Origin of the sequence: Paenibacillus wuxiensis (assembly GCF_040195695.1) — a bacterium.
Lineage (GTDB): Bacteria > Bacillota > Bacilli > Paenibacillales > Paenibacillaceae > Paenibacillus_B > Paenibacillus_B suaedae.
In genome coordinates, this window is sequence record NZ_JBEFZI010000003.1 from 1 (window position 1) to 94,276 (window position 94,276).

The window sequence follows — 94,276 nt, forward strand, 5'->3', positions numbered from 1 at the left end:
CACGCCGCCAGCGTTCGTCCTGAGCCAGGATCAAACTCTCCGTTAAAGTTAAGTTTGAACTGCTCATATCTTTTGACAAGGTATTGCTACCTCATTCACAAACGTTGCTCGTTGTTCAGTTTTCAAAGAACTTGTATTTCTATTTAAGCAGCTAATGTCTTGTGTCATCAGCGCTTAATTATTATATCCAATCGACATTTTCTTGTCAACAACTTTTTTTGAAGTTGTTTTTGTTGTTTCTTTCAACAAGTTTCGTGTCGAAGTGACAAGAAATAATTTATCATATATTGACCTATACTTGCAACAAGAAAAATATTACATTTATATAAAGTGATGAAGAGCGGTATATAATATGCCACCCTTCATCCTTATTACCTGTTAGCCGCTGTCATTCTATCTGTTTCGTTCACTGTAGCTCTTCGCCTCCGGAAATCAGAGCACCGTCCTTAATCGTGACGATCCGATCACATAAGTCGAGTACACGTTCATCGTGGGTGACCATTACAGCAGCCTTTTGTCTAGATTTCACTTCGGCAGCGAGCATCTCCACTACTGCTCTGCCCCGCTTGGAATCAAGGCTCGCTGTTGGTTCATCTGCTAGTATAAGATTAGCGTCATTCATCATCGCTCGTGCGATCGCAACACGCTGCCGCTCTCCGCCAGACAACTTATCCGGATAGTGATGCATGCGATGCACCATATCCACTTCTTTCAGCAGTTCCACCGCTCTATCATTCGCAATCTGGTCACTGCATTTCGCCAGCTTCGCCACTAGACGTAGTTGGTCAATTACCGTTAGATAAGGCACTAGATTAGAGGATTGAAACACAAACCCGATATGCTCTAACCGAACACGATTAAGCTTTCCCGGAGATACAGCAGTAACATCTGTGCCTCCAATCATAACGCGGCCGCTCGTTGGAGTAAGCAGTGCACCTGCAATGGAGAGAAACGTACTTTTCCCCGAGCCCGATGGGCCTACAACCGCCACAAACTCACCTTTACCCACACGAAGCGATACTTGGTTAAGAGCCGTTACTACCGTGTCCCCTTCCCCATAGCTTTTGCTCACTTGATCCATTACGAGTATATCTGTCATCTACTCCACCCTCCCAATCGCTTCTATGGCATCTACCTTCGCAATTCGACGAAGTGACAATAACGCGCCTACGATGGAGACCCCGATAAGCAGTGCCGAGTATGGCGCAAGTACACCTACTCCCAATTCAAACGGCATCGTATCCGGGAACATAGAGGTCATCCCGAAGGTTAACCCAATACTGAGTGCAACCGACACAATCGCAAGCAGTGTCACCTGACCTATTAGATCGGTGGCTAGGTAGGAGGTGCTCGCGCCAATCGCCTTAAGAACGCCGAACTGATTCGTTTTTTGCAACGTAATAACATAGAAGAACACGGCTTGAACAAACGCCGCTATCACTACTAAGAAGGACAGCATCATGGAAAGCGAACTCTGTTCTTCCTTATATCCCGGAATCCCCTTCAGCGCTTCCTGCTTCGTTGCGATCTGAATTCCTTCTACTTTATCAGTAAGAGTCTGTTTGATTGTTCCATCTCCCGTAACCGCTACTGCATTTAGATTCGGCATTCGCTGGTCAAGGGAAGTCATAAGCGAATTCAATCCCTCCATGTCCATAAAGACGACCGGCATATGACTTATCGACTGATGCTCCGCAAAACCTACTACATTCAAAACTGCGTCAGTATCTTTAATATGAAGCGTATCTCCCAGCTTAATGCCCTTCGCCTTAAGCGATGCATCCACTACAACCTCATGATTCCCGCTTCCGGACAATGATCTCCCTTCCGTAACCTTCGGCATAAGAATGCTGTTATGTTCAATGGCGAACAGCGCTACATCTACTTTCTTGTCCGCCTGGTCTGACGCCACTGTTAACATCGTCTGAATAAGTGGAGCTGCAGCCGTTACCCCCTCTTGTGCTCTGATCTCATCAAGCTTCTCCTCTTTCAGCGAGGAACGATTCAATTTATTATCGCTATCTGCTTGGAAGACAAGATAGTCTGCATTCATTTCCTTAATGGCTGATGTTGTTGCAGCTGATAGACCATTCGCAAGCCCTGATACGATAAACGTCAAACAAGCAACCAGCACCATAATGAGTCCAATCAGCATAAATCTCGATTTGGCATGCTTCATTTCTCGAATCGCCAAGAACATCTCTCTTTCACTCCTATCTACTACAGAATATGAATTCAAAGGCAGCAGCCTACCGCATAGCAAGCCTCTCTTCTGCTTCGGTATCCGCTTCACGGGCTAACCGAAATTCTCTGTAAACATGTTCTTATTGTAGATAGGCTTCATGAACCGAATATGAACATCCGATTACAGTTCGACTTATATAGAAGGAAGAATTAAAGTTATCAGCGTGTTCGACATCTGATCATTATTGAATGGGGAAAGCAATAATAGTTCTTATGAAGGAACAAGTTCACCGTGGATACGGAGCACAAATTTTCATTGTCCAAGTGAAGAGGCAATCGTTTGCCTACAAAAAAAGAGCAAGTATTCACCCCATGATGAGATAAATACCCGCTCCTATTCTTGTAGCAATTATAGCAATTACATTGTTACATTCAATTCGATACGAGCTGCACTCTCTGGAAGCTTCACACGAAGCTCCTGACGTGCTGCATCATAGCTCCAACCAGACGCTTGCTTAGCCAACTGCTCAGCAGATACGGATTCGCCGAGTTCGCCAACGCTCTTCGGAGCAGATGCAAGACCGATCAGGCGGAAACAGATGCTATCGCGCTCGGACTCATAGCCACGTGTTGTATATTCCGCAGACAACAGGATTGACTGTTCGAACTCTGTAACTTGGATCAGCACTTTGTTCCATTTGCCGTTCTCGTATTCGAACGTCAAGCCGTCATCCTCATACCACTCCAATTGAGAAGTATGGCCTGCACCTTGCAAGTAAGCGACTGCTGCCACATACTCTTCTGCAGCCTTCTCGCCTGCATGCTGACGTACTGGGCCTTGCAACAGAATAGCTCCTGAACGAACGAAGATCGGAAGCTTATCAAGCGGTGCATGCACATGAATATGCTGCTTGCCTGCAAAGCGCTCCCCGCTCCAGTAGTCCACCCACTCGCCTTCTGGCAAATATACGGAACGGTATTGTGTATTTGGACGATAAATTGGCGCGATGATAACCGAATCACCAACCAAGAACTGATCGCACAGGTTGTATACCTCAGGATCTGTCGGGTATTCCAGTACAAGCGGACGCATGAATGGAAGACCTGTTGTAGAAGCTTCATAGAACCAGTGGTACAGGTAAGGCATCCATTCGTAGCGCATCGAAATGTACTGCTGGCAGATCTTCTCGATTTCTTCACCGAACGACCATGGCTCCTGACGAAGCATATCGATCGCACTATGGTTGCGGACATATGGGAAGAATACGCCCATTTGCGTCCAGCGAGCAAGCAATTCGCCGCTAGTATGGTGTGCAAATCCACCGATATCTGGACCTGCAAACGGAACACCGGATACACCCAGGTTCAATACCATTGGCATTGCCATAGACATATGCTCCCAGAAGCTGCGGTTGTCGCCTGTCCATACGGCTGCATAGCGCTGCACACCGCTGTAGCCTGCACGTGTCAAGACGAACGGACGCTTGCCTTCAAGCAACGCCTTCAAGCCTTCGTAGCTTGCTTGGGACATGAACATGCCGTACAGATTGTGAATTTCACCATGCGTCTTGCGGTCGCCTTCATTTGTATGAATGACGTTCACGTCCATCGTCTTCGTTTCATTGAAGATTGCTGGCTCGTTCATGTCGTTCCAGATGCCGTCGATGCCAAGATCGGTATAGAAGCTCTGCTTCTCCTTCCACCAGTCACGCACGCGTGATTCCGTGAAGTCTGGGAATGCACTCTCTCCAGGCCATACTGGCCCTGTGTAGATTTCACCTTCCGCTGTCTTACAATAATAGTCGTTGTCGACACCTTCCATATATACCGCGTACAACGGATCCTTCTTCACGCCTGGATCGACGATCGGCACGATGTGGAAGCCAAGCTCCTTGAGCTGATCCATCATGTCCTTCGGATTCGGGAAACGATTCTCATCGAATGTGAAGACACGATATCCGTTCATATAGTGAATGTCGAGATGGATAACATCACATGGAATTTCCTTCTCACGGAACGTATGAGCCAAGCTCAATACTTCCTGCTCATCCATGTAGCTGTAACGGGATTGGTGATAGCCAAGTGCCCATTTTGGCGGCAGTGGCATACGTCCTGTCAAATCACCGTAGCGGATAATAACATCCTTCATCGATGGCCCTTCGATCCAATACAAATCAAATTCGCCTGTCGATGTTTGCATCATCGCCATATCGGCAAACGTACGCATATCGAATACGGTTTTGCCCGGGTTATCCAAGAACAAGCCATAGCTGTTGCCTTGGTTCAATACTGTTAGGAATGGAATGGATTGATACAATGCTTCCATTTCCGGTACATGCGGCGCATATACATCGGAGTTCCACATCGTATAGCGCTCGCCGCGCTTGTCGAGGAAGCCCGTTTTCTCACCTAGTCCGTAAATATGGTCGTCCTTGTCCAGGGCAACAAATGCCGTATAGTCGCCCACGGATTCACGGTTGCGCTGCAGGCTGACCAACTCTACATTTGGCTGGCTCTCGTTGCTAATGCGAAATGCACCAGATTGACGATTTACTTCGAGAAGCGTATTGCCAATTGTAATAGAAACAAGCTCCTCCGTAGTAGACCACTTCATCGTTTGTGGAATACGACTGTCCTTGTTCACGATTGCCGGGGACGTCTTCCAGTCCGGCTGATGTCCTCTATATGTCTTGATGCGGATTACTCCGGCACCAACTGAAGTGATTGCGAGATTGAAGTATTTACCGACTAGCCATAACGAACCATCTTGCTCAGCAACACGAGAGATCGCTCCTAGCTGTACACCTGTCTGTGTATGTGTCTGTTCACTTGCATTGTCCGGATGTATAGCTGCACTAGTATCTTGCATGATAATCCCTCCGCTGTTCTACCCTAGAATTTGTATCGTCCGCTTTTTGATCATGAGATCATTTACGATGCAACCGGGCATCGAGTCTTGCATTTACTCATGGAGTTCATGCAACCTTCCCAATGATGAAAAGCGGACTTTCTTTCTGCCTAAGTTAAAACCTTCATTTCCCTCTGCACATATCGCAGCTCATCAGCCCTTGCTTGCACCTGCTGTCAAGCCTTCCACGAGGAAGCGCTGCAGGAACAAGTACAGCAGTGCAATTGGAACTGCGATCAATACCGCACCAGCGGCAAACATCGTAAAGTTCGTCGATGCATTATTGACCATGTCCCACAGTCCAATCGCCAGTGTGTAGTTCTCTTTGGAGCGAAGGACGAGACGGGCGAAGATAAAGTCACCCCATGCGCCGGCAAATGTCATCAGCCCTACGTACGTAATCATCGGCTTCGATAATGGCAGCATGATTTTACGGAATACAATCCAGTGCGTCGCACCATCGATGCGAGCGGATTCCTCCAAGCTCTTCGGAATCGTATCGAAGAAGCCTTTGACAACAAATGCCCCTAGCGGCGCACCCGCTGAATATACGAGAATCAACGCGAAATGCGTATCAAGCAAGTTCAATTGCATCAGCAAAATGTAAATCGCAATCATACTCATGAAACCTGGGAACATCCCCAGTACAAGCATCCCAGACATGAGGTTTTTACGGCCATAGAACCGGAACCGAGATAATGCGTATGCCGTCATGACGACGAGAATGACACCGAAGATCATATTGAAGGTTGCAATCTTCAATGTATTCAAGTACCACAGTCCATATTGATATTCCTTAGAAGTAAACAAGCTTACGTAATGTTCAAAAGTCGGATTGCTTGGAATGAGCGAATCACTGAACAGCGAGGTACCCGGACGAATGGATGACATAACGATCCAAATTGTCGGATACAGGACGCATACTGCAATTGCAATAAGCAGCAAATAACTGAAGGACAGACGAATAAGCGACTTTTTCTTAGCTCCTGTACTCATTGGATCATGTCCTCCTCTTTGAATGATTTCGTCCGGCGGTAACTCCAGATCGACAGAGATGCAACAATAATAAAGATGATAATACCGATCGCTGCTGCGATGTTGTACTTGTTGTTATCGAGTGTCAGCTTATATAACCACGTAACAAGCAAGTCGGTGCTTCCCGCGTACTGGTACTCACCATTTGGCGGGTTACCGTTCGTCAGCAAGAAAATAACGTTAAAGTTGTTAATATTACCTGCGAACTGACCAATCAAAATTGGTGCTGTTGAATACAGAATCATCGGCATCGTAATGGCCTTGAACTTATGCCATGCAGTTGCTCCATCTACCTCAGCCGCTTCATACATATCTTTAGGAATGGTTGTCAAGATCCCGATAACAAGTACCATCGTAACCGGAATACCTACCCACATGTTGACAATCAATACCGTTACTTTCGCCCAGAAAGGATCAGAGAGCCATGGAAGCTTACCTAAGCCGAAGTAGCTCAAGTATTGGTTGATCGGCCCAAATTCTCCGTTAAACATGTTCTTCATAATCAAGAACGACAACATTTGTGGAATTGCGTATGGGATGATGAAGATTGTGCGCCACATGGTCTTCATTTTCACACCCGGTTGTTGAATCAAGAGTGCGACCAGAATACCGCCGAAGTAGCAAGTAACGGTAGCAAGTATTGCCCAAATGATGGTCCATGTCAGTACGCCATAGAACGTGCCGCTCCATGTACCAAGCTGTAGAAGATCAACAAAGTTCTGGAATCCAACCCAGCTGACCAGATTTTTCGGTGGAACATGATCCGGTGCAGAATAGTTCGTAAAGGCAAGCAAAATCATAAAGATGATCGGCATGATCGTAAAGAACAATACCGCTGTTGCTGGCAGTGCCAGGAACAAGTAAGCAAACTTCGTTTCTTTGACATATGCCAAACTTTCAAGGAAGTTATTCGGTTTCTTGCCTTCTTCCCGCAGCTTCCCAACTGCTTTCGCGTCTTTGACGACGAGTACGTATATCCAGATGAAGATAAACAAGACAAGAAGTGTGATTAATCCGGTAATGAGCAAATGAATAGAATGGTCACCATGTACGGGTTTGTACACTCTCCCGACCTTAACCATTTGGGATGTTTGTGTTCCGAGCGTGTATATTCCCCATATCGCTCGCGGCAAATAGTTAATCAGGTAAAATAGTCCGACTGCTTCAAGCAGCATCAGCAAAATACCTTTGAGGTACTGACGATTAAAGAGTTGCCCCAATCCCCAGAACAGAGCAGACAACACAGCTGCCTTCTTGCCTGTGCCAGGCGAAGCTTTCATTGGCGACGGCTCTTGCGAAGGACTATTCGTATGGTTTGCGGTTGTCGACACCGATTGTGTAGTGCTCATATCGCCTTTCTCCTTTCCTACTCTCCAATAGCTATCCAATAAGTATGCATGGTAGGCATGTATCTAGGAGGTCTGTCTAACAAACAGCCCGGGCAAGCGTTATTCACTCCCCGGGCCACTTGTGTTACTCCTTACTTGATCGCATCTTTTATTTGTTTAACGGCGTTATCAAGCGCTGCCTTAGGATCTTTGCCTTTATTCAAAATGTCTGCCAAGCCTGCGGCCATTGGGCTCCACACGTTACCCATCTCAGGGATAACCGGCATTGGGTAGGAGTTCTTGAATTGCTCAAGTACAGCTACTGTGAATGGATCGCTTGTTACTTTTGGATCTGCTGCTGCTTCTTTATTAGAAGGAACAAGACCGTTCAATTCGTAGCTCTTCAATTGAGCTTCCTTCGTGGAAGCGAACTCTGCGAACAATTTCGCTGCATTTGGATATTTCGTGTAAGAGTTAACATACCAAGCTTTTACACCAGAGAATGTTTTGGACGGTTGGCCGTCAATGCTAGGAATTGGAGCTGCACCCAGGTTAATGCCTGTTTTCTTCAAGTCTTGGATTGCCCAAGGCCCATCGACGTTCATTGCCAATTGGCCGTTCGCGAACAAACCTTTCTTAACATCGCCTGTTACGTCAGACGTCGTAAGTGGAAGCACTTGCTTCGCAAAGTTTTGCAGGAACTGAGCACCCTTCAATGCGCCTTCGTTGTTCAAGCCAACGTCTGTCTTGTCAGTGCCTTCTTTACCGAATACATATCCTCCCGTGGAAGCGAGGAACAAGTAGTCATAGTAGAAGTTTCCGATTTCCCACATGTACGTATATTTTTTATTTTTCAAGTCATTCATTTTCTTCGAAAGCTCACTTACTTCTTCCATTGACTTAGGTGCTTCTGGAACAAGATCCTTGTTGTAGAACATGATGAGTGTTTCTACGGAACGCGGATAGCCGTACAGCATTCCGTCGTAGCTTGTTGCGTTGATTGCCAATTCAGAGTTTTGTGCACGCGTTTGCTCTTCAAAGTAATCGTTCGGCAAAAGAAGTCCGGCTGTAACTGCCTTACCCAAGTTATCGTGTGGGAATACGACTACGTCTGCCCCGATACCAGCTGGTCCATCATTCATCAGCTTGTTTACTTGGTCAGGTGCTGCTACTTCTTCGTATTTCACGTCAACATTGTACTTCTCTTTGAATTGCTTCGCGATTTCTTCCATAAACGTGCGAGATTCTTTACTTTCCCATACGAGAAGGGATGCGCCCTCTTCCGGCTTCAGCTCTTCGTCGCCTGCACCGTTATTCGCTGTTTCCTCATTCGTCGTTGAGTTGTTGTTCGCAGAGGAGGAATCTTTCCCGCCTGTGGAACATGCTGTGATTGTAAAGACCATCATGACTGACAACAACATTGCTACCCATTTCTTCATGTTAGAAATAGCCCCTTTCAATTCTGGTACAGGATCTGCATGGACAATGCGCAAAGGTGAAGGATAATGCTGTATTTCAAAGCAATTGCGCTATATTTATGCAAACCTTTGCACAATGAAGTAAAAAAAATGATTCCTTGCTAGATATAGTGTTGTAAACGGTTACCTTCAAATCGAATTATACACACTGTGCCTAGGTATGTAAAGCGTTTGCATAAAACTTTTTTTTGCATTATACTTTGGGACATCAACGGAATATTTTCCATTATTAAGTGAGGTTTCGATTATGGCAGTAACCATTATAGATGTAGCTGAGAAAGCCGGCGTGTCTCCATCTACGGTATCGCGTGTTATTTCCAATGACTCTCGTATCAGTCAGAAGACAAGCCGTAAAGTACGTAAAATCATGGATGAACTCGGATATCACCCAAACGTGATGGCGAAAAGTCTTGTTACGAAAACCACGAATAATATTGGCGTTATCCTCCCCCGCCCTGCGGATGAGTTGTTCCAAAACCAATTCTTCTCCGAAATTATTCGAGGGATTGTGAGTAAAGCTGCGGCATGCCATTACGATGTATTGATGACCTCAGCAACAAATGAAGAGGAAGAAATTAAAGCAGTCGAGAGACTTGTACATGGCCGCAAGGTAGATGGAATTATCCTATTGACTGCACATAAGGAAGATCCGAGCATCACTTTCTTGCATGAAAAGAAGTTCCCATTCGTGCTTGTCGGACGCAGTGAGCATTATGCCGATGTTACTTCTGTCGATAACGATAATATTGCAGCATCACAAGCCATTACACGTCATTTGATCGAACTTGGGCATAAACGAATCGCGTTCGTCAGCGGCCCATTCGAACTGACCGTATCAAAGGATCGTCTGGATGGCTACAGTAAAGCTTTGTTAGAGGCCGGCATTCCATTTGATAACGATTATACATTTGAAGGCGCATTCACTCCGGAATCCGCGGGTCAGATTACAGAAAAGCTCCTTCAGCTGGAGCAGCGACCTACTGCGATTATCGCCATCGACGACGTAGTCGCATTCGGCATTATCCGTACGCTCTGGAACAACGGGCTGCGTGTTCCTGAAGATTTCAGTGTCGTGGGCTTCAATAATACGCTATTGGCTGAAATGTGCTTGCCGCAAATCTCTAGTGTAGATATCGGTACGCATCAGATGGGTCAATCTACGGTGCAAGCTCTTGTACAGCGTATTAAGGGCGATGGTTTCGACCAAGCCCGGATTCTTATCCCTCATCAAATTATTTGGAGAGATTCTGTGCAAACGCCTGCATCAGAATAGTTTGTATGAACGATTGTTTAGTAGATCTATGAGTAATTCTGTGAATAGTGCTGTCCGTAGTGCTGTCTGTAGTGCTGTCTGTAGTGCTGTCTGTAGTGCTGTCTGTAGTTGTTCGAGCGGTTGCTGTTGCTTTAGGTTGTGAACATATGTGTAATTGAATCAATCGGATCAACTCTATAGTTTGGAATACATCGATATAGCCTGCAACGAGGAGAATGATCTCATGTCCATATCTAGCAAGTGGATGAATTGTTTACGAACGGCATGTCTCGTTTCGGCTGTTTCTCTCGTATTTGCAGGATGCCAGTCGCAGGCGACTGCTCCTTCTGAGGATATGACCGTACAGGACAATAAGTCTACCGAAGCTGCTTTGGGGACAGTTACAAGCAAGTTGAAACTGGCTGATGCGTTGACGCCGATGGGGACAAGCAATGGGGTCTACTATGAAATTTTCGTTCGCTCCTTCTACGACACGAACGGAGACGGAATCGGTGACTTAAATGGCGTTACGGCGAAGCTTGATTATTTGCAGGAACTCGGGGTTAAGCACCTCTGGTTGATGCCAATTAATCCTTCCCCGTCTTATCATGGTTATGATGTAACGGACTATTACGGAATCAATCCGGATTACGGAACGATGAACGACTTTAAGCGTCTGCTTGCAGAGGCCCATAAGCGAGACATCAAGATTGTGATGGATTTCGTGGTCAATCATACGAGCAGCGAGCATCCGTGGTTCAAGGAATCAATGAAAGGCAAAGACAATCCAAAACGTGATTGGTATATGTGGGCCGAGGATTTGAAGCTTGATCCAGCAATAAGAGGCGCTTGGGGGCAGCAGGCTTGGCATGAGAGAGACGGAAAGCATTATCTCGGTGTCTTCTGGGAAGGCATGCCCGATCTGCATATGGACAATGCTGAAGTACGAGCCGAGATCAAAAAAGCAGCACAATTCTGGCTGAAGCTCGGTGTAGATGGCTTCCGATTGGATGCAGCCAAGCATGTATATGAGGACTTTTACAATACGAGTCAGAATCCAGATGTCGTGCAGAACAATCAAAAATGGTGGCAGGAATTCCGCCAAGCTGTTCAAGAGGTAAATCCTGAAGCCTATCTCGTTGGCGAGGTATGGGATTCTCCAGCGGTTATTGGACCCTTCCTTAAGGATGGACTGCACTCCGCATTCAACTTCGATATGGCGAAGCGGATGATTTCGATGGTGCAGGATGAGAAGGATTCCGATATCGGTTCGATGATGAGCCGTATCTATACGTTTTACAGTAATCAGTCAGACGGCAAGTTCGTCGATGCTCCATTCCTGACAAATCATGATCAGAATCGGGTCATGAGCGAGCTTCAAGGCAATGTGAATCATGCCAAGATGGCTGCTTCCGTACTGCTGACACTGCCAGGCAATCCATTTATTTATTATGGTGAAGAAATCGGCATGCTAGGCTTGAAGCCTGACGAACGCCTACGTGAGCCAATGAAATGGACGGCAGATGAGAAAAGTGCAGGGATGACTACATGGGAGCCCGCTTCTTCAAATAAAACGGTGACTCCTATAGAGCAGCAGATGAAGGATCCAAGTTCACTGTGGAATCATTACAAAAAGCTGATTGCGTATCGCAATTCGGATAAGGCGCTGCAGCAAGGCGGCATTCAATCGTATAAAACGAACACCTCTGAAGTAGCCGGCTATTACCGTGCAACGAAGGAAGATGCGCGTCTTGTGCTCCACAACTTGTCCGGCAAGGAGCAACAGATACAGTTGTCAGCGGACACGGCTGCTGTACTGGAGACATTGGTGTTCTCTAGTGTGGACGGCGCTGCTCTGAAGGATGGAGCTTGTACACTTCCGCCATACAGTACGATCGTGTTAGCGCCATAGACATTTGGAGTTTACAGGCTTCTGGTGAAATGGAGTGCAGTTCTAGCGATGGAGATGTCTTTCTGTTTCGGCTAGGTTAGCTATGAAAAGCTATTCGCTTATTTTATTCATATTGTTAATTGTTAATGATGTTCTGATTAATACGACCATGTTAAGGGAGGACTTTAGATGTTACTCGAAGCTATTTATCACCGTCCGAAGCAAAACTGGGCTTATGCGTATGACCGTAAAACCATTCATGTGCGCATCCGTACGAAGAAAAATGATGTTGAGCGTGCTGCCGTTTATTTTGTGGACAAGTTCGATTGCGAAGGCGGTATTGGTAGAGCGGATATCGTTCCGATGACATGTTTGTATCAGGATGAGCTGTTCGACTATTGGCAAGCAGAGGTTGTCCCTCCTTTCCGTCGCTTGGCCTATGCCATTAAGCTGGAGTCCGGTACTGAGCATGTATGGATGACTGAGCGCGGATTCCAAGAGGAAGATCCTGTTCCTGCCCATCGCTGGTTCGAGTATCCGTTCTTGAATCCAGCAGATATCTTCACTCCCCCAACATGGGTAAAGGATGCGGTATTCTATCAGATCTTCCCTGAGCGCTTTGCGAACGGTGATAAGAGCAATGATCCCGAAAGTGTGCTGCCATGGGGCGGAGAGCCAAAGCCGGATAATTACTTCGGCGGGGATTTGCAAGGGGTTATTGATCACCTAGATCATTTGGAGAAGCTGGGCATAACAGCGATTTATTTTACCCCAATATTTGAAGCGACTACGAACCATAAGTATGATACGAAAAATTACATGCAGGTCGACCCTCATTTCGGCTCAAACGAGAAGTTGAAAGAGTTAGTTGAATCCTGCCATAGCCGAGGTATTCGCGTTCTTCTTGATGCGGTGTTCAATCATAGTGGTTATGCGTTCGAACCTTATCGGGATGTGCTCGAAAAGGGAGATCAGTCCGCTTACAAAGACTGGTTCCATGTTCGCCAGTTCCCATTAGAGGTTGTGGACGGGATTCCAACATTCGATACGTTCGCATTTACACCTATGATGCCGAAGCTGAATACGGAAAATCCGGAAGTGAAAAAGTATTTGCTCGAAGTTGCACGCTATTGGATCGAAGAAGTGGGCATCGATGGCTGGAGATTGGACGTAGCCAACGAGGTCGATCACCAGTTCTGGCGTGAATTCCGGCAAACGGTGAAGGCTGTGAATCCAGATGCCTATATTCTCGGCGAGATGTTCCATGAAGGCATGATGTGGCTGCAGGGTGATCAGTTCGATGCGGTTATGAACTATCCGTTCACGTATGCAATGCATGATTTCTTCGCGGAGGAAAAGGTAGACGGCTTGCAGTTCTCGCAGGCGATCCAACATCAGTTAGCGAGCTATCCACAGCAAGCGAACGAAGTGATGTTCAATCTGCTCGACAGCCATGATACGACTCGACTGCTTACGCTGTGCGGCGGCGACAAGCGCAAAATGAAATTGGCTGCCTTGTTCCAACTGACGTTCCTCGGTACGCCGTGCATCTATTATGGTGATGAAGTAGGCTTGGATGGCGGACATGATCCAGGCTGCCGCAAATGCATGGAATGGGATGAAACGAAACAAGACCAAGATCTGCTGAGCTTCTATCAGGGCGCAATTGCGCTTCGTCACGCCAATGCTGCGCTTCGTACGGGAAGCTTCCGCTTTGTTCATGCCTTGGAGAGCGACCGAGTAATTGCGTATGAGCGTGCTGATGAGAACGGACGCTGGTTGTTCCTGTTGAATGCATATGAGGAGAAACGCACAGTGAATGTAGCAGCCTTCGATGGCTGTGAAGGAAATTGGACGGACGTTGAGCTGGTCAGCGGTGAAACTGGCCGTGATAAGGTGCAAGGTTCTAACACGGGGTTGCAAGTTGGGGTAGACGGCATGGGATGGCGGATTTTGAAGCTTGAGAGATAATGTTCGTATGTAGAGAATGGATCTTCTTGTGAAAGCTAGAAGTCTAGTTGATTGAGTATGGAATGTTTATTCTTGCTCTGCTTACCTACTTAAAGAAAAAAGTAGACCGCCCTCTCGCAAAGGAATGCGGTCTACTCCTGTAGATTTACTCACTTCGATAAAGCTAGCCGCTCATTCAGCGGTTATTGTGGGAAGAAGGTCGCAGTTACCGCTGCGATCTTCTTTTTATTATATCCAAATTTGAGCATACATAGTCTTACTGTTCAATGATGCGATTGCTTAATCAGCCGTTAGAAAGCAACTGTACGGGTGCAATACATGTCGTTTGTGAGACACATATCATTGATGATGTATCGATATAGTCACTAATACAGTCAGAGATGTAGTCATTTATACGAATACTGATGCTGTTACTACAGCAGTTTTTAATACAATTGATATTGCAATTGCACTCCCTGGTTTAATCTCTGACATATCTACTCATTAGCTTATACTTCGGTCATTTCTTACCCTTTACATCGATTACTCTCCGGAACTTCCTGTGCCAAGCGCCTCGTTCAACAACCTGATCAGCTCATTTTCATCAGTAATGACTGGGATACCAAGTTGCTCAGCTTTGGCGAGCTTACTGCCTGCCTTCTCCCCTGCGATAACCAGATCGGTCTTCTTCGATACGCTGCCTGTTACTTTCGCACCGCATGCTTCCAGCTTGGCAGTCGCCTCATCACGCGTCAGCAATTGCAGGGAGCCTGTTAATACGACTGTTTTGCCATAAAACATCGAATCTGTATTTACCTCAGCCGGCTTCTCAGCGGATTGCGGCTTCACACCCAGCTCCAACATGCGGTCGATGCTTGCACGGTTAATCGGATCCGCGAAATACGTTACGATACTGTCTGCTACAATCGCCCCGACATCCTGAATCGCCACAAGTTCCTCTTCAGAAGCCTGCATGATGTTGTCCAGCGTGCCGAAATGCTCAGCTAATGCCTTTGTCGTTGTTTTGCCCGTATTCGGAATTCCGAGCGCGAACAAGAAGGCCGGCAAATCACGTGTTTTACTCTTCTCAAGTGCTGCCAATAAGTTGCTCGCCTTTTTCTCTCCGAATCGATTCAAGCCAACCAATTGATCAAGTGTAAGTGCAAACAGGTCGGACGGCTCATGTACATTCAATTCATCGTGCAACTGCTCGGCAGTCATGACGCTGAATGTTTCGATGTCCATCGCATCTCGCGAAGCAAAGTGCGCCAGACGTGCTACGATTTGCGGCTTGCAGTTCAGCTTGTTATTGCAGAACAAGTGAGCACCCCGCATCTCAAGCGTGTAACCGCAAGACGGGCATTCCGTCGGATAAACGATTTCTTCGCCGCCTTCCTCATCAGGAACACGTCCAAGAATCTCTGGAATGACGTCGTTCGATCGACGAATAAAAACGCGTGCGCCAAGCGCATGTTTCAAGTTTTTCCGTTCGATATCACCAATGTTGTTCAGTGTGCAGTTCTGTACCGTTACACCAGCCAGCTCAACAGCTTCAACTCGGGCTACTGGCGTAATCTTGCCGGTACGTCCGACTTCCCAGCTTACCGATTCGAGCACGGTTGTCGTTTCTTCCGCCTCGAACTTGAAGGCTACCGCCCAACGCGGGAACTTATCCGTGTATCCGAGCACCTCGCGGGTACGCATATCGGTCAGCTTGACGACAGCTCCATCAATTAAGTAATCAAGGGATGGGCGTTGTTCCTGAATCTGATGAAGTTCCTCACGAACCTGCTCAATCGTATCGAAGTACGTAACATACGGGTTCACCTTGAATTGATTGTCCTTCAAAAACTGCATCATTTCCTGATGGTTATCGAAGGCAACCCCATCGGCATAGCCCACGTTATAGAAAAAGGCACTCAGCTTCCGCAGTGCTGTCACCTGAGGATTCAAGTTACGAAGCGCTCCAGCTGCTGCGTTGCGAGCATTTTTGAGCGGCTCTGCTGCCGTTTCATTATAAGCCTCAAGCACGGACAGGTTCATAATGCCTTCACCTTGAACTTCGATCGTCCCTTCCTTGAAAGGAATAGACAGAGGCACGGAACGGATCGTCTTCACCTGTGGCAATATCCCCTCGCCAATGACACCATTTCCACGTGTGGAGGCCTGAACCAGCAGTCCATCCGTGTAAGTCAAATTAAGCGTCAAGCCATCAAACTTCAGCTCCACGACATAAGATGGATCCGGCAGCGGCTCCTCGTTCGGATGCTTCGTGTTATAATCCTGGATCAGCTTCAGCACACGCTGGTTCCAAGCGAACAAATCCTCTTCATCCTGCGCTTTGTCCAAGCTCCATAGACGGGATAGATGGCGATGCGGCTCAAACCCCTTGAGCAGATCGCCCCCAACCCGCTGGGTAGGAGAGTCGGGCAATACGATGCCTGTCTCTTTCTCCAATGCTACCAATTCATCATAAAGCTTATCGTATTCTTTGTCCGAAACGACAGGATTGTCCAGCGTATAATAATGGTGATTGTATCGATGTAATTCCGCCACGAGTTGTTCCATGCGGGTTTGCGCATTCGCATTTGTCAAAGAGGTGGCTCCTTCCTCATTTCAAATCATCTATTGGATAGTGGTAGTCTACTTATACTTTGTTAATCGGGGCAAAAGCAGCCAATAACCGCTTCACACCCACTGGGGCAGGGAAGGCAATTTGCAGCTCCGTATCCGTGCCCTCACCCTTAACCGACACGATCACGCCTACGCCCCACTTGGCATGGGATACTTTGTCCCCCGGCTGATAGTCTCCGGGTTGGGCTCCCGCTTGCTTCACTTTTTCCGCTGCTGATGTTACGGTCACACTTGATCCGCTACTTGCGGCTGCTCCCGCTCCACCTGAAGCACGCCATCCTGTTTGAGCACTGCTTCCAATGCCTTTCGTGCCTGGAGCTTGTGTTCCACCACCGCCTGAATAACCTAACCCACGCCCTCCGTATGAAGCAGAAGCAGCATTGCGGCCGTAACGATCCACCCTTCCATAGCGTGTGCCCTCTGGCGTCGCGTCTTCCTTAACTTCATCCGGTATCTCCTGCAGAAAACGTGAAGGAGGATTGGCATTTGTTCGACCAAACAAAGTACGTGTACGTGCGCAGGTAAGGAATAATTGCTTCTCAGCACGAGTAATCCCTACGTAAGCTAGTCGTCGTTCTTCCTCCAGCTCCTCATTGTCGCTGAATGCACGGCTATGCGGGAATACCCCTTCCTCCATACCTATAATGAAGACAACTGGGAATTCCAAGCCTTTTGCACTGTGCATCGTCATCAGGATAACGGCATCTTCCTGCTCGTTGCCTTCCTCGTCGTTCATGGAATCAATATCTGCGATAAGCGCAAGATCCGTCAGGAACGAAATCAAGGACTTGTCCTCATTGCGCTGTTCGAATTCCTGAGTAACCGACAAGAACTCGTCGATATTCTCGAGACGTGCCTTCGATTCCAGCGTGTTCTCTCGCTGCAGCTCCAGCTTGTACTCGGATAGTTCGAGCATTTTCTCCGTCAATTCCGTAACCGACAAATACTCCACCATATGATTCAGGTTGTCGATGATCGCACGGAACTCGCGCAGCGCTCCCTTCGTCTTAGGCGAGATGTCCAGATCTTCCATGTCGGCGATAACCTTCATCATCGATGTACCACGAGTTGCTGCTGCTTCAGCGAGCTTATTCATCGTCGTTGCTCCAATGCCCCGCTTCGGCACATTCACAACACGCTCTAAGCTAATATCATCATCCATATTCGAAATGAGACGCAGATAGGCAAGCAAGTCCTTAATCTCTTTGCGATCATAGAACTTAACGCCTCCGACGATCTGGTACGGAATATCCGACTTAATCAGAATTTCCTCGATAACGCGGGATTGCGCATTCGTCCGATACAATATCGCATGGTCGGCGTAATGCTTGTTCGCCATATGGTTCTGTTTAATCTCTGAAGTAACAAAGTAACCCTCATCATGCTCCGTATCTGCTTGATAGAGCTTAATCTTCTCGCCTTCACCCGATTCCGTCCACAGCTTCTTCGGCTTGCGGCCAGTGTTCAGTTTAATGACTCCATTCGCGGCATTCAGAATATTGGAGGTCGAACGATAGTTCTGCTCCAACATAATCGTCGTAGCCTTCGGGTAGTCACCCTCGAAGTTCAGAATGTTCGTAATGTCGGCGCCGCGCCAGCGATAGATCGACTGATCGCTATCCCCGACGACGCAAATATTTTGGTGCTGATCAGCCAGCATCCGGCACAGCATGTATTGCGCACGGTTCGTATCTTGATACTCGTCGACGTGAATGTATTTGAATTTCTTCTGATAGAAATCCAATACTTCAGGGACGTCCTTGAACAATTGAATCGTCGACATGATGAGATCATCGAAATCAAGCGAGTTGTTGCTCTTCAGGCGTTTCTGATACATCGTATAAACCTTGGCTACGATTCCGTCAAAGTGATCGCCAATCTTCTGTTCGAAGCGACTTGGCGTCAGCAATTCGTTCTTCGCTGTACTAATTGCAGCTTGTACTGCGCGTGGATCGAATTTTTTCGTATCTAAGTTCAATTCCTTCATGCATCCACGAATAACGGACAACTGATCCCCTGAGTCAAGAATCGTGAAGTTCGAGGTAAACCCGATACGTTCAATATCTTTGCGTAGGATTCGCACACACATGGAGTGGAATGTGGATACCCAAATGTCTCTTCCATCTGGGCCAACCAGCTTGGATACCCGCTCCTGCATCTCTCGTGCAGCCTTGTTCGTAAACGTAATGGCTAGAATACTCCATGGCGGTGCCTTCCTCGTAGCGATTAGATATGCAATGCGATGCGTGAGTACGCGCGTCTTGCCTGATCCCGCTCCCGCCATAATGAGCAATGGCCCTTCCGTGGTCTCAACAGCGCGTCGTTGTTCAGGGTTCAAGCGCTTGATAGCGTCTTGAATGTCGATAGAAGCCCCATAGCTTCCGTATACGTTCGAATTCGAGTTAAAGTTAGAATTAGAGTTCGCATTGGAATCCGGTCGTAAAAAGTCAAACATAATTTGCGATGTCTCCTTTCTGCAGTTATGTGAGATGTATTTATTTAGGTCGATAATTTGGTAAGAAAAACTCCCGGCAGTGCAGCCATGTAAGCACACCAGACTATTTATACCTAAGAGTGTTTTTTTAAATGATCATTAGAAAAGCTATATCGTTAGCTTAGTTTCCTTTACTGCATCTACAGTCGCGAGGGCAGCTTCCAAGTCGTCATAAACGACATTGCCCACAACTACTGTATGAGCTGAGGCAGCCGCTTCTTGGGCTTGCTTTACCGTACGGATTCCGCCTCCATAGAACAACTGGGCTTGCGTCAGAGAGCGTTTCACCTTCTTAACCAACTCCATGTCGCCAAACATGCCGCTGTACTCCACATACACGACAGGAAGACGCATCAGCTTGTCTCCTGCCTGCGCATATGCAGCCGCTTCTGCTGGAGATAGTTGCGTATCCGCTCCTGTAATTTTAGCTGCTGTCGCTTCCGGGTTCAAAATTATATACCCTTCTGGGATTAACAAATCCCATGGGATCATATAACCATATTGTTGAATCGCTTCACGATGCTGACCAATCAGCCAATTGGCGTTATTCGTGTTCAGCACCATTGGTATCATATAAGCATCAAAGCCAGGCACGACCGCATCCAATTCGGATACCTCAAGCACAACCGGCAGCTCATATCGCCGTATGCGGGACATAAGGTCTACCGTGTTCTCAAAAGTGACTCCGCTCGATCCCCCGACCATTATGGCATCAGTTCCAGATAAACATACACGATCCAGCGCCTCATCGCCAATTTCTTTGTCCGGGTCAAGCTTGAATACGTGCCGCCAGTCATCTATCGATTGTAAAGGCGTCTTCACGTTGCGTTTCCTCCAGGTCTGCCGCTCATGGATGTAAGTGGTGCGATGAGCGACCTTGATTTAAATGTTCTATATTGTAGTGTACCAGAAATAAGCCTAGGGGTGGAGGGAAATGGGTGCCATATATGAGGATGAGAAACAAATATGAATAGAATGTATGTTCTTATTGTAGTAAATGGTGAGGGAAATGTCACGGATGAAATACAGTGGTACAGAATTGCTATGTAGATTATTTTATCAAAAGATATATGCCTCCTAAAAGCGCGGACCAGAGAATTGCACCTGCTACAAAAGAAATGATCCAGCCTCGTCCTACTTCAAGTTGTTCATCGTTGTTTTCATCAATGTGTAAAATAAAAAACAACTCCCCAGATGTGAAAATGTATTCACAGTGTGGGGAGAGTATCGCTACATCTATACATTTATATACGAAATAATTACTTTTCTAAATTAATAGGCATTTTTATTCATGAACCCGTTCCAAATCGTTCTCCAGATAATCTTAATATCAAATAATAAAGACCAATTTTCAATATAGAAGATATCGTAACGAATCCGTTCCTCTATAGATGTATCACCGCGTAGGCCATTGCTTTGAGCCCAGCCTGTAATTCCAGGACGCACATGGTGTTTAACCATGTACTTCGGAATTTCTTCCTTAAACTGTTCTACGAAAAACGGTCGTTCCGGCCTAGGGCCAACAATACTCATATGACCAAAAAGTACATTAAAAAACTGCGGTAGTTCATCCAAGCTCGTCTTGCGGAGGAAGCTACCAAATTTCGTGCGTCGAGGGTCATTTTCAGTGGTCCACACTGTATCAGATGTTTTTTCTGAACTGACCTTCATGGAACGGAACTTATACATCATAAAATTACGCCGATTTAATCCTACTCGCTCCTGTTTAAAAATAACTGGACCAGGAGATGTCACTTTAATCCCAATCACAATAAACAACATAACGGGGAGCGTCAATATTATTGCAAAGAATGAAAAAGCAATATCGAAAGCCCGCTTGAATACCCGGTTACGCAGCACATCGAGCGGAATATCACGAACGTTAATCATCGGCATTCCCGCAAAGTTATCGAAATATGGCCGTGATGGCAAGTAGTCGAAAAAGTCTGGAATGATGAGTGTACGAACACCTGCTTTTTCACAAAGGTCTATGATATGCGGAAACTTATGATGCGCATCAAGTGGTAGTGCCAAAATGACCTCATCAATAAGACGATCACCTAATATTTGTTCCAAATCACTCAATGCACCTAATATAGGTTTAAATCTTTTCGATTCTAAGGAATTCCACTCTGCGTTATCATCAAGAAATCCAATGACTTCATAACCTAGTTCTGGATAACTTCGAAGGTTTTCATAAAACCGTTTGCCAAGTGTACCGGCCCCAAGAATTAGAATGAATTGTTTATTGTAGCCCTTTTGTCGTAGCGAACGCAGCATAACTTTAACCGAGTATCGATAAAATATCGTACCTAGAGTAGAAACCGTTACGAATATCGCTAAAAATTCACGGGAAATGTGAATTTGCTTAAAGAAAAACAACAAACCCAGCAAGATGAATAAGCTAATAATATGAGTCTGAATGATACGTATCAACTGGTCGGCGAATCTCTTTTTGCGATGAAAATGATACAAAGAGGACATAGCTCCTACGACAAGAACTGCTCCTGCATAGACTGCCCCCCAACCGACATATGTAGAGAATGGCAACGGGGTATCACTATCCAGCCAATTGCTCATAAATTTCAATATCCACGCAAGCCCAAACGCCAACATCATTGCAATTACGTCAAAAATCATATAAATCTTCGACAAAAACTTTTGATTTTTGCGAATCATTGTGTAAACCTCATTTTCAAAGGATGTAATATTACAACCATTATACTAGAAATGAACATTCAAGTTAAGATGGAAGGGAATGATTGTTAATTATTTTTAGCTTTCTGTCGAACTTCTGCCATCCCTTTGGCTAAAGTGTTAAGAAGAAGTGCCACTGTCATTTTCAACCCCATTCCTACATACATAAGCCCGTTTACCCAGAAAGGGTACTTTTCACGAAAATGCTTGTTATAGAGTACAAAGAAGGATCTATGGAATTCGTACGTAATCTTAAATGGTTTATTACGACTGCTGGCTCGTTTATAATGAACAATTTGTGTCCTTGGATAATAATAATTCACCCATCCAGCTTGCTTAATACGGTAGCACCAGTCAACGTCTTCCCCATACATAAAGAAATTCTCGTCTAACATTCCCACTTGATCTATAACTTCACGTCGTACCATCATAAATGCTCCTATTAAGCAATCAATCGGATACTCCTCGTCGGGATCCAAATCTTCACGGTGATAGGCATTAATCCGCGGATTCTTCGGAAAAACCTTAGATAATCGTGATACATAGTAAAATGTTGCTGCTGGTGTAGGAAATCCTCTACGGCATGCCTTGTCTAAGGAACCGTCAGGTAACACTACTTTACAACCAGATACACCTACCATCGTATTAGCATCCATAAAGTTTATCATTATATCTAAAGTATCACGCTCGATTATAGTATCTGAATTCAGAAGGAGTACATGCCTTCCTTCGGCGATTTTCATCCCCTGATTATTAGCCTTTGAGAATCCTAAGTTGTCTTTGTTAGTAATTAACTTTATTTGAGGATACTGCTCTCTAATTACATGTACAGAATCGTCATATGAAGCATTGTCTATAATAATAACTTCGAATTGATAACTAGTTAATGATTTATAGACAGACTCCAAGCAGTTTAGTGTCAATTGCTTTGTATTATAGTTAACGATAATAATGGTTAAGTCCATAATTCACCTACTTCGTGAGAGATGCTCACATTGTAACATAAATAATAACTCCGAATAATGAAAAGACTGTCCAAGCAAGAAATGCTCAGCCAGTCTATATTTTCAATCAGTGTGATTTTTAAGGAACTTTTTTAATGATTCCTTCCACGGGGGTAAATCCACAAGATTGTTAGATTTAATCGCCATATGCTCCATCACAGAAAAACGAGGTCTAGGAGCTGGTCTAGGAAACTCTTCAGTAGTGCATGGATGGACTGTGATGCTTATTGACCTTTCCTCAAAGATAGCACAGGCAAAATCGTACCAAGAACACTGTCCTTGATTAGAGGCGTGATAAATACCATATTTATCAGTGTCTATTAATTGTTCAAGAAAGCATGCTAAATCCTCTGTATAAGTTGGTGAGCCAACTTGATCAGATACAACGTTTATTTCATTTAGTTCTTTTCCCAATTTTAACATTGTTTTAACAAAATTATTTCCATTTGAACCATATACCCAAGATGTTCTTACGATATAATATCGTGAACATAAAGACTGAGTTAAAATTTCCCCGGCTCTTTTGGATTTTCCATAGATAGTTACCGGATTAGTATTATCATATTCATGGTAGGGTTGTGTAGCCGTTCCATCAAACACATAATCTGTACTAACATAGCAGAATTTTATCCCCATTTTTTCTGCAATAGCTGCTAAATTTCGTGTTCCATCTGCATTAACCCTATATGCTTCCACAATATCTTGCTCTGCTTTATCGACAGCTGTATACGCTGCACAATGAATGATTACATCTGGAGATAACAGTGTCACTACACTGTGACATTGGTTCGAATCTGTAATGTCCATATCATCTCTGCTCATACCAAAAACTTCGTGCTCCTTCTGAACAAAGATACGAGCAACGTCAGACCCTAATTGACCTTTAACACCTGTTACAAGAACCTTCATATCTAATTCCCCAAACGCATACCGTATTGCTTTTCATAATACGTTTGGTACTGTCCAGATTGAATTCTCTCCCACCAAGCCTTATTGTCTAAGTACCATTTTATTGTTTCCTTTATTCCCGTTTCAAACGTATGTCTTGGATTCCATCCTAATTCCGTTGAAATCTTAGTAGCATCAATTCCGTATCGACGATCATGACCAAGACGATCTTCTACGTACTTGATCAAAGACTCTGGTTTATTTAACTCTTGGAGGATCGTTCTCACAATTTCAATATTAGTACGCTCATTATTACCACCAATATTGTAAACCTCGCCGTTAACACCTTTATGAATGACAAGATCGATTGCACTACAGTGATCTTCTACGTACAACCAGTCACGAACATTTAGTCCATCCCCATATACAGGCAGTTGCTTATCATTCAGGGCATTAGCAATCATAAGTGGAATCAATTTCTCTGGGAACTGATATGGTCCATAGTTATTAGAACAACGTGTTATATTAACCGCCATCCCAAATGTTTCATGATAAGCACGTACTAATAAGTCTCCCCCTGCTTTACTCGCGGAATAAGGACTATTCGGAGTAAGTGGTGTTTCTTCTGTAAAGAGTCCCGTTTCACCAAGAGTCCCGTATACTTCATCAGTGGAAACTTGTACAAATTTAGTTACACTGTACTTTTTAGCCATATCAAGAAGTACTTGAGTACCCATTACATTCGTTTTCACAAAAATCTCAGGCTCCAAAATCGAGCGATCAACATGAGACTCAGCTGCAAAGTTGACAACAATGTCAACCCCCTGCTTAAAGATAGCGTCCATGGCATTAGCATCTGCAATATCAGCTCTTACAAATGAATAATTACTATTCTCTTGTACACTTTGAAGATTTTCAAGGTTTCCAGCATAAGTCAACGCATCTACATTGACAATCTGATAATCAGGGTATTTATTCAACATATACATGACGAAGTTACTCCCGATAAATCCAGCTCCACCCGTTACAAGTAATTTCATGTTATAGCCTCCTACTCAAAATTCTTATCAGCATCATTTAATGTAGGATGCTGCTTATCTTTATCCGACAAGATTGGAAATGAAACTGGCCAATCAATGCCTAACTGCGGATCATCCCAACATATTCCCCGGTCATACTCAGGTGCATAAAGTGCATCTACTTTATACTGTACCTCAGTATTAGGAACAAGGGTACAATAACCATGAGCAAAGCCTTGGGGAACAAGCAGCTGTCGCTTGTTATGCTGACTCAAAATAACACCAACCCATTTCCCATAGGTGCTGGAGTTCTTTCTAATATCAACAATAACATCATAAATTGCACCGGATGTAACTCTAACAAGCTTGGTTTGTGCCTTGGGATTAAGCTGATAATGTAGCCCCCTTAGTACACCAGCTTCAACTGAAAGAGCATGATTATCTTGAATAAAAACCGTGTCTATTCCATGCTGAGCAAATACCTCACTGTTGTAACTCTCCATGAAGAATCCTCTGGTGTCTCCAAACACCTTCGGTTCAACTAATAAAGCACCGCTCAACAATAAAGGAGTAACAATCATCTATATGTCTCCTTATAATTTTAATTTTCCAAACTCTTCGCTGAATGTAATTTCCTTAGCCAGTTCATTTGCACGCTGAAGCGAAGCATGAGTACCAGCATCAGTCCACCAACCATTCAATACATCAAATGTTAACTCTTTGCGTTGAATATATGCATTATTAACATCTGTTATTTCTAATTCTCCGCGGCCTGATGGCTTCAGCGTCTTAATAATTTCGAATACCGTACTATCAAACATATATATTCCTGTTACAGCAAAGTTACTCTTAGGCTGTTTAGGTTTTTCTTCAATGGATACAATGATATCGCCTTCTAATTCAGCAACACCATAACGTTGCGGATCATGAACTTCCTGCAACAAGATTTTAGCTCCTGTTTTTTGCGCCCGGAAGTTTTCAACGTAATTAGAAATGTCATCCTCAAACACATTATCGCCCAATATGACGATCAACTGATCATTTCCTACAAAATGTTCAGCAAGATCAAGGGCCTGTGCGATACCACCAGCTTCATCCTGTACTTTATAAGTAAAGCATACCCCCATTTCACGACCACTGCCTAGCAAGTTAACAACTTCCCCCATATGCTCTTTACCGGTTACAATAAGTATATCTTGTATACCTGCTTGCTTTAATTTATTTACTGAGTGGAAGATCATCGGATATTTCCCCACTGGCAGCAAATGCTTATTCGTCACTTTTGTTAGCGGATATAACCTTGATCCTGTACCACCTGCTAATATAATACCTTTCATATCGACACTTCCTTATGAGATATTTTAAATATAGAACTTCTTAATACTCTCAATAACTCTATCAATATCATTTCGAGAAATATTGTAGTATAACGGTAATCTTAATAGCTTTTCACTTTCAACTGTTGTATATCTATCTTCGCCATGGAAATATCCGAATTTCATTCCAGCTTCAGAAGAATGCAAAGGAACATAGTGGAATACAGATTGAACATTCTCATCCTTTAAATACTTCATTAATCTTGTTCTCTCATCTAAAGAGCCGCATTTAATATAAAACATGTGTGCATTATGAGTACATCCTTCAGGGATGGTAGGCAATTTAATATATCCTTTACTCTCAAGCTCTTCTAGACCTAAATAATATCTATCCCAGCTTTCTAAACGATTGTTATTAATCTCTTCTGCTTTCTCTAACTGAGCATAGAGGAATGCTGCATTAATCTCACTAGGTAAATAGGAAGAACCAATATCAACCCATGTGTACTTGTCTACTTGTCCTCTGAAAAACCTAGAACGGTCTGTTCCCTTTTCCCGAATAATTTCCGCTCGTTCTATGTAATTCTCATGGTTGGCTAATAAAGCTCCGCCCTCACCACAATTATAGTTTTTTGTTTCATGGAAACTGTAACAGCCAAGATGTCCAATTGCCCCCAAATGACGACCCTTATATTGACTCATAACTCCTTGAGCAGCATCTTCAATGACAATCAAGTTATACTTATTCGCTAGCTCCATTATCGTATCCATTTCACAAGAGACACCTGCATAGTGTACAGGTACGATCGCTTTCGTTTTTGGAGTAATTGCAGCTTCTATTAATGATTCGTCTATGTTCATGGTATCGGGACGAATATCCACAAAAACAATCTTGGCACCTCTTAAAACAAAAGCATTTGCAGTGGAAACAAAGGTGTACGAGGGCATTATTACCTCGTCACCTTCTTTGATATCTGCTAGAATAGCTGCCATTTCTAAAGCATGTGTACAGGAGGTTGTAAGCATTACCTTTGCAGAATCAAAGTTTCCCTCCATCCACTCATTTGAAACCTTTGTAAATTGACCATCACCAGACAGCTTATTGTTGCTCACAGCCTGTTTGATATATTCGGTTTCAGTACCCACTATTGCCGGGACATTGAAAAATATTGTATTTGAGTTACTCATGAGCTCCCATCCTTTATTTAGCTATAAATATAATACCTAAGATAATAAATCCAATTCCTATTAATTTATTTACTGTGAACGGCTCATTGAAAAATATAATGGATAATACAAACACTAGTACAAATGAGAGACTCATAAAAGGATAAGCATGACTAATATCAAATTTCGTCAATGCCGCCATCCAAAAGAAAGATGCAATAAAGGCAGATAAGAAGCCTGAAAGTATCAACGGATCTATTAACAAATGCAGCATGTATGACATTTTTTCTGATAATCCATCAGGTAATGGTCCATACTTATTAACTCTAAATTTTATAATAAGTTGACCATATACTGTAAATAGGATGGTAGAAGCAATAAATAAATAACCCATTTTCAAACATCCATTCTTAATTTAATTAGATTGCTTATTAAAAATTAACTCAGGAGCATCTTCCCCTGTATGGAACAGCAGATCTAATATCGTTACATAATGATCAAAAGGAGGATGGAATTGGTCATATTCTTTGTAGTTGGAATAGTCTTTATATATAAGTTCTATCCCCTCTTCTTTAAATCTATCGCTTTCTATGTAACTTTTTGCTGCTGGTCCAGAGAGATAGGATGTTGCATCTGCCTCTTTAAGGAGGTTGATGAGTCTCTCTAACCTCTTACCTTCAGTATAAAACTCTCGAGAATCCATGAATTTTGTGGTAATTCCTAAGAACTCATGAGATATATAAGTAATTAAGTATTGATTAAGTTCAGATAAACTCTCCCATTTCCGCTCTACATAAACATACTCAAGAAATTCCTTGTACTTTTTAAAATATGGCGCCTTAGAGTAAAGCGCCGCAAGTGTCTTGTAGTGTTTAGAAGTCCACTGCAAATTTTGAAAACCCGCTTCATGAATCAATGCTTCACTTGAAGCACTAACAGGTATTGTAATCCATTGAGTTCCTTGAGGGGTTTTAACTTTATTTCTATTTCGCCAATCATTTTTCGTATATTGTACATCATCATAAAAAATAAAGAGATCTACATCATTAATAATATCGAAGTAGCCTTTCCAAGGTATATAGTTAGATTGAAGCACTGCAACTTTCTTTGTCATTATCTCACCCAGTTATATTAAATGTGGAAACTTTGCCATCTAGTCGCTTTCCATGATATAAATTTTGATAGAAATACTCTTCGAATCCATTCCGATCCATTTCTTTGGCAATCCAATCGATATCATACTCAACTCTTCGCAAATCAAATTGCTGTCCATTGAATAACACATAGGCAGCTCGACTATCTCCATCTCTAGGTTGCCCCACAGAACCCGGGTTACAGTATACTTTACCAGAAAACTTGAATAGAGACTGTACATGAGTATGGCCAGAAATGAAATATGTAAAGTTCATACCAGAAAAATAATCTTCACTTAGGTTGTATAAATACTCCTCTTGCTTATCCTTCCAACCTCCATGAACCATATATGTTTCGTCATCTATATATTCAAATAAAGATTTACTTAACCATTCGTGATTATGAGCCGCTATAACTTTACTCTGATACTTAATACATCGATTAACAGAATTAGATCTTGAACAATCCACATTATTCACAAGATAGTTATCGTGATTACCCAAGATATTAGTTACCTGTCTTTCTCTTAAAGCTTCTATACATTCGTTAATCATACAATAGTATCCAGCTATATCGCCTAAAGAAATGATTTGAGTGCACTCTTGTCTATCAATATCTTCTAAAACAGATTTTAACGCCGGATAGTTACCATGAATATCAGAGATGATCGCAATCATATTCAATCCAATCCTCTATATATCTTATTGCAGTTCCATACCTAATCTTTGGCTCAGTTGGGCTCTTATTTTCTAAATAATATTCAATACACATTTCGGCTTCATTGTATCCAAACGCTGTACGTAAGGATGTAGAAGAAGATATCCTCGGATTAATCTCCAATAGGTAATATACACCATTTTCATATCTGAATTGGAAATTAGTAGGGCCAATTGGATTAAAAATAGGAATAAGCCTATCTATAAATGCTTCAAGCTCTTTATTGTGAACAATCTTAGCCTTAGCTGTAGATCCTTCTCCACTTAATTTGCGTTGCATGACTATTTTATGAGATTCATCATTATTAAAAACAAATACTCCTACCGTATATTCTGAATCTGAATCACCAACAATTTTTTGAACCATAAAATTATCCTTCAACTTCTTCTTCCAGAATTCATATTCATCCTCACTATGGATGGTCATAATTCCTTTAGAAGCGTAGGATCTCCTTGGCTTCAGTAAAAATGGCATTCCGATTTCAGACATTACGGATTGATATTCACCATCTATATAAGACGGGATACTCGGTACTCCATGGTGCTTTAATATAAGATCAGTAGACCACTTATCATTTGCTGTTATCAACAGCTCCTTGTTGTTAATAACGAATTTTGTATGTAATGCAGAAAAGTAATCCATATTTTTCGCTATTTTTTCAACATCTTGTTCTATACCTGGTATTACTAGATCAATATTATGTTTTTCAATAATTCTTTTTAGATGTTCACAATAATTTGGTGAACTTGCTAACACAGCCTGTTCAAAACCATCACACCATTGTTGACCAATTGCATCCTCATAAATATCAGTTCCAATTATATTCAACTCATATTTCGATTTCTTTAATGATTTAACAATGCCATACCCAATAATTGCTCCCACGCCTGTTACTAATACATTATACATTTATATTTCCTCTCTACGTTTTAAATTTCTGATCCTTTTCATTCCTTCTTCAAGATCTATTTGAGGTACATAACTAAGGGACTCATATAGGCTTTGGTCATGAGGAATATTCATATTACCTATATTCGGTTTATCTTGATGAAACCTAATCTCTCCACCTTTGTTAAAGGTGTCTATAGCTATACGAACAATTTCACTTAGTTTATATGAACGAGGAGATACGCAATCAAATTCCCCTGTCAGTCTACTATCAATGATTCGTTTGATTACTTCTGCAATATCTTGTGCATGAATAAGATTTCTCAGTGCGTCGTTAGAACCAAATAGTGTAATGTCTCTACCCTTACTCGCATTTTCAATAATGTTATAAAATAATGGTTGATGTTTTTCAAAAACAAAAGTATCATCGTAGACCTGTGAAAGCATTAACGCAGTAAAAGAAATTCCGTTCTTCGAACAAATAAATTTCAAGTTTTCTTGTCCATGTCTTTTTGATAAACCATATGAACCAAAATAATCATTATCTTTCTCGTAAACGGAGATAGAGGATATATAAATCACATGTTTACAGTTCACGAGTTCAGCTATCTCTGCAACCTTAAATGCTCCAATTGAATTGACAACTTCATTTTGAATAGCATCTTTTATTCCATTGCCGCCCATACTGGCTGCACAATGTATGATTACATCAGCACATTCCGGTAAATTATTAGGAATTTCTTCATACTTACCAAAATCCAAGTATATGTCTGCTTCAGAATTTCTACCCGTCAAAAAAATATGATGGGCCGATTCTAAATACTTTTTCAGTACATTACTCAAGGCTGAAGTATTACCTGTAATAATTATATTCAATTACAATCCCCGCCTTTATTCGTATACTTTTCGAACAATAGTTAATGGTCTGTCTTTGGTTTCGTTGAATATTTTAGAGATGTATAGCCCTACTATTCCCATCGAAAACATCAATAACCCACTCAGAAACCAGATTGACACCATTAAACTTGTCCATCCACCAATTATGGCATCATAAATCAATTTATTAATAATTAAATAGATGGTATACATAATAGACAGTAATGAAATTATAAAACCGCAGCCCATAATTGAGGTAAGTGGTTTACTACTAAAAGAAGTTAGTCCTTCTAGTGTAAGAGCTACTTTTCTGATGATGTTATACGAACTACTACCTTTGTACTCTTTTTTTATACTAATAGCCTTTTGTTTATATCCAACTTTTTCATACATAGCCGCTAAAAAGACATTTTTATCGTTGAGTGATAATAAACTATCAACATAGCGTTTTGTAAATAAACGAACCGTACATGGGTTCTGTGGTATCTTTTCGTCCGACAACATATTAAACAATTTATAAAACATTGTTCCAGCCCAACGTCTATAAAAGGTACCCTCACGTTGTTCTTGAACACCGAATATTACATCATATTCTTGTTCATTTTCCCATGCACGATAAAAGCTAACTAATAACTCAGGATCTTCTTCTAGATCACAATCAATAAGGAAGATCTTATCGCCTGTAGCGTAAGAAAGGCCAGTTAGTATAGCTTTGTGATGGCCAAAGTTCCTGGATAAATCAATTACTTTTACAGCAGGGTCTTTATCTCTAATTTTCAATGCTGTATCAAGAGAATTATCTGGAGACCCGTCATTGACCATAATGATTTCATGCTGCAAATTCAATTGATTGACAGCTTTCTTAATTCGTTCATGAAATTCAATTAAGTAAGCTTCCGATCGATATAGTGTTGTTACAATCGAAATCTGCATTTAGTTAACCCCTTCTACTAAAAAGCTATAATTCACAATACGGGAATTATTTCAATTTTCTTAACCAAAATCCCTAAATCTCTTATATCGTCGTTCACTCCATGATCTTTTGGGACAAAAGTCTTTGATTGTATAAGTTTTATGTACATTTCATCCTTAGAAATCGGTATGTCAATCTTGTTTTCCCCCTCTTCAAAAATTTTCTGCATAATCATTGACCCATTCACTTCAACAATAATCTGCGTATTGTGCAAATATTTAGGTACATATGCCTGTATACTAATACTCCCACGTCGCCCCTCGGATTGCACTTTAAATTCTACTTCTTTTTTTGTCCACCTAGCTTCGGATTCATCATTTTCATACCATCCCGAAATTCCTGCTATATTTTTCTCATACAAATATGATCCCTGAGTATTCCCCATGTTTTCATGGTATACATTCAAAGAATTATTTCTAAGTGATACCAATCCATATTTCACAATATCAGGCGGATATTGGAATTGACTCAATTCTTTATCAGTAGCTTTATCTATATTCAATGCAATGGTTTGGAGATTTTCGAAATATTGGCCTCTTGAAGAGGAAATTTGCCACTCCATAACATTAGTAATAGCGAAACTCACAACAACAAAAAATATTGAAATTATAGATAACGTTCTATCTAATTGTAATTTACAAAACGATTTTTTGTGGCTAAGAACCAAAGATACTATCCATAAAAATCCAATAACAATATATTGAGTATCAGTTGTATATCTAGATGAAGAGCCATACGTTAGTGCATAATTAAATCTTCCTAATAGAATTAATCCCATTATCATAAAAGAGTAGATAATAAGCATGAATGGAAGCCAACTGCGTTTATACAGCTTCTCTCTAAAATATAAGTAAAGAAAATAAAATATTAAAATGAACAAAATACAACCCAATACAATCATAAAATTCACTGAGAGATATTTATCGAAAATACTTACACCTATTACACTTGACGAAAGTGTGATGAAGAAAAATTTCATCGCCTCAAAAATATTGCTAAAGATATGCATCGCTTTTTCTAAAATGCTTTTATCTTCATTTATTAGATTATTGATATATATGTTGTGAAAATATACTATATAGAAGATAAGACTTGCAATAGATATTAACCCTAATATAACCTTCGTATTTTTCCTATCTAAAGGTGTTACGAAAAAGTTTATTATTAATACAACAACACAGGTAAGAACTACCGCTGGACTATAACCCGCACCAAATACCAATATGTTTATTGCTAAAGATAAAACTAATAAAAATATATCTTTCTTTCTCAAACCTCTAATTATTAAATTGTCGAAGACAATAAACGTAATAATAAAAAACATCATTCTCATCATAATGCTCATGCCCAAGCTTAGAACGATATTTTCCCATTGTATAAGACTAAACAATAAGCATGATATGAGCAAAAAGACTGCACTCGGCACGTACTTATTATTTGTTTCTTTAAAACTCCTTATGTAGGGCTTATATAAAATGATGGCGATTACCATCAACACAAGTCCCCCTAAATACATTTCAATGATCGTATTAGTATTAAAAAATATTGCATTAAATAGCACAATAAGATTGTAGCCTAACACTCTATGTTCCATATGAGCTTGCCAAAGATCAGAAAATGACAAAGAACCATCCGATAATTTTTCTAATATTGGAATAAAATCAAATTGATCTTGAAATATGATATTCGCGCTTGAACGGTTAATGTAAACGAAATAAAAAATCAATTGAATCAATAAAAACGTACCCAGTACAACCAAATTCTTATTTCTAGACATGAATTAGTTATCTCCTATCGTTAAATCCTAATAACATCATCTTCTTCCACATACTCTCCAACCTGAACCTCAATTAGGTGTAGATCGATCTTCCCCGGATTCTCAACGGAGTGTTCGTCACCCATACGAATAAAAGTCGACTCATTTGTTCGCAGAAGAGATGTGTTTCCATTAACCGTAATAAGTGCTGTTCCACTAACAACGATCCAATGTTCATTACGATGGAAATGCATCTGCGTGCTTAATTTTTGTCCAGGTTTAACAACCACTTTTTTAATCTTATAGTTATCCTCATAGTCTAGAACAGTGTGGTTCCCCCACGGTCTATAAGCAGTCGTATGATTATCGCATAGCGGTGAATGGTTCTGCTTTAATTGCTCTACGACCAATTTCACATCCTGTGACGATCCTTTTTTCGATATCAAGAGAGCATCTGGTGTATCCACGATAATGAGATCTTGAACATCTACGGTGGCTACACAGCGATCCTTGGATATGATTAAGTTATTGTTGGAGTTCACTTGATTATAACTAGCACCAAGTGTATTCCCTGATTCATCCTTCGGAAGTTCTTGATATAAAGCTTCGAAGCTACCTAGATCAGACCATCCTATTTGAGCAGGAATCATCTTCACACATGTACTTTTCTCCATAACTGCGTAGTCAATGCTGTCCGATGGAATCTGAATCATATCTTCTTTCTGAATACGTGTAATATATTCATATGTCTTCGCACTTTCAAAGGCCTGACGGCTTGATTCAAATATATCAGCAGAGTGATTTTTCAACTCATTAAGGAAAACACCTGCTTTGAAAAGAAACATGCCACTATTCCAATAGAAATTACCTTGTTCTATGTAATGTTCTGCTGTGGTTAAATCAGGCTTCTCTTTAAATGAAACTACGTCGTATCCATTTGCCTCGATATATCCGTATCCTGTTTCTGGGTATTCCGGGTGTATCCCAAAAGTAACGATTGCTCCTGTCTCGGCAATGCTCATAGCATCCTTAACGCATTTCGAATACTCTTGATGGTTCTTAACGATATGATCTGATGGAGTGACAAGCACAAGTTCTTCCTCATCAGCCATCATACAGGCTAAAGCAATAGCAGGAGCAGTATTTCGCCCAATTGGTTCCAAAAGGAACTTGGCGTCTTGATAGCCAAGCTCCTCTATATGATCCAATGCTAAAAAATACTGCTCCTCATTAGAAACAATCAAAGTATCGTTACACAATGTGCGGTTCCGTTCCAATGTCATTTGAAAAAGAGAACGCTCACCAATTAGCTTATTGAATTGTTTTGGATAAAGTGTGCGGGACAATGGCCATAATCGTGTTCCATTGCCTCCGCATAGTACCACATTAATCATTACAATCTCCCTCAGTCGAAGTCCATTGATATAACCGCTTTAGCTGCTTTTTCCGTAAAATGTTCCTCAATGTATCTTCCGGAATTTTCAGAAAGTTCATTCCATTTAGATATATCTGAGTAAACATCAATCGTTGCTGCAGCAAACATATCTTCGTTATCTGTAATTCTTAAAGATGTTTCTACTGCTTCTAGACCTTCTGCACCAATCGTTGTCGTTACAGTAGGTACTTGATGGTACATGGCCTCTACTACTTTCCCTTTAACGCCTGCACCAAACCTCAGAGGAACCACTACAACTCTACATATATTATAGTAATTCGTTAATTGCTCGTCCGTCACATACCCCGTTACAATAATATCATCCGATTGTAAGGATTTAATATCATCCGGCGGGTTTGAACCTACAATATAGAATTTAATATCAGCATGGACTTCTTTTATTTTAGGCCAAATTTGATTAATAAACCACATGACCCCATCATGATTAGGCTTATGGTTAAAGCCTCCTACGAACAATAAATGTTTTCTATTTTCAAATTCAGAAGCATGCTCATAACGTGTTGGATAGATGAATAATGGAATATTTCGAACAAGCTTACTTGGGAACTCTTGCTTCAAAAGTCCCTGTTCATAGTTACCGACCACATGTACTACATCGGATTTGGAAATTAATTCAAACTCTTTCTGTTTCCATTCTTCAGCTGATTTTAATAACGCTGAATTACCTGTTATTTCATAGTTGCGCATTTCTCTAATATAATGAAGATCGTGGCCGAAATATATGATCTTCGCTTTAGTATGCTTTTTGAATACATCTATATATTTTATAGAAATATGAGGTCTGTTCAAATAAACATAGTCAAAGTATTGGCCGTTGTTTTTAATCCACTGCATAATATTTTTGGCATACCAATTTCCATAGAGCACTTCAATTCCAAGCTGCTGAAGTTCTGCAGTATAAGGTTCGTGCTGGTAGAAATTATCACCGATAAATATAACTTTGTAGCCTAAAGAAACAAATAGCTTGGAATAGAAATACGTACATCTACCCCCTGCATCCTTATCATAGTGCGGAACATAATGATCTACGATAACAATTACCTTTTTATGTTTACTTCTGTCTCGAGCTAGAAATACATGTTCTGCATTATTAAAGTGTTGTTCATGCAATGTATCTGCCCACTTCTCCAAGAACTTTTCCTTATTTTTAAGCTGATAGCTCTTAATTCCACTACCAGTATCTGTCCCATGTGAAATACCTTCAAAATGCACTACAACCGAACTTGGTTGAAATACAACCCTGTAGCCTAATCTCCTAACTTCAAATGCTAAGTCAGTATCCTCAAAATATGCAGGCACATATCTTTCGTCAAAGCCTCCAAGTTGATCCCACAGTGACTTTCTAATCATAATAGCAGCACCTGATATATAATCCGATTCTTTGACATAGTTGTAATCCGGCTTGTGTGGATCGTCTAAACGACCATAGTTCCACCCACTTGCATCATTCCAAATGATACCGCCAGCTTCTTGCTGCCTGCCATCGGGGTAAACTAACTTTGAACCGGACAAACCAATCGTATTATCATTTTCCATTAGATTTACTAACGAAGAGAGCCATTCAGGTTGAACGTTCGTATCATTGTTCAAAAAGAAAATATATTTCCCATTCGCATGCTCAGCAGCATTGTTGCAATTAAGCAAGAAGCCTCTGTTTTCTCCATCACGAACAACTGTTACATTTTCCACATATTCTTTTAAATTTACCGTTTCATCCGTGGACATATCATCTGCTACAATCACTTCATAGGATATATCCTTCGTATTTTCCAATATAGAAGCTAAACAAGCATAAGTATAATTCCATTGATTATAGACAGGGATTATGATTGAAACCATTGGATTGACTTGATTATCAAATATCAATTTTGAATAATTTCCGCCCTCAAATAATTGAAGATCCTTACTCTCCCCGACCTGCATATCTCGATCGACGAAAGTATCGATCCGTTGTTCTAACCTCGATAATTCTTCAGTTTTAGAATAATAGATCACTTTCTTGAAATTCTCACGATTAAACTTTGATAGCATTCTCTTTGGATTTTTCAAGGTTTTTATTAATAGTTTGGCTACTATTTTTCTTCTACTGTTGTTGGGTAATAAAACATCTCTTATTCGGTATAGTTTGCAAAGAAACGACCACCCTGTTGAGTCCAATATTTGATGAAGTCTTCTTTCTTGAACAAGGAGAAGTTCGATATGACCTTTTTTATTATTTATTTCTGTTTTATAATTGGATATTTCCTCATCCTTATCACTTGCTTCTTTTTGCGCTTTCACCAATTGGTTCTCAGCGTCAATTAATTGGGAACGCTTTACCTCTAATTGGCGTGTTATGTCAGATAATTCATTACCTAACCTTTGAATTTCCTCATTTTTAGACTGCAACTCTAATTGATGTTTAGCAATTCGATAATCGATAACTTTATTCTGAATATCTATTGTTGACTGTAGTGCATTGTATTCTTCAAATTTCAACCTCAAAAATGAAATTTCTTCATCTAAAGTTTTTATATGTTCATTGCGCTCAGTAACTTCTTCTTGTAAGTTTAATATCCGATCAAGCATTTGATCATATTTACTTGGGTAAGGTACAACTGAGGCTAGCGCAACACTTTTTATGATTGTTGAACTCGAACATACAGCAATCATATATTTTTCTAAGTAGTGATCATCTGATGCTTCTACACACGCTTCCCAAGAATGCTGGCAGTTGCCTTTAGGATTATCATTTATAACCGAAAGCACTTCATATCTTTGCGAGAAGAGCCTCATTTCATTAAAATAAGTACCCAGAAACTCTTTGAATTCATTCTTATAAAATTCTTTTACATGATATTGGTTGTTATAGTTATATTTATCCGAGTAGAGTTCTTTGTTAGGTGTTGATATTATTAAGAGGCCCTCTGGAACCAAAACTCTCTTAATTTCCTTCAAAAATTCATGCTGCACATGTTCATCTACATGCTCAATCGTTTCGAAAGATATGACTACATCGAATGAATCTAATTCAAACGGCATTGAATCAATCGAAGAGACCATATATATTAGATTTTTTTGTTTGTATTTCTGACTTGCTTCTATGATAGAGTTCTCATCAATGTCTATGCCTACCACTTTATCGGCAGTAGAAGCCAGCAAATACGAACCATATCCTTCCCCACAAGCAGCATCCAGTACACGTTTACCTTTAACAAGCTCTACGATCGTGGAATACCTTTGTAAGTGCTCAATTGTGATTTGGGGATCAGATACCTCAGGTAAATATCGTTCTCCTGTAAACTCCATTTTTTCACCTATCTTCTATATTACTTTTTCAAACTCCACATCATCCAAATATAAAATTCCGCTCAGACTATAATCATTTAACGTTATGACTTGGCATACTAAGGCATCATGCACCCAGCTATGCTGAATATGATTTTCTTGGGTACCTGAAGCTATTGCAGGAGATATCGTATATTGGCCATGATTTAGGTGTGGAAAAGTAAAACGGAAACCAAAAATATATTCTTCTCCTCCAGTAAGCGTAGGGACTCCTTGTCCTAAAACATAACTGTTAGTTTGAGTAATTATATTCCCCAATCTATCTCTTACTGAAAAACCTATAATAGCACTGTCTATCGATTGGAAAACTTTAACTTTTATTAGCAACCTTATAACTTGAAGAGGTTCTATAACTGTTGTCTTTAGGCCCGATAACTCATCATACATCGCTATCCCTGTTATTAAAGCTTTATCATCTCCCATTACATCCAACTGTTCTGAGAAATCCTCCACTATTATGCTTCTTTCATTTTCTTCAGATTTGACTTGATTACTAAATGTCAGGGTGGTTAAATTAGCCCCTATCATAAAAGCTTGATATTTTTTGGATATCTCTAATGGATTTCCGTCAGCAATTAATTGTCCTTCGTTGATCCAGATAACTCTATCACAATATTTATTAATAGCAGTCATATCATGAGTCACAAAAATCACAGTTGCTCTGGATTTCAGTTCTTCAATTTTACGATAACATTTCTGCTGAAACCGGATATCTCCAACACTCAAGGCTTCATCAACAATTAAGATATCTGGATCTACATTTATCGCTACAGCAAATGCTAGTCTTACGAACATCCCACTAGAGTATGTTTTTACTGGCTGGTATATAAAATCTCCTATATCAGCAAATTCAAGTATCTCTTCTAGTTTTTCATCCATTTGCTGCTTTGAAAAGCCTAATAGTGTTCCATTCAAATAGATATTTTCGATTCCAGTAAAGTCTGGATTAAAGCCAGCGCCCAATTCAAGCAGTGCCGATATTTTCCCACTAATTTGAATATCACCTGAAGTCGGCGTTAAAACTCCTGTGATCATTTTAAGTAATGTAGATTTCCCCGAGCCGTTTTTTCCTATAATTCCTATGCACTCATTTTTATTCACTGTTAATGATAGATCTTTAACAGCAATAAAATCTTTGTGGTAATTACGTTTAAAAGGATTAATTACTTCCTTAATTCTATCTGCATTTTTATCATAGATTTTATAAATCTTAGACAAATTACTTACTTTAATAGAGTAGTCGCTCATGTTTTGTAAACTCCTCACAGGACATCTGCAAAATGTGGCTTCATTTTTTTAAATAAATAGAACCCTAACATTAACATTATTAATGCAAATGACCAGAAATAAATACCACCAGATAGTTCCCAAAACCATTTATGGTATATAAATGTGTTTCTATAACCTTCAGTTATATATATCATTGGATTCAATTTATAAATATATTGATATTGTTCAGGTATTAATGTAATTGGATAAAATATCGGCGTTAACCAAAAACCAAACTGTATCAGCATCGCTACCACTTGAGCTGTATCTTTCAAAAACACCATTAATGAGCTTGTGATCCAGGAGAGACCTAGGATCAGAACAAAACTTGCCAGTAAGTAATAAAAAACTTGAAGATAGTAAACCGAGAAACCATACCCATATATCAGGAACATCACTAAAAGAAATACAATAAAAAATAGATGCACGAACAAAGCAGCATATACTTTAGAAACGGGTAAAAATTCTGATTTAAAAACCATTTTTTTTATCAAGAAGTTATTTTCCATTATTGAGTTCGTTGAAGATTGAACTGCTTCAGCAAAAAAATTCCAAGGAATTATTGCACACGATAACCACAAAATAAACGGTACATCATCAATAGGGGTATTTCTAAAACCTACTTGGAAAACAAACCAAAATAGTAGTATGGTGATTAATGGTTGAATAAATGCCCATGTAATACCCAAAAAAGAACCAAAATAACGTTTTTTAAAATCATTTTTAGCTAAATTTAGAATCATTTTTTGATGTGTAATTATTTTTTCGATCATAAACCACTTCTCAACTTTCTTAATTTAAAATAGTAACCTGATATGATAATATTAAACGTACATTTACAGTAAAGGAGCGTAAAAATTGTCGACTTATGGATATAGCGGCTCGAAAGCCAAAAAAAACAACGAAAGCTCCAAAGCGCCTTGGTTGATGCTTGGAGTTATCATTTTATTTTTACTTTGGTCATCGTTCAAAGTTGCATTATTTAATGCACAAATCGTAGAGTATGAGCATCCAATATATGTAACGGCACTAATTTCGGCTTTAATAGCCATCTTTGCTATTGCGATATCTTGGAAACAACTGAAATGGACTAGTCATAAAGATACTTTGTCTATTTTAGTGTTTATGTTACCAGCAACTTACGCGTTATCGATGATTAATGCAGTTTCGCAGTATTTAGCAGTTAATATGCTGCTTATAATGTTCGTATACGGTATATTTTTTGTTGCTTCATCTATTATAGCGCAAGATGGTGCCCTTAATCGAATATTAAATCTATCTTTGATGATAATTTCTTACATTATTGTATTCTTCGGACTATTCCATTGGCTAGGTAATGGCCCAACTGTTACATTACTAGTGAAGTGGCTTGGTGTGCCTTTAACTGATTCTGGTGCATACTTCAATGCTGTTATGCTTGACTCTAACGGCGCACGATTAGCCTCCGTCTTCCAATATGCGAATACATATGCCGGATTTTTAATGGCATTTCTTCTAGCAGCATTGTTCTTTGTAGGAAAATCCCGTACATGGTGGGGAAAGTCTGGGCATGCCTTAATGCTGGTTCCAATACTTCTATCTATGCTCCTAACTTTGTCACGTGGTGGATTGCTTCTTCTACCTGTAGCATTCATAGTCGTCCTGGTCTTTTTAAAGCCGTATCGACAATTGATGTGGATTCTTCACTTGGCTGTAAGTGGAATTATCACTTTACTGATTCTTAATCCTGTTACAGAGATTGGGTTAGCAGTTCAAAATGAGTTTTCATCTTCTGCATCATTCAAAGGATGGACATACGTTATTCTTGGGTCTGCTCTTTCAGCTGCGGTTTCTTATGTACTGGAACGTTGGGCTGCACCTTGGCTGGAAAATCTTACTTCAGGATTGTCTAAGAAAAAGTGGGGTACGTTGCTCATTCCTGTTGGCGGGGCCTTGCTTGCTGGAACACTATTGTTCATATTAATTGGCACTAATGCAAAAAGTATGCTGCCTGAAAATATCTCAACTCGATTAGAAACAATCAACTTGAAACAGCACAGCGTATTGGAACGGATAACCTTCTATAAGGATTCCATCAAAGTTCTCGCAGACTATCCACTGCTTGGCGCTGGCGGTGGAGCTTGGTACGGACTATTTGAAAAGTACCAAGATTACTCCTATACTTCTCGCCAAGCACACAGTTATTTCATGCAGTACTTGGTTGAAACAGGTATTGTCGGTATACTGATTTTATTTGTTTTTCTTATCTATACCTATTGGAACTATATTCGTACTTATATTAAATCTGATGAAAATAAACGTGAATCTCACTTCTTGTATTTCATTATTGCAACAAGTATTTTGATTCACAGTTTAATGGACTTTAATATGAGTTATGTCTTTATCGGTATACTTGTCTTCATCTCTATTGGAGGAATGGCTGCATCTATTGATGCAAAACCGATTAAGATGTTCAAACCAACTTCACTTCGTATTACATTTGCGAGTATACTCGGAGTTGTTGGGATAGGATTATTCATTACTTCTCTTCTATTCGTACAAGCTTCAAGTGCATATTCCAATGCTGTACAAACAGTAAGAGAAACTCAAGACTTTAATAAAACCATGGTTCACTTAAAAAAGGCAATGGATTTACGTCCTACCCATCCTGAGTATGCTGCTTTTGAAGCTCACTTGTTCTTCGAAGTTTACAAACAGCAAAAGAATGACCAATTCTTTGATGAAGCTATACGAGTATTGAATAAGGCTATTCCAGCAAATCCATACCATAAACAACCGTTATTACAACAATTAATCGATGGTTATAAGATTAAAGGTATGGATGAGCAGATATATACTATCTATTCCGATAATGCGCCCAAGTTCCCATGGGATATGAACTGGTACAATGAGTATATGGATTACACTGTACGGGAAGGTTATAAAGCTGTCTCAACTGCGCCAGACAAAAAAGGCAAATATCTTGATGAAGTTATTGCCGCATATGAGCATGTAAAGGCAAATGTTGAACGCTTAAAAGCTTTGCCAAAAGAGATTACTCCGAACAAGGAATTCTATATGAAAACTCAAATGGCAATGAATGCAGGACGTGCTTACTTTATGAAGGGCGAACCTGGGCAAGCCGCAGAAGCGATGAAACCATATCTACAAGAGGATGTAACAGATCCTAACAATAAAGATTTAGCTCGCTGGTATGTAGCAGCAACCATTCAGCAGGGGCAAATCGATCAGGCTTGGTATGATAAGTTGATTGCTGCGAGTCCAGATGAAAAGGCTCAAATTGATCAAATCGCTGAACTTAAATTCAAAGCTGAATAATAAAATTGACTATAACAAAAAAGGAACGTTCCGATGCCGGGACGTTCCTTTTTCTGTTACCTTTATTTATTCACATTCAACAATCATTCGCTTCATATATTCCAACAAGTCTCCCCGCAGCTCTGGACGCTGCAGCGCGTAATGCAGAGTCGTCTCAATAAAGCCGAGTTTCTCACCAACGTCATGCCTTTGACCATCGAAATGATAAGCTAACACACTTTGTTCTGCGCTTAGCTGTGCAATCGCATCCGTGAGCTGTATTTCTCCATTGACTCCAGCCTCCTGCTGTTCAAGCAGTTCAAATATACGCGGAGTCAGTATATATCGTCCCATGATGGCCCAATTCGATGGAGCCGACTCTTTGTCTGGCTTCTCTACTAGCTGTTCTGCACGAATGAGTCGCTCTTCTACAGAAGAGCCTGCTACGAGTCCATAACGCGACACATGCTCCCAAGGGACTGGCTGTACACCAACAATTGAGGATTCGTAACGATCATATACGTCGATCATTTGTTTCAAGCAAGGCACCTCGGCTTGAACAATATCATCTCCGAGCAGTACTGCGAACGGTTCATTTCCGATAAATTTTCGAGCACACCATATCGCGTGTCCTAACCCCCGTGGCTCTCTTTGCCGGATATAATGAATATTGGCCATCTCGGAGGATTTCCGTACTTCCTCTAACAGCGCTAGCTTATCTTTCTCCAACAGGTTATGCTCGAGTTCAAAGTAATTATCAAAATGATCCTCGATTGCACGCTTTCCCCTACCTGTAACAATAATGATATCTTCGATGCCGGAGTCTACTGCCTCTTCCACAATGTACTGAATCGTCGGCTTATCGACAATCGGCAGCATTTCTTTTGGCATTGCTTTTGTTGCAGGCAAGAAGCGCGTACCCAGCCCCGCGGCTGGAATAATTGCCTTTCTAATCTTCATCTCATGCCTCTCCAATCTCAATTGTTCATCTTTCTCCGTTCATACCTGATGCTATCTTTAGTATACATGAAAAGCTATCAATAAATATACTTCCCAAGGTATACGACATTAGATATTATTATTCATTTAATTTATTCCTCCTATCCAAATACATACGTAACCGGATATAAAAATAAAAACACCCGCAACTTAAATTAATCTATTATTTCGAAAGGGAGTGTATCACTTACCAGCCAAAATATAATAGCTTCAAAGATTCATCGCTAAGGTTATAGGGGACTGTATTCGGAAGAAATAGACGCTTCCCTAACAAAAAGACCCGAACCCAGATTTCCATGCAGTTTCCTACATATTTCATCTGGTTCGAGTCCATTATTGTAGCTTTACGTTATTAAGTTAATAACAACTACTTACTTCACCAACTGCCCACGAGTTACGCCGAGCTGGTTCGTTGCCTTCAGCTTGCGCCATACTTCCGTGCCGCTGATTTCGCCGCGAAGCGCACGACCGTACAGGTCGATAACCTCCTGCACCTGCTCTGGCGTCTCCTCCAAGAACTCGACACGGTATGTGCCGACGCCAAGCTCCAAGAAGTTAACCAAGTACTCAGCGCCCGACTGCTCAATCGCGTTGTACACGGTATTGCGGCAGCCTTCGTCTACCCGAACAGGGTGAGACATACCGATGCGGTCACGCAGCGATACTCGGTGCTCTTCGCACGGACGGCCACAGTTCGTGTAGTCTGTTCCTTCGCTCAGGAATGTGCAGTACACGCAGTGCTCGGTATGGAACATCGGCAAATGCTGATGGATGACGATCTCCAGCATCGATGTATCTGCATGACGCAGCATATCGACCATTTGCTGAATGTTCAAGTCATATGATGGTGTAATGCGATCCAATCCTGCTTCCTTGAACAGTTGTACCGTCTTGTGGTTCGCGACGTTCAAGGAGAAGTCCCCGATCAGCTGCGGGAACAGTTCGCCTTCTGGCTTGCTCGGGCAGATCGCCAATTGTTGATCATTTGCAGCCTGCTCCATGATCTCTTGGCTAGGCAGCCCGGATGACGCCATCTTGCTCTCCCATTCCTCCTTCTCCAGCTGATAGTAATTCAGTGCACCCGTGTTACGGACGAGCACTGCATCCGGCTTCAGGTTCAAGATGTTTCGATGGTACCCGTTCTCGTTCGGCATATGAATGCGCGGCGTTACCAGTGCAATCGGCTTGCCTGCTGCGCGGCATGCTTCGATGGCAGCCGGGAACTGCTTAATGAATTCAAAGTCAGCATAGATCAACGATACGTCTGTCTTCACAGCAGCCTGCACCTGCTCCAAGTTGCGGCACATCGCTGTCAACTGAGCACCACCAAACGGTACTGGCGTCTGCTCCTTAACAGCATCACCCATAGCCGCGATATCGTGCTTCACGTATACCGGCGGTTTAGGACGCTCGCCTGCAAGCTCCTCTACAGCACGGCGGCGAATCGCATTCAATTCGCGCATCGGAACGATGACGTCACCTTCCAGCGTCGCTTCCAATGCCTCTAGCTGATACACTGTACCACCCAAACGACCTAATTGCTCATGAAGGAGCGCTTCGTCCATCGGTCGTTTTTGTGCAACCTCAAGCGGAAGCTCCGAATCCACTTGAACGACTGTTCCCTTTTGCACGTCCGTCCACCACGTACGCAGTGGCTCTCCAGCACGGCCTTCAACACGCACATGCACAGGGAAGACACGATAAGGCTTGTCCGTCTCAAACGTGGCACGCATACGCTTATCGAGCGCCTGGTCGCTTGTCTTCCAGATCCGATCCCCAACATGAACGCGGCGCAAGTCCACGTCATTGCGTCCTGGCACGATGTCTACAATCCAGCCTTCCTCCGCTTCGCCTTCCAGCTTCACGCCTTGACGACGCAAATCGTAGATGCGTCCGCCCTCTTCCTTCTTCGTCGGATCACCAGCATCGAAGCCAATGCCGTCGCCGCGCTTCAGAGGCGCTTCCAGTTTACATACGACACCATCACGCAGCACCTGCTGCACCGTACCCACATATACACCGCGGCTCTTCGGGAACGTTCCGTCCACAAGCTGCTTGTTGTTCGTCCCTTTCAAGAAGCCGTGCGTGAAGCCGCGAGAAAAGCTTTGCTGAAGCTCGCGAACTTCTTCCTTAGAAGGGCCTGCCCAATTGCCATCGAAATAGTCATCAATCGCTTTGCGGTACTTGCTCACCACGTTCGCCACATATTCCGGCTGCTTCATACGCCCTTCAATTTTGAAGGACGTAACACCCGCTTCAATCAACTCCGGCACAATATCAATCGCCGCCAAATCCTTCGGCGACAGCAAATATGTCACATCACCCATCGGCTGATGCTCCCCGTCAACCATCATGTCATACGGCAAACGGCAAGCCTGCGCGCATTCCCCTCGGTTCGCCGAGCGGCCGCCCCACATTTCGGACGTTAAGCATTGTCCAGAGTAGGACACGCACAGCGCTCCATGCACAAACACTTCCATCGGTACGTTGGCCTTCTCACCGATCTTTTGAATTTGCTTCAGGTTGTTCTCACGGCCAAGCACGACACGCTCCATCCCATACGGCTTCGTAAATTCTGCCGCTTCAGGTGACGTAATCGTCATTTGCGTTGATCCATGGATCGGGAAGTCAGGCGAAATTTCGCGAATCATTTTCACCAAGCCCAAGTCCTGTACGATAACCGCGTCTACACCCGCATCAATACAAGCCTCGATAAGCCCCTTTGCATCCTCAAGCTCATTTTCAAACACCAATATATTAAACGTCAGAAATCCTTTAACCCCATAACTATGCAAAAACGCCATAATGTCCGGCAAATCATCCATCCGGAAATTGTTCGCACGCGCACGTGCATTGAACTTCTCTACTCCGAAAAAGATCGCATCCGCGCCATTTGCCACTGCGGCACGCATGCAATCCCAATCGCCAGCCGGCGCCAGCAGCTCAATATCTCCACGCTGTATCCCTTGCTTCATTGTCGACATGCTCATCCTCCAAGCTAATTTATCCATTGCCGCATAATGCGGTCATCTCTATCTACTTATTTAAATATGCTTCAATTAGTATAGCGATCTTTACGCCGAAACTCCAGTATAGGCTAGAACTTCCTTCTCATCTATGCCGCTTACTGCACGTAACCCTGCTCGCTGCAGATTCACGTAAGGACATTTCCACTGCAACCAGTCTGCACACGTAAGAAAAAGAAAAGCATCCCGCCATAGCTTGGCCAGGATGCTGTCTGCATCATGATTTCTTATTCGTCACTTGCTCCGTAAATTGAAAGGATTCCATCGTACGCTTGAAAGAGTCAAGCAATTCTGGCGTTCGAGCCGTATCATCCACGGAATACACAAGTGAGTACACCTTGCCTTCACGCGCAATTAACAGCAAATTCACGGTGAAGCTCAATTGACCGGCTTCGCTGTTTACTTTCATCTCGACCGCATAAGCTTTATTGCCCTGAACTGTCGTCTTCTCTTGCTTCACGATCTCAACCTTGGTATCGTCTTCCCCTTTATAGTAATCTTCCCATCTTGCAAGCGCCTCTTCTACTGTTCGCACTTGATCGACATACACGGAGAAATCACTATCCGGTCGCGAATAATAAGCAATCATGCCTTCGTCCAATTCAACATCATAGTTCTCTTCTCCCCAAGCATAGAACCCGCTCGTCCACCAATCCGGTACCTGCAATGTAAATCCATAATTCGGAGCTTTGCGAGGCGAACTGACAGACCAGTCCTTGTACCAGTCTTCCCCTTTCGGGAAGTCTTCGGGACTTTCAAGATCTTTCTTCACATTTCCATCAACCTTCACCGAGGAAAACAGGCGGTTTCCAAGAGAAATACCCTCTGAATTGTCCGGACAATGATAGATCATCAAATATTGCACACCTTGATCGACAACGAGCAAATGCATGCTCACCTTCCAGTTCTTCTCATCGATGCGGCTTTTTACTTTAATGGATTTTGCCATCTTCCCATCTGCAAGTTTTACGTCCTGCACAGGATCGACCTGCAAATACTCAGATTTGGTGGTCTTTTTTATATAAGATAAATGTTTTTGCGCATATTGGTCGATCGTCAAACCAGGTGCAGCAATGGCAATATTGTAATTGACAGACTGCTCCCAATTTTTCGACCCATACGATTGGAAATACGTATCAGACGATGCCCACTCTACCGGCAAATCCATTGTCAGCCCTTTGCCCCACAACTCCGTATTGCGGTAGCCATCCTTCACCGAGCTGATATTGGTTGCAGCACCAGCGGAAAAGCTCGGACGGAACGTATTTATGAACGGGACGTACTGCAGCATCTGCTTCGGTCGCTGCGCATTTGCATCAAATATACGGACGATATATCGCTTGCCGTTGGAGCTGAACACACGCGCTAAGTACATATCCTCTTCATTTATAAAGACAGATTGTGCATATGCAATCCCATCGACCTTGCCCGTGCTCGCTTCATACATTTCAGACTCATCGTCTAACTCTTCCACTTGAAGATACTCCATTAATTGCTGTTCCGACGCCTGCCCCTTAAACGTATCTGCCCAATGCTCAAGCGGCTTCGATGCCCAATCCAGCGCATTGATCGTTACATAGACATGTTCGGTTGGATCCGCAAACATAACAGCGAACTCCTCAGGGGATAAGCTCTCATGCGTCCAGCCCTTAGGGAGTACCATATTCCATTGATAGTAGGAATCTCCAACACGTGCAGCCTTCGCACTCACATCTACAGCAGCACTTGCAAGATCCCCTGCCTGTTTCCAGCGCAATACAATCGATTTATCCTTATCCACCGAATAAGTCGCACCAAATGCTTGTGCCACCTGCTTCAACGGCACCATCGCAGTACCGCCAGTCATTTCCGGGGCTACTGCCAGTGTGACAAGCTTGCCGTTCAGCATCGCCTGCTTCTGGCCGATTCGCATCCGAATGGAGACAGCATCGCTTTCCAATATCACTGCATTATCCTTTTCCCATTTCAAGGCCGCATCGAACACATTCGTGAAGATACTAAGCGGCACCATCGTTGTTCCTTGACGAACGTATGGCTTCACAATCGCTAACTTCTCACCGTTCCATGTCGCAATCGTACTGCCCACTTTCAATCGGAGCATCTCCTGCTGCCCAGCCGCGGCAGTTGCTGCCACAGCCGGAGACGGAGACACGTTCCACCCAATCGTTCCCGCTACGACGGCTGCTATTGTCATAATGGCTACACTCTTCCGCCAATGATGGCTCGAGAACGGATATCGAATCGTTTTCCCCATATGAAGCACTCTCCCCTTAGCTCTTCATCTATGAAATATACCCTTCAGTTTTTCATGCACTTCTACTTCTACTTCTACTTCTACTTCTACTTCTACGTTACTTATCAGCGTCTACTGACTTATCCTTAACAGCTGGCTTTACTGCTTCACTCAGCACTACCATCTTCGCAACAAGGTTCCCCTTCGACTGCATCGTCAGCTTTACTTGCTGCCCTGGCAAAAATGACTTCAGTGCCTCATGCACATCGACAAGGGTCTTTACTGGCTTACCGTTAATGGCATACAGCACGTCTCCTTCCGTTATGCCTGCCTTCTTCGCCTGGGCGCTTACAACGTTCGTAACCTTGATCGGCACATCTGTCGGCAATCCAACATACGCAGCCCAGCTCTCTTCCAGTTCAACGCCAATCGAGGCCCGCTTCACCTTGCTATATTTGAAAAAGTGCTGAACAATCAGGTTTACCGTGTCAGACGGTATCGCAAATCCCATGTTCTCAATCCCTACAGCAGCGAACTTCAACGTATTGATGCCAATCACTTCACCATGCATATTCACAAGTGGCCCCCCGCTATTGCCTGGGTTAATAGCCGCATCCGTCTGAATCAGCTTGTAACTTGAATCAACAGCCCTGTCGATACCGCTAATAATCCCAGAAGTCGCAGAATTGCGCAGGGTAAAAGACACCGGTGTTCCAAGTGCAACGACCCCTTCGCCCACCTTAAGTGTTGGGTTCGGACGCACAAATGTGGCAGGCTTCATGTTTTGTGCATTGATTTTAATCAGGGCAATATCACTTTCCTCATCAGCGAACCATTTGCTTACCGGATAGGATTTCCCTTCCGGCGTTACGACCACTGGCTTCTGCAGAGCCAAAATGACATGCGCATTCGTAACAATCCATCCATCCTTGCGCACAACGACTCCCGTTCCGTGAGATAACCAGTTGTCTGAATCATCTTCCGCATCGATCTGACGGCCAATTATGGATACAACGGATGGGCTTACCTTCTCCACAATAGTAGGAATATCATTAGGCTTGTACTGATATGTATTCGACTTGCTATCATATGTACCCTTGCCGCCGGCTACCTTCTCAAGCGCCTCCGCTTCTACATATACCTTGTCCTTCACCTTCACAGCTCGAAATGACGCCTCAGCACCTGCCGCAGTTGGCAGAACAGATGCTCCAACCAGCAAGGAAACGATAAAAAGCGCAACTCTGTTTCTTCCCGTTCTTCTAGATAACTTTACTTCTGATGCATGATTTGTATGTATTCTATTCCCTTGCCCAACCATCCGGTTGCTCCTCCTCTTGCCCCCTATGAAATCAGGGCATTCCAATCTATGCTTCCATTCTCCTCTAACCTCAGATCATATGCAAGAAAAAAAGACTCCTTGATGATATCCACCAAGGAGTCTGTCTGTAGGACATGTATGTATCGCCATATGTGTCATGTGAAAATCAATTGTTCAAAGGTCTGATGGCGATTACCAACCTTGCACCATTACCCAATCCGCGTATAAAAAGACAAGCAAGCTCACAACGGCGAAACCGAGCGCAAATAGGTTGCGAGGACGCTGCTTGACTTGGCGTAGAACTGCCCAGATCAAGAGTAAAGTAAACGCAATCATAAATAAATCAAAATGCTGATAGGTGCTTTCGCTCTGTTGTGCTGCTTCGGCCAAAAACATGGTGTGACCTCCCTCTACACGTGCATTATACTCATATGCATCTATGTTATATTTACCCAGCAAAAGAATCAAGGCAAATTTTTCATATTTAACAAGATTGTCACCAATATTTCATGATTTATCCCTTGTCATTGAAACCCTGCATGATAGATGTCATTGAGTGGGAGATCAGATAGACATGTTTTCGCCACATCATTCCGTACCTGTGCCTTTCACTTTGCTTGGCTTACTACTCCCGTTGCCCATTTATAAGAGATATTGAATGCATTCATCAGAAATCGTAATGGCACTTGTCTTCACCATGCATTGTCGCATTGCTGGAAATATGTTACGATTACCTCACCAATAAAACATACTATTTATATCGGAATAAACAAGTTTGAGGAAATGAGGGACTGCCAATGGCTTATGATCCGATTTGGATGCAAGACCCTTCAAAGCTGAATAAGTTCGAGTTTGTCAAAATGGAGAAGGACGGTCTTGATGTCATTCGCGATATTATCGAGACGTATGCGCAGCAAGGCTATAAATCCATCCCCGAAGATGACAAAGGTCGCTTCAAGTGGGCCGGTGTCTATGAGCAGAAACCGAAGGACGGACATTTCATGATGCGGATCCGCATCAATTCCGGCATTATGTCCGCCGCACAAGCTCGAACGCTAGCCGATATCGCTGAGCTATACGGCCGAAGCCTGATGGACGTAACAACACGCCAAGCGATTCAGTACCACTGGCTGAGAGTCGAGGACTTCCCCGATATCTTCAATCGCCTTGAACAGGTTGGACTCTATTCTTATGAGGCTTGCGGCGACTGCCCGCGAACGATTGTCGGCAACCCGCTTGCTGGCATTGATCCCGATGAATTAATGGATACAACCGATCTCGTAAATGAAGTAAATGATTTTTTCCTCTTGAATCGAGACTTTTCCAACTTGCCGCGCAAATACAAAATGTCGATTTCCGCCAACATCTATAACAATGCGCATGCCGAAATTAATGACTTAGCCTTCACCCCTGCCGTCAAAATCATTGATGATGAAGAAGTGATTGGCTTCCACGCTCATGTCGGAGGTGGATTGTCCGCCAAGCCGCACTTGGCGCAAAAGCTTGATATGTTCATACGCCCTGAGGAAGTGCTCAAGGTCGCCGTCGGCGTAACGACACTATTCCGTGACAACGGATTCCGTGAGAAGCGCCATCATGCCCGTCTGAAGTTCCTTATCGCGGCTTGGGGTGTAGAGGCTTTCCAGAATCGCTTGGAGGAGCTTATTGGCAAGTTCCCTACTCGTGGTGAGGATAAAACCGTCGGCTGGCAAGCAGCTTACTTCGACGGCGTCCATCCGCAGAAACAGAACGGCCTCTTCTATATTGGACTCAACGTTCCAATCGGCCGGTTGGATAGCCACGAGTTCCGCCAGCTGGCTGACGCAGCTGAACAATACGGTGACGGATTACTGCGGACAACGATGTCCCAGAACATTGTTCTGACTGGCATACCTGAATATCACATTGACGAGGTTCTTGCTCTCCCCGTGCTGCAGCGCATTACGCCACATCCTAAGCCATTCATGAGCCGGACGGTATCATGCACAGGCAACGAATTCTGCAACCTAGCGATCGTAGAAACGAAGGAACGCGCAAGACGCGTAGCTGACTATTTGGATGAGCATATCACCGATCTGGATGAACAAATTCGCATTCACTTCATTGGCTGTCCGAACGCCTGCGGTCAGAAGCATGTCGCTGATATCGGCTTACAGGGCTCTCTCGTGAAGACGGAGCAAGGCATGGTCGATGCTTTCGATATCGCAGTCGGCGGCATACTTGGCCCGAATGCCCGTTTTAACACAACGTTGAAAGGGCGCGTTAAGGGTGACGATGTCCCATACGTCTTAGAACAGCTCCTTCGCTTCTATAAAGAGGATCGTAAAGCAAATGAGACATTCCATAGTTTCTTCCTCCGTGTCGGTGCAGACGCGTTCCAGCAGCGCCTGACCGAGATTCTAGCTGCTCCTATCGGCTAAGCCTAATGAGAGAGAATACATCCACCCCGCACCAGCCTCCCCTGTTATGAACAAGAGACCAACCTTAGCTAAGCGCTCTGGTTGGTCTCTTCATTTCACAGCATATGATTTTTTGTGAAAAGCTCCACATTAGTATATGATTTCGTCAAGCATGCACCATACTCTGCGATATACTGCAGCCTTCGTACGATTAATTGCCTTAGCTAAACATGACTTGCCTAACATTACTTAACATGATTCAGCCTAACATGAGATGTAAGTTGCCTTATGCCTCTTATTCGTCCTTCAGTTGAATCTCCTCGTAAGAACGAATCATTACATCTGCGGATTCAGGAGCTGTCTCGAATTGATTCGCCTCATCAATGAAGATTTGAAGACTTGAGCCAGCAGCGTGTCCCATTTCCATATCCCCAACCGAATCTCCGATCACAGCTATCTCATGTGGTTCCAGTCCGATCTCTCGGCAGGCCAGCTCCACCATGTCCGGATAAGGCTTCCCTTGCGCTACACAATCATCGCCAACGACCGCATCGAAATAATGGCGGATTCCCATCTTCTCCAAATGCTGCTCAGATGGCCCCTTATCATCTGCTGTTACAACCGCCATCTTAAGTCCATGCTGACGGCAGAGTTCCAGAAACGGCACAACGCCTGTTACCGGAATAATATTAGCATGCTCCAGCAATTGCTCATTCGCCTGCTCAAACACCGCTGTTACCCGCTGCACAGCGCGGTTCCACGGCACTCCTTCTTTATAGAGCAAATAAGTCGCGATCGAAATCATTTGCGTCGGAGACCCCATCGCCAGCGGCCCTTGCCGATCATGCGTACGTATCGATCCATCTGCCTCAATGTGAACGCCTAAAATATATCCCGGGTCTTCCGGCAAAGAGCCTCCCTCTTGCTTCAGCTCCTGTTCCAATCCCTTCATTACCGTCTCCGCCCACCAGCCCCACAGGCTAATGAACTGTAAAATCGTTCCATCCTTGTCGAACAAAATACCGCGCACCTTTGCGCTGCAAGAACCTACTTGAAGCTGAACCATCTGCACCATCCTCTGCAAGATCATTATCGTTGCCCTACCATTTCGGCATACATAGCTCGGTATCCTGCTGCATTCCTTAACTGCTTCAACATTTCTCGACATGGGATCGGGATGTTAAAAGGCAACTCCAGTTGGCACACATTCAAACACATTTAATAACACATTCAAAAAAACAAACCTGCATAAAAAGGCACGTCCAGCTGTTATGAGCCGTACCGTGCCTGTATCGTACATAAATGAAACGATGCTGATTCTACACTTGCTGTGCTTCCCGATCCTTCTTCGTTAATTGCTTCGTACGCTCTGCATCGCGCTCCAAGATCGGCTTCAAGTACTTGCCTGTATAAGACGCAGGTACCGTTACGACTTGCTCCGGCGTTCCGTGCGCAACGATCGTTCCGCCGCCGCTGCCACCTTCTGGACCCAAGTCAATAATGTAGTCCGCTGTCTTAATGACATCCAGATTGTGCTCGATAACGAGCACCGATTCACCGGAATCGACAAGTCGATGCAGCACTTGCAGCAAGCGATCAATATCCGCAACGTGAAGACCTGTAGTCGGCTCATCCAAAATGTAAATCGTCTTGCCTGTGCTCCGGCGATACAACTCAGCTGCCAGCTTCACGCGCTGCGCCTCACCGCCAGACAATGTTGTCGCAGGCTGTCCGAGTTTCATGTAGCCAAGGCCGACATCAAGCAATGTCTGAATCTTGCGATGGATACGAGGAACGTTCTGGAAGAACTCAACTGCATCCTCGATCGTCATTTCCAGCACATCTGCGATGTTTTTCCCTTTGTATTTCACTTCCAGCGTCTCACGATTGTAGCGCTTGCCCTTACATACCTCACAAGGTACATAGACATCAGGCAGGAAGTGCATCTCAATCTTAATAATCCCGTCTCCACGGCATGCTTCACAGCGTCCGCCCTTCACGTTGAAGCTGAAGCGCCCCTTCTTGTAGCCACGGATCTTCGCTTCATTCGTTGAAGAGAACAGGTCACGGATATCATCGAATACACCTGTGTAGGTGGCTGGATTCGAACGTGGCGTCCGCCCGATTGGAGATTGATCAATATCAATGACTTTATCGATATGCTCAAGTCCGCGAATTTCCTTGTGCTCACCCGGGCGCACCTTCGCCTTGTTCAAATCTCGCGCCAGCGTTTTGTACAAGATCTCGTTGACGAGTGTCGACTTGCCTGAGCCGGATACGCCAGTTACTGCGGTGAAGACGCCCAGTGGAATCTTCGCATGAACGCCGCGCAAATTGTTCTCCTTCGCACCGCGAACCTCCAGCCAGCGTCCATCCGTCTTGCGGCGTTCCTCAGGTACAGGAATAAACTTGCGACCGCTCAAATAAGCCCCGGTAAGCGAGTTCTTATCCTTCATGATCTGCTTCGGCGTGCCTTCAGCTACAACCATACCGCCGTGAATACCAGCGCCCGGGCCAATATCGATAATATAATCGGCTGCAAGCATCGTATCCTCGTCATGTTCAACGACAATAAGCGTATTCCCGAGGTTGCGCATATGCTCCAGCGTCTGGATTAAGCGATCATTATCACGCTGATGCAGACCGATACTAGGCTCGTCCAAGATGTACAGAACCCCCATCAAGCTCGAGCCAATCTGTGTCGCCAAGCGAATGCGCTGCGCCTCACCGCCAGATAGCGTTCCCGCTGCACGGTTCAAGGTCAAATACTCAAGCCCGACATTCACGAGGAAGCCAAGACGCGAATTAATCTCCTTCAGAATGAGGTGAGCAATCAACTGCTCCTTCTCTGATAGCTCTAAGCCGCTAAAGAAACGCTGCGCTTCTCCGATAGAGAGCGAGGTGACATAGGCCATGTTCTCACTGCCTACCGTAACCGCCAAGCTTTCCTTGCGCAGACGATGCCCTTTGCAGGAACCGCAAGGCTTCGCACTCATAAACCCTTCAATATATTCACGGATGCCCTCTGATGCCGTCTCACGGTAGCGACGCTCCAGATTATGAACGATACCTTCAAACGGCACAAAGGCTTCCTTCTTATGACCGAAATCATTCTCATATCGGAAGCGAACCTTTTCACCACCCGTACCATTCATCAATTTGGACATCTGTTCCTTGTCTAACTGTGATACCGGAACATCCGTAGAAATTCCATAATGCTCACATACCGCAGCCAAGAACTGCGGATAGTAGTTCGACGTGCTGCCTGCCCATGCTTCAAAAGCTCCATCCTCAATCGTGCGCTCACGATCCGGCACCAGCAGTTCAGGATCGACAATCATCTTCATACCGAGTCCATCACATTCCGGACAAGCACCAAATGGACTATTGAAGGAGAACATGCGGGGAGCAAGCTCATCGATACTGAAGCCGCATTCTGGACAAGCCAGATTCGAGCTGAACACCAACTCTTCCTCGCCGATAATATCCACAATCAGCTTGCCGTCTGACAGCTTCAACGCTGTCTCAATGGAATCGGCAAGACGTGATTGCACATCTTCCTTCACAACAATTCGGTCTACAACAACCTCGATATTGTGCTTGCGATTCTTCTCCAGCTCAATCGTCTCGGACACATCACGCAATTCTCCATCCACACGAACCCGGACGAAGCCTTGCTTTTGAATATCAGCAAATACCGTCTTATGCTCCCCTTTGCGTCCAGAAATGACCGGGGCTAGCAATTGCAGCTTCGTTCGCTCTGGATACGACATGATACGATCCACCATCTGTTCCACGGTTTGCGACGTAATCTCTATTCCGTGCTCTGGACAATGTGGATGGCCAACACGTGCGAACAATAATCGTAAATAGTCGTAGATTTCCGTAACCGTACCAACCGTTGAACGCGGATTGCGGCTTGTCGTCTTCTGATCGATTGAGATGGCTGGAGACAGCCCATCGATAGAATCGACATCCGGCTTCTCCATTTGCCCGAGAAATTGACGCGCATAAGCGGATAGGGACTCCACATACCGGCGCTGCCCTTCGGCATAAATCGTGTCGAAGGCTAATGACGATTTACCCGAGCCGCTAAGACCCGTAAGTACAACGAACTTGTCGCGCGGGATCGTCACATCGATATTTTTCAAGTTGTGGGCACGCGCCCCTTTTATCACAATATGTTCACTAGCCAATGGATTACCCCTCCTGCTCGTTCAGGTTCACTCGAACCACGTACGGCATCTAAAATTACTGCTCTATGATTAGTCCATCGCCTTCAATTCCAACAAAGCATCACGCAGCTCGGCTGCTCGTTCAAATTGGAGGTTCTTCGCGGCATCTTTCATTTCCGCTTCCAATCGCTGAATGACCGACTGACGATCCTTCTTCGACATCTTCTCGACAGACTTGCTGATATCGTACCCTTCCTTCGACTCCGCTGTCTTCGTCGCCTCGATCACATCGCGCACTTTCTTGCGGATTGTCTGTGGCGTAATGCCATGTTCCTCATTGAACGCCATCTGAATCTTGCGGCGCCGTTCTGTTTCCGTGATGGCCTTATGCATCGAATCCGTCATTTTATCCCCGTACATGATGACACGTCCTGATGCATTCCGCGCCGCACGCCCAATCGTCTGAATGAGGGAGCGTTCTGCGCGAAGGAAGCCTTCTTTGTCTGCATCCAAAATCGCAACCAGCGATACTTCCGGCAAGTCGAGCCCTTCACGCAGCAAGTTGATGCCGACAAGCACATCGTACACGCCCAGCCGCAAATCACGCAGCAGCATCATCCGTTCCAAGGTTTTAATATCAGAATGCAAATAACGCACCTTAATGCCGATTTCCTTCAAATAATCGGTTAAGTCCTCGGACATCTTCTTCGTTAACGTCGTCACAAGGACACGCTCGTCTTTATCCAAGCGAATGCGAATTTCTTCAATTAAGTCGTCAATCTGCCCCTTCGTAGGCCGTACTTCAATAATCGGATCCAGAAGACCCGTCGGACGAATAATTTGCTCTACCATCTTCGGAGTATGCTCAAGCTCGAACGGCCCCGGCGTCGCTGATACGAACACAGCCTGACCTACCTTCTGCTCGAATTCCTCAAACTTAAGCGGTCGATTATCCATCGCCGACGGCAAACGGAATCCATGCTCAACGAGCACTTCCTTCCGCGCTCTGTCGCCGTTGTACATCGCACGTACCTGTGGGAGCGTAACATGAGACTCATCGACCACGACAAGGAAGTCGTCAGGGAAATAGTCAAGCAACGTATACGGTGTTGCACCGCGTTCACGGAATGTGAGCGGTCCGGAGTAGTTCTCGATCCCCGAACAGAAGCCCATCTCCTGCATCATCTCGATATCATAGCGAGTACGCTGCTCCAAACGCTGTGCTTCTAACAGCTTGCCCATACTGCGCAATTCTTCTAACCTTTCTTCCAATTCACGCTCTATATTGACGAGAGCCACCTTCATTGTCTCTTCTCGCGTTACGAAGTGAGACGCCGGGAAGATTGCGATATGTTCACGTTCACCAATAATTTCACCAGTCAGCACATCTATTTCAGTAATTCGCTCGATCTCGTCACCGAATAGCTCCACACGAACTGCGTTCTCACCGTTCGAGGCTGGGAAGATTTCAACAACATCGCCCCGCACGCGGAACGTACCGCGTGTGAAGTTCATATCATTGCGCTGGTATTGAATGTCGACCAGCTTGCTAAGAATCGCGTTCCGCGATTTCTCCATCCCCACCCGAAGAGACAATACAAGGTTGCCGTACTCCATCGGGGAACCCAAGCCATAGATGCACGATACACTCGCCACAATAATAACATCACGGCGTTCGAACAAGGAGCTGGTAGCAGAGTGACGAAGTTTGTCGATCTCTTCATTGATACTGGAATCCTTCTCAATATACGTATCGGAAGAAGGAATATAGGCTTCAGGCTGATAGTAATCGTAGTAGCTGACGAAATAAGACACAGCATTGTTCGGGAAGAATTCCTTGAATTCACTGCACAGCTGTGCAGCGAGTGTCTTATTGTGAGCAATAATTAACGTAGGACGATTCAACTGAGCTATCGTCTGGGCGATGGTGAAGGTCTTCCCTGTTCCTGTCGCTCCGAGCAGCGTCTGATACCGTTTCCCTTGATGGACGCCTTCAACCAATTGTTCAATCGCCTTAGGCTGATCTCCTTGAGGGGAGAACTCGGATACTAGCTCAAAAGGTCTGTCTTCCCTTTCAAAGTCCGCCACAACTTCACCACTTTCTTTTTAATATCATGTACATTTTATATGATGAACTGTATCTGTCAGAGCTTAGAACTGCATTATGCAGACGTACTCCGACCCGTACAGCAAAACGCTACTGCAATGAAAATAAATTCCTTCATCATTCTCTGTTTATAGGCATTTCATCCTGCTTATTCGCGCAAAAAACGCTCGTCCTGGGACACTCTAGGACTCTTGACTCAAAACTTTGGTACAGGCCCGCAAGCGCCCTCTTCCCCTAAACTTTGCCCAATTTCCACCCGATAAACATATCAGGTACAGCATGGCGAAACAATGGGTTCGCTCAGGTCTGTTGCCATGATATAGTATGGATGCTGAAATCGTTGCAAAGAAGGATCCCGCATGAGGCGGACATCATCTTTACATATGAAAAATAAGAATGTTTGTTCCCTTTTCCATTATACTCTTTTCATCGATTGGATGCAAATGGGAAACAATGAACGGGAGAGAGGATTATCTATGGACAAAACAACTGTAATTGGCATTCTTGCCGGCTTAGCTGCACTCATCGGAGGCTTCCTGTGGGAAGGTGGACAGATGGGTGGCCTATGGGAGAAAACGGCTGCACTCATCGTCTTCGGCGGAACGATTGCCGCTGTCGTCATCAGCTTCCCGGGCAATCGGCTGCGCAGTATCCCGAACGCACTTAAGATGGCGTTCGGTCGCAACTCAACAAACGCACAGCAATTAATCGACGACATCGTCGCTATGAGTACTGTCGCTCGCAGAGAAGGTGTCCTCGCTCTGGAGAACCAGGCCCACACTCATGAGAACGGATATTTGCGTGATGGCATCATGATGATTGTAGACGGAACTGATCCAGAGCTCGTGAAGCAAATGATGGAGCTGGAGATGGACGCCATCGAAGAAAAACATGAAGGCTATGCAAAAATATTTGAAGCAGCTGGCGGTTATGCTCCAACAATGGGGATTATCGGTACCGTTATGGGTCTAATTCACGTCCTCGGCAATTTGTCAGATCCGTCTTCGCTCGGACCATCAATTGCCGTTGCCTTCACAGCCACCCTATACGGAGTTGCAACCGCAAATATCATTTACTTGCCGATTGGAAGTAAAATCAAAGCGCGCAGCATGGAAGAATTACGTGTCATGGAAATGATCGAATACGGAATTTTAGCGGTACAAGCTGGCGAGAACCCGCAAATTATTCGTAAAAAACTTGGCTCATTCCTGCTCGCCGAAGACTCCTTCGAACCGCTCAAGTTGGTTCCAGAAGCAAAGCGGGGGATGATTCATGAGACGCAGAAATAGAAAATCAGGAGCACGCGCTGAGAATCACGAGCGCTGGCTCATTACTTACGCGGATCTCATTACCCTGCTTATGATCTTCTTTGTCGTCATGTATGCCATGAGTAAGATTGATGTGGATAAATATGAGTCTCTGTCTGAAACGCTGCAGGTATCCTTCCGCAATACGGATACATCCTTAAAGGGCTCCACTATTCTGGATGGATCCTATGCGAAGCCAGGACAAACAGGAGACAAACAAACCAAGCAAGACGGCGCCGACGGCAAGGAAAAGGAAGAAAAAGCCGTGGCAATAGGGACAATTACGAACAAGGATCTGGCCTTCCGCAAGCAAGAGGCAGAGCTGAAAAACTTCATGGGTGTCATCCAGCAATATATCGATGAGAACAAACTAGGCAGTCAAATTACCGTATCTGATACGCCAAAAGGAATCGCCATCCGAATGAGCGATCGACTGCTGTTCGATTTGAGTCGTGCAGAATTGAAGGAAAATGCATTCCCTCCACTGAAGAAGCTTGCTACCTTACTTCCGAAGCTGAGTACATCCATCAGCATTGAGGGACATACGGACAACTTACCGTTCGCCCAAGGCGGCCGCTATAAGGATAACTGGGAGCTATCCGCTGCCCGAGCCCTATCCGTTCTTCGTTACTTCGTAGATGATAACAAGCTCGATGCCGCACAATTCCAAATTGCCGGCTATGGCGAAACTCGTCCACTTGTGGATAACGACACAGAGCAACATCGTCAACAAAATCGACGCGTAGAAATCATTGTTCTGCGGAAAATGGTGCAATAAATGTTCGGCAGCCGATTCAAGCGTATGGTTATCCAACAGTTATTCACAGGATAAACAGCACTTATCCACGTTATTCACCGACTTATCTACAGAATGTTAACAACTTGTCGACAAAATCATATATTTCAATCCTATTATCCACAATCCACAAGATTAAATATATTTGAGTTCAAAAACAAAGGGATTAATTAGAGCAGTTGCACAACTGACTCTGATTAATCCCTTTTTGTTAAATGCTTAATCTCGATTCTCGTATACAAATCCCACTCAGTTTGCTGTATATCCCCAAAAACAATTGAGTAGATTGGATTCCCGAAAATTATTATCCTTACTATGCTCGATTATCCACATCTGTAGGCATTGATGCATTCAACGTCTTCGCAGCCTCACTCATGTGGTCTGCAGACTGCACATCGCTCTCTGCTTGCTCGCGCAGCTTACGCTTTGCTCCACGCTTGGAACGAATCCAAGGCACTAACAAGTATGAAAATAATGACGGAGCCCGTGTAACTGCTACATATTCAACCCGATCATCAGGAGCAAGCAATACGCCCAACTGATGGTGATCACCAGCATAAATAGCCCGCTGCAAGAAACGAACCTCACCTGATAAGTTGTTCACTTCCAGCTTACAGAACGCGGAATTCATACGGAGTGCCTGATGCAGCTCCGCCTTCGTCCTTACCTTCACACCGTTCACCTTCACAATCACTTCACCTTGCATAATACCAAGCTCCGCTGCCGGACTGTTCGGCAGGACAGCCAAAATGCGGAGTCCTCCAGCATCTTGGGTGAACACCGGACTATGTTCCGCTTCTTCTCTGCGACTCAACCAGATTAAGCCCTCATGCATGCCAATCGCTGCAATTGCGGCCACAGGAACAAGCGGTGCCCACCAAGCAGCAGCTAATGAAATTGCAAGCAGCAGTGCCGCATACGCAAACAAACGCGTACTGCTTAGCGCTGCTTTCTGCTGTGGAAGCTTCGTAAATGTCAGCTCGGAGAAGCCAATAACGATTGGAAACGCAATGAGCGACCAGCCATGCTGCCACAGTTCTCCACCGAACAACGGCATCCAAGGCAAAGCTGCTCCCTCACCCGCTGGAAAGAGTAGAAACAGCGGAACTGGCCACATGCTCTGCATACGATAGGCACCGACGACGCGTCCACGCTTGCTCTCCATGAACATCGGTCCAGCCATACGCGCTGCCTGCTTGCGAATAAGGACAGCCTCAGCCGCATGCAGCAGTGCGACAAGCACCAGCAGCCCAGCAGCGTCCATTCCACGCACCGAAGCAACGGTATCCCCTAGCCAGCCATCTGGATTCCATGTTGTCACCCATGTATTTAGTACAAATTGTATAATGGCAAGCAAGCCTGCCGCATAAGCAAGGCACAGAAATCGAACACGGATAAGCAGCAGTACGAGAGCAATGATCCACAGCAGCACGATCACTTCCCGTGTCAGAGACACGCCGAGTCCAATTGCAGCGAACGTTACGAGGATGCCTGAAATCAAGCCACCAAGCCATGCATGCCAGGTATGGGTGATCCAGCTGTGCATTTTCACGGCGAACAGTCTTCGCTCCAGGATCACTTGCCTGCGATAATGCATGGCAATGAGTAGAATGGACAGCCAATAAAACGGCGAGATAAGCCATTGCAATACAGCCTCGCCTACCCGAATACTGATATCCAACAGCAGGTTCACATGATTCGCCCCTCTCCATCACCAATTAGACTACGCACTCTATCTATGCTGAACACGTTCCCTCTAAGCTGCCCACCTGCAGCCATCCTTGTCTTCAAGCTTACTAACCATCTTGCCTTCAAACCAAATACCTACTTTCTATAACCCTTTATAACTTTAATGGAGACGAACTTTTACGTTCACACGTATCCATTTACCCGAAAACCCATTCATGCAATCAAAAGAAAAAGAAGGCCGAAGCCGAAGCTTACGACCTTCTTTATATTCGACAGCATTTAGCGGATTTCCTTCTTCAGTACATCAACCGCCTTATGGAGCTGTGCATCGTTCTTCGGATCCCGCATCGCCTTAACAATCGCCTGCTCAAGCTGTTCTGCCGTCTTCGCATCAACCTTGCCCGTGACGGTCAGTTTGGATGCTTGCTGGAACTCCTTAATGGCTGCCTCAGTCTCCTTGGAGAAATAGCCATCCTTACGACCTGGCTTGTAACCAAGTCCATCAAGCATAATCTGAACATTCTTGACATTCGCATCATTCATATCAAATGCGAGCATCTTATCCTTCGGAACAGGAGCGACATAATAGAAGTCAGGCTGCTGAACCGCAATATCCGGCTCGATGCCCTTCTGATGAATCCAATTGCCTTGCGGCGTTAACCACTTCGCAATTGTAATCTTGATCAGACCGCCATCTCCAGAATTATAGCTCGTCTGTACTGTTCCCTTGCCGAATGTATGCTCACCGATGAGTTTCGCTCCAGCAGATTCCTTCAACGCGCTTGCCATAATTTCAGAAGCACTGGCGCTGCCCTTATTCGTCAGCATCGTGACGGGATATGGCTTCAGCTTCGCAGTCCCCTTAGACAAGTAGCTGCTGCGCTCTTTGTTCCGATCCTCCACTTGAACAATGGACTTGCCTTCTGGAACAAACAGCTCTGTCATCTTCTGCACAATATCGAGCACCCCGCCCGGATTGTTACGCACATCGATAACAAGCCCCTTCATTCCCTGCTTCTCCAGCTTCTCAAGCTCTTCCTTGAAACGATCGAACGTATTCAATGAGAATTGACGAATCTCAATATAGCCAATGCTTCCATCCAGCATCTTCGGATATACAGTCTCCATGTCTACTTCATCTCGCACAACGATGAGCTCAAGTGGAACTGTTTGCCCTGCCCGCTTGATAAGTATTTTAGCCTTCGTACCCTTCGGGCCGCGGATTTTCGCTACTGCCTCGTTTAGGTTTTTGCCCTCCAGACTCTCGCCATTTACGGAAATCAGCACGTCCTTCGGCTTGACGCCAGCCTTCTCAGCAGGAGATCCCTTAATCGGCGATACTACCGTCACTTCGCCATTCTCCATCGTCACTTCCGCGCCAATCCCAGTAAAAGCACCTTCAATGCTATGGTTGAATTGCTCCGCTTCTTCTTTCTCCATAAAGGAGGAGTAAGGATCATTAAGCGCGGCGATCATGCCATGAACTGCGCCATTTACAATCTTGTTGCGCTCAACGGCGGTAACGTATTTATTCTCGATAATGCCTAACGCCGAGTTCAGCTTCTGCATCTCGCTCGCTGATAAACCATTGCCTGTCGATGCAGCTTGTCCACCACTCGCAAATATCGGCAAGTCCATCACTGTAAACGTTAAGGCACTGCCTGTCAGCATAGCCGCTCCGACGAGCAGAGCGACGGTTCGCCCTTTGAATGACATCGAATCACCGCCTTTGTCTTCCCTATGTTCCCTACGCTTACTCAGTCAACATTTCATCTTAGTATATGTCGAAACTGCCATTTTTATTTCAAATATGGTTCTGGATCAACGCGTTCTCCATCCACGCGAACCTCAAAGTGGAGGTGGTTGCCTGTTGCACGGCCTGTTGCTCCTACCTCTGCAATCTTGTCGCCACGTGAAACTTGGTCACCCTTCGATACTTTAATTCCACCGTTGCGGATATGTCCATACAGGGACCAAACGCCATTTCCATGATCGATGACGACACAGTTGCCGTATCCAGACCACCATTCTGCAATCAGAACTGTACCTGATTCAGCAGCATAGATATCTGTACCTCCCGGAGTGGCCATATCGAGACCGCTATGGAACGCTCCTTGTTTCCCAGTAATCGGATCCGTGCGCGAACCGAATCGTGAAGAGATATAATAATCATCATGAAGAGGAACTGCAAATTTGCCGCCCGAGTACACTGAGTTCGACGAGTTCGAATTGCTTCTTGGCTTCGCCTTCGGCTTTGGCTTTTCCTTCGGCTTCATCAGCTCATTCTTCTTACGGAGCAGCTCGGCACGCTTCTTCGCAAACTCAACGAGCAGTCTGTCCTGCTCCTCACTCGCGTCATCTGACTCGTCAATTTGCTTATTATAGCTTGCAATCATGACTTCTTTTTCTTTTTCCTTCAGCATTAAGTCCTTCTTCGCATTATCGAGCTTCGCATACAGCAATTTTACTTGCTTCAGGTTCGTCTCGATCTCCTGCTTCTTCTGGACTACGAGCTGCTTGTCACGCTTATGCTCCGCCAATATTTCTTTATCTTGTTCAGCGATCGATTGCAGTGAATCGAACCGATCCAGGAAATCAGAGAAGCTTGTCGCACTAAACAATACATCTATGTAGGACACGACGCCGTTCGTATACATCAATCGCACACGCGTATCAAGCAAATCCTCACGTTCATCAATTCGTTTGTTGACCTTCTGCAGTTCATCCGCTGCCTCAGCCAAATTTAATTCTGTTTCATCTATTTGATGAGCGACATTCGCCATCTCATTAGCTTTCTTATCAATCTCAGACAGAAGATAGTCCATATCCTTCTGCGTCTTTCCAAGCAACTTCGTTGCTTCGGCCTTCATGGACTTCGCTTCTTGCTGCTTATTCTCCGCTTGACGCATCTCGCTCTGAAGCTGCTTCAATTGCTGATTGACCTTGTCCAACTCTGATGCTTGTCCCGTAGATGGCGGCGCCATCGAGAAGACAATTGCAAAGCTTGCGAATAACGTGATCCACTTCTTCAAACCAGTACTCCGTTTCAATCCGGTTCCTCCGATCTCCCCCGATTTGGGCCCTATCATTCATACGCTGCATTTCGTTGGTGCTATCTATACTTTCAAAAATTTACGAATGGAAATCGTACTTCCCCATGTGCCAATCAAAATGCCTAGTCCCACTAGAGTGCTGCCAACAACCAGCCACGCATCCTGCAGTGGAATAAGCTTGACCATCTGCAAGCCCAACTCAAAATTCATCACGAGCTGCTGATATCCGTAAAATAGCAGTCCAACTGTAATTAGTGACCCTACAATGCCCAGGAGAGCCCCTTCGACGAAGAACGGTCCTCGAATGAAGGAATTGGTTGCCCCAACAAGCTTCATAATGCTAAGCTCGCGCTGACGAGCCATAATCGTAACTTTAATCGTATTCGAAATAAGGAACATCGCTGTAACGGCTAGGCCCGCTACAATAATAAGGCCGAAGTTGCGCACGGTTGCCGTTACCTTCAGCAAAGTATCGACCGTTCCTTTCCCGTAATTGACCTTCCACAGCGGCTTCGCGCTATTCGTATCATTAATGGCACTAATCTTCTTCGCGACTATGCCAATCGTTGCTGGATCGTATACCTCAACCGTGAAGGAATCCGGAAGCGGATTGGTATCCTTCGTATATCCGTTAAGCAGTTCCTTGCCGTCCTCACCCAAGTTCTTCTCCAGCAGCTTCATGCCCTCTTCCTTGGAGATTGGGATAACCTTGCTTACTTCTGACATATTGCCGATGTCTGTAGCGACTAGTTCCTTCTGCTCTTGTGTTGCATCAAGCTTCATATAAACTCGAATTTGTACCTTGTTATCAATTTGCTTCGTCATCTCGTTTACATTCAACGACAATAACATGAACACACCTAATATAAACAACGAGATCACTATCGTACTAATCGATGCGAAAGACATCCATCCATTGCGGAAAATACTCTTGCTTCCTTCTCTGACATGGCGGGACAGTGAATTAAAAATCATAGCCGTATTCCCCCCGTGCCTCGTCACGAACAATAAGTCCCTGCTCGATCGCAATAACCCGCTTGCGCATCGAGTTGACGATATCCTTGTTATGAGTAGCCATGACAATCGTCGTGCCGCGGAAATTAATTTCCTCAAGCAGCTTCATAATTCCCCATGATGTCTCTGGATCGAGGTTCCCCGTTGGCTCGTCAGCCACAATCACAGATGGGTTATTCACAATTGCCCTTGCAATCGCGATTCGCTGCTGTTCTCCCCCAGACAGCTGTGCCGGCAGACTGCCCATCTTATGCTTCAATCCAACCAGCTCAAGCACCTCAGGCACACGACGCTTAATAACCTTCTTCGGCGCTTCGATTACCTCCATCGCGAAGGCAACATTCTCATAAGCAGTCAGCTTCGGCAAAAGTCGAAAGTCCTGGAACACGACACCGATATTGCGCCGAACGAACGGAATCTTGCGCTGCTTCAGCTTGCCGATATTGAATCCACTTACGAAAATTTGCCCCTTTGTAGGCACTTCTTCTCTATAGATCAATTTCATGAATGTCGATTTCCCTGCTCCCGACGGTCCAACCAAATAGACGAATTCATCCTTATCAATTTGGACGGATATGCCGCGCAATGCGTGAGAGCCGTCTTGATACGTTTTCCATACATCTTGCATTTCTATCAAATAATCACACCCTAAGTTTAAAAGATCAGCTAATATACATTCGACATAAGTGCTCTAATTCCTTTAAAAGAAAGGAAATTTCAACATCTTTTTACGCATAGCACCACATTCAGCTATCATTCAGCGTTCTATAGCAGCTAACGCCGTCGGAAGCAGTTCGGCCCTTGCTGTAGTCCTCCCCTCCAACCAGCTAACGCAATGTTCCCTTGTTCTCTACACTCATCGAGTCAAGTTTGCTATTCAAGTCGCATATAGTATGAGAATGAATAAATCAAATCTTCTCGTCCTTAGGCTTGCTTCAAGCAAGGACTCTATTTCTTCATTTTTTCATAAGCAGGAGGCTATTGCAGTGAAAAAAATCCATGCACTATTTATAACCGTTGCCTCACTCTTGTTGGTAGGTACTGCGGTATGGGGCTTGGCTCACAGCTATGCATCACAGCCAACAATCCCTCCCAACGTACATCTGTCCACTTGGAATATCGGCTCTCAATCTATGGACGCCTTCCGCGACCAATTAAAAGCAAAAATTAAGCAATTGGAGCAAACGCCATTCGAATTCTCCTTCGATGACACGAACGTTGAACCAGTCAAAACTACACTTGCTGATCTCGGCGTTACCTATGATGCGGAGCCTATTTTACGCGCACTCGACAAGATGAAGGAAGGCTCTCTCTGGGAACGAATTCAAGCACGTTACTATTTCCCGACATCATGGACACTTCAATTCCGTTGGAATAAAGACGTGTGGGCGAAGCGCTTGACTCCAGACTGGGAGGAAAAAACATTCGGCAAGCCTGTAAATGCACAGCGAGAAATTACAAAAGACGACACCGTTCGCTATACACCTGAAAAAACAGTCCTTCGCATCGACCGATTACAGCTGGAACAACTCATCCGCACCTCCATCCCACACACGTGGAATGAAGGGCAATCCATTGCACTACAGGTACCACTACAAAAAACAGCCCCACCAGTCACGATAGCATCGCTGAAAGCGGAGGGGATTGAACGAAAGATTATTGAGTTCTCAACCAGCTTCGTGCAAGCCAGTGACGGGCGCACCCATAATGTCAACGCAGCTGCCCAGACCATTCATGACATGGTGCTGAAGCCTGGTGAGGTTTTCGACTATGATAAAGTCATTGCTGAAACGGAAAAGAAATACGGCTTCAAGGAAGCTCCCGTCATCTTCAACGGCAAGCTTGTGCCCGGCATTGGCGGCGGCATCTGCCAAGTATCGAGCACCTTATACAATGCAGTACTTCGCACTGGTCTGGAAATCGTCGAGCGACGCAATCATTCCTTACCTGTCTCTTACTTACCAATTGGGTTAGATGCCACCTTCTCTCAGGGCTATATTAATTTCCGCTTCAAAAACACAACCGGCAAGCATCTTATTATTCGAACTGCTGCTGAGGACGATCGGCTCATTATTAAATTTTTCGGCACAATGGATAAGGATGTATCCTATCGGATGGAGACCAAAACATTGAAGGTGCTGGAGCCAACGATTAAATATGTGAAAAATCCAAGCCTCCCTATCGGCAGCCACGAGACGATCCAGAAGGGGAAACAGGGCTATACGGTAGAGTCATACCGAATTAAGCTCGTTAACGGCAAAGAGGTCGAACGCAAAAAAATGTTTGTAGATACGTACAGACCACAGCCGACACTTATAGCCGTCAATACAGGCGGATCGGATCAGTCTTCTTCGAAAAAGGATCAAAACCCGATTTTAGAGGATGGTGTCAACGGGCCGGTATTCAACGATTAGCTAACTGGGGAAATATGTTGAGGTTTAATCGTAAGAGCCCTCCTTCAGCCAATGATGAGGAGGGCTCTTACTCGTGTAAGCATAAAACTATATTGCGGCAAACCAATGATGGACGTAAATCAATCACCATCTATGCAGAATTAGAAAATGCGGTGAGGCATCAGTCAAGCGCCACGTCCTCCTATAGAATGAAGTTGGATCCGGATGCAAGGCGAGATCATTAATCTACGCCGCCGTACCCAGCATTGAAGGGAGTTTCTCCCTTTCGAGGTACAGAACATTGCATTACGCATCCCGCTTCGTTCGCTGCTGCGGCATATCTGCAAGCTGATTGACAGATACGATGTCATGCCGTTTTTTGCGTGGTGGTGTCCAAAACTGCTCATTTCCTGGCAAGTCATCGAACCAAGCAGCTTCATCGGGACAATCAAGCTCCATGAACGCGCCATAATTGCCCTCTCTTGATTGATGATACTTTAGAAAAGCCTTTCCGTTCTCAATCGCCAGGATTTCAATTTTGCCTGATGTATGGCTCATGGATAACCTGACCCGCTTACCAAGACCTGAGGTCTTCGCCTTGGCTGCTTCAACGAGTTGGTACGCTTCCTTTAATGGGAGGACGAATTCACTATTGCCAGCAACCGGCCGGTTAATAAAGAAATAATACGGGGTTACCCCAGCCCATGACAGCTTATCTAGCAGTTCTCCGAGTACCTCAGCATCATCATTAATCCCCCGCAATACCGGCGTCTGATTGACTACGATAGCTCCAGCTTCGTGCAGTGCTTGGAATCCGCGCTTCGCTTCTTCTGTAATTTCTCGTGGATGATTAATATGGGCCATCACATAAATCCGGTGGTCAGGTGTTGAAAATTCACGAATCGTCTCCAGCAATAACTCATCTTCATAAATCCGCATCGGATTAAAAACGGGCAGCTTGGAGCCCAATCGAATAATCTTAACATGAGGGATATCGCGCAGACGTTGTAAAATCATGCGCAGCTTCGGGGTGGCTAGAATCAGACTGTCTCCGCCGGTAAGCAGGACATTGTTAATCTCGGGATGTTCGGCAATATAGGCGAGCCCTGGATTCACGTCGGACATCGCTTCTTTGACATCGTTGCGGAATAGTCGCTTGCGGAAGCAGTATCGGCAATAGGCGCCGCATACTTCCGATACAATTAATAGTGCGGTAGATGAATACTTGTGCTGGCAGCCAGGAACTACGTAGTTCGTGTCCTCGTCTGAGGCGTCCCATCGTCCATACTCTTTCAGTTCCCCGGTATTCGGGATAACAAGCTTCCGAATCGGGTCATTGGGGTCGTTCCAATCAATGAGGTTCAAATAATAATCGTTAACGCGAAATACAAATTTCTCGGTAATCTGCTTGAGCCGTTTCCTTTCCGTCTCGGGCAACTGTGTGACCTTGTCGATATCGGTGACGTACTTCGGCTGAGGCATTAGCATTCCTCCTTATGAAGTTTGATCGTGCATATGCATATTGTTAATTATACACATGTTTACATATTCAGGCAATGGAAGGGGTGAAGCCTGCGAAGCAAAACCTCCCTTCAATGCAAAAAAAGAACAAGCGCGTCAGCGCCTCACGGGACGCTATTAACGCGCAGTGCTCCTCGATAAGTTGAATTGCTTAATTTCATGGCGATTCTGAATACTATCGCTGATCCCATCCAACAGATATCAGTCCACCGTCAGCTACTATGCTAACTTGATCCCACCGTTGGCTTCAATCCAGAGCGCCTTCTGTGCCAATGCTTGTTCTGCCCGCCCAATGGCGGCCTCCACCTGCACCGTTGCTGTTCCGCCGTATACGTTGCGTGCATTGACAACCTGCTCAGGTTGAAGGACAGCATAGATACGATCATCGAACAGCTCAGAGAACTGCTTGAACTCCTCCAGGGTTAGATCAAGCAGGTATTTGTTCTGTTCAATACAGTACAGCACCGTCTTGCCGATAACTTCATGCGCCTGACGGAATGGCAGTCCTTTGCCAACGAGGAAATCTGCAATGTCAGTTGCGTTGGAGAAGTCCTGACGCACTGCCTCCCGCATGCGGCTGCGATTCACCTTCATCGTAGCGATCATCGGTGCAAATAGGCGCAGTGCACCGTCCAGCGTATGCACAGTGTCGAACATGCCTTCCTTGTCTTCCTGCATATCCTTGTTATAGGCTAGCGGCAGTGCCTTGAGTACCGTCAGCATGCCTACGAGATTACCGTATACCCGCCCTGTCTTTCCGCGGACTAGTTCCGCGACGTCTGGATTTTTCTTCTGCGGCATAATACTGGAACCCGTGCAGAATGCATCGTCCAGCTCCACGAATTGAAATTCTGTGCTCGACCAGAGCACAAGCTCTTCACACAAGCGGGATAAGTGCATCATAATCAGGGAAGCGTTCGACAGGAACTCCACGATGAAATCCCGATCGCTCACTGCATCAAGACTGTTCTCATATATGCGGCTGAAGCCAAGCTGCTTCGCGGTGTAATGACGATCAATCGCAAATGTCGTCCCCGCGAGCGCACCCGCTCCAAGTGGAAGCATATCAATGCGCTTATAGCTGTCCGTCAAACGCTCGATATCGCGCTCGAACATTGCGACATACGCCATCAAGTGATGGGCGAATAGAATCGGCTGTGCACGCTGCAAATGCGTATAGCCAGGCACGATTGTCTCTACGTTCTCCTTCGCCTGCGCAATAAGTGCTTCCTGCAGCTGCACAAGCAGCTCAACAAAGATCACCACACGCTTGCGTAAGTACAAGTGCATATCGGTTGCCACTTGGTCGTTGCGGCTGCGTCCAGTATGCAGCTTGCCGCCCACCGGGCCAACAAGCTCAATGAGCGCTTTTTCAATATTCATATGAATGTCCTCATCGGATACGGAGTAATCCAGCTCCCCGCGGCGGATCATACTCGCGACCTGATGAAGTCCATCCGTTATCTGATCTACATCCTCCTGCGGCAATATACCGCAAGCCCCCAGCATCGACACGTGAGCAAGGCTGCCCTGTATATCCTCTTCTGCCATTGCTTTATCGAATGTAATCGAAGCTGTATATTGTTCAACGAGTTGATCCGTCTGTTTCGTAAACCGACCGCCCCATAGTTTGCTCACGATGCTCTCCCCTTCCTGTGTTACACGCCCGCTTCTTGCAAGGAAGCCCCATGAACCTTCGTACCATGCACGCCGGCAGCGACCTTAAGACGCAAAGCATTCAAATGAATAAAGCCTGTTGCATCATTTTGATCGTATGCCTGAGATGGGTCTGCCTCCATCGTCGCGATATCTGGATTGTATAAGCTGACTGGACTCTGTACGCCAGCGCCCATCACATTGCCCTTGTACAGCTTAAGCCGTACGCTACCCGTCACATGCTTCTGGCTTTCGTTGACGAGTGCTTGAATCGCAAGCCGCTCCGGTGCGAACCAGAACCCGTTGTATACTGCAGCACTGTACTTCGGAATAAGCGAGTCACGGATATGCATTACTTCGCGATCCATCGTCAACGATTCCATGATGCGGTGTGCCGTAAATAGAATCGCACCGCCCGGTGTCTCATAGACGCCGCGGCTCTTCATGCCGACGAAGCGGTTCTCTACCATATCGACACGACCAATGCCGTGCTTGCCGCCAAGCTCATTCAATGTCTCCATTACCTGCAGAGGGGAGAGCGCCTCTCCGTTAACCGCAGTACAATTACCTTGCTCGAATGTTAATTCGATGAGCTCCGACTCATTCGGCGCATCCTCTGGAGAGACACTCAGCACGTACATGCCTTTATTCGCATCTGCTGTTGCGTCAAACCAAGGATCCTCCAGCATGCCGCTCTCGAAGCTAATGTGGAGCAGATTGCGGTCCATCGAGTATGGTTTGGCCGCAGAAGCCTGAACCGGAATACCATGCTTCTCCGCATAGGCGATCATCTCAGCGCGTCCTGGGAAGTCAGCGCGGAATTGCTCCGAGCGCCAAGGCGCGATGACTTGAATGTCCGGTGCCAGCGCCGCTGCCGTCAGTTCAAAGCGGACTTGGTCATTCCCTTTGCCCGTTGCACCATGAGCAATCGCCGTTGCGCCTTCCATACGAGCAATCTCAATCATCCGCTTCGCAATGAGCGGACGCGCAATGCTCGTGCCGAGCAGATATTGCCCTTCATACAGCGCACCTGCCTGGAACATTGGGAAGATGAAGTCCTGCGCAAACTCTGCACGCAAATCGTCGATGTAGACTTTGGATGCACCTGTTGCGATTGCCTTTTCTTCAAGGCCCTCTAGTTCTTCCTTCTGCCCAATGTCCGCGGTAAACGTAATAATCTCTGCGTCATAGGTTTCCTTTAGCCATGTTAGAATGACGGATGTATCTAAGCCGCCTGAATAGGCCAGCACAATTTTGTTCTTTGCCACGATGACTCCCCCGTTCAATATGCTTCAAATGCTGTAGAGATGAGGTTCGAAAAGTTCAGTAAACTCGATCCATAAATACGTTACTCTCCCATCAAGGAAGCCATAATCGCCTTCTGCGCATGCAGACGATTCTCCGCTTGATCGAAAATAACAGAGTGGCCTCCATCAATAACACCTTCACTGACTTCTTCACCACGATGTGCAGGCAAGCAGTGCAGGAATATATAATCAGGCTTCGCATACCGAGCTAATTCTTCATTCACTTGGAAGTTACGGAATGCTTGCTCACGCTTCAACTGTTCCGCCTCGAACCCCATGCTTGCCCATACGTCTGTATAGACCACATCGGCGTTCGCGATTGCTTCCTTCGGATCACTAGTAATGAGCACTTGAGATCCTGACTGCTGCGCCTGCTCGCGGCTTTGCTTCACAATGCCTTCATCCGGCATATATCCTTCGGGCGATGCGACAGCGACATGCATCCCCAGCTTGCTTGCTCCCATCAGCAGTGAATTCGCCATATTATTGCCATCCCCGATATAGGCCAGCTTCAAGCCTTGCAGCGTTCCTTTTTTCTCATATATCGTCTGGAAATCGGCCAGCGCTTGGCATGGATGATTCATATCCGTCAATCCATTAATAACCGGTATGGTAGCGCCGCGCGCCAAATCTATGACCGTACGATGAGCAAACGTTCGGATCATAATGCCATCCACGTAGCGAGACAGCACCTGGGCAGTATCCCATATTGGCTCCCCGCGGCCAATTTGCAGATCATTTTTACTCAAGAACAATGCCTGGCCGCCGAGCTGGTACATCCCTACTTCGAACGATACACGCGTGCGTGTGGAGGACTTCTCGAAGATCATCCCGAGTGTCTTCCCCTTCAGCGGATGATACACCTCGCCTGCCTTCTGCTTCCGCTTCAGCTCAATCGCGAGATCGATCAAGTATTGCAATTCTTCCTTCGTATAGTCAGCGAGCGCAATAAAATCGCGTCCGCGCAAATCAATTGTAGATGCTGTTATTGCCATCAAGGCCACCTCCGTATATAGTCGCTGTCTTCCCATCCGATCTGTACACACGCTCTGATTGTCAACTATGCCGTAGCAACGACTTCTGAACGCTTCACTAATACATCGTGGATAATCGCCACAGCCTCTTCGATTTCTTCATCAGTTACAAACAGATTCGGAAGCAAACGAATCACATTCGGCCCCGCGCTAATGAAAAGCAAGCCCGCTTGCTGTGCTTCCTTAATCACATCCGCCACAGGTTCCGCGCACTCGATACCAACAAGAAGCCCGAGACCTCGTATATCCTTCACTAACGGAACATCGCTCAACTTCACCCGCAGCGCGTTAAGCAAGGTCGTCCCCTTCTCCGCAGCCCGCTGCGCAGCCTTCTCATCCAGCATCGTCTCCAGCGTGCCTACTACAGCTGACATCGCGAGCGGGTTGCCGCCGAAGGTCGAGCCATGTGTGCCCGGACTGAACGCTGCCCGCAGATGCTCCTGTGCCAGCATAGCTCCTACCGGGAAGCCGCTGCCGAGCCCCTTGGCCACGGTAAAGATATCCGGCTGAAGGCCGTAGTGCTCATATGCGAACAATGCCCCTGTACGCCCCATTCCTGTTTGTACTTCATCCACGATGAGAAGAAGCCCGTGCTCTTTGCACAATGCAGCTACTTCTTGGGCGAATGATGCCTTGATCGGGAAGACACCACCTTCTGCCTGCACGATTTCAAGCATAATCGCTGCGGTATTGTCCGTTATCGCAGCTTTCAGCGCTTCACTATCGTTAAACGGTACATAACGGAATCCTGCTGGGAGCGGAGCGAATCCATCCTTCACCTTATCTTGACCAGTTGCTGTCAGCGTTGCCAACGTGCGGCCGTGGAAGGATTGATGGAACGAAATGATTTCCGTCCGCCCTGTCTTAGCAACTGCCGCATGATAGCGTCGCGCCAGCTTAATAGCTGCCTCGTTCGCTTCCGCTCCACTATTGCAGAAGAATACAGCATCTGCACATGTATTCGCGGTTAACAGCTCCGCCGCTTGCTCCTGCTGTGGGATATGGAACAGATTCGAAGCGTGCCATAACGTATCCAGCTGTTCTTGTACACGCGCCTTGACCCTCTCCGGCACATGTCCCAAGTTCGTTACGGCTATGCCGCTCATGAAATCCAAGTAGCATTTCCCCTCATTGTCCCATACGCGGCTTCCTTGCCCCTTGACCAGTGCAATTGGATAGCGAGCATACGTTGGAAACAAAGCGCTAGCTTCTTTCCCGGCATCTACATTCTTCGTCATCGTCTCCACCCCTTCGTTCAGTCTGTTACTCTATTCACAGCCTCTCAGCTGCAGCATTCTGCTATCTAAATCCTACTTTTTGATTTATTCCATGTCTTAATAGGTCATCTATGACCTAACAATTCGAGTTCCTATTGCTTCCCCGGCCATCAATCGGCGCAGTACATCAGTTTCAGATCCGTCAGCAATAACAACCTCCTGCACGCCGCCCTCCAGACATTTCATCGCAGCCTGCACCTTCGGGATCATCCCTCCGTAAATATCGCCACTCTCGATCATCGCCTCAACTTCCTCAGTCGTCACAACGGGAAGTACAACTTTCCCTTCTGGGCCGTTCCTCATAATGCCGGGTACATCCGTTACCACAATAAGCTGCTCCGATCCGAGATAAGCCGCTACAGCACCTGCTGCAGTATCAGCATTGATGTTATAGCGTTGGCCTGCACGATCTAGACCAACTGGCGCAATCACAGGTATGTGATTCAAGTCGACCAATCCAGCCAGCAAGGATGCATTGACATAGGTCACATCTCCGACAAAGCCTACTTGTGCCGCGTTAGGTACCGGCTCCGCCTGAATGAGTCCACCATCTGTTCCCGACAGCCCAATCGCCTTAGCCCCTACTTGTGTGAGACGCCGTACGATTTGCTTGTTGATTTGTCCGGCAAGGATCATTTCGACGACGTCAAGCACAGCTTCATCAGTCCTACGAAGCCCGCCGATGAATTCGGACTCGATACCGAGCTTATCCAGCATGCCTGATATCGCAGGCCCACCGCCATGCACGATTACAGGAACTGTACCTTCCTCCTGAAGCTGATGAAGCTGTTCATAGAACGAATTCGGCAATGCTGCCAAGGTGCTTCCCCCGCATTTCATGACGAACAGCTTTACAGCTGTAGCCGCCGATGACTGCTCTATGCCCTGAGTTTCTGTCGTTGCCATACTCCGACGCCGCTCCTTCCCACTCTTGCTTTACACCGCTTAATGAAACTTTACACTTGCTTGCAGCTTATCTAGCCTCTCCGATGTCTCTCTCTGATTTCCTATCCCAATACTGTGCGCAAAAAGAAATCCGCTGCTCGTAGCGCTGCTGTTGCTATGTCACTGCAGTCCAGTTACTGCAACAGATCACGACCTCCATTTGCCTCGCTCTATGTTCGGTACGCCGCATTGATGCGCACGTAATCATAAGTTAAGTCACAACCCCATGCCTTGGATTCGCCAGCTCCCATATGTAAATCAACGTGGAAGATGACTGTATCTCCCTTCAAATAGGCAAGCGCCGCCTCTTCATCAAATGCAACCGGTGTTGACTGCTGAAGCACAGTGATTGGCCCCATATGAATATCCACCGTATCGGGATTAACCGGCTGCCCCGCATAACCCACAGCTGCTATAACCCGGCCCCAGTTCGCATCTGCACCAAATACAGCTGATTTCACAAGACTTGATCCAACAATCGACTTGGCAATCGCAGATGCCGCCTCATCTGATACAGCTCCAGTGACACGCACCTCAATCAGCTTCGTCGCTCCTTCTCCATCGCGAGCGATTGCTTTAGCCAGCTGTTCACACACATAGTGGAATGCTGCTGCGAACGCTTGCCATGCTTCATGCTGCTCATGGAGAGGTTCATTGCCTGCCATGCCGCTCGCCAGTGCGATAAGCATATCGTTCGTGCTCGTATCTCCATCCACCGTTATCATATTGAATGTCTTGTTCGTTGTGGAACGAAGTAAACCTGCCAGTGCCTCTTGACCGATTGATGCATCGGTCGTTACGAACCCAAGCATCGTAGCCATGTTCGGATGAATCATTCCCGAGCCCTTGGCGCACCCCGCAACCGTAACTTGCTTGCCATCGACCATAACGACCGCACATGCTTCCTTCTTCACCAGATCTGTTGTCAAAATCGCTTGTGAGAACTGCTCCGCACCTTCTCCAAGCTCAGTCAACTTCGTAGGAAGCTCCACGATCCCTCTCTCCACGCAATCCATCTTCAGCGGCTCGCCGATGACACCTGTGGATGCAACAGCCACGTAATGCGGTGCAATGCCAAGCTGCTCTGCAAATGCACTGCGCATCCGGTAAGCATCCGCTTCCCCTTGCTTGCCTGTGCATGCATTGGCATTTCCACTGTTCACAATAATGGCTTGCAGCTTGCCCTCTTCCTTCAAACTAGCACGCGTTACGGCAAGCGGCGCCGCTTGGAATACGTTCGTTGTGTACACAGCAGCTGCTGTAGCAGGCACATCGCATACGATAGCTCCCAAATCATTGCGTTCGGATTTCTTCAAGCCGCAATACAGCCCGCTGGCCAGAAATCCATGAGGTGTTGTAACTGATCCATCGATAATGTTAAATAATTGCGTCTCTGTGCTCAGAGCTTGCGTTTGCATCCCTATCAACCTTCTTCTTTATCAAAGTCGTACATCTTTTTCATTGGATAGCTTCATGCTATCCGTATTTATGTTCACGTTATGGGTACACTGGTGTGAGCATCAACCCCGTCGCCTCGCCCCATCCCATCATATGATTCAAATTCTGTATCGCTTGGCCTGCCGCGCCCTTGACGACATTGTCGATAACGGAAATAATCGTTACCCGCTTTGTTCTCCGATCTACGGCAAAACCGATATCACAAAAGTTCGATCCGAACACTTCCTTCGTTGCCGGCCACTGTCCTTGTGGACGAATGCGAACGAATCTCCGTCCTGCATAATACTCTTGATAGAGAGATATAAAGTCCTCTTCGATATATGTCCCTGCAAGCGTCGCATACATCGTGCACATAATGCCGCGAGTCATCGGCGCCAAGTGCGTGGTGAACGTCACCGTTACTGGCTGCTGTGCAACCTCGCTAAGAACCTGCTCGATTTCCGGGATATGCTGATGCTTGTTAACTTTGTAGGCCTTGAAGTTTTCATTAATCTCCGCATAATGAACGCCTAAGTTTACGCCTCGACCAGCTCCGGATACGCCGGATTTCGCGTCAATAATGAGACTGTCAGGTTGAATCCATCCTGCTTGCAGTGCTGGAATGAGTCCGAGCAGCGTTGCCGTTGGGTAGCAGCCTGGATTGGAAATGAACTTACGCCCTTCTGCATATCCACGTTCTGGGTACAACTCACACAAGCCGTACTTGGCTTCCGCTAGCCACTCTTCCGGTGGAGCAGCGTGCTTATACCATGTCGTATAAAGCTCGCCATCCTTAATGCGGAAGTCCCCGGACAAATCGATAACGGCGAGTCCTGCCTCCAGCAGCTTCGGCACCAGCTGTCCGCTCACGCCGGAAGGAGTTGCTGTAAACACAACGTCTGCCTTCCTTCGCATCTCTTCCACATCCACCCCGTCCAACGTATCGCACATCACTTCATGCAAATGCGGATATCCGTCTGCAATGGGTGCTCCTGCGCTTGATGCTGAAATGACTGATGTGATCGTGACATTCGGATGATTCAATAACAGCCGGATAAGTTCGACACCGCCGTAGCCAGTGGAACCAACAATGGCTACTCGTACATGCTTCTCTTGATTCATTCCACTCTCTCCATTCCTCACTACTCTCGTATAAGCTCCTGAACGTATGCTTCGTTGTGATCGGTATAAACTCTGAGGTATTGCTACTGCCCTGAAATAACTGACACGTATAGGAAAATGATTCCTCATGAATAATATGTATCATTATACGACCGTATTTATATAAATACAATGACTTTTCCATGAAATTTCATTTTCTTTACGAAAAAGATAAAAGGATGGATCATGATACTAAGGGGAGATATCGCCCAAAAACCCATGCTACATAGGGATAGCGGAGATAAATGATCTGACTTTACAATGAGGATAACTTGAACGCAAATCAAAAAAACGCAGCCCCCTCTACATACATGCGGGGCATGATATGCAGAGTAGAACTGCGTTTTATGAATAAAATCGAAGAGCTTATGCAACGAATGAATATCTTGTAGGCCTTATTAGGCATAAGTGTGACTTGCTCTTCTTGCTCTTTTTACGCTTGCACCTTGAATCCCTCGCCTAATACCTCATTCGTATCACTAATAATGACAAATGCCTGCGGATCCACAGAGCGGACGATCGCCTTCAGCTTATATACTTCGCTCTGACCGACGACGACCATGAGCACAGTGCGTCCTTCGCCCGTGTAGCCGCCTTCGCCCTGCAGCTTCGTCAATCCGCGGTCGAGATCATGCAGAATCGTATCCGTAATTTTATCGGCTTCATCACTAATAATGAATGCAACCTTCGTATAACCCAAGCCTACCTGGACCACATCGATCGTCTTGCTCGTGACGAACAAAGCGATGAGTGCATACATGGCGTTTTCAAAGGAAAGCATGAATCCGGCAAGCAAAATGATAACCCCGTCACAAATCGCGACGGACAGTGCAATATTGATTTTACCGAAAGTACTCAGCAACTGTGCCGTAATGGCATTGCCTCCGGTAGAGCCACGACCGCGGAATACGATACCTAGACCCAAGCCAATCCCTATTCCACCGAAAATAGCCGCAAGCAGCGGATTATCCGTAGCAGGCCCTAAATGTTGTGTGAGATAGATAAAGGTCGGCAAGGAAACGGAACCTACAAGTGTCCGAATCCCGAACTGCTTGCCTAGCAAGCATACCCCTAAAATGAAGAGCGGTATATTGAATGCATACTGCGTAATTGCAGGGTTCCACCCAAATTGACTCTCCAGCAAGATGGATAGACCCGAAATGCCCCCTGAAGCGATCTTGTTCGGCAGCATTAATGTATTGAACGTAAGCGCCATAATAAAGGCTCCAAGGAAAAGCAGGGCGTAATCAATTACTGCCCGCATGGGATGATCATATGGAAGCAGTAAGCCATTGTTGTTACGCCGAGGTTTCCTCGATTGAGAAATAGATGAATCCGATGTATGGGGCATAATGTCTCTCCTTCGTAATACACAGTATGGTATTGCAGCTATGGTAACGTCGTACTCGGTGGTGTCACATAATTCTCTGTAGTGCTGCCGTTTTGCCGGCGTTGAACCATTTGGCGTTGTTGCAACTTGGCAGTCCCGTAGTACTTAGCGGAGTCACACTACTTCACAGTATCCCAGAACTCCGCGGTGTCGAATTACTTGGCAAGAAATCTGTATCCTGTGCCAGGAACCTATCTTATTATGTGCACTCTCTAGCATGGTAAAGCATTCAAGCACAACAAAAAACCTGCCCCGATCAAAGATCGGCGCAGGTTTTCGCAGTCGGTACCAACATATTTATGCTTCAGATGATGGTTGAATTAAGGTTCTCAAGTACGCGTCAATAAACGTATCCAAGTCGCCGTCCATCACGGCGCCGACATTTCCGGTTTCCACCTGCGTCCGGTGGTCCTTGACCATGCTGTACGGATGGAATACATAGGAGCGAATTTGGCTTCCCCATGCAATTTCCATCTGATCACCACGGATTTCTGCTAACTGCTTCTGTTGTTCCTCAATCTTGCGCTCATACAACTTGGAACGAAGATGAGTCATGGCACGCTCACGGTTCTTGATCTGCGAACGCTCCGTCTGACATGTCACGACGATGCCCGTTGGAATATGGGTAATCCGAACAGCAGAATCCGTCGTATTGATATGCTGACCACCCGCACCGCTCGCACGGTACGTATCAACTTTCAAATCCTCTGTACGGATTTCAATTTCTGCATCGTCAGTAATCTCAGGCACGACGTCGCAGGATACAAATGAAGTATGTCTCCGGCCAGAGGAATCAAATGGCGAGATACGAACGAGACGATGCACGCCCTTCTCCGTCTTCAAATAACCGTAAGCGTTATATCCTTTAATAAGCAGCGTCACGCTCTTAATACCTGCTTCGTCGCCTGGCAGATAATCCAGTACTTCGACCTTGAAGCCTCGCTTCTCTGCCCAGCGTGTATACATGCGCAGAAGCATTTGGCCCCAGTCTTGAGACTCGGTACCGCCTGCACCTGGATGCAGCTCCAAAATGGCGTTCATTTTATCATAAGGCTCGCTCAGCAGAAGCTGAAGCTCGAAATTCTCAATACTAGCCAGGAGTTGTTCAACATTCGCTGTCAGTTCCTCAGCTAGTGATTCATCGTCTTCTTCCTCTGCCAGCTCGAGCATCATTTCATTGTCGTCATAATCCTGCTTCAGCTTCCCATACTGGTCGACAATGCTCTTGATTGCATTCATCTCGGAGATAAGCCCTTGCGCTTTGTCATTGTCATCCCAGAAGTCCGGTGCAGCCATCTTCTCCTCGAAGTTGGCAATCATCTCTTGCTTCAGATCGAAGTCAAAGAGACCCCCTAAGGTTTGTAAGTTTAGCTGCGATGCTGCGCATATTGTGTCGTACACTTGCGTCGATCATCATAATACCACCTCGGCAAAATTGGTTAGGAAGGGAGCAGTGTCGCTTCCTTCTCCCGAACAACGGGCGGCTATACGGCCGCCCGTTCGGGTCTATCATGTGGAGAGCTGCGCATTGGCCTCTATCCACCATGAATATGCTGTTTATTACTGTCTATGCAGCGGTGTATATCCGATGCAAGAGTATTCATGACTATAATCGGCATAAAACTCGTTCAGCCAATTAGTCTTGCTTACCGTGACATTGCTTATATTTCTTGCCGCTTCCGCAAGGGCACTGGTCGTTGCGGCCAACCACTTCGCCCCTTACAACAGGACGCTTCTCAGCAGGTTCTGCATTCGTAGACATCTTGCTCTCTTCTATGACAGCTTGACGTTCTACATTCTGCTCTACTTGAGCCTTCATAATGTATGTGGACACTTCTTCTTGGATCGAAGCTACCATGCTGTTGAACATTTCGTAGCCCTCGAATTGGTATTCACGCAGCGGATCCGTACCGCCGTAAGCACGAAGGTGAATCCCTTGACGCAGATGATCCATCGCATCGATATGATCCATCCACTTGGAGTCTACGGCACGAAGCACGACAACCTTCTCAAATTCACGCACAAGTTCTGGCCCGATGCGCTCTTCGCGTTCTGTATACTTCTCCATAACCTTGCCGAACAGGAATTCCGTAATTTCTTCTTTTTCCTTGCCCCACAGGTCATCCTTCGTAATTGTACCCTCGTCAAGCATTTGACGATGCATGTAGTTCACGACTTCGTCCAGATCCCAGTTCTCTGGGATATCATCTTCATTACAGTGCGCATCTACGACGCGCTCGATGCATGGCTTGATCATATCCAACACGATTTGGCGGATATTCTCGGAATCAAGCACTTCAAAGCGCTGCTTGTAGATGATACCACGCTGTTGGTTCATAACGTCATCATACTGAAGGACGACTTTACGCAAGTCGAAGTTGTTGCCTTCTACTCGCTTCTGTGCAGATTCCACAGCACGCGTAATCAGCTTGGACTCGATAGGCTGATCCTCTTCAAATCCGAGACGCTCCATCATGCCAAGGACGTTATCCGCACCGAAGCGGCGCATCAATTCGTCTTCCAAGGACAGGTAGAACTGCGAGGAGCCTGGATCGCCCTGACGTCCAGCACGTCCACGGAGCTGGTTATCGATACGGCGGCTCTCATGGCGCTCTGTACCGATAATGTGCAAGCCGCCTGTTTCCTGTACGCCTTCGCCCAAGATAATGTCCGTACCGCGACCCGCCATGTTCGTGGCGATAGTTACTTGGTTTGGTTGACCTGCGCTAGAAATGATATTCGCTTCCTCCGCATGGTACTTCGCATTCAAGACTTGGTGCTTCACACCCTTGCGGCGAAGCATGTCAGACAAGCGCTCCGAGTTCTCGATCGACACCGTACCAACCAAGACTGGCTGGCCATTTTTGTGGCGCTTCACGATTTCCTCTACAACCGCATTATATTTCGCATTTTCCGACTTATAGACGACATCCGGAATGTCTTTACGTTGGTTCGGCTTATTCGTCGGCACTTGGATAACTTCCAAGCCGTAAATGCTCTTAAATTCTTCTTCCTCTGTCTTCGCAGTACCAGTCATACCGGCAAGCTTGCGATACATACGGAAGTAGTTCTGGAATGTAATTGTTGCAAGCGTCATGCTCTCATTTTGCACCTCAAGGCCTTCTTTCGCCTCGATTGCTTGGTGCAAGCCGTCGCTGTAGCGACGTCCAGCCATCATACGGCCTGTGAACTCGTCGACAATAACAATCTCGCCGTCATTTACGACATAGTCAACATCCAGACGCATAATCGCGTGAGCCTTCAACGCTTGTTGGATATGGTGATTCAACGTTACGTTCTTCACATCGAACAGGTTCTCCACGCCGAGTGCTTTCTCGGCCTTAGCCACACCTGCTTCTGTAAGTGCAACTTGACGCGTCTTCACATCAATCGTATAGTCCTCTTCACCTTTCAAGCGGCTAACGAACCGATCTGCAACGAAGTACAGCTCTGTCGACTTAGCAGCTTGTCCAGAAATGATAAGCGGCGTACGCGCTTCGTCAACGAGGATGGAGTCCACTTCATCAATGATTGCAAAGTTCAGTGGACGTTGAACCATTTGCTCTTTGTACAGCACCATGTTGTCACGCAGGTAGTCGAACCCGTACTCGTTGTTCGTACCATACGTAATATCACATGCATATGCATCCTGTTTCATGTTGTGATCCATACCAGACAGGTTCAAACCAACAGTCATGCCCAGGAAGTTGTATACTTGAGCCATAATCTCGCTATCGCGGGATGCCAAGTAATCGTTGACGGTAACGACGTGAACGCCTTTCCCTTCCAACGCATTCAAATATACAGGAAGTGTTCCGACGAGTGTCTTACCTTCCCCTGTCTTCATCTCAGCGATCTTGCCTTCATGAAGCACCATACCACCGAGCAGCTGTACATCATAATGACGCATGCCCAGCGTACGCTTCGCAGCTTCACGCACTGTAGCAAAAGCTTCCGGCAAGAGCTGATCCACTGTGTCGCCCTTTGCAAGACGCTCACGGAATTCCACCGTCTTCGATTGTAATTGTTCATCGGATAATTTCTCGAATTCGGGTTCCAGACCGTTAATAACCTCAACCGTCTTCAAGAGCCGCTTAACTTCGCGTTCGTTGGCATCGCCGAATATTTTCTTTACAAGTCCTAGCATGCTTAACCCCTTTCACGCAAATCCGATCGTGATTTTATGGCCGTTCTCTATCCTTCATTCAAGCTTCAACACAAGAACGGTAACATCGACTCGTTTTGCAATAAATTGTAACAGTTTCAACAGGGGCCCGCAACCGCCGCTGGGCATGTTTTCGGCGATCTTTCATCACATTTTCACACGAATGTAGCGGCATACCGTGGGCTATCCTGCTTACAGCAACAAAAAGAAAATTTACACTATATTAATAAAAGGCATTTGAAAATGAGGTACAAATCGCACCTTCTGAAAACTCATACTATTATATATACGTGAAAAGAGCCCATTCCGTTGTGGAAATAGGCTCAGTCCTTTTTTGGTAATCGGGTGAGCTCTCTGCCCTACATGGCAGCTGAGAACTCAAAGTGCCCGTTCTTAGCCTTGTTCAATCAATCCGTAACGACCGTCATCGCGGCGATATACAACATTGACTTCCTTGCTCTCCGCATTCGAGAAAACGAAGAAGTTGTGGCCAATCATATTCATCTGCAGGATCGCTTCTTCTACGTCCATCGGCTTCAGTGTGAAGCGCTTCGTCCGTACGACTTCCAGCTCATCCTCTTCCTCCACCGCAACTGGTGCTGCTGTAGACTGTTCACGGAACAGCTGCTCTGCCGCCGCACCAACCTGACGGAACTTGCGGTTGGCTTTCGTTTTATGCTTGCGGATCTGCCGTTCCAACTTGTCTACGACGCCATCGATCGATGCATACATGTCCTTGCTTCGATGTTCGGCCCGCAGCAGCAAACCCGGTAATGGAATTGTTACTTCAATACTGTGTACATCCTTAATGACGCTGAGTGTAACGTTAGCGCCTGAAGCAGGGGGAGTTTCAAAATACCGTTCCAGTCGGCTCAATTTCTTCTCGACATAGTCAAGCAGTGCGTCTGTGACTTCAATGTTCTGACCTCGAACTTTATATTCCATATAGCACTCCTCCTTTGGATACCTTTATTATACCATAGCTATGATGGAGGAATCAAAAAAACGGTTACAATCCGTTTACAATTCCGTATCTTTATTTACCCTTATCCTGTAGAGATAAAACGGAAAATACAGACCCTGGAAAACTAAAAACCCCTGGCATTCAAGCCAGGGGTGTGTAGCTAATCGGAATCATATATAATTCGACTCACGTCGGTATGATTACAGTTTGATTACGTTAGCCGCTTGTGGACCGCGAGCGCCTTCCACGATATCGAATTCTACGGATTGACCTTCTTCCAAAGTCTTGAAACCGTCAGTTTGGATAGCGGAGAAGTGTACGAATACGTCGTTGCCTTCTGCAGTTTCGATGAAGCCATAACCTTTTTCAGCGTTGAACCATTTTACTTTACCTTGCATGTCGATAACATTCCCTTCATCTTCAAATCCGTGAAGTTTTAACCTTCACAAGTTCGACTATATCACCGGATGGAAGCGTTGTCAACGAGGAAAGGGATATTTTTCTTGTTACTTTACATTTCAATCAAAAAGTCTGAAATTACTTTCTCCAAATCTTCATAGGCGGCTTCGTCTACTGCTTTTAGTTTCTGAGCATATTTCTTGCCGAGCTCTGTTTCACCAATAAAATAAAGCACGTAGGAGCTATTATAAAGAGTCTCGATATTACTCTCATCTGATGCTAATGCTTCCTCTAAAAAAGGAAGAACTTTTTGATACATCTCTTGTTCAAAGTAAGACACAGCGATTGCATTTAAAATATTTACTTTTTGTTCTGAAGCTTCTTCGTTTACATTATGAATGATTTCCAACGGTGAATAAGAATTCAATTGTTGAACGATCTCAGCCGTTTCAGTTATATGCTCTCGTATGTAACGTATTGTTTTTTTTAAGGGCTCATTATTCTGCACACTTGCAATGTATTGATATACTTCAAATTGTTGCATTACGTGTTGGGGAAGTACCTTAGACAAATTGTCCATGAATTTTTGTTCTTCTACCGTTCCCGGTAACGTTTTACCTTGTATATTAATATTCGCGTAACCAGTTTCGAGTAACATTTTGTTAATTTCATGTAATGTAAAGAATCTAACGTGAGTTCGATCCAATATCCCTGCATCTTGATACGTCCAATATCCGTGCAACAATGGACGAATAACGCTTTGATGCATGATATTAGGTAGACTGATCAGAACCTTTCCGTTTGGTTTTAAGTATTGTTTGATATTTATAAGCACCTTCCATGGATCATATAAATGTTCCAGAACATCTGCAAAAATAACGTAGTCAAAATGTGATTCTGGATATGGTAATTGTTCTGTTTCAATATTCGATGCACTGACTTCAGCAATGAGAGAAGCCACTTCTGCAGCTTTTTCATTAAGTTCTATACCGTATAAAGTACTATTTTTATATACGTTTTTTATTTTAAGTAATGTTCCTCCACAAGCGCATCCAACCTCAAGAACATTTAATTTGGCATCAAGCGGACTATCAATTAGATTGACAATCTCAGTTCGAATATGTTGACTATAGTCGGGATTAAACCCCCACTTATTTTCATATTTTTTCACATTAGTTTGAAGAAGTTTTACAAAAGAATCGTTATTTTCACGGAAAGAGGTACTTCCATAATGATGAATAAATGTATCTTTACACAAAATAAGTTTGTAGCCCGCTTTTCTAATTCGAATCGAGTAGTCATCATCTTCGTAATTACCAGGGGTAAATCTTTCATCAAGCAAGCCGATTTTGTCTACGACCGACTTCCGTATTAACATGCAAAAGCCTACTAACTTCAATCTTTCTTCCCATTCATTACGATTCGAACAATTGTGTTCCTCCGCAAATAAATACATAGATTCCACAGTATTATAAGGTACAGGTATCATTTGACCATAAGAACAATGGTTAGTAATACAACTAACAGCGCCAATGCTTTCATCGCTTGTTATGCATGTCATCATGTTCTCAAGCCAATTCTCTGTCACAATGACATCGTTATTCAGTAATAAAATATGGTCGCCATTGGAGATCTCGATCCCTTGATTGCAGCCTTTTGGAAAGCCTTCATTTTGTTCATTGAATATGGCTCTGATATCAGATTGTGCAGATAACCACGGGACTGTTTCATCTGTAGATTGATTATCCACTACAATAATTTCATAGCTATTAGGCCGAGTATATCTTCTAATGCTTTCAATACATTGAATGGTATAGTCAAGCTTATTATGTGTTAAAATGACGATACTTGTCAGCATGTTAAACCTCCGTTAGTAGCAAACCCCTACATACTTATTAAGCTAAGATATACTCGTTGTTACATTTATATCTTTAATCAAAGTAGCAATATGCGCGAGCGAATTAAACTTGTTGTTCTCCAACAGACTTATTACACTTCTCGTAAAGTGTGCATTGTGCTCCATCGTTTTGGCTATCGGTTGAATCGTTCTAAGAACGATGTCTTTGTCTAAGCCTTTATGGTAGCCGGCCACACCAATTAAATGTATTTTCATCAATGCATAATGAATCATAATGGCCGTGTATTCTTTGAATATAATAGACATGTCACTAGGAAATGATTTAGAGAACAACGTGTTAACTAAATAGTTTTCCAGCACATATTCATGCTGATTCATGTATGGGCCATAATACAGCGCAAAATTCTGCTGATAGGATTCAAATAGTTTAGAAGAGTGATTATCTATTTGCTCAATCCCATACCCTATCTTCATCTCATCAAATACTTGTTCATATCGTTTATTCAAAGCAGACTGCTTATGTCTAAATTGCAATATTTCCATTATAATTCCGACTTGCACATCTGCATTGATAGCAATGTTCTGAATTGCATGCTTATAACCGATATCTGACATTTTATTACGATAATCCGCAACTATAGACTCAATGTCCACTATATGTCTAGCATCAACTTCTTTTTGAACACGATCAATGAATAATCCTAATATAATTAATCGATTACAAAGTTCTAGGTTTCTATTCTGTACAATCTCAATGCTGAACGTTCGAATAGGCCAAAATAAATGTTGATAATTAGAAACATCATTTGTATTCATCATTCTGCTAATGGACCAATTATCAGACACTCCATAATCTATTTGCTCAAAACTGATACCCTCCTCATTGAACAAGGCTAGTCGAGCGATTTCAGGACAAGATATGTTGGCGGATAATTCAAATCGATCACTAATATAATTCAGGACGCGAGGGTATGTCGCGCAAGTAGGCGATAATGCCTTTTCACCTAATTCTTGTTGGATAGAGCACCAGCTCTCACTTGTAAGCATAGGACATTTATTAGCATCATCTAATATAAAATATGCATAGTAATTTTTTGTTTTTTTCTCCTCTGACTCCATGCACATACTATTTTTCAATTTATTTTTCAGCTTTATATTCTTCGTTTTTTTATAATCTTTATAGGTTTCTTTGTCAAGGGTAATTTTCCAACCTGCACAGCAAGTATCTTCACAATCCCCGCCTATACACGAAAACTGCCTCATGTACGAGGGCAATAACGTAATATCTTTCATATTCCAATCTCCTTACGTGCACTATTTCTTTAGTTGCTGATGAAGCCAACGCGAATAAGGTTGGAGCCTTTGCATTTCTTGAAGTAATTTCTGCTGTTCAGCAACATTGTCACCAAGAAGTTTCCACATCCGATATAAACTGTCCATCCCCCTATTTATATCGGCTGCTTGTTGATAGTAATAAAGAGAATCTGAGATATAACCTATTTTCTCCAATGCTTTGGCTGCTAGCATGTACACTTTATAATTAAAAGCGGCATGCTTATCCTCCACTAAAATGTCTAGCGCAGGTTCGTAGAAGCCGAAGGCAACAAATTGCTCACTCATGATATATCTCATTTCTGGATCTGCTGCATACATAAGTATTTTCTCCAGAAAATCGTATCTTCGTAAATGAAGTAAATCTTTAATGAGTTGCTTCCATATCTGTTTTACAGATGAAGACACGCTAAGCTTCCTTGGCTCTGCTAGCAAAAGGAGTTGTTGCAGCCATTTAGCTTCTTGTTGACTTAACCCCAATCTCAACTTATAGGCTTGGAAGACAGAACTATCTCCTGTCAATAATCCTAGTAAAATGACATCATTTAAATAAGACTGGACATTCTCCGAATCGTCAATCTCCAAAAGCCCATGCTTTGCTGCTTCGTAATTGCCTTTACATAAGTAATAAAACACGGAGATAGGACGAGCCGCATTTATAGATGCCTCTTCCATAAATTTGACGAATAACGGGTTTCTCAAATGGTAAAGAGCTCCGATGATAGTTATATAGTGTTCCCGCTTAAACGGAATTAATGGAGCCAATTTAGAACGTAGTTCCTCGTAATCGAGGTTCGGTTTCACTTCTAACAATCGATTCAAAAGCATCGCATGATCTGGAGATAATGCGATGGCACGTTCCAAGTATCCGTAGGCTTCTTCCTGATTATCCTCCATTACAGCAATATCGGCTAATTTCGCTAACGCTAAATAGGACTCTGTCCCCGCTTGATAGACAAAATTATCTGTTCTGTTCTTTTGACCAATTGTTATGCAATGTTTGAAACATCTTTCTGCATCTTTTAGACAATGAACTTCTATGTAGCAGTGCCCAACTAAAAAAGATAAATCAATTGCATTTGGATACAACTGTAGAGCGTCATCTCCTACTTGTATCGCTTCATCCCATCTTTTTAATTCGAATAAGCACTTGACGATGTTGTAGAGAACTTTCTGAGAGAAACTAGTAGACTTACCTGATGCATACGACTTCTTCAGCGCCTCAAGAGCTTCTAAATATCGTTTATCTTGCATATATTGTGCGCCAAGATTAAAGTAATTAAATGCACTCGGTTCTCTATCAATGGCTTTTTTAAGAATGCGCATATTTCTATTAGATTTATCTTTTAACTGTACATTTTGCTGGAGATACCCATCATGTTCAATATAGCTGGACAATAATCCCCACTGTTCTGTCTCATAATTAACAGGAATTTGCTCATGCAGAGCTCCCACATATCTATACGCTGGTCTATTTTTAAATAACCTTGCGAACTGATGGATAATGATTTCACCTGAATCCACCTTATTGTGAATACGAATATGATAAAAATCTTTATCTAGTCCCGATTTCAGCTCATTATTGTTATCTATAATTACTTCGTCAGCATCTAACTGGAGGATATAAGTTCCCGTCGCACGGTCTACTGCATAATTTCGTGCCGCTGCAAAATCTTCTGTCCATTCAAAATCATACACATGTTGCGTATAACGGCTAGCAATCTGTTTTGTTCGATCGGTCGAACCTGTGTCTACAATAATGATCTCGTCCACCACATGTTTAGCACTTTCTAAACAGCGCTCCAAACATTGCTCTTCATTTTTGACTATCATACATAGTGAAATCGTATCATTATTCATCGTATCATTCCTTTATTAGCTGCTTTAATCGTATTACCGAGTGATTGGCTAGTTCATAATTGTACGAGCTGCCTTGTTCATAGTGATACAATGCAAGTTCTATATTTCCAGTCAACTCATAGTACACTCCCAAGTTGTAGTGAGCTTTATACGTACCTACGCCAGCAACCGTCTCATACTTGGAAGATATCGGTGCTCCAAGTTGCAAACAATTCATAAATGCTTCTGGAATATATGTTAACCATTCTGGATTCTTTGCCTCTACAAGTGCCGTACCGTACATATAATATAAATCGGTATAATCGGGGTAAAAATCAATAGCATCATTTAGACATTTCTCGAAAAGTCCCCATTCTTTCAAATGGATATACGTATATCCGAGCGTCAAATAAGCTGTACTTAAATAATGCTGTTTAGTAGAACCCATGCTGGCTATACATTTCGTAAGCGCCTCAGCTGCAGATGGGTAGTCTTTCATTACATAATAGGTTCTACCTAATTGAAATAATAAATAGCTATCATTTTCATTGGTTTCCAAGCTCGCTTGGATCAATGAAAGATTACGTCTGTATTTGTCTTTTCTTTGAATTTCTTCTTCCTGGTAACCAAAATGATCAATAATTATGCCTGAACGAATAGATTTAACGGTTCCTTGCTTGTAAACTAGCTGTTCATGAATTCTTCCTTGATATTTAAAATCTGGTCGATTAGGGAATAACCGGGTAATAGTAGACTCCGAAACTTCTCCTGATTGAGTTGAACTTCTTATGACGACATCACCTACACAGCCTTCACCTCGTCCCATTGCACGAAGAGCATGTTCCATGACCTCCATGTCGCACACTCTAAGTCTTTCGTCGGCATCAAGCATCAGAATATATGGTTGATTGGCATAGGACATACACACATTTCTCATATCTGCAAAGCTATTATTCCATGGTTTGTCATACACGATTGCTCCACTATTTTCTGCAATGCATCTCGTATTATCTGTAGAACCTGTATCAAGGACAATCATCTCATTTACATAGGCTTTTACAGACTCTAATGCTTGACGGATATGCTTTTCTTCGTTTTTCACGATCATACATACGGATATAGGAAGCATCTTCTATCATCTACCTCTCTTCTAAAAATGGAAATGAGCAGGTGCAATGCACCTGCTCATCTTCTTATTTACAGATACGTAAATCCACCTGGAACGACTACATCGCCGAAACCATTTACTACTTGAACATCTACAGCTCCTGCCGCTTGTGCACGTGGAACCAACACCTCGACTCTTGTTGCCGAGAAGTAAACCGTTCTTACTTCTACACCATTAATGGACACTTTCGTTGCTTTATCGAATCCTGTTCCAGTAATGGCAATATAATAATTACCAGATGTTTTACCGCTGTTAGGACTAATGCTAGTTACTGTCGGTGCCTGTCCTTGCTGGCCACCAGAAGACTTATAAGTAAAACCATCTGATTTTACTGCTTCACCTTTTGTGCCATTTACTACTTTTACTTCTACAGTTCCTGCTGTTTGCCCTGCTGGTACTAACACATCCACTCTTGTTGCCGAGAAATAAACCGTTCTTACTTCTACTCCACCAATGGATACTTTCGTTTCTTTATCGAACTCTGTACCGTTAATCGTGATGTAGTAGTTGCCTGATAATGCTCCATTGTCTGGAGTAATGCTTGTAATTGTCGGATCAACAACTGGTGGTGCGTTATACGTAAAGCCGTTGTCTTTTACTGCTTCATATCCTGTACCGTTTACTACTTTTACTGCTACAGGACCTGGTGTTCTTGTTGCCGGTACAAGCCCTTTCAACTCTGTTGCAGATACGAATTCTGTCGCTACTGGTGTTCCACCAATATACACAACCGATTTGTTGTGGAATTCTGTACCTACAATTGTGATTTTGTAATTACCTGCCATTGCTCCGTTGTCTGGAGTAATGCTTGTAATCGTTGGTGCTTTTTGTTCTGGCGGCGCGATGTACGTAAAGCCATCTGCTTTTACCCCAGCTTTTGTTCCAGTTGCTACTTTTACTTCCACAGTTCCTGGTGTTTGTGTTGCAGGAACCAACGCATCAACTCTTGTTGCGGAGTAATAAACTGTTCTTACTTCTACTCCATTAATAGATGCTTTGGATTGTTTAGTAAATCCTGTTCCCGTAATTGTAATGTAGTAATTACCCGAAAGTTTGCCAGTATCTGGGCTAACACTCGTAATTGTTGGCGCTTGCTCTTCCGGTGGCGCGTTATACGTAAAGCCATCCACTTTAACTGCTTCGCCCTTCGTTCCGTTCACTACTTTAACCTCTACAGCTCCTGCTGTTTGTGCAACTGGTACCAATGCTTCCAATTTCGTCGCTGAGTAATAAACCGTTCTTACTTCTACTCCACCAATGGATACTTTCGTTGCTTTATCGAATTCTGTACCGTTAATTGTGATGTAGTAGTTGCCTGCCATTGCCCCATTGTCTGGAGTAATGCTTGTAATTGTCGGTTTGACAACTGGTGGTTC

At 44.4% G+C, this 94,276-nt stretch carries 66 protein-coding genes; 8 read left to right on the forward strand and 58 right to left on the reverse strand.

Annotated elements, in window-relative coordinates:
• Positions 1–406: 406 nt before the first annotated feature.
• The 6 genes from ABN764_RS06435 to ABN764_RS06460 all read right to left on the reverse strand — a co-directional run bounded on the left by ABN764_RS06435 (position 407) and on the right by ABN764_RS06460 (position 8,894).
• Positions 407–1,099 carry an ABC transporter ATP-binding protein gene (locus ABN764_RS06435; RefSeq protein ID WP_446671349.1) on the reverse strand — a complete coding sequence of 231 codons (693 nt, stop codon included), beginning with the start codon at positions 1,097–1,099 and terminating at the stop codon, positions 407–409.
• Entirely contained in the window at positions 1,100–2,200 is a 1,101-nt protein-coding gene (locus tag ABN764_RS06440) for an ABC transporter permease (protein WP_446671350.1), read from the reverse strand.
• 402 nt (positions 2,201–2,602) lie between these two features.
• Positions 2,603–5,053 carry a glycoside hydrolase family 31 protein gene (locus ABN764_RS06445; RefSeq protein ID WP_446671351.1) on the reverse strand — a complete coding sequence of 817 codons (2,451 nt, stop codon included), beginning with the start codon at positions 5,051–5,053 and terminating at the stop codon, positions 2,603–2,605.
• A 192-nt stretch (positions 5,054–5,245) separates the two neighbouring features.
• Positions 5,246–6,088 carry a sugar ABC transporter permease gene (locus tag ABN764_RS06450; RefSeq protein WP_021257055.1) on the reverse strand — a complete coding sequence of 281 codons (843 nt, stop codon included), beginning with the start codon at positions 6,086–6,088 and terminating at the stop codon, positions 5,246–5,248.
• Positions 6,085–7,407, reverse strand: a complete 1,323-nt coding sequence (locus tag ABN764_RS06455) for a carbohydrate ABC transporter permease (RefSeq protein ID WP_028533447.1) — start codon at positions 7,405–7,407, stop codon at positions 6,085–6,087. Before ABN764_RS06455 ends, ABN764_RS06450 begins: the two co-directional genes overlap by 4 nt.
• Before the next feature lie 200 nt (positions 7,408–7,607).
• Positions 7,608–8,894, reverse strand: a complete 1,287-nt coding sequence (locus tag ABN764_RS06460; RefSeq protein WP_446671352.1) for a sugar ABC transporter substrate-binding protein — start codon at positions 8,892–8,894, stop codon at positions 7,608–7,610.
• 286 nt (positions 8,895–9,180) lie between these two features.
• Here ABN764_RS06460 and ABN764_RS06465 point away from each other — a divergent pair, with 286 nt between their 5' ends.
• The 3 genes from ABN764_RS06465 (at position 9,181) to ABN764_RS06475 (ending at position 14,047) form a co-directional block, all read left to right on the forward strand.
• Positions 9,181–10,206 (forward strand): LacI family DNA-binding transcriptional regulator, encoded by a 1,026-nt coding sequence (locus ABN764_RS06465; protein ID WP_174809873.1) that lies wholly within the window; start codon positions 9,181–9,183, stop codon positions 10,204–10,206.
• Positions 10,207–10,429: 223 nt separating this feature from the next.
• A complete protein-coding gene (locus ABN764_RS06470) occupies positions 10,430–12,097 on the forward strand; it encodes an alpha-amylase family glycosyl hydrolase (RefSeq protein WP_446671353.1) in 1,668 nt (555 codons plus the stop codon).
• 168 nt (positions 12,098–12,265) lie between these two features.
• Positions 12,266–14,047 carry an alpha-glycosidase gene (locus ABN764_RS06475; RefSeq protein WP_268624004.1) on the forward strand — a complete coding sequence of 594 codons (1,782 nt, stop codon included), beginning with the start codon at positions 12,266–12,268 and terminating at the stop codon, positions 14,045–14,047.
• Between the two features lie 522 nt (positions 14,048–14,569).
• On the opposite strand, the gene ligA is transcribed toward ABN764_RS06475, so the two are convergent.
• From ligA to ABN764_RS06580, 21 genes are all read right to left on the reverse strand, one after another.
• Positions 14,570–16,621, reverse strand: coding sequence for an NAD-dependent DNA ligase LigA (ligA, locus tag ABN764_RS06480; protein WP_512699555.1), 2,052 nt, complete (start codon positions 16,619–16,621; stop codon positions 14,570–14,572).
• A gap of 52 nt (positions 16,622–16,673) precedes the next feature.
• Positions 16,674–19,115 (reverse strand): DNA helicase PcrA, encoded by a 2,442-nt coding sequence (gene pcrA / locus ABN764_RS06485; RefSeq protein ID WP_446671354.1) that lies wholly within the window; start codon positions 19,113–19,115, stop codon positions 16,674–16,676.
• 147 nt (positions 19,116–19,262) lie between these two features.
• Complete coding sequence (gene pcrB, locus ABN764_RS06490; protein ID WP_446671355.1) at positions 19,263–19,976, reverse strand: heptaprenylglyceryl phosphate synthase; 714 nt, start codon at positions 19,974–19,976, stop codon at positions 19,263–19,265.
• Between the two features lie 450 nt (positions 19,977–20,426).
• Positions 20,427–21,833, reverse strand: a complete 1,407-nt coding sequence (locus tag ABN764_RS06495) for an undecaprenyl-phosphate glucose phosphotransferase (protein WP_446671356.1) — start codon at positions 21,831–21,833, stop codon at positions 20,427–20,429.
• An 86-nt stretch (positions 21,834–21,919) separates the two neighbouring features.
• A complete protein-coding gene (locus tag ABN764_RS06500; protein ID WP_446671357.1) occupies positions 21,920–22,816 on the reverse strand; it encodes a glycosyltransferase family 2 protein in 897 nt (298 codons plus the stop codon).
• A gap of 102 nt (positions 22,817–22,918) precedes the next feature.
• Positions 22,919–23,764: a dTDP-4-dehydrorhamnose reductase gene (gene rfbD, locus ABN764_RS06505; RefSeq protein WP_446671358.1), complete on the reverse strand. Its 846-nt coding sequence runs from the start codon at positions 23,762–23,764 to the stop codon at positions 22,919–22,921.
• A gap of 2 nt (positions 23,765–23,766) precedes the next feature.
• On the reverse strand, positions 23,767–24,783 hold the full coding sequence (rfbB, locus tag ABN764_RS06510) for a dTDP-glucose 4,6-dehydratase (protein WP_446671359.1): 1,017 nt from the start codon (positions 24,781–24,783) through the stop codon (positions 23,767–23,769).
• A gap of 11 nt (positions 24,784–24,794) precedes the next feature.
• Complete coding sequence (gene rfbC, locus ABN764_RS06515; RefSeq protein WP_446671360.1) at positions 24,795–25,343, reverse strand: dTDP-4-dehydrorhamnose 3,5-epimerase; 549 nt, start codon at positions 25,341–25,343, stop codon at positions 24,795–24,797.
• A 12-nt stretch (positions 25,344–25,355) separates the two neighbouring features.
• Positions 25,356–26,099 carry a sugar phosphate nucleotidyltransferase gene (locus ABN764_RS06520; protein ID WP_446671361.1) on the reverse strand — a complete coding sequence of 248 codons (744 nt, stop codon included), beginning with the start codon at positions 26,097–26,099 and terminating at the stop codon, positions 25,356–25,358.
• A gap of 24 nt (positions 26,100–26,123) precedes the next feature.
• A complete protein-coding gene (rffA, locus tag ABN764_RS06525; protein WP_446671362.1) occupies positions 26,124–27,266 on the reverse strand; it encodes a dTDP-4-amino-4,6-dideoxygalactose transaminase in 1,143 nt (380 codons plus the stop codon).
• Positions 27,267–27,279: 13 nt separating this feature from the next.
• Positions 27,280–27,639, reverse strand: coding sequence for an EamA family transporter (locus tag ABN764_RS06530; RefSeq protein ID WP_446671363.1), 360 nt, complete (start codon positions 27,637–27,639; stop codon positions 27,280–27,282).
• A gap of 21 nt (positions 27,640–27,660) precedes the next feature.
• Positions 27,661–28,359 (reverse strand): WbqC family protein, encoded by a 699-nt coding sequence (locus tag ABN764_RS06535; RefSeq protein ID WP_446671364.1) that lies wholly within the window; start codon positions 28,357–28,359, stop codon positions 27,661–27,663.
• 4 nt (positions 28,360–28,363) lie between these two features.
• Complete coding sequence (locus tag ABN764_RS06540) at positions 28,364–29,056, reverse strand: metallophosphoesterase family protein (RefSeq protein ID WP_446671365.1); 693 nt, start codon at positions 29,054–29,056, stop codon at positions 28,364–28,366.
• Positions 29,037–30,005: an ATP-grasp domain-containing protein gene (locus tag ABN764_RS06545; RefSeq protein ID WP_446671366.1), complete on the reverse strand. Its 969-nt coding sequence runs from the start codon at positions 30,003–30,005 to the stop codon at positions 29,037–29,039. Before ABN764_RS06545 ends, ABN764_RS06540 begins: the two co-directional genes overlap by 20 nt.
• Positions 30,006–30,860: an NAD-dependent epimerase/dehydratase family protein gene (locus tag ABN764_RS06550; protein WP_446671367.1), complete on the reverse strand. Its 855-nt coding sequence runs from the start codon at positions 30,858–30,860 to the stop codon at positions 30,006–30,008. It lies immediately after the preceding gene.
• 15 nt (positions 30,861–30,875) lie between these two features.
• Entirely contained in the window at positions 30,876–31,793 is a 918-nt protein-coding gene (locus tag ABN764_RS06555; protein ID WP_446671368.1) for a glycosyltransferase family 2 protein, read from the reverse strand.
• Between the two features lie 32 nt (positions 31,794–31,825).
• Positions 31,826–33,610 (reverse strand): hypothetical protein, encoded by a 1,785-nt coding sequence (locus tag ABN764_RS06560; protein ID WP_446671369.1) that lies wholly within the window; start codon positions 33,608–33,610, stop codon positions 31,826–31,828.
• 20 nt (positions 33,611–33,630) lie between these two features.
• Positions 33,631–34,983: a mannose-1-phosphate guanylyltransferase/mannose-6-phosphate isomerase gene (locus ABN764_RS06565; RefSeq protein WP_446671370.1), complete on the reverse strand. Its 1,353-nt coding sequence runs from the start codon at positions 34,981–34,983 to the stop codon at positions 33,631–33,633.
• A gap of 11 nt (positions 34,984–34,994) precedes the next feature.
• Positions 34,995–38,333, reverse strand: coding sequence for a glycosyltransferase (locus ABN764_RS06570; RefSeq protein WP_446671371.1), 3,339 nt, complete (start codon positions 38,331–38,333; stop codon positions 34,995–34,997).
• Between the two features lie 15 nt (positions 38,334–38,348).
• On the reverse strand, positions 38,349–39,620 hold the full coding sequence (locus ABN764_RS06575; RefSeq protein WP_446671372.1) for an ABC transporter ATP-binding protein: 1,272 nt from the start codon (positions 39,618–39,620) through the stop codon (positions 38,349–38,351).
• A 14-nt stretch (positions 39,621–39,634) separates the two neighbouring features.
• On the reverse strand, positions 39,635–40,414 hold the full coding sequence (locus ABN764_RS06580) for an ABC transporter permease (RefSeq protein ID WP_251481177.1): 780 nt from the start codon (positions 40,412–40,414) through the stop codon (positions 39,635–39,637).
• Between the two features lie 85 nt (positions 40,415–40,499).
• Here ABN764_RS06580 and ABN764_RS06585 point away from each other — a divergent pair, with 85 nt between their 5' ends.
• Entirely contained in the window at positions 40,500–42,959 is a 2,460-nt protein-coding gene (locus ABN764_RS06585; RefSeq protein WP_446671373.1) for an O-antigen ligase family protein, read from the forward strand.
• A gap of 66 nt (positions 42,960–43,025) precedes the next feature.
• Here ABN764_RS06585 and galU read toward each other — a convergent pair whose 3' ends face one another.
• From galU to ABN764_RS06610, 5 genes are all read right to left on the reverse strand, one after another.
• Positions 43,026–43,898: a UTP--glucose-1-phosphate uridylyltransferase GalU gene (galU, locus tag ABN764_RS06590; protein WP_446671374.1), complete on the reverse strand. Its 873-nt coding sequence runs from the start codon at positions 43,896–43,898 to the stop codon at positions 43,026–43,028.
• A gap of 410 nt (positions 43,899–44,308) precedes the next feature.
• Positions 44,309–46,921, reverse strand: coding sequence for a U32 family peptidase (locus tag ABN764_RS06595; RefSeq protein ID WP_446671375.1), 2,613 nt, complete (start codon positions 46,919–46,921; stop codon positions 44,309–44,311).
• 259 nt (positions 46,922–47,180) lie between these two features.
• Positions 47,181–49,217 (reverse strand): stalk domain-containing protein, encoded by a 2,037-nt coding sequence (locus tag ABN764_RS06600; protein ID WP_446671376.1) that lies wholly within the window; start codon positions 49,215–49,217, stop codon positions 47,181–47,183.
• A 97-nt stretch (positions 49,218–49,314) separates the two neighbouring features.
• Entirely contained in the window at positions 49,315–50,514 is a 1,200-nt protein-coding gene (locus ABN764_RS06605; protein ID WP_446671377.1) for a S1C family serine protease, read from the reverse strand.
• Positions 50,515–50,706: 192 nt separating this feature from the next.
• Positions 50,707–50,910 carry a DUF2759 family protein gene (locus ABN764_RS06610; protein WP_021257086.1) on the reverse strand — a complete coding sequence of 68 codons (204 nt, stop codon included), beginning with the start codon at positions 50,908–50,910 and terminating at the stop codon, positions 50,707–50,709.
• A 401-nt stretch (positions 50,911–51,311) separates the two neighbouring features.
• On the opposite strand from ABN764_RS06610, the gene ABN764_RS06615 reads away from it, so the two are divergent.
• Positions 51,312–52,934, forward strand: a complete 1,623-nt coding sequence (locus ABN764_RS06615) for a nitrite/sulfite reductase (RefSeq protein WP_446671378.1) — start codon at positions 51,312–51,314, stop codon at positions 52,932–52,934.
• Positions 52,935–53,208: 274 nt separating this feature from the next.
• Here the strand turns inward: ABN764_RS06615 and ABN764_RS06620 are convergent, their stop codons facing one another.
• The 3 genes from ABN764_RS06620 to uvrB form a co-directional block, all read right to left on the reverse strand.
• Positions 53,209–53,979 (reverse strand): HAD family hydrolase, encoded by a 771-nt coding sequence (locus tag ABN764_RS06620; protein WP_446671379.1) that lies wholly within the window; start codon positions 53,977–53,979, stop codon positions 53,209–53,211.
• A gap of 253 nt (positions 53,980–54,232) precedes the next feature.
• Positions 54,233–57,109 (reverse strand): excinuclease ABC subunit UvrA, encoded by a 2,877-nt coding sequence (gene uvrA / locus ABN764_RS06625; RefSeq protein WP_174809247.1) that lies wholly within the window; start codon positions 57,107–57,109, stop codon positions 54,233–54,235.
• 69 nt (positions 57,110–57,178) lie between these two features.
• Positions 57,179–59,176, reverse strand: coding sequence for an excinuclease ABC subunit UvrB (gene uvrB, locus ABN764_RS06630; RefSeq protein ID WP_446671380.1), 1,998 nt, complete (start codon positions 59,174–59,176; stop codon positions 57,179–57,181).
• 495 nt (positions 59,177–59,671) lie between these two features.
• Between uvrB and ABN764_RS06635 the strand changes: the two genes are divergently transcribed.
• Together ABN764_RS06635 and ABN764_RS06640 are read left to right on the forward strand one after the other, a co-directional pair.
• The gene (locus ABN764_RS06635) at positions 59,672–60,484 is read left to right on the forward strand and encodes a flagellar motor protein (protein WP_268624034.1); all 813 of its coding nucleotides are present in this window, start codon (positions 59,672–59,674) and stop codon (positions 60,482–60,484) included.
• Positions 60,468–61,280, forward strand: coding sequence for an OmpA/MotB family protein (locus tag ABN764_RS06640; RefSeq protein WP_268624035.1), 813 nt, complete (start codon positions 60,468–60,470; stop codon positions 61,278–61,280). Before ABN764_RS06635 ends, ABN764_RS06640 begins: the two co-directional genes overlap by 17 nt.
• 331 nt (positions 61,281–61,611) lie before the next feature.
• Here the strand turns inward: ABN764_RS06640 and ABN764_RS06645 are convergent, their stop codons facing one another.
• The 5 genes from ABN764_RS06645 to ftsE form a co-directional block, all read right to left on the reverse strand.
• Positions 61,612–62,991 carry a PDZ domain-containing protein gene (locus ABN764_RS06645; protein ID WP_446671381.1) on the reverse strand — a complete coding sequence of 460 codons (1,380 nt, stop codon included), beginning with the start codon at positions 62,989–62,991 and terminating at the stop codon, positions 61,612–61,614.
• 275 nt (positions 62,992–63,266) lie between these two features.
• A complete protein-coding gene (locus tag ABN764_RS06650) occupies positions 63,267–64,703 on the reverse strand; it encodes a S41 family peptidase (protein WP_072729027.1) in 1,437 nt (478 codons plus the stop codon).
• Positions 64,704–64,786: 83 nt separating this feature from the next.
• On the reverse strand, positions 64,787–66,037 hold the full coding sequence (locus ABN764_RS06655) for a murein hydrolase activator EnvC family protein (RefSeq protein ID WP_446671382.1): 1,251 nt from the start codon (positions 66,035–66,037) through the stop codon (positions 64,787–64,789).
• A 66-nt stretch (positions 66,038–66,103) separates the two neighbouring features.
• Entirely contained in the window at positions 66,104–67,015 is a 912-nt protein-coding gene (ftsX, locus tag ABN764_RS06660) for a permease-like cell division protein FtsX (RefSeq protein ID WP_090514120.1), read from the reverse strand.
• The gene (gene ftsE / locus ABN764_RS06665; protein ID WP_021258837.1) at positions 67,005–67,691 is read right to left on the reverse strand and encodes a cell division ATP-binding protein FtsE; all 687 of its coding nucleotides are present in this window, start codon (positions 67,689–67,691) and stop codon (positions 67,005–67,007) included. Before ftsE ends, ftsX begins: the two co-directional genes overlap by 11 nt.
• A 349-nt stretch (positions 67,692–68,040) precedes the next feature.
• Here ftsE and ABN764_RS06670 point away from each other — a divergent pair, with 349 nt between their 5' ends.
• Complete coding sequence (locus tag ABN764_RS06670) at positions 68,041–69,468, forward strand: VanW family protein (protein WP_446671383.1); 1,428 nt, start codon at positions 68,041–68,043, stop codon at positions 69,466–69,468.
• Positions 69,469–69,753: 285 nt separating this feature from the next.
• Here ABN764_RS06670 and ABN764_RS06675 read toward each other — a convergent pair whose 3' ends face one another.
• From ABN764_RS06675 to ABN764_RS06760, 18 genes are all read right to left on the reverse strand, one after another.
• Positions 69,754–70,929, reverse strand: coding sequence for a KamA family radical SAM protein (locus tag ABN764_RS06675; protein ID WP_446671384.1), 1,176 nt, complete (start codon positions 70,927–70,929; stop codon positions 69,754–69,756).
• Positions 70,930–71,187: 258 nt separating this feature from the next.
• Complete coding sequence (gene argH / locus ABN764_RS06680; protein WP_446671385.1) at positions 71,188–72,606, reverse strand: argininosuccinate lyase; 1,419 nt, start codon at positions 72,604–72,606, stop codon at positions 71,188–71,190.
• A 20-nt stretch (positions 72,607–72,626) separates the two neighbouring features.
• Positions 72,627–73,892 carry an argininosuccinate synthase gene (locus ABN764_RS06685; protein WP_446671386.1) on the reverse strand — a complete coding sequence of 422 codons (1,266 nt, stop codon included), beginning with the start codon at positions 73,890–73,892 and terminating at the stop codon, positions 72,627–72,629.
• An 80-nt stretch (positions 73,893–73,972) separates the two neighbouring features.
• Complete coding sequence (gene argF, locus ABN764_RS06690; RefSeq protein ID WP_446671387.1) at positions 73,973–74,926, reverse strand: ornithine carbamoyltransferase; 954 nt, start codon at positions 74,924–74,926, stop codon at positions 73,973–73,975.
• A gap of 65 nt (positions 74,927–74,991) precedes the next feature.
• Positions 74,992–76,203, reverse strand: coding sequence for an acetylornithine transaminase (gene argD / locus ABN764_RS06695; protein ID WP_446671388.1), 1,212 nt, complete (start codon positions 76,201–76,203; stop codon positions 74,992–74,994).
• A 108-nt stretch (positions 76,204–76,311) separates the two neighbouring features.
• Positions 76,312–77,148, reverse strand: a complete 837-nt coding sequence (gene argB / locus ABN764_RS06700) for an acetylglutamate kinase (RefSeq protein ID WP_446671389.1) — start codon at positions 77,146–77,148, stop codon at positions 76,312–76,314.
• A gap of 209 nt (positions 77,149–77,357) precedes the next feature.
• Entirely contained in the window at positions 77,358–78,605 is a 1,248-nt protein-coding gene (argJ, locus tag ABN764_RS06705; RefSeq protein WP_315747230.1) for a bifunctional glutamate N-acetyltransferase/amino-acid acetyltransferase ArgJ, read from the reverse strand.
• Positions 78,606–78,684: 79 nt separating this feature from the next.
• Positions 78,685–79,746 carry an N-acetyl-gamma-glutamyl-phosphate reductase gene (argC, locus tag ABN764_RS06710; protein WP_174807486.1) on the reverse strand — a complete coding sequence of 354 codons (1,062 nt, stop codon included), beginning with the start codon at positions 79,744–79,746 and terminating at the stop codon, positions 78,685–78,687.
• 472 nt (positions 79,747–80,218) lie between these two features.
• The gene (locus tag ABN764_RS06715; protein WP_446671390.1) at positions 80,219–81,136 is read right to left on the reverse strand and encodes a YitT family protein; all 918 of its coding nucleotides are present in this window, start codon (positions 81,134–81,136) and stop codon (positions 80,219–80,221) included.
• 336 nt (positions 81,137–81,472) lie between these two features.
• A protein-coding gene (prfB, locus tag ABN764_RS06720) for a peptide chain release factor 2 (protein WP_138189568.1) occupies positions 81,473–82,589 on the reverse strand; the annotation gives its coding sequence in 2 pieces (ribosomal slippage) (positions 81,473–82,516 and positions 82,518–82,589; 1,116 coding nt in all).
• Between the two features lie 222 nt (positions 82,590–82,811).
• Positions 82,812–85,322 carry a preprotein translocase subunit SecA gene (gene secA, locus ABN764_RS06725; protein ID WP_446671391.1) on the reverse strand — a complete coding sequence of 837 codons (2,511 nt, stop codon included), beginning with the start codon at positions 85,320–85,322 and terminating at the stop codon, positions 82,812–82,814.
• A 411-nt stretch (positions 85,323–85,733) separates the two neighbouring features.
• A complete protein-coding gene (gene hpf, locus ABN764_RS06730; RefSeq protein ID WP_021257112.1) occupies positions 85,734–86,285 on the reverse strand; it encodes a ribosome hibernation-promoting factor, HPF/YfiA family in 552 nt (183 codons plus the stop codon).
• Between the two features lie 219 nt (positions 86,286–86,504).
• Entirely contained in the window at positions 86,505–86,702 is a 198-nt protein-coding gene (locus ABN764_RS06735) for a cold shock domain-containing protein (RefSeq protein WP_021257113.1), read from the reverse strand.
• 113 nt (positions 86,703–86,815) lie between these two features.
• A complete protein-coding gene (locus tag ABN764_RS06740) occupies positions 86,816–88,561 on the reverse strand; it encodes a glycosyltransferase (RefSeq protein ID WP_446671392.1) in 1,746 nt (581 codons plus the stop codon).
• A gap of 42 nt (positions 88,562–88,603) precedes the next feature.
• Complete coding sequence (gene fliB / locus ABN764_RS06745; protein WP_446671393.1) at positions 88,604–89,854, reverse strand: flagellin lysine-N-methylase; 1,251 nt, start codon at positions 89,852–89,854, stop codon at positions 88,604–88,606.
• A gap of 21 nt (positions 89,855–89,875) precedes the next feature.
• Positions 89,876–91,753, reverse strand: a complete 1,878-nt coding sequence (locus ABN764_RS06750; RefSeq protein WP_446671394.1) for a tetratricopeptide repeat-containing glycosyltransferase family 2 protein — start codon at positions 91,751–91,753, stop codon at positions 89,876–89,878.
• A gap of 4 nt (positions 91,754–91,757) precedes the next feature.
• Positions 91,758–92,861, reverse strand: a complete 1,104-nt coding sequence (locus ABN764_RS06755; RefSeq protein WP_446671395.1) for a glycosyltransferase — start codon at positions 92,859–92,861, stop codon at positions 91,758–91,760.
• A gap of 68 nt (positions 92,862–92,929) precedes the next feature.
• A partial coding sequence (locus ABN764_RS06760; protein ID WP_446671396.1) for an IPT/TIG domain-containing protein occupies positions 92,930–94,276 on the reverse strand: 1,347 nt, incomplete at its 5' end.

Bases quoted from the DNA above. Each gene is read 5' to 3' on its own strand.
- ABN764_RS06595 (WP_446671375.1), bottom strand. From the start codon at position 46,921: ATGTCGACAATGAAGCAAGGGATACAGCGTGGAGATATTGAGCTGCTG.
- ABN764_RS06605 (WP_446671377.1), bottom strand. From the start codon at position 50,514: ATGGTTGGGCAAGGGAATAGAATACATACAAATCATGCATCAGAAGTA.
- ABN764_RS06475 (WP_268624004.1), top strand. From the start codon at position 12,266: ATGTTACTCGAAGCTATTTATCACCGTCCGAAGCAAAACTGGGCTTAT.
- ABN764_RS06580 (WP_251481177.1), bottom strand. From the start codon at position 40,414: ATGATCGAAAAAATAATTACACATCAAAAAATGATTCTAAATTTAGCT.
- argB (WP_446671389.1), bottom strand. From the start codon at position 77,148: ATGGCAACGACAGAAACTCAGGGCATAGAGCAGTCATCGGCGGCTACA.
- ftsX (WP_090514120.1), bottom strand. From the start codon at position 67,015: ATGATTTTTAATTCACTGTCCCGCCATGTCAGAGAAGGAAGCAAGAGT.
- ABN764_RS06560 (WP_446671369.1), bottom strand. From the start codon at position 33,610: ATGTCTAGAAATAAGAATTTGGTTGTACTGGGTACGTTTTTATTGATT.
- fliB (WP_446671393.1), bottom strand. From the start codon at position 89,854: ATGAAAGATATTACGTTATTGCCCTCGTACATGAGGCAGTTTTCGTGT.
- rfbD (WP_446671358.1), bottom strand. From the start codon at position 23,764: ATGAAGGTTCTTGTAACAGGTGTTAAAGGTCAATTAGGGTCTGACGTT.
- argJ (WP_315747230.1), bottom strand. From the start codon at position 78,605: ATGCAAACGCAAGCTCTGAGCACAGAGACGCAATTATTTAACATTATC.
- ABN764_RS06735 (WP_021257113.1), bottom strand. From the start codon at position 86,702: ATGCAAGGTAAAGTAAAATGGTTCAACGCTGAAAAAGGTTATGGCTTC.
- ABN764_RS06435 (WP_446671349.1), bottom strand. From the start codon at position 1,099: ATGACAGATATACTCGTAATGGATCAAGTGAGCAAAAGCTATGGGGAA.
- ABN764_RS06520 (WP_446671361.1), bottom strand. From the start codon at position 26,099: ATGAAAGGTATTATATTAGCAGGTGGTACAGGATCAAGGTTATATCCG.
- ABN764_RS06555 (WP_446671368.1), bottom strand. From the start codon at position 31,793: ATGCAGATTTCGATTGTAACAACACTATATCGATCGGAAGCTTACTTA.
- ABN764_RS06600 (WP_446671376.1), bottom strand. From the start codon at position 49,217: ATGGGGAAAACGATTCGATATCCGTTCTCGAGCCATCATTGGCGGAAG.
- ABN764_RS06675 (WP_446671384.1), bottom strand. From the start codon at position 70,929: ATGCCTCAGCCGAAGTACGTCACCGATATCGACAAGGTCACACAGTTG.
- ABN764_RS06650 (WP_072729027.1), bottom strand. From the start codon at position 64,703: ATGTCATTCAAAGGGCGAACCGTCGCTCTGCTCGTCGGAGCGGCTATG.
- rfbB (WP_446671359.1), bottom strand. From the start codon at position 24,783: ATGAAATTACTTGTAACGGGTGGAGCTGGATTTATCGGGAGTAACTTC.
- ABN764_RS06640 (WP_268624035.1), top strand. From the start codon at position 60,468: ATGAGACGCAGAAATAGAAAATCAGGAGCACGCGCTGAGAATCACGAG.
- ABN764_RS06635 (WP_268624034.1), top strand. From the start codon at position 59,672: ATGGACAAAACAACTGTAATTGGCATTCTTGCCGGCTTAGCTGCACTC.
- ABN764_RS06540 (WP_446671365.1), bottom strand. From the start codon at position 29,056: ATGATTGCGATCATCTCTGATATTCATGGTAACTATCCGGCGTTAAAA.
- ABN764_RS06465 (WP_174809873.1), top strand. From the start codon at position 9,181: ATGGCAGTAACCATTATAGATGTAGCTGAGAAAGCCGGCGTGTCTCCA.
- ABN764_RS06450 (WP_021257055.1), bottom strand. From the start codon at position 6,088: ATGAGTACAGGAGCTAAGAAAAAGTCGCTTATTCGTCTGTCCTTCAGT.
- ABN764_RS06535 (WP_446671364.1), bottom strand. From the start codon at position 28,359: ATGACAAAGAAAGTTGCAGTGCTTCAATCTAACTATATACCTTGGAAA.
- ABN764_RS06470 (WP_446671353.1), top strand. From the start codon at position 10,430: ATGTCCATATCTAGCAAGTGGATGAATTGTTTACGAACGGCATGTCTC.
- ABN764_RS06750 (WP_446671394.1), bottom strand. From the start codon at position 91,753: ATGAATAATGATACGATTTCACTATGTATGATAGTCAAAAATGAAGAG.
- ABN764_RS06715 (WP_446671390.1), bottom strand. From the start codon at position 81,136: ATGCCCCATACATCGGATTCATCTATTTCTCAATCGAGGAAACCTCGG.
- ABN764_RS06530 (WP_446671363.1), bottom strand. From the start codon at position 27,639: ATGGGTTATTTATTTATTGCTTCTACCATCCTATTTACAGTATATGGT.
- ABN764_RS06610 (WP_021257086.1), bottom strand. From the start codon at position 50,910: ATGTTTTTGGCCGAAGCAGCACAACAGAGCGAAAGCACCTATCAGCAT.
- secA (WP_446671391.1), bottom strand. From the start codon at position 85,322: ATGCTAGGACTTGTAAAGAAAATATTCGGCGATGCCAACGAACGCGAA.
- rfbC (WP_446671360.1), bottom strand. From the start codon at position 25,343: ATGATTGTTACTCCTTTATTGTTGAGCGGTGCTTTATTAGTTGAACCG.
- argC (WP_174807486.1), bottom strand. From the start codon at position 79,746: ATGAATCAAGAGAAGCATGTACGAGTAGCCATTGTTGGTTCCACTGGC.
- ABN764_RS06545 (WP_446671366.1), bottom strand. From the start codon at position 30,005: ATGTATAATGTATTAGTAACAGGCGTGGGAGCAATTATTGGGTATGGC.
- ABN764_RS06495 (WP_446671356.1), bottom strand. From the start codon at position 21,833: ATGATTCGCAAAAATCAAAAGTTTTTGTCGAAGATTTATATGATTTTT.
- ABN764_RS06740 (WP_446671392.1), bottom strand. From the start codon at position 88,561: ATGCTGACAAGTATCGTCATTTTAACACATAATAAGCTTGACTATACC.
- ABN764_RS06445 (WP_446671351.1), bottom strand. From the start codon at position 5,053: ATGCAAGATACTAGTGCAGCTATACATCCGGACAATGCAAGTGAACAG.
- ABN764_RS06615 (WP_446671378.1), top strand. From the start codon at position 51,312: ATGGCTTATGATCCGATTTGGATGCAAGACCCTTCAAAGCTGAATAAG.
- ABN764_RS06460 (WP_446671352.1), bottom strand. From the start codon at position 8,894: ATGAAGAAATGGGTAGCAATGTTGTTGTCAGTCATGATGGTCTTTACA.
- rffA (WP_446671362.1), bottom strand. From the start codon at position 27,266: ATGAGTAACTCAAATACAATATTTTTCAATGTCCCGGCAATAGTGGGT.
- ABN764_RS06755 (WP_446671395.1), bottom strand. From the start codon at position 92,861: ATGCTTCCTATATCCGTATGTATGATCGTGAAAAACGAAGAAAAGCAT.
- argF (WP_446671387.1), bottom strand. From the start codon at position 74,926: ATGGCAATAACAGCATCTACAATTGATTTGCGCGGACGCGATTTTATT.
- ABN764_RS06565 (WP_446671370.1), bottom strand. From the start codon at position 34,983: ATGATTAATGTGGTACTATGCGGAGGCAATGGAACACGATTATGGCCA.
- ABN764_RS06575 (WP_446671372.1), bottom strand. From the start codon at position 39,620: ATGAGCGACTACTCTATTAAAGTAAGTAATTTGTCTAAGATTTATAAA.
- argD (WP_446671388.1), bottom strand. From the start codon at position 76,203: ATGACGAAGAATGTAGATGCCGGGAAAGAAGCTAGCGCTTTGTTTCCA.
- ABN764_RS06620 (WP_446671379.1), bottom strand. From the start codon at position 53,979: ATGGTTCAGCTTCAAGTAGGTTCTTGCAGCGCAAAGGTGCGCGGTATT.
- ABN764_RS06455 (WP_028533447.1), bottom strand. From the start codon at position 7,407: ATGAAAGCTTCGCCTGGCACAGGCAAGAAGGCAGCTGTGTTGTCTGCT.
- ABN764_RS06440 (WP_446671350.1), bottom strand. From the start codon at position 2,200: ATGTTCTTGGCGATTCGAGAAATGAAGCATGCCAAATCGAGATTTATG.
- pcrA (WP_446671354.1), bottom strand. From the start codon at position 19,115: ATGTTTGACTTTTTACGACCGGATTCCAATGCGAACTCTAATTCTAAC.
- hpf (WP_021257112.1), bottom strand. From the start codon at position 86,285: ATGGAATATAAAGTTCGAGGTCAGAACATTGAAGTCACAGACGCACTG.
- ABN764_RS06570 (WP_446671371.1), bottom strand. From the start codon at position 38,333: ATGGAGTTTACAGGAGAACGATATTTACCTGAGGTATCTGATCCCCAA.
- ABN764_RS06500 (WP_446671357.1), bottom strand. From the start codon at position 22,816: ATGGACTTAACCATTATTATCGTTAACTATAATACAAAGCAATTGACA.
- galU (WP_446671374.1), bottom strand. From the start codon at position 43,898: ATGAAGATTAGAAAGGCAATTATTCCAGCCGCGGGGCTGGGTACGCGC.